The sequence below is a fragment of the Streptomyces sp. 35G-GA-8 genome (assembly GCF_023534745.1).
In the GTDB taxonomy this organism is placed as follows: Bacteria; Actinomycetota; Actinomycetes; order Streptomycetales; family Streptomycetaceae; genus Streptomyces.
In genome coordinates, this window is sequence record NZ_JAMHJQ010000003.1 from 343196 (window position 1) to 458538 (window position 115343).

General features: G+C 70.9%; 84 protein-coding genes and 1 pseudogene (2 of these 85 running past the window's edge). 47 read left to right on the forward strand and 38 right to left on the reverse strand.

Annotated elements, in window-relative coordinates:
* On the reverse strand, positions 1-1177 hold the beginning of the coding sequence (locus M1203_RS07885; RefSeq protein ID WP_249948804.1) for a family 16 glycoside hydrolase. It extends 1844 nt beyond the left edge of the window; 1177 of the gene's 3021 nt are visible here — the first part of the coding sequence; the start codon lies at positions 1175-1177; its stop codon lies off the left edge, out of view.
* A 244-nt stretch (positions 1178-1421) separates the two neighbouring features.
* Positions 1422-2186, reverse strand: coding sequence for an SDR family NAD(P)-dependent oxidoreductase (locus M1203_RS07890; protein WP_249948805.1), 765 nt, complete (start codon positions 2184-2186; stop codon positions 1422-1424).
* 128 nt (positions 2187-2314) lie between these two features.
* On the opposite strand from M1203_RS07890, the gene M1203_RS07895 reads away from it, so the two are divergent.
* The 6 genes from M1203_RS07895 (at position 2315) to M1203_RS38665 (ending at position 7482) form a co-directional block, all read left to right on the forward strand.
* The gene (locus M1203_RS07895) at positions 2315-2830 is read left to right on the forward strand and encodes a MarR family winged helix-turn-helix transcriptional regulator (RefSeq protein ID WP_249948806.1); all 516 of its coding nucleotides are present in this window, start codon (positions 2315-2317) and stop codon (positions 2828-2830) included.
* A gap of 166 nt (positions 2831-2996) precedes the next feature.
* Complete coding sequence (locus M1203_RS07900) at positions 2997-3725, forward strand: response regulator transcription factor (protein WP_249949073.1); 729 nt, start codon at positions 2997-2999, stop codon at positions 3723-3725.
* Between the two features lie 143 nt (positions 3726-3868).
* Entirely contained in the window at positions 3869-5110 is a 1242-nt protein-coding gene (locus M1203_RS07905) for a cytochrome P450 (protein WP_249948807.1), read from the forward strand.
* Positions 5111-5200: 90 nt separating this feature from the next.
* Entirely contained in the window at positions 5201-5398 is a 198-nt protein-coding gene (locus M1203_RS07910) for a ferredoxin (protein ID WP_249948808.1), read from the forward strand.
* Positions 5399-5536: 138 nt separating this feature from the next.
* On the forward strand, positions 5537-7363 hold the full coding sequence (locus tag M1203_RS07915; RefSeq protein WP_249948809.1) for an NAD(P)/FAD-dependent oxidoreductase: 1827 nt from the start codon (positions 5537-5539) through the stop codon (positions 7361-7363).
* The gene (locus tag M1203_RS38665; RefSeq protein ID WP_283958315.1) at positions 7360-7482 is read left to right on the forward strand and encodes a hypothetical protein; all 123 of its coding nucleotides are present in this window, start codon (positions 7360-7362) and stop codon (positions 7480-7482) included. Before M1203_RS07915 ends, M1203_RS38665 begins: the two co-directional genes overlap by 4 nt.
* 92 nt (positions 7483-7574) lie before the next feature.
* Here M1203_RS38665 and M1203_RS07920 read toward each other — a convergent pair whose 3' ends face one another.
* Positions 7575-7865 carry a heavy-metal-associated domain-containing protein gene (locus tag M1203_RS07920; RefSeq protein ID WP_249948810.1) on the reverse strand — a complete coding sequence of 97 codons (291 nt, stop codon included), beginning with the start codon at positions 7863-7865 and terminating at the stop codon, positions 7575-7577.
* Positions 7866-8087: 222 nt separating this feature from the next.
* On the opposite strand from M1203_RS07920, the gene M1203_RS07925 reads away from it, so the two are divergent.
* Positions 8088-9074, forward strand: a complete 987-nt coding sequence (locus tag M1203_RS07925; RefSeq protein WP_249948811.1) for a DUF748 domain-containing protein — start codon at positions 8088-8090, stop codon at positions 9072-9074.
* Between the two features lie 128 nt (positions 9075-9202).
* Here the strand turns inward: M1203_RS07925 and M1203_RS07930 are convergent, their stop codons facing one another.
* From M1203_RS07930 to M1203_RS07955, 6 genes are all read right to left on the reverse strand, one after another.
* On the reverse strand, positions 9203-11422 hold the full coding sequence (locus M1203_RS07930; RefSeq protein WP_249948812.1) for an NADP-dependent isocitrate dehydrogenase: 2220 nt from the start codon (positions 11420-11422) through the stop codon (positions 9203-9205).
* A 102-nt stretch (positions 11423-11524) separates the two neighbouring features.
* Positions 11525-11911, reverse strand: a complete 387-nt coding sequence (rbsD, locus tag M1203_RS07935; RefSeq protein ID WP_249948813.1) for a D-ribose pyranase — start codon at positions 11909-11911, stop codon at positions 11525-11527.
* Positions 11908-12888 (reverse strand): ribokinase, encoded by a 981-nt coding sequence (locus M1203_RS07940; RefSeq protein WP_249948814.1) that lies wholly within the window; start codon positions 12886-12888, stop codon positions 11908-11910. Before M1203_RS07940 ends, rbsD begins: the two co-directional genes overlap by 4 nt.
* Before the next feature lie 61 nt (positions 12889-12949).
* Positions 12950-14926: a substrate-binding domain-containing protein gene (locus M1203_RS07945; RefSeq protein ID WP_249948815.1), complete on the reverse strand. Its 1977-nt coding sequence runs from the start codon at positions 14924-14926 to the stop codon at positions 12950-12952.
* Positions 14916-16472, reverse strand: coding sequence for a sugar ABC transporter ATP-binding protein (locus M1203_RS07950; RefSeq protein ID WP_249948816.1), 1557 nt, complete (start codon positions 16470-16472; stop codon positions 14916-14918). Before M1203_RS07950 ends, M1203_RS07945 begins: the two co-directional genes overlap by 11 nt.
* Positions 16469-17593, reverse strand: coding sequence for a LacI family DNA-binding transcriptional regulator (locus tag M1203_RS07955; RefSeq protein ID WP_249948817.1), 1125 nt, complete (start codon positions 17591-17593; stop codon positions 16469-16471). The genes M1203_RS07950 and M1203_RS07955 overlap by 4 nt, the downstream gene beginning before the upstream one ends.
* 558 nt (positions 17594-18151) lie before the next feature.
* On the opposite strand from M1203_RS07955, the pseudogene M1203_RS39185 reads away from it, so the two are divergent.
* Positions 18152-18304 (forward strand): annotated as a pseudogene (locus M1203_RS39185) (ATP-binding cassette domain-containing protein); the annotation flags it as partial.
* A 21-nt stretch (positions 18305-18325) separates the two neighbouring features.
* Positions 18326-18700: a hypothetical protein gene (locus M1203_RS07960; protein WP_249948818.1), complete on the forward strand. Its 375-nt coding sequence runs from the start codon at positions 18326-18328 to the stop codon at positions 18698-18700.
* Here M1203_RS07960 and M1203_RS07965 read toward each other — a convergent pair.
* Complete coding sequence (locus M1203_RS07965) at positions 18603-19445, reverse strand: thioesterase domain-containing protein (RefSeq protein WP_249948819.1); 843 nt, start codon at positions 19443-19445, stop codon at positions 18603-18605. The genes M1203_RS07960 and M1203_RS07965 overlap by 98 nt on opposite strands.
* A 283-nt stretch (positions 19446-19728) precedes the next feature.
* Here M1203_RS07965 and M1203_RS07970 point away from each other — a divergent pair, with 283 nt between their 5' ends.
* A complete protein-coding gene (locus tag M1203_RS07970; protein WP_249948820.1) occupies positions 19729-20178 on the forward strand; it encodes a hypothetical protein in 450 nt (149 codons plus the stop codon).
* Positions 20179-20349: 171 nt separating this feature from the next.
* On the opposite strand, the gene M1203_RS07975 is transcribed toward M1203_RS07970, so the two are convergent.
* Complete coding sequence (locus M1203_RS07975) at positions 20350-21018, reverse strand: response regulator transcription factor (RefSeq protein WP_249948821.1); 669 nt, start codon at positions 21016-21018, stop codon at positions 20350-20352.
* Positions 21006-22217 carry a sensor histidine kinase gene (locus M1203_RS07980; RefSeq protein WP_249948822.1) on the reverse strand — a complete coding sequence of 404 codons (1212 nt, stop codon included), beginning with the start codon at positions 22215-22217 and terminating at the stop codon, positions 21006-21008. The genes M1203_RS07975 and M1203_RS07980 overlap by 13 nt, the downstream gene beginning before the upstream one ends.
* Before the next feature lie 279 nt (positions 22218-22496).
* On the opposite strand from M1203_RS07980, the gene M1203_RS07985 reads away from it, so the two are divergent.
* The 11 genes from M1203_RS07985 (at position 22497) to M1203_RS08035 (ending at position 55341) form a co-directional block, all read left to right on the forward strand.
* Positions 22497-23315, forward strand: a complete 819-nt coding sequence (locus M1203_RS07985; protein WP_249948823.1) for an ABC transporter ATP-binding protein — start codon at positions 22497-22499, stop codon at positions 23313-23315.
* Between the two features lie 5 nt (positions 23316-23320).
* The gene (locus tag M1203_RS07990) at positions 23321-26080 is read left to right on the forward strand and encodes an ABC transporter permease (RefSeq protein ID WP_308404843.1); all 2760 of its coding nucleotides are present in this window, start codon (positions 23321-23323) and stop codon (positions 26078-26080) included.
* Between the two features lie 169 nt (positions 26081-26249).
* Positions 26250-27659 (forward strand): serine hydrolase, encoded by a 1410-nt coding sequence (locus tag M1203_RS07995; protein ID WP_249948824.1) that lies wholly within the window; start codon positions 26250-26252, stop codon positions 27657-27659.
* A gap of 231 nt (positions 27660-27890) precedes the next feature.
* Entirely contained in the window at positions 27891-42293 is a 14403-nt protein-coding gene (locus M1203_RS08000) for a non-ribosomal peptide synthetase (protein ID WP_249948825.1), read from the forward strand.
* A gap of 141 nt (positions 42294-42434) precedes the next feature.
* The gene (locus M1203_RS08005; protein ID WP_249948826.1) at positions 42435-50348 is read left to right on the forward strand and encodes a non-ribosomal peptide synthetase; all 7914 of its coding nucleotides are present in this window, start codon (positions 42435-42437) and stop codon (positions 50346-50348) included.
* Between the two features lie 84 nt (positions 50349-50432).
* Entirely contained in the window at positions 50433-50642 is a 210-nt protein-coding gene (locus M1203_RS08010; RefSeq protein WP_249948827.1) for an MbtH family protein, read from the forward strand.
* Between the two features lie 104 nt (positions 50643-50746).
* Positions 50747-51121, forward strand: coding sequence for a nuclear transport factor 2 family protein (locus M1203_RS08015; protein ID WP_249948828.1), 375 nt, complete (start codon positions 50747-50749; stop codon positions 51119-51121).
* 112 nt (positions 51122-51233) lie between these two features.
* Positions 51234-52367 (forward strand): branched-chain amino acid aminotransferase, encoded by a 1134-nt coding sequence (locus tag M1203_RS08020; protein ID WP_249948829.1) that lies wholly within the window; start codon positions 51234-51236, stop codon positions 52365-52367.
* Positions 52364-52867, forward strand: a complete 504-nt coding sequence (locus tag M1203_RS08025) for a YbaK/EbsC family protein (protein ID WP_249948830.1) — start codon at positions 52364-52366, stop codon at positions 52865-52867. Before M1203_RS08020 ends, M1203_RS08025 begins: the two co-directional genes overlap by 4 nt.
* Before the next feature lie 68 nt (positions 52868-52935).
* Positions 52936-53748, forward strand: a complete 813-nt coding sequence (gene trpC, locus M1203_RS08030) for an indole-3-glycerol phosphate synthase TrpC (RefSeq protein ID WP_249948831.1) — start codon at positions 52936-52938, stop codon at positions 53746-53748.
* Between the two features lie 795 nt (positions 53749-54543).
* Positions 54544-55341 carry a helix-turn-helix transcriptional regulator gene (locus M1203_RS08035; protein ID WP_249948832.1) on the forward strand — a complete coding sequence of 266 codons (798 nt, stop codon included), beginning with the start codon at positions 54544-54546 and terminating at the stop codon, positions 55339-55341.
* A gap of 91 nt (positions 55342-55432) precedes the next feature.
* On the opposite strand, the gene M1203_RS08040 is transcribed toward M1203_RS08035, so the two are convergent.
* Genes M1203_RS08040 through M1203_RS08050 form a run of 3 tightly spaced genes read right to left on the reverse strand, consistent with a single transcriptional unit; the run spans position 55433 to position 58091 of the window.
* Positions 55433-56134, reverse strand: a complete 702-nt coding sequence (locus M1203_RS08040; RefSeq protein ID WP_374402356.1) for an HAD family hydrolase — start codon at positions 56132-56134, stop codon at positions 55433-55435.
* A gap of 13 nt (positions 56135-56147) precedes the next feature.
* Positions 56148-56630 (reverse strand): Lrp/AsnC family transcriptional regulator, encoded by a 483-nt coding sequence (locus M1203_RS08045; RefSeq protein WP_249948834.1) that lies wholly within the window; start codon positions 56628-56630, stop codon positions 56148-56150.
* A 57-nt stretch (positions 56631-56687) separates the two neighbouring features.
* Entirely contained in the window at positions 56688-58091 is a 1404-nt protein-coding gene (locus M1203_RS08050) for a hypothetical protein (protein WP_249948835.1), read from the reverse strand.
* A 306-nt stretch (positions 58092-58397) separates the two neighbouring features.
* Between M1203_RS08050 and M1203_RS08055 the strand changes: the two genes are divergently transcribed.
* Positions 58398-62141: a S8 family serine peptidase gene (locus tag M1203_RS08055; RefSeq protein WP_249948836.1), complete on the forward strand. Its 3744-nt coding sequence runs from the start codon at positions 58398-58400 to the stop codon at positions 62139-62141.
* Positions 62142-62218: 77 nt separating this feature from the next.
* On the opposite strand, the gene M1203_RS08060 is transcribed toward M1203_RS08055, so the two are convergent.
* Positions 62219-63097 carry an alpha/beta fold hydrolase gene (locus M1203_RS08060; RefSeq protein WP_249948837.1) on the reverse strand — a complete coding sequence of 293 codons (879 nt, stop codon included), beginning with the start codon at positions 63095-63097 and terminating at the stop codon, positions 62219-62221.
* Positions 63098-63263: 166 nt separating this feature from the next.
* On the opposite strand from M1203_RS08060, the gene M1203_RS08065 reads away from it, so the two are divergent.
* The 3 genes from M1203_RS08065 to M1203_RS08075 all read left to right on the forward strand — a co-directional run bounded on the left by M1203_RS08065 (position 63264) and on the right by M1203_RS08075 (position 68241).
* Positions 63264-65297 (forward strand): BTAD domain-containing putative transcriptional regulator, encoded by a 2034-nt coding sequence (locus M1203_RS08065; protein ID WP_249948838.1) that lies wholly within the window; start codon positions 63264-63266, stop codon positions 65295-65297.
* Between the two features lie 213 nt (positions 65298-65510).
* The gene (locus tag M1203_RS08070; RefSeq protein ID WP_249949075.1) at positions 65511-67025 is read left to right on the forward strand and encodes an FUSC family protein; all 1515 of its coding nucleotides are present in this window, start codon (positions 65511-65513) and stop codon (positions 67023-67025) included.
* Positions 67026-67182: 157 nt separating this feature from the next.
* Positions 67183-68241, forward strand: coding sequence for a lactonase family protein (locus tag M1203_RS08075; RefSeq protein WP_249948839.1), 1059 nt, complete (start codon positions 67183-67185; stop codon positions 68239-68241).
* A gap of 186 nt (positions 68242-68427) precedes the next feature.
* On the opposite strand, the gene M1203_RS08080 is transcribed toward M1203_RS08075, so the two are convergent.
* The 5 genes from M1203_RS08080 to M1203_RS08100 form a co-directional block, all read right to left on the reverse strand.
* Positions 68428-69348 (reverse strand): sirohydrochlorin chelatase, encoded by a 921-nt coding sequence (locus tag M1203_RS08080; RefSeq protein WP_249948840.1) that lies wholly within the window; start codon positions 69346-69348, stop codon positions 68428-68430.
* Positions 69349-69443: 95 nt separating this feature from the next.
* The gene (locus tag M1203_RS08085) at positions 69444-70454 is read right to left on the reverse strand and encodes an N-acetylglucosamine kinase (RefSeq protein WP_249948841.1); all 1011 of its coding nucleotides are present in this window, start codon (positions 70452-70454) and stop codon (positions 69444-69446) included.
* A 30-nt stretch (positions 70455-70484) separates the two neighbouring features.
* Complete coding sequence (locus M1203_RS08090; RefSeq protein ID WP_249948842.1) at positions 70485-71162, reverse strand: uracil-DNA glycosylase; 678 nt, start codon at positions 71160-71162, stop codon at positions 70485-70487.
* An 82-nt stretch (positions 71163-71244) separates the two neighbouring features.
* Entirely contained in the window at positions 71245-72333 is a 1089-nt protein-coding gene (locus tag M1203_RS08095) for a sialidase family protein (protein WP_249948843.1), read from the reverse strand.
* A 150-nt stretch (positions 72334-72483) separates the two neighbouring features.
* Positions 72484-73563: an NADH:flavin oxidoreductase/NADH oxidase gene (locus tag M1203_RS08100; protein WP_249948844.1), complete on the reverse strand. Its 1080-nt coding sequence runs from the start codon at positions 73561-73563 to the stop codon at positions 72484-72486.
* A gap of 163 nt (positions 73564-73726) precedes the next feature.
* On the opposite strand from M1203_RS08100, the gene M1203_RS08105 reads away from it, so the two are divergent.
* Both M1203_RS08105 and M1203_RS08110 read left to right on the forward strand, forming a co-directional pair.
* On the forward strand, positions 73727-74095 hold the full coding sequence (locus tag M1203_RS08105) for a helix-turn-helix transcriptional regulator (protein WP_249948845.1): 369 nt from the start codon (positions 73727-73729) through the stop codon (positions 74093-74095).
* Between the two features lie 236 nt (positions 74096-74331).
* A complete protein-coding gene (locus M1203_RS08110; protein WP_249948846.1) occupies positions 74332-75180 on the forward strand; it encodes a DUF6214 family protein in 849 nt (282 codons plus the stop codon).
* Between the two features lie 66 nt (positions 75181-75246).
* Here the strand turns inward: M1203_RS08110 and M1203_RS08115 are convergent, their stop codons facing one another.
* Positions 75247-75933 (reverse strand): DUF305 domain-containing protein, encoded by a 687-nt coding sequence (locus M1203_RS08115; RefSeq protein ID WP_249948847.1) that lies wholly within the window; start codon positions 75931-75933, stop codon positions 75247-75249.
* Positions 75934-76092: 159 nt separating this feature from the next.
* On the opposite strand from M1203_RS08115, the gene M1203_RS08120 reads away from it, so the two are divergent.
* The gene (locus tag M1203_RS08120) at positions 76093-77589 is read left to right on the forward strand and encodes a hypothetical protein (protein ID WP_249948848.1); all 1497 of its coding nucleotides are present in this window, start codon (positions 76093-76095) and stop codon (positions 77587-77589) included.
* On the opposite strand, the gene M1203_RS08125 is transcribed toward M1203_RS08120, so the two are convergent.
* The 5 genes from M1203_RS08125 to M1203_RS08145 all read right to left on the reverse strand — a co-directional run bounded on the left by M1203_RS08125 (position 77565) and on the right by M1203_RS08145 (position 81525).
* Positions 77565-78218 carry a TetR/AcrR family transcriptional regulator gene (locus M1203_RS08125; RefSeq protein WP_249948849.1) on the reverse strand — a complete coding sequence of 218 codons (654 nt, stop codon included), beginning with the start codon at positions 78216-78218 and terminating at the stop codon, positions 77565-77567. The genes M1203_RS08120 and M1203_RS08125 overlap by 25 nt on opposite strands.
* A gap of 205 nt (positions 78219-78423) precedes the next feature.
* Positions 78424-79134, reverse strand: a complete 711-nt coding sequence (locus M1203_RS08130; protein ID WP_249948850.1) for an HAD family hydrolase — start codon at positions 79132-79134, stop codon at positions 78424-78426.
* Between the two features lie 19 nt (positions 79135-79153).
* Positions 79154-79855, reverse strand: coding sequence for a phosphatase PAP2 family protein (locus tag M1203_RS08135; RefSeq protein ID WP_249948851.1), 702 nt, complete (start codon positions 79853-79855; stop codon positions 79154-79156).
* A 46-nt stretch (positions 79856-79901) separates the two neighbouring features.
* Positions 79902-80837 (reverse strand): M56 family metallopeptidase, encoded by a 936-nt coding sequence (locus M1203_RS08140; RefSeq protein WP_030349655.1) that lies wholly within the window; start codon positions 80835-80837, stop codon positions 79902-79904.
* 109 nt (positions 80838-80946) lie between these two features.
* Complete coding sequence (locus tag M1203_RS08145) at positions 80947-81525, reverse strand: DUF5134 domain-containing protein (RefSeq protein ID WP_249948852.1); 579 nt, start codon at positions 81523-81525, stop codon at positions 80947-80949.
* A gap of 349 nt (positions 81526-81874) precedes the next feature.
* Between M1203_RS08145 and M1203_RS08150 the strand changes: the two genes are divergently transcribed.
* Positions 81875-83149, forward strand: coding sequence for a glycoside hydrolase family 71/99-like protein (locus tag M1203_RS08150; protein WP_249948853.1), 1275 nt, complete (start codon positions 81875-81877; stop codon positions 83147-83149).
* A 66-nt stretch (positions 83150-83215) separates the two neighbouring features.
* Here the strand turns inward: M1203_RS08150 and M1203_RS08155 are convergent, their stop codons facing one another.
* The 5 genes from M1203_RS08155 to M1203_RS39005 all read right to left on the reverse strand — a co-directional run bounded on the left by M1203_RS08155 (position 83216) and on the right by M1203_RS39005 (position 91559).
* Positions 83216-85489, reverse strand: coding sequence for an ROK family protein (locus tag M1203_RS08155; protein WP_249948854.1), 2274 nt, complete (start codon positions 85487-85489; stop codon positions 83216-83218).
* A complete protein-coding gene (locus M1203_RS08160) occupies positions 85482-88700 on the reverse strand; it encodes a glycoside hydrolase family 38 C-terminal domain-containing protein (RefSeq protein ID WP_249948855.1) in 3219 nt (1072 codons plus the stop codon). The genes M1203_RS08155 and M1203_RS08160 overlap by 8 nt, the downstream gene beginning before the upstream one ends.
* Before the next feature lie 195 nt (positions 88701-88895).
* Complete coding sequence (locus tag M1203_RS08165; protein ID WP_249948856.1) at positions 88896-89975, reverse strand: Gfo/Idh/MocA family protein; 1080 nt, start codon at positions 89973-89975, stop codon at positions 88896-88898.
* Positions 89960-90628, reverse strand: coding sequence for a ThuA domain-containing protein (locus tag M1203_RS08170; RefSeq protein ID WP_249948857.1), 669 nt, complete (start codon positions 90626-90628; stop codon positions 89960-89962). Before M1203_RS08170 ends, M1203_RS08165 begins: the two co-directional genes overlap by 16 nt.
* A gap of 145 nt (positions 90629-90773) precedes the next feature.
* Entirely contained in the window at positions 90774-91559 is a 786-nt protein-coding gene (locus M1203_RS39005; protein ID WP_249948858.1) for an IclR family transcriptional regulator, read from the reverse strand.
* Between the two features lie 169 nt (positions 91560-91728).
* On the opposite strand from M1203_RS39005, the gene M1203_RS08180 reads away from it, so the two are divergent.
* The 4 genes from M1203_RS08180 (at position 91729) to M1203_RS08195 (ending at position 95600) form a co-directional block, all read left to right on the forward strand.
* Positions 91729-93105, forward strand: coding sequence for an ABC transporter substrate-binding protein (locus tag M1203_RS08180; RefSeq protein WP_249948859.1), 1377 nt, complete (start codon positions 91729-91731; stop codon positions 93103-93105).
* Positions 93102-94022, forward strand: coding sequence for a carbohydrate ABC transporter permease (locus tag M1203_RS08185; protein WP_249948860.1), 921 nt, complete (start codon positions 93102-93104; stop codon positions 94020-94022). Before M1203_RS08180 ends, M1203_RS08185 begins: the two co-directional genes overlap by 4 nt.
* The gene (locus tag M1203_RS08190) at positions 94019-94915 is read left to right on the forward strand and encodes a carbohydrate ABC transporter permease (protein ID WP_249948861.1); all 897 of its coding nucleotides are present in this window, start codon (positions 94019-94021) and stop codon (positions 94913-94915) included. Before M1203_RS08185 ends, M1203_RS08190 begins: the two co-directional genes overlap by 4 nt.
* Before the next feature lie 115 nt (positions 94916-95030).
* A complete protein-coding gene (locus M1203_RS08195) occupies positions 95031-95600 on the forward strand; it encodes a GNAT family N-acetyltransferase (protein ID WP_249948862.1) in 570 nt (189 codons plus the stop codon).
* Positions 95601-95668: 68 nt separating this feature from the next.
* Here the strand turns inward: M1203_RS08195 and M1203_RS08200 are convergent, their stop codons facing one another.
* The gene (locus M1203_RS08200; RefSeq protein ID WP_249948863.1) at positions 95669-96319 is read right to left on the reverse strand and encodes a glycerophosphodiester phosphodiesterase family protein; all 651 of its coding nucleotides are present in this window, start codon (positions 96317-96319) and stop codon (positions 95669-95671) included.
* 300 nt (positions 96320-96619) lie between these two features.
* On the opposite strand from M1203_RS08200, the gene M1203_RS08205 reads away from it, so the two are divergent.
* The 5 genes from M1203_RS08205 to M1203_RS08225 all read left to right on the forward strand — a co-directional run bounded on the left by M1203_RS08205 (position 96620) and on the right by M1203_RS08225 (position 101276).
* Entirely contained in the window at positions 96620-98017 is a 1398-nt protein-coding gene (locus tag M1203_RS08205) for a DUF6421 family protein (protein ID WP_249948864.1), read from the forward strand.
* Between the two features lie 26 nt (positions 98018-98043).
* The gene (locus M1203_RS08210) at positions 98044-98805 is read left to right on the forward strand and encodes an SDR family NAD(P)-dependent oxidoreductase (RefSeq protein ID WP_249948865.1); all 762 of its coding nucleotides are present in this window, start codon (positions 98044-98046) and stop codon (positions 98803-98805) included.
* Positions 98784-99872, forward strand: coding sequence for a low specificity L-threonine aldolase (locus M1203_RS08215; protein WP_249948866.1), 1089 nt, complete (start codon positions 98784-98786; stop codon positions 99870-99872). Before M1203_RS08210 ends, M1203_RS08215 begins: the two co-directional genes overlap by 22 nt.
* A gap of 77 nt (positions 99873-99949) precedes the next feature.
* Positions 99950-100549, forward strand: a complete 600-nt coding sequence (locus M1203_RS08220; protein WP_249948867.1) for a transglutaminase domain-containing protein — start codon at positions 99950-99952, stop codon at positions 100547-100549.
* A gap of 34 nt (positions 100550-100583) precedes the next feature.
* The gene (locus M1203_RS08225; RefSeq protein WP_249948868.1) at positions 100584-101276 is read left to right on the forward strand and encodes a B3/4 domain-containing protein; all 693 of its coding nucleotides are present in this window, start codon (positions 100584-100586) and stop codon (positions 101274-101276) included.
* A gap of 110 nt (positions 101277-101386) precedes the next feature.
* On the opposite strand, the gene M1203_RS08230 is transcribed toward M1203_RS08225, so the two are convergent.
* On the reverse strand, positions 101387-102115 hold the full coding sequence (locus tag M1203_RS08230; protein WP_249948869.1) for a 1-acyl-sn-glycerol-3-phosphate acyltransferase: 729 nt from the start codon (positions 102113-102115) through the stop codon (positions 101387-101389).
* Positions 102116-102413: 298 nt separating this feature from the next.
* Here M1203_RS08230 and M1203_RS08235 point away from each other — a divergent pair, with 298 nt between their 5' ends.
* The 5 genes from M1203_RS08235 (at position 102414) to M1203_RS08255 (ending at position 106882) form a co-directional block, all read left to right on the forward strand.
* On the forward strand, positions 102414-102740 hold the full coding sequence (locus tag M1203_RS08235) for a thioredoxin family protein (protein WP_249948870.1): 327 nt from the start codon (positions 102414-102416) through the stop codon (positions 102738-102740).
* A 195-nt stretch (positions 102741-102935) separates the two neighbouring features.
* Positions 102936-103442, forward strand: coding sequence for a flavin reductase family protein (locus M1203_RS08240; RefSeq protein WP_249948871.1), 507 nt, complete (start codon positions 102936-102938; stop codon positions 103440-103442).
* Positions 103443-103640: 198 nt separating this feature from the next.
* The gene (locus M1203_RS08245; RefSeq protein WP_249948872.1) at positions 103641-104426 is read left to right on the forward strand and encodes an electron transfer flavoprotein subunit beta/FixA family protein; all 786 of its coding nucleotides are present in this window, start codon (positions 103641-103643) and stop codon (positions 104424-104426) included.
* 54 nt (positions 104427-104480) lie between these two features.
* Positions 104481-105443 carry an electron transfer flavoprotein subunit alpha/FixB family protein gene (locus tag M1203_RS08250; RefSeq protein WP_249948873.1) on the forward strand — a complete coding sequence of 321 codons (963 nt, stop codon included), beginning with the start codon at positions 104481-104483 and terminating at the stop codon, positions 105441-105443.
* A gap of 140 nt (positions 105444-105583) precedes the next feature.
* Positions 105584-106882 carry an aldolase/citrate lyase family protein gene (locus tag M1203_RS08255; protein WP_249948874.1) on the forward strand — a complete coding sequence of 433 codons (1299 nt, stop codon included), beginning with the start codon at positions 105584-105586 and terminating at the stop codon, positions 106880-106882.
* 15 nt (positions 106883-106897) lie between these two features.
* Here M1203_RS08255 and M1203_RS08260 read toward each other — a convergent pair whose 3' ends face one another.
* Positions 106898-107890 (reverse strand): LacI family DNA-binding transcriptional regulator, encoded by a 993-nt coding sequence (locus tag M1203_RS08260; protein ID WP_283958388.1) that lies wholly within the window; start codon positions 107888-107890, stop codon positions 106898-106900.
* A gap of 252 nt (positions 107891-108142) precedes the next feature.
* Between M1203_RS08260 and M1203_RS08265 the strand changes: the two genes are divergently transcribed.
* Positions 108143-109105 carry an ROK family protein gene (locus tag M1203_RS08265; RefSeq protein ID WP_249948876.1) on the forward strand — a complete coding sequence of 321 codons (963 nt, stop codon included), beginning with the start codon at positions 108143-108145 and terminating at the stop codon, positions 109103-109105.
* 39 nt (positions 109106-109144) lie between these two features.
* Here M1203_RS08265 and M1203_RS08270 read toward each other — a convergent pair whose 3' ends face one another.
* Together M1203_RS08270 and M1203_RS08275 are read right to left on the reverse strand one after the other, a co-directional pair.
* On the reverse strand, positions 109145-109573 hold the full coding sequence (locus M1203_RS08270) for a hypothetical protein (protein ID WP_249948877.1): 429 nt from the start codon (positions 109571-109573) through the stop codon (positions 109145-109147).
* A gap of 23 nt (positions 109574-109596) precedes the next feature.
* Entirely contained in the window at positions 109597-109785 is a 189-nt protein-coding gene (locus tag M1203_RS08275; protein WP_249948878.1) for a hypothetical protein, read from the reverse strand.
* A 230-nt stretch (positions 109786-110015) separates the two neighbouring features.
* On the opposite strand from M1203_RS08275, the gene M1203_RS08280 reads away from it, so the two are divergent.
* Complete coding sequence (locus tag M1203_RS08280) at positions 110016-111071, forward strand: NUDIX hydrolase (RefSeq protein WP_249948879.1); 1056 nt, start codon at positions 110016-110018, stop codon at positions 111069-111071.
* A gap of 127 nt (positions 111072-111198) precedes the next feature.
* Here the strand turns inward: M1203_RS08280 and M1203_RS08285 are convergent, their stop codons facing one another.
* Positions 111199-112563 (reverse strand): dipeptidase, encoded by a 1365-nt coding sequence (locus tag M1203_RS08285; RefSeq protein WP_249948880.1) that lies wholly within the window; start codon positions 112561-112563, stop codon positions 111199-111201.
* A 150-nt stretch (positions 112564-112713) separates the two neighbouring features.
* On the opposite strand from M1203_RS08285, the gene M1203_RS08290 reads away from it, so the two are divergent.
* Positions 112714-114018, forward strand: coding sequence for a geranylgeranyl reductase family protein (locus M1203_RS08290; protein WP_374402391.1), 1305 nt, complete (start codon positions 112714-112716; stop codon positions 114016-114018).
* 147 nt (positions 114019-114165) lie between these two features.
* On the forward strand, positions 114166-115343 hold the 5' portion of the coding sequence (locus tag M1203_RS08295; protein WP_249948882.1) for a sensor histidine kinase. Its footprint extends 142 nt past the window's final position; the window shows 1178 of its 1320 coding nt (coding positions 1-1178); its start codon is at positions 114166-114168; the stop codon falls past the right edge of the window.

Consider the following 115343-nt stretch of genomic DNA (forward strand, 5'->3'; position numbering starts at 1 on the left):
TGACCTCCCCTGTCGCCTTGTTGACCTTGACGGTGGTGCCGCGGTTCGCGGCCGGCTGCGGATCGGTCGTCGCACCGCCGTAGTTGATGGCGACCGAGAGATTCAGATAGAAGTTTCCGTCCTTGTAGAGCAGGCCGAAGGCGAACTCATGGAAATTGCCGCCGAACGGCCAGGACGCGACCTTGCGGGTCGCGTCGGTGACATCATCACCATTGGTGTCGGACAACTCGGTGAGCTGGTGCTTCTCCGACACATACAGCTTTCCGTCGACGTACTTGATGCCCATCGGCTCTTTCAGCCCGCCGGCGATCTTCTTGTACGTGACCTTCTCCGGGCCGGTGTCCCCCGTGACATGGTCGAGGATGTACGCCTCTCCCACGGTGTTGTTGCTGCCGCCCCAGGTGGTTACGGCGAGCCGGCCGTCCGGCAGCCAGTCCATGGCGGAGACCTGCGGCTCGAAACCGTCCGGGCGCAGGTCGGTGAGGGTGTAGCCGGGATGGACGGACGTCAGCGGAAGGCCGTCGCCGGGGGTGTCGTACGTACCCTCGCACTCCTTGCGCCCGGGGGCGGTGACACGGACCACGCCCGCGTCTGTGCTGAGCACGGAGTTCGGGACGAGGCTGAAGTCGGTGGCGCCCGGCGGCTTCCACTGGAGGGTCACCTGCTGCTCGCCGCCGCGGTCGAAGTGGTCGATGCGGAGCGCGTGATAGCCCGCGGTGAGGGTGATCTCACCGTCCTTGGGTTCGGCGCCGTGCAGCCCGTCGTGATCGATGACCCGCTGGTCGCCGATGAAGAGGCGGGAGCCGTCATCGCTGATCAGACGGAAGGTGTAGGCGCCGTCGGCGGGAACGGAGACATTGCCGATGATCTGCGACACGAAGTTGTCCGTGAAGCCGAAGCCCTCGGTGGAGGACCAGTCGACCGTGGGAATCAGCTTGTCGACATTGGGGGTCTGGGCCGGTTTCAGATCGCAGAGTTTGCTGAGCGGGGACTGGATGTCGAAGACACGGAGGGTGACGCCGGGTTCCTGGGGCGGCAGTTCCGCGGGGGCCCTGGCCTCCGCGCCGACCGCGGGCGCCACCAGACCTCCTGTGATGAGGGCGGCGAGGAGAAGTCCGGTGAGGGTCCGTGGTCTGCGTCGACCGGTGCGGGGGCTCTGGTACTCGTGTGGCTGCACTCGTCCTCCTGCTGGGAAGCTGCGAGCGGGCGGGGGCCGGGGCGGCCCCGCGTCCGCGGAGTGGAGTTCGTACACGTACCGGCGGTGCGGCGGCGGAGAAAGTTACGCCGCGCTTCACGCGGACTTCCGCGCGAGAACGACGCCCAGGGTAGGGACAGCGCCCCACACCGTCCATACTTTGTCCTCAACAAGGAAGAACTGGCCGATAGTTGAGGGCGCGCTCCGCGCCGCGGGAGCCCCGGGTTCAGACGGCTGACCAACCGTTGTCGACCGGCAGAACGGCGCCGTTGATGTTGCCGGCGGCGTCCGACGCGAGGAAGAGGATGGCGGCGGCCTGCTCCGCGGCGTCGGCCACTCTGCCGGCGAGACCGACATGGGAACCGATCACGCTCGGGCCATGTGCCGTCGCCTCGGCGTCGACGCGGATATTGGTCGATGTCGCGCCGGGGGCGATGGCGTTGGCGCGGATTCCGTTGTTCCGGTACATCACGGCGAGGGACTTCGTCAGGCCGACGATGCCGTGCTTGGCGGCGGTGTAGGCGGCGCCTGCCGCGCTGCCGCGCAGACCGGCCTCGGACGCCGTGAAGACGATCGCGCCGCGGCCCCGTGCCAGCATGTGCGGCAGCGCGGCACGGGTCAGCATGAACGGCGCCGTCAGATTGACCCGGATGACGCGCTCCCATTCGGCGTCCTCGGTGTCCGCGAGGGCCGACATACGGTCCATGATGCCCGCGTTGTTCACCAGCACGTCCAGGCCGCCGTACGCGTCCATGGCCGTGGCGATTATCTCGTCCACCACCGGCTGCTCGCTGAGATCACCGACGACCGCGCGGGCGGCGCCTCCCGCTGTCCGCACCGCGTCGACGGTCTCGTGGGCGGTCTCCCGGTTGAGATCCGCGACCAGTACGTTCGCGCCCTCCTCGGCGAATCGCAGCGCCGCGGCCCTGCCGATTCCCGATCCCGCTCCGGTGACAACGACGCCGCGACCCTCGAAACCGGTGCTGCTCATGCGTACTCCTTCCGCCGTGACGGTGGATCACTGATTGGTTGAGCAAGGCAAGCATGTGTGAGTTACTTGAGTCAAGCAAGTGAATGCGTAGTTGCTTGAGTCAGGCAAATAGATGGTAAAGTGTATGGATGTCCAAGTCATCACCAGCGGTTGCCACGGCCGCGGCCTCGGCCGATGTGATCGAGATCGAGCGGGCGCTGAGCCGCGTCGCCTATCTGTCCAGCAGGGTGCGGCAGCACGACCGCCTCATGGTCCAGGCCGGGGTGTCACTGGACCGGGCCGCCGTGGCGCTGATGCGGCAGATCGCCGAAACCGAGCCCCTGCGCCCCGGCGAGCTGGCGACCCGGCTGGCCGTGGAGGCCTCGCATGTCACCCGGCAGGTGCAGCAGTTGGAGAAGTCGGGGTACGTGACCCGCGTCCCGGACCCGGAGGACGGCCGTGCCCAGCGCATCCAGCTGACCCCGGTCGGGCGGGAGGTGATCGACCGTATCCGCGAGGCGAGTCGCCGGGGGATGCAGGCGGCCCTGGCGGACTGGTCGCCCCAGGATCTGCGGCAGCTCGCCGCCCTGTTCCACCGGATGGTCGACGACTTCCTCGGTTATGCCGACGCCGATGCCGGCGGCCCTCCCGAGCGCCCTGCCTGACGCCGCGGCCCACGGTGCCGGGGCGTGTATCGAAAGTGGCGGCGTCCCTGCCGTCCCTGCCGTCCCTGCCGTCCCTGCCGTTCGGACGTGAAACGTGAGCCTTACGCGAAGTGGTCCTTCCATATACGGGATGTGCGGGGTGAGCGAGATGCGGAGCGTGAGCGACATGCCGGGCGTGAGCCAGGTGCGCCGGGGCGTCGGCGAGAGACCGCCGGCGGTTCGTGGGGAAGGGCAGCACGTCCTGGTCATCGTCGGTGACCGGGAGATCTCCGACCTGCTCACGACGACTCTGGAACTTGCGGGTTATCGGGTCGCGACGGCGCGTACCGGCGCCGAGGGCATGGAGCGGGTCGCGGGACACCGGTTCGATCTGCTGGTCCTCGATACGACGCTGCCCGACCTGAAGGCCCTCGCCCGCGGGCGCCGGCGCGTCGCCGACCGCCCGCCGGTGCTCTTCCTGGCCATGTGCGAGTACCTGGACAGCCTCCTTCCCGAACTGGGGCCGGGCCGGGAGGACTACGTCACCATGCCGTTCCGGATCGCCGAAGTCCTCGCCAGGGCACAGGTGTTACTGCGCGGCCGTGGCCGGGGACGAGGTCCCGCGCGGCGGGGGCCGTGCTACGGCGACCTCGTCCTGAACGACGCCACCTGCCAGGCATGGCGCGGGCCGCGGGCGCTCGACCTCACCCCCGCCGAGTACCGGCTGCTGCGTCATCTGCTGGTCAACGCCGACCAGGTGCTGACGAAGGAACAGATCTGCCGCCATGTCTGGGGCGACGGCCGCGCCGACAACGCCATCGAGAAGCTCATCTCCCGCCTCCGGCAGAAGGTCGACCAGGAGGAGCCCCCACTGATCCATACCCGCAGGGGATTCGGCTATCTGCTGGGCCGCTGACCCGCGTGTGATCGTCCTCACGTCAGCTTGCCGTCAGGCAATTGACCGGAAGGCGTCAGTGCACTCCGGTTGCATGTGTCCATCAAGGCGTCCCGCCACCTTCCCCGTTCTCCGTTCCGGCGGAGCCCCCACCGAGGAGAGACATGGCCGACACACTGACAGACACCGACGACGACAGGGAGCGGGGCATTCCGGAGTTTCCGATGCCCAGGGCGGCCGGCTGCCCGTTCGCCCCGCCCCCCGGCCTCGCGGAACTTCGGGACGAGACGCCGATCACCAAGGTCCGGATCTGGGACGGCAGTACGCCCTGGCTCATCACCGGACATGCCCACCAGCGCGCCATCCTCACCGATCCCCGCCTCAGCAACGACGACACCTTCGGCGCCTTCCCGCATGTGACCGCGTATCGGGCGGACATCGCGAAGGTCACCCCGAGGCTCATCACCAACACGGACGCCCCCGAGCACACCCGGCTGCGCCGGATGGTCAACGGCCCGCTCCTCCTCAAGCGGGTGGAGGCCCTGCGGCCCGCCATTCAGAAGATCGTCGACGATCTGATCGATGACATCCTGGCCGGACCGAAGCCCGCCGACCTCCTGACCGCGCTCGCGCTGCCCGTGCCGTCGCTGGTGATCAGCGAGCTGCTCGGAGTGCGGTACGAGGACCACGAGTTCTTCCAGCGCAACAGCAGCGTCGCACTCGACCGCGACGTGCCGCCGGAAGAGGCCCGTGCGGCGAGCGGCGCGCTCTCCGGCTATCTGGACGAGCTGCTCACCGAGAAGCTCGCCGCTCCCGGCGAGGACGCGATGTCGGAGATGGCCGCCCGGGTCACGGCCGGCGAGATGACGCGGAGCGAAGCGGTCCACATGGGCGTCGCGATGCTCATCGCGGGACACGAGACGACCGCGACCATGATCAGCCTCGGGACCCTCGCCCTGCTGGAGAACCCCGGGCAGCTCGCCCTGTTGCGCGACACGGAGGACCCGAAGGTCGTCGCGGGCGCGGTGGAGGAACTGCTGCGCTATCTCTCCATCGTCCACTCCGGTCTGCGCCGGGTCGCCCGCGAGGACATCGAGATCGGTGGCCAGGTCATCCGCGCGGGGGAGGGGGTCGTGGTGGAGATCTCCGCCGCGAACTGGGACTCGGACGCCTTCCCCGAGGCCGAGCGGCTGGACCTCACCCGCAAGGCCCGTCAGCACAACGCCTTCGGCTTCGGCCCCCACCAATGCCTGGGCCAGTCGCTCGCCCGGGTCGAACTCCAGGTCGTCTACGGCACGCTCTACCGGCGCGTTCCCACCCTGCGCCTGGCCACCTCGTTCGACCGGATCGAGTTCGAGGAGAGCGGGACCACCTACGGCGTGCGCTCACTGCCCGTCACCTGGTGAGCCACGCACTACCGCGACACCGCAACAACGCGACACGGCTATAACGCGACACCGCAACAACGCGACGACGTGGAGAACGAGGAATCGACCATGCGTGTGGAAGTGGACGAACCGAAGTGTGTTTCGGCGGGCCTGTGTGTCATGAGCGCCCCCGAGGTGTTCGACCAGAGGGACGACGACGGCGTGGTGATCCTGCTGGCGAGCGACCCCGATGCCGACACCCATGAGGGGGTGCGCGAGGCCGCCGGACTGTGCCCGGCGGCGGCGATCCGGCTGGTGGAGACGTGAGGACGGGACGGCCTGACACCGCCACCCGCGACCGCACGGCCGACACGACAACACACCCGACACACCAACACGGCCGACATGGCAACACGGCCCACACCACAGCACAGCAGCGCTCCAGGAACTCCTGAGAGGACACGTATGCCCACCCCCCACGCGCCATCCGAAGACCCCCAGCCGGCCCCGGGGGCGCTCGGATTCGACCCGGACGCCCTGCGCGCCCGTTACCGAGCCGAGCGCGACCGCCGGATCCGCCCCGACGGCAGCAGGCAATACCTGAGCACCACGGGGGAGTTCGGCTACTACGTGGACGATCCGTACGTGGAGCCGACGCCCGACCGGGAGCCCCTGGACGACCGGGTCGAGGTCGTGATCATCGGCGGCGGGTTCGGTGGTCTGGTCGCCGGCGCCCGGCTGCGCCAGGCGGGCGTGCGGGACATCCGGGTGATCGAGAAGGCCGGGGACTTCGGTGGAACGTGGTACTGGAACCGGTATCCGGGGATCCACTGCGACATCGAGTCGTACATCTATATGCCGCTGCTCGAAGAGGTCGGCCATGTGCCGAAGTGGAAGTACGCGCCGGGGGAGGAGATCAGGCAGCACGCGCGGGCGATCGGGCGGCGGTTCGAGCTGTACCGTGATGTCTGCTTCCAGACCGAGGTGACCGAACTCCGCTGGGACGAGGACGAGTTCGAGTGGATCATCCGTACCGATCGCGGCGATCGTATGCGGGCGCGCTATGTGGTGGTCTCCAGTGGGCCGTTCAGCCGGCCGAAGCTTCCCGGCATCCCGGGCATCGAGACCTTCCGGGGGCATACGTTCCATACGAGCCGCTGGGACTACGCGTACACGGGTGGTGACGCGGACGGCGCTCTGCACAAGCTCGCCGACAAGAAGGTCGCGGTCATCGGCACGGGCGCGACCGCCATCCAGTGCGTGCCGCACCTGGGGCGTGACGCCGAGCATCTCTATGTGTTCCAGCGCACGCCGTCCTCGGTCGACGTACGTGACAACCGCCCCACGGACCCCGAATGGGCCCGGACGCTGACCCCCGGCTGGCAGCGGCGCCGCCAGGAGAACTTCCTGACACAGGTCGCCGGTGGCGGAGCGGACGAGGACCTGGTGTCCGACGGCTGGACCACCAGCGCCCGGCTGCTCCAGAGCCTCTTGCCGGGCGCGAGCGGCGGCGGTGACCAGGTCTCCCCCGAACAGCGCGGCCTCATGGCCGAATTGGCCGACTTCAAGAAGATGAACGAGATACGCGCCCGGGTGGACGCCGTCATCGAGAACCACACGACGGCGGAGGCGCTCAAGCCCTGGTACCGCTATATGTGCAAGCGCCCCACGTTCAGCGACACCTATCTGTCCACGTTCAACCGGACCAATGTCACGCTGGTCGACACGGCGGGGCGCGGCGTCGAGCGCATCACCGAGAGCGGTCTTGTGGTCGGCGGCGTCGAGTACGAGGTCGACTGCGTCATCTTCGCGACCGGTTTCGACATCGGCGGCCCGCCGGCCGAGCGGGCCGGACTCGACGTACACGGCCGGGACGGTGTCACCCTGGCCGAGTCCTGGAAGGACGGGCCGAGGACACTCCACGGCTTCTACAGCCATGGCTTCCCCAACTTCTTCCACCTCGGGTCCCTGCAGAACGCGGTCTCCGTGAACTTCGTCCATGTCCTCGACGAGCAGGCGATCCATATCGCCGAGGTCGTCGCCGAGGCGGACAAGCGGCAGGCGCGGTACATCGAACCGACCGCCGAGGCGGAGGCCGCCTGGGTCGCCACGATCCGGGCGAGGGCGGTGGACTCGCACGCGCTGCTCGCCGAGTGCACCCCGGGCTACTACAACAACGAGGGCATGCCGAGCAAGCAGAGCCAGTCGTACGGCGGCGGGCCGATCGAGTTCTACGAGCTGATCGAACGCTGGCGCACGGACGGCGACATGGGCGAGGTGATCATCCAGTGACCAGCACCTTCGGCGGAGAGGGAGCGATGAGCGAGCCCACCGGCATCGCGGTCGCACCGGACGGCTCACTCTTCCTCTCTGCCAACGGTGAGGGGAGCGTGCTGCGGCTCTCCCGTTGACGCCCCTGCCCCGTTGATTCCTTCACACTGCTTGAATCCTGCACACTGCCGGGCCCGTACGCGTACGGGCCCGGCAGTGTGTTTCGGAAAGATCAGCCGGCCCGGCCGGTGACCTCGTATCCGGCGTCGTCGACCACCTTCGCGATCGCGGCGTCGTCGGGCTCGCCGCCGGTGGTGACGCTGACGCGGCCGGTGGTGATGTCCACGTCGACGCTCAGGACGTCGTCCAGCTCCCCGATGACCTTGGTGAGCGTGGACTCGCAGTGGCCACAGCTCAGGCCGGCGACCGCGTAGACGGTCGTGCGGCTGTCGGCGACAACGGCCGTCCGGCCCTGCGCCGTGCTCGTCGAGCAACTGCCGTCAGGCGTACAGCAGTCGGACATGGTTCCTCCCGGAGGACAGATCGTTCAGATACCCGTTCGGATACCCTGGCGGGGTATCCAGGTTGACCCGATCATATATACCCCCACCCCGTATCCATGGCAAGGGGTGATCTGGGACTTGCATGTACCCCCAGGGGGTATACGCTGAAGGTGGCAGGTCAGTCGGACCCGCACGGGATCATCGTCGAACGATCAAGCGTCGAACGAACAGAGGAGAGCTCCATGAACACCGCGTTGAGGATCGCCACCTACACCGCCGCGCTCGCCGCGACCTTCGGTGCGGCCTACGGGGTCGGGAGCGTGGTCACGCCCGTTTCGACGGATCCGGAGTCCACGGCGCCGCCGCACACCGAACACGCGGGCGCGTCGGACGGGGGAGGCGAGGCGCCGGGGAGTGGTCATGACGTGCCGGCGGGCGGATTGCAGGTCTCGGAGGGCGGCTACACCCTCGACCTCGGCACGCCCCGCGTCCCCGCCGCCCGCACCACCGAACTGCGCTTCGTCATACGCGACAGCGCCGGCCGCCAGGTCACCGCCTTCCAGCGCGAGCACGACAAGGAACTCCATCTGATCCTCGCCTCCCAGGACCTGACCACCTACCGGCACCTGCATCCCACCCGGGCGGCCGACGGCACCTGGAGCACGCCCGCGAACCTCCCCGTCGCCGGTGGCTACCGCCTCTTCGCGGACTTCACCCCCGCCGCCGAGGGGGCGAAAAACCTCACGCTCGGCGCCGATCTCGCGGTCGCGGGCGACTACCGGCCCGCCCCCCTCCCCGCCCCTTCCGCCACCGCCACCGTCGACGGCTACACCGTCACACTCACCGGTCCCCTGCGCCCGGGGACGGCCGGCGAACTGAACCTGAGGGTCAGCAAGGCGGGCCGGCCGGTCACCGATCTCGACCCCTATCTCGGCGCCTACGGCCACCTGGTCGCCCTGCGCTCCGGAGACCTCGCCTATCTGCATGTCCACCCCAACGGCGAGCCCGGCGACGGCGAGACCGAACCCGGCCCCGACGTGTCCTTCACCGCCACCGCCCCCAGCGCCGGCACCTACCGTCTCTTCCTGGACTTCAAGCACAACGGAACCGTCCGCACGGCCGCCTTCACCGTCACCGCCGCAACGGCCCCCGGCAGCGGGAACCCCGAGGGCGCCGAGCCGGCCTCCTCGCCGGGCGAGGGAGCGGCCGACGGTGGTCACGGACACTGAGGACGGGCGCCCCGGCTCACCGGGCTCGCCACGGTGCGCTTCGCCGAACGGCGGAGAACATGGAACCGCCCCGGCCGACGAGCTGTCGGACGGGGCGGAACCAGTGGGCACCCAAGGGCGCCGTCGTGTCAGCCGAGGAGCGCGAGGGCCCGGGTGAACGTGGCCGACGGACGCATGACGGCCGCGGCCTTCGCCGGGTCGGGCTGGTAGTAGCCGCCGATGTCCGCGGGCTTGCCCTGTACGGCGATCAGCTCGTCGACGATGGTGCTCTCCTGCTCGGCCAGCGTCTTGGCGAGGGGCGCGAACGCCTCGGCGAGCCGGCCGTCGTCGGTCTGCTTCGCCAGCTCCTGCGCCCAGTAGAGCGCCAGATAGAAGTGGCTGCCGCGGTTGTCGATGCCACCGAGGCGGCGGCTGGGCGACTTGTCCTCGTTCAGGAAGGTGGCCGTGGCGCGGTCGAGGGTGTCCGCGAGCACCTGGGCGCGCGCGTTGCCCGTCGTCTGCGCGAGGTGCTCGAAGCTGACCGCGAGCGCGAGGAACTCGCCCAGGCTGTCCCAGCGCAGGTAGTCCTCCTTGACGAGCTGCTGGACATGCTTGGGCGCCGAGCCGCCGGCACCGGTCTCGAACAGCCCACCGCCGTTCATGAGCGGGACGACGGAGAGCATCTTCGCGCTCGTGCCGAGTTCGAGGATGGGGAACAGGTCGGTGAGGTAGTCGCGCAGCACATTGCCGGTGACCGAGATCGTGTCCTCGCCCCGGCGGATGCGCTCCAGCGAGAACGCGGTCGCCTCGACCGGCGACATGATCTCGATGCGCAGGCCCTCGGTGTCGTGCTCCGCGAGGTAGGTCCTGACCTTCGCGATGAGGTTCGCGTCGTGCGCGCGGCTCTCGTCGAGCCAGAAGACCGCCGGGACGCCGGTCGCGCGGGCGCGGGTGACGGCGAGCTTGACCCAGTCCCGGATCGGCAGGTCCTTGGCCTGGCACATGCGCCAGATGTCGCCCGCGCTCACCACGTGCTCCAGTACGACAGCGCCTGAGCCGTCGAGGACCCGCACCGTGCCGGTGGTGGGGATCTCGAAGGTCTTGTCGTGGCTGCCGTACTCCTCGGCCTTCTGCGCCATCAGACCGACGTTGGACACCGAGCCCATCGTCGACGGGTCGTACGCGCCGTGCGCGCGGCAGTCGTCGACGACGACCTGGTAGATCCCGGCGTAGCTGCTGTCGGGAATGACCGCGAGGGTGTCGGCCTCCTGGCCGTCAGGACCCCACATATGACCGGAGGTGCGGATCATCGCGGGCATGGAGGCGTCGACGATGACATCGCTCGGTACGTGCAGATTCGTGATGCCGCGGTCGGAGTCGACCATCGCGAGCGCCGGGCCGTCGGCGAGCTCGGCCTCGAAGGACGCCTTGATCGCCGCACCGTCGGACAGGGAGTCGAGACCGCCCAGGATCCCGCCGAGGCCGTCGTTGGGCGTCAGACCCGCCGCGGCGAACACCTCGCCGTACTCGGCGAACGTCTTCGGGAAGAACGCCCGGACGACATGGCCGAAGATGATCGGGTCGGAGACCTTCATCATCGTGGCCTTCAGATGCACCGAGAACAGCACGTCCTCGGCCTTGGCACGGGCGATCTGGGCCCCGAGGAACTCGCGCAGCGCCGCCACCCGCATCACGGACGCGTCCACGACCTCGCCCGCGAGCACGGGCACCGACTCGCGCAGGACCGTGGTGCTGCCGTCGTCACCCGCCAGCTCGATACGGAGCGAGCCGGGCTCGGCGATGACCACGGACTTCTCGCTGGAGCGGAAGTCATCGGCGTCCATGTGCGCGACGTTCGTCTTCGAGTCGGCCGTCCACGCGCCCATACGGTGCGGGTGCGCCTTGGCGTAGTTCTTGACCGAGGCGGGGGCGCGGCGGTCGGAGTTGCCCTCGCGCAGGACCGGGTTGACGGCGCTGCCCTTGACCTTGTCGTAGCGCGCGCGGATGTCGCGGTCCTCGTCGGTCTTCGGGTCGTCCGGGTAGTCCGGCAGCGCGTAGCCCTGCTGCTGAAGCTCGGCGATCGCGGCCTTCAGCTGCGGGATCGAGGCCGAGATGTTCGGCAGCTTGATGATGTTCGCACCGGGCGTCTTGGCCAGCTCACCCAGCTCGGCGAGCGCGTCATCGATCCGCTGGCCCTCCTCAAGACGCTCGGGGAAGCCCGCGATGATCCGTCCCGCCAGAGAGATGTCACGGCTCTCCACGGTGACCCCGGCCGTCGAGGCATACGCCTCGACCACAGGCAAGAAGGAATACGTCGCCAAGGCCGGGGCCTCGTCGGTGTGTGTGTAGATGATGGTCGAGTCAGTCACCGGGTGCTCCGCTCCACGTCTGCAACATTGCTCGACATCAAGATATCTCCTGACCGGTCCCTGTCGAGACGGGACCCCGGCATCGAAGCCATGCGACGCGGCTCAGAAGAAAACCCCGCAGCGCAACAGCACATTCGCGTACGGCCGCGCCTCCCCGGTGCGTACGATCAGACGCGCGCCCGCCGACAGCTGCTTCAGCTCCGTGTGCGGGACGAACGCGAGACCGGGCAGCTCCGCCAGCAGCCGGGCCGCCTCCGGATTCGCCTCCCGGACCTCGTATGCCGCCGTCGCGCCCGCCACGACCAGCTCGGCCAGCAGACCGTCGAGCACCTCCGCGAACCGCGGCACCCCGGCCCGGAACGCCAGATCCACCACCCGAGGGCCCGCGGGCAGGGGCATCCCCACGTCGCAGACCAGGACACCGTCCCCGTGACCCAGCTCCGCCAGAGCGCCCGCGAGATGGCGATTGAGGATCCCGGACTTCTTCACCCGGACACTCCCCGCCCCGGCGTGGCTACGGACCGTTCGGAGCGCGCCGGTGGTTCCGGGGCCGCGGCGGTGAGCGACGCCACCTCCACCGCCGTGGGGAACGACACCTGCGCCCCCTCCTTGGTCACCGCCGCCGCACCCACCCGCACCGCGTAGGCGGCGGCCCCGGCCAGGCTCTCCCCGGCGCCCAGCCGCCAGGCCAGCGCGGCGGTGAACGCGTCACCTGCCCCCGTCGTGTCCACGGCGCGCACGCGTACGGAGGGCACGAGCGTCGTCGTACGGCCGTCCGCCACCAGCGCGCCCCGCGCGCCCAGCGTGATCACCACCGAGCGTGGCCCCAGCGCGAGCAGCGCCTTCGCCCACTCCGCCGGATCGTCATCGCCGTCACCGACCGACGCGCCGAGCACCACGCGTGCCTCGTGCTCGTTCACGATCAAGGGGTCGCAGGCCGCCAGGATTCCGGCCGGCAGGGGCACCGGGGGAGAGGGGTTCAGTACGAATCTGCTGCCCGGCGCCATACCCGCCACCACCTCCCCGACCGTCTCCAGCGGGATCTCCAGCTGCGCGGAGACCACGCGCGACGCCCGCAGCAGCTCCGACGCGTCCCGGATGTCCGCCGGGGACAGCCGGGCGTTGGCGCCCGGCGACACCACGATGCTGTTGTCCCCGGACGGATCGACCGTGATCAGCGCGACCCCGGTGGGCGCGCCCCCGGACAGCACCCCGGTCGTGTCGACCCCCGCCGAGCGCTGCGAGTCGAGCAGCAGCCGACCGTGCGCGTCGTCGCCGACCCGGGCCAGCAGCGCCGTACGGGCACCGAGGCGGGCGGCGGCGACCGCCTGGTTCGCGCCCTTGCCGCCCGGATGGACCGACAGATCCGAGCCGAGCACCGTCTCACCGGGACCGGGGCGCCGCTCGACACCGATCACCAGATCGGCGTTGGCCGACCCCACGACCAGCAGGTCGTAGTCGTTCATCACAGTCCTTCCGTCGCTTTACCTGTCGCGTTCCCTGTCGCGGTCGAGGGGCCGCCGGGTGTCAGGAGAAGTCGGCGACATTCTTCGCCGTGACCACCTTGACCGGCACCTTCACCGTCGAGGCGATCCCGTCGCCCTGCGCGGCCTTGATGGCGTTGAGCACGGCGAGCCTGCCCAGTTCGGCCGGCTGCTGGGCCACCGAGGCGTAGAGCGTGCCCGCCTCGACCGCCTTCAGACCGTCGGGTGTGCCGTCGAAACCGACGACCGGGATCGACGCACCCGCCTTGGAACCGAGTGCCTTGATCGCCCCGAGAGCCATCTCGTCGTTCTCGGCGAAGACCCCGTTCACCCCGCTGTGCGCCTGGAGCATATTGGTCATCACATCGAGCCCCTTGGTGCGGTCGAAGTCGGCGGGCTGCCGCGCGACGACCGTGATGCCGGGGTACGCCTTGATGCCCTCGGCGAAGCCCTGGCCGCGCTCACGGCTGGCCGAGGTGCCCGCCGTGCCCTGGAGGATCACGATCTGTCCCTTGCCGCCCAGCTTCTCGGCCAGCGTCCTGGCCGCCTGCCGGCCGCCCGCGACATTGTCGGAGGCGACCAGTGTGGCGATGTCCGCCTTGTTGACCCCGCGGTCGGCGGCGATCACCGGGATGCCGGCCTTGTTGGCGGCCCGTACGGACGGACCCGCCGCGTCCGAGTCGACCGGGTTGACGATCACCGACGACATGGCCCCGCTGGTGAAGTTCTGAATCTGGTTGGCCTGTTGGGAGGCGTCGTTCTGCGCGTCGGTGACGGTGAGATCGACGCCCTTGGCCTTCGCCTCGGCCTCCGCGCCCGCCTTCAGCTGGACGAAGAAGGGGTTGTTGAGGGTCGAGAGGGACAGCCCCAGCTTGGTCCCGCCGCCGGAGGAGCCGTTGTTCCAGAAGGAGACACCGCCGATGACGGCGGCCACCAGCACCGCCGCGACCGTGTACGTCACCGCTCTCGCGCCCTTGCGGCCAGGCCCGCCCGCGCCCCCCGGACCGGACGCGCCGGAGGCCGTGGCCGACGCCCCCGCGCGGGAGCGCACCGTGTCGAGCAGCACCGCGAGCGCGATGACGACACCGATGACGACCTGCTGCCAGAACGCCGAGACCGACAGCAGGTTGAGACCGTTGCGCAGCACCGCCAGGATCAGCGCGCCGATGAGCGTGCCCGACGCCTTGCCGACACCGCCCGCCAGGCTGGCGCCACCGATGACGACCGCGGCGATGGCGTCGAGTTCGTACCCCTGCGCGGCCTGCGGCTGCGCCGAGGAGAGCCGGGAGGCCAGGACGATACCGGCGACCGCGGCGAACAGCCCCGACAGCGCGTAGACGGCGACCTTCTGCCGCTTGACACGGAGCCCGGACAGCCGCGCCGCCTCCTCGTTGCCGCCGATCGCGTACATCGAGCGGCCCAGGTACGTACGGCTCAGGATCAGGGCCGTGATCAGTCCCATCGCCACCATCACGAGGACGGGCACCGGCAGCCAGCCGCCGAGCGTGTCCCCGATCCGCGAGACGGAGCCGGGGAAGGCGATCGGGCTGCCCTGTGAGATCACCAGGGACAGCCCCCGGCCCACCGAGAGCATCGCCAACGTGGCGATGAACGGCGGCAGTTTGCCGTACGAGACGAGCGCGCCGTTGACGAGCCCGCACGCGATGCCGGTGCCCACGGCGAGCACGACGGCCAGCCACACCGGCACCCCCTCCGACGTCGCCGACCAGGCCAGGACGGTCGCCGAGAGCGCCGCCACCGAGCCGACCGAGAGATCGATGCCCGCGGTGACGATGACGAACGTGACACCGAACGCGAGGATCGCGGTCACGGCCGCCTGCACCCCGACGTTGAGCAGGTTCTGAGTGGTCAGGAAGTCGCCCGACAGCAGCGACATCGCCACCACCAGAACGACCAGGGCGCTCAGCGCGCCATTGTCGAGCAGCAGCCGGCGGACCGACCGGGCGCTCGCGCCACCGCCACCGCCGTCCGTCCTGTTCTTGAGCGTGTCAGTGGCCACGGGAGCCCTCCACCCCTTCTTCCTCGTCGTCCTCGCCGATCGCCGGTCCGGTCGGTCGCGCGGCGCCGACGGCCAGCGCCATCACCGCGTCCTGTGTCGCTTCGTCCGCCGTGAGTTCACCGGCGATCCGGCCCTCGGCCATCACCAGCACCCGGTCGCTCATCCCCAGCACCTCGGGCAGATCGCTGGAGACCATCAGCACGGCGTGACCGGCGGCCGTGAGTTCGTTGATGAGTTCGTAGATCTCGACCTTCGCGCCGACGTCGATACCGCGCGTCGGCTCGTCGAGGATCAACACCTTGACCTCGGCCAGCAGCCATTTGCCGATGACGACCTTCTGCTGATTGCCGCCGGACAGGGTGCGCACCCGCTGGTCGAGCCCCGCCATCCGGACGCCGAGCTGTCCGGCGATCCGGGCGGCGGCGGTGTGCTGCGACGCGCGGTCCACCAGTCCGGCGCGGGTCGCCGAACGCAGGGTGACCAGACCGAGGTTCTCCTCGACGGACGCGTCGAGCAGCAGGCCCTGGCCCTTGCGGTCCTCCGGCACCAGCCCGATCCCGGCGGCCATCGCCGCGCTGACGTCATGGCGCGGCAGCGCGGCGCCCGCCACCCGTACCGAGCCCGTGTCGTAGTGGTCCGCGCCGAAGACCGCTCGTACGACCTCCGTACGGCCGGCGCCCACCAGCCCGGCGATACCGACGACTTCACCGGCGCGCACCTCGAAGCCCACGTCGCGGAAGGCGCCTTCCCTGGTCAGTCCGGTGACGGACAGCAGGGCCGTGCCGGTCTCCGCGGCCCGGCGCGGATACTGCTGGTCGATGTCGCGGCCCACCATGAGGCGTACGAGCTCGTCCTTGGGGGTCGACGCGGGCACCTGCCCGACGCTGCGGCCGTCGCGCAGGACGGTGACCCGGTCGCCGAGCGCCGCGATCTCCTCCAGATGGTGGGTGATGAAGACGATGCCCACGCCGTCCTCGCGCAGCGCGCGCACGATCCGGAAGAGCTTGTCGACCTCCTCGGACGTCAGCACGGCCGTCGGCTCGTCCATGATCAGCACCCGGGCGTCCAGGCTGAGCGCCTTGGCGATCTCGACCATCTGGAGCCGGGCGATGCCCAGTTCACGCACCTTGGTGTCCGGCGGGGTGGTGACTCCCACGCGCCGGAGCAGCTCGGCCGCGTCGGACTCCATCCTCTTGCGGTCGATCAGGCCGAAGCGGCGCGGCTGGCGGCCGAGGAAGATGTTCTCGGCCACCGTCAGATCGGGGACCAGGTTGAACTCCTGGTAGATGGTGGCGATTCCCAGTCGTTCGGCGTCCTGCGCGCCATGGATACGGACCTCCTGTCCGCCGACGAGCACGCGCCCGGCGTCCGGACGGTAGGCACCGGAGAGCATCTTGATCAGGGTGCTCTTGCCGGCGCCGTTCTCGCCGAGCAGGACATGCACTTCGCCGCGGCGCAGATCGAAGTCGACGCTGTCGAGCGCGACCACGCCGGGAAAGGTCTTGCGTATCCCTTCGACACGCAGCAACTCGTCCGGGTGACTCACGGGTCGCTCCTTCGCGTTCGTACTGACGGGTTCGGTGCCGACGGGCCCGGTGCCGACGGCCCGCGTTCCGCTGGTGCGCGTTCCGACGGTGCGCGTTCCGAGGAGTCCGGCCGCCGGGGGGCCGGTGGGGAGAGCGCGCCGCAGGAGCGGCGTACGACCAGCCGGGCCGGGAGGGTGACGGACGGCGGGACCCGGCCCGCGATGCGCTCGGCCAGCGCCCGCACGGCGGCCCGGCCGATCTCGTCCGTCGGCTGCGCGATGGCCGTGATCGGCGGATCCGTGTGCACGAACCACGGGATGTCGTCGAACGCCGTGAGCGCGATGTCGTCCGGCACGTTCAGACCCCGGGCGCGGATCGCGTCGAGGGCGCCGAGGGCCATCAGATTGTCCGCCGCGAACACGGCGTCGGGAGGCTCCGGCAGATCGAGGAAGCGCTCGGCGGCCCGGCGGCCGCTCTCGGCCTGGAAGTCGCCCTGGCCGATATAGGCGTCGGGCAGCGCGACTCCGTGCTCGGCCAGCGCGGTACGGAAGGCGTCGACGCGTTCGCTGCCGGTGGTGGTGGTCGCGGGGCCCGCGATGATCGCGAGCCTGCGATGGCCGATCCGCAGCAGATGGGCGACCAGATCGCGTACGGCGGCGCGGCCGTCGGACCGTACGACGGGCACCTCGACGCCCGGGATCCACCGGTCCACGAAGACGAGCGGGGTCGCCGCACGCACCGCGTCCAGTATCAGCGGTGAACCGCGGTCGGTGGGCGACACCAGCAGCCCGTCGATCCGGCGGTCGAGCAGCGTACGGACGTGGTGGTCCTGCAACTCGGGCCGCTCGTCGGCGTTTCCGATGATCACGCTGTAGCCGAGCGTCCGCGCCTCCTCCTCGACCGCGCGGGCCAGCGAGGTGAAGTACGGATTGAGGACATCGCTGATGACCAGGCCGAGCGTGCGGGTCTGATCGGTGCGCAGGGACCGGGCCACGGCGTTGGGCCGGTAGCCCAGCGCGCTGACCGCGGCGAGCACCCGGGCGCGGGACGCGGGGCTGACCGACGGATGGTCGTTGAGTACCCGCGACACCGTGGCGACGGACACGCCCGCCTCGGCCGCGACATCCTTGATGCCCGCCATCGTCGGCCCACCTCCTCGTGGAATCGATTACACGGAGGATTGGAATCGATTACACGAACAGAAGGCAAGACCTTGGGGGTGCCCCGAGACCGGATCGTAATGATCACCGCGACGAGCCCCGTGCGATGCCCCGCCGTCCGGTGCCCCCTGACGGGTCGCCGGACCCCGGCGAGCCGCGTACGGTCGGCCGCCCCCGTCGTCCGGCGGGTGCTTCGCGGCATGGGGGCTTTTTCCGGACGCGTTATGCGGGCCGAAAGGTTGAGCGGGGAATGGCGCGTGGCCGATAGTGCCGGTAATTCGACTTCTTCACGTTGTCACGGGTGCACGCACTACATTCTTGGGTGAGGTGGCTGTACCTTTAATTTGCTTGTGGACCCCCCTGTTCCGCCTTGCTCGGTATCGGTATGTTGGCGGTATGTGATGCGCCGGCGGGCAGATGCGGGGTGCGGGTCCACTTCGCCGTGAAGCGCGATAAAGGGGAGATTTTCGATGATGCACGTGGATTCGAATGAATCAATCGAACGCGTGTCCGAAGTTGTCGCCCTCGAAAATGTCACGATGGTTTACGGGACGAGACCCCGGGTCGTTTATGCCCTGCGAAATGTCAGCCTGGTCGTGAGAGAAGGGGTGTTTCTCGCGGTAATGGGTGAGGGCGGCGCCGGTAGGACCACGTTGCTGAGATGTCTTTCCGGTGAGATCCAGCCGTCCTCCGGCGTGGTGCGCCGCGGTCCCGTGAGCGGGGACCGGGGCGGACCACTGGCGTCCTGGGTGCCCGAGCCCGGCGGGGCGGGCTCCGTCGCGGCGGCGGTCGCGCTCGGACCGCGTCTGCTGCTCGCCGACGAGGCGACGGAGGAGTCCGCCATGGCGCTGCGCCGGGCCGTGCGGGGGCATGGCGTCGCGGCGGTCATGTCGACCTCGGCGCCGGCGGTGGCCGCGCGCGCCGACGCCGTGGTGTTCCTGCGGGACGGGCGCGTCGTCGACATGGTCGCCGGAGCCGGTCCCGAGGTGATCAGTGACTGTCTGGAGCGCTCCGGCCGTGGCTTCGAGCACCGGAGCCGTGACTCCGAGGACCGGCGCCGTGAGTCCCAGGACCCGAGCCTGAGCTGAGCACCCGTCCGACGATGTCCAGCAGCGGGCCCGCGTCATGCAGGAAGAAGTGATCGCCCGCCAGCTCGTACAGCTCGAACGCCCCACCGGCATGCCGCGACCACGCCTTGGCCTGCCGCGGACCCGCCTCCGGATCGTCCGTCCCCGCGAACACGGTCAGCGGCACCGGAAGCACCGCGGCAGGATCCGGCACCGCGTTCTCCGCCAGGGTGAAGTCCGCCCGCAGCGTGGGCAGCATCAGCTCGATCAGCTCCGGGTTGTTCAGGAACTCCGCCGGAGCCCCGTTCATCTCCCGTATCTCCGCGAGCAGTTCGGGATCGGGCAGGGTGTGCCGCAGGACGGGGCCCGGGACCGGTACGCATCCTGAGACGAAGACATGCCCGGGGCGCACCGGCCCCCGCGCGCACAGATACTCCGCGAGCGCGAACGCGATCTCGCCGCCCATGCTGTGGCCGAAGAACGCGAACGGCTTGTCGAACCAGCCGGCCAGCCGGTCGGCGAGCAGCGGCACCAGCTCCGTCACCCGGGTGTGCGGCGGCTCGCCGAACCGCTCCTCACGGCCGGGGAGCAGCACCGGACACACCTCCACACTCCCGTCCAAGTGCCCTGCCCAGGAACGGAAGATACTGGAGCCGCCACCGGCGTACGGGAAGCAGAACAGCCGTAGGTCCGCCGCGGGCCGAGGCGGCCTGGACACCACCCAGCGCGGTGCGCGCCGAGGTGCGGAAGGTCGGTTCTGGGGCACGATAAGTCACCTTCGCCGGGGTCGGGATGGGGGCGTGGGCGGGACATGGCCGCATGGTCTCACCGTCGGACGGCGCCCGGCAGACCTTTAAGCCTGGGCGTAACTGCCCTGCTGGGGACGGGTGTCAGAGCGTTCGCGCGGCGCGCTGAACCCGCCATGGTGGTGCAGGGGCCACCCCGGTCCGGGTACGCGGTGTACTGACCTGAACCCCGTCGCCCGACACGATGGAGGCAGACGGCGCGGCTCGACCGCGAAACGACGGGCACGGAGTGGGAGCACTTCCATGGCGGACACAGCCCAGACGACAACCGGCTTTGGCGCGTACGCCGGTTGTGGCCCCGACCGGCGGCGGCCGGGGCGCGGACCGCGGCGGACCACGGTCAGGGCGGTGCTCGCCGGCCTCGTCCTCGTACCCGCGATGCTCGGCATGGCCGCGTGCGAGGGCGCGGAGAACGCCAAGACCCGCGGCGACGCGTGCGAGAAGATCCTCGCCAAGTCCTCGAACTTCTCCGATACGAAGGACCCGGAGGCGGCGGAGAAGGAACTCAAGGATCTCGCGGACGAGATCGCCCAGTTGGCCGAGGACACCGACGACGAGAAGCTCCGTGAGGCCGCGAAGGAATTACGCGACGTCGATCCCGGCGGGCGCGATCCCGACTCGGTCGGCGAAATCGTCTCGGAGACCACCAAGCGGATCAAAATTATCCGCAACACCTGCATCTCGTTCGGCTGAGATACGGCGTTCGAGATACCGGAGCACCCATAAGCCGGGATTCCCGCGGCTGTTCATTCCCCCGTCGTGGCAGTGTGGAATCCCGCCCCGGGCATCACGGAGTCTTCCCCCGTCTCCGGATGCCCGGGGTTTCCGCTGTCCGGGACGCGATCCCCCGGTCCGTCCCTCGCGCTACGCGGAGTTCTCCGGTGCGTTGTTGCCCAGATAGGCCAGTACGGCCAGGACACGGCGGTGCACATTTCCGCCCTCGGGCGGGAGCCCGAGCTTGTCGAAGACACCCCGGATGTGTTTGCTGACCGCCCGTTCGGTGATCACCAGCCGCTCCGCGATGGCTCCGTTGGCCAGCCCCTGCGCCATCATCTCCAGCACCTCGTGCTCGCGTGGCGTCAGAGCCTGGAGCGGACGCGCGGCGGCCTTCTGGCTGAGAATCTCCGTGACCACCTCGGGGTCGAGGGCCGTCCCGCCGGTGGTGATGCGCTCCAGGGCCTCAAGGAACTGCTCCACCCGGCCGACCCGGTCCTTGAGCAGATAGCCGATGCCCCGCGCGCCCTGGGCCAACAACTCGGCCGCGTACGTCTGTTCGACATATTGCGAGAGCACCAGGATCGGCAGGTCCGGTAGCTCGCTACGGGCCTGTACCGCCGCGCGCAGCCCCTCGTCGCGGAAGGTCGGCGGCAGCCGTACGTCCAGTACCGCCGCGTCCGGCCGGTGCTCGCGCAGCGCGGGCATCACCTCGGGCCCGGCGGCGCAGGTCGCCACCACGTCATGGCCATTGCTGGTCAGCAGAAGGACCATGCCCTCACGTAAGAGGGCGTTGTCCTCCGCGATCACGATCCGCAAGGCAGCTCCACTTTCAGCTTGGTCGGCCCACCGAGTGGGCTGGAAAGGCTCGCCGTGCCGTCAAGCGCGGCGACGCGCCGGCGGATGCCGATCAGACCACTGCCCTCGTGCTCGTCGGCGCCACCGCGGCCGTTGTCGGCCACGATGACCCTCAGTATGCCGTTGCCCCGGGTGAAGCGCACCGATGCCTGGGTGGCCCCGGAGTGCTTCCGGATATTGGTCAGCCCCTCGGCCACCACGAAGTACGCCGCCGCCTCGACCGCGGCCGGCAGCCGGAAGGAGTTCTCCACCGAGCCGAGTCCCATCTCCACCGGGATCTCCGAGGACGCGGCCAGCGCGCGGACCGCGCCCGCCAGCCCACGGTCGGTCAGCACCGGCGGATGCACCGTACGCACCACATGCCGCAGATCCGCCAAGGTGCTCTCCAGGCCCGACTGCGCCTCGTCCAGCCGGGCCAGCGCGGCGTCCGGGTTCGTCCGCACCAACTGCTTGGCCAGCCCGATCCGCATCGACAGGGCCACCAGCTGCGCCTGTACGCCGTCGTGCAAGTCCCTTTCGATACGGCGCAGTTCGGCGCTGTGGGCCTCCACAGCGCCCGCCCGGCTCTCCGACAGCTCCGCGATCCGGTCCACCAGCCGCGCCGACGGCTTCGGACGCAGCAGCGCCGCGCTCCACGCGGCCTGGGTGTCCGCGAGCGTGCCGAGCCGGTGCAGCACCAGCGGGGTACGGGGCTTGGCGGGCGTACCGTACATGTCCTCGCGGCGCTGTGCGACGGCGCCGCCCACCCCCATGTTGACCCCGTCCACCACCAGACCGACCACCCACACCAGGATCGCCACCACGCAGAACAGCAGGGTGATGATGATCTGTAACGGCAGCCAGCGCGCGTCGCGCCAGGTGCCGGGGTCCGTCAGCGACAGCCGCAGCCGGTCCGCGGGCACACCGTCGAGCGGCAGATACTGCTCGGCGACCGGCGCCCGCAGCCGCGTACCGGCCCGAACCCGCTCGTATCCGGCCAGTCTGCGGAGTAATCGCACGAGATCGGGCCAGGCGGGAGCGCCGATGATGAGCGCCATGAAGACGAGCCCCAGCGGTACGGCGGCGACCATCAGGAAGCACATCGACGCCACGGGCAGGGCGAGCACCAGATAGTACGTGTCGTGCCAGGAACGCTGGAGCTGAGTGGAGAAATCACGCACGGCGGGCTCCCTGGGGCAGGACGGTCGTCCGGGGCGGGGCGGGCGTCCGGTGGACGACGGACCCATGGATCACGGTAGTCCGAACCGCCCTCGCGCGAGGTACGTCCGTCACCCCAGCCGGGGTGACGCAGGCTGAACCCCAGGACGGGTGTGCGCTCCATCGTGCCGGAGCCGTCCCCTCCGTACCGTTCTCAACAGGATGAACAAGCCATCCGGCGGGGCGGTCGGCCGGTCGGTACGCACACGGCCTCGGCCGTACAGCCTGGAAGGCGCACACACATGGTCAGGCTTCGCACGGGGAAACGTGCCACGGCGAGAAGCGGCACCCGGGGGCCCTCGAACAGTGGTGCTGCCGGCCCCGCGGCGGCGCTGACACTGGACTCGGTCACGCGCCGCTACCGGCGCGGCGGCACCCCCGTGAACGCCCTGGACGGGGTCAGTGTGACCGTCGAACGCGGCACGTTCCTGGCGGTCATGGGCCGCTCCGGATCCGGCAAGACGACCTTCCTCCAGTGCTCCGCCGGCCTCGACCAGCCCACCTCCGGCACGGTGCGGCTCGGCGACATCGACCTGTCCCGGCTCACCGAGTCCGCGCTCACCAGGCTGCGCAGGGAGCGGATCGGCTTCGTGTTCCAGGCGCTCAATCTGGTGCCCTCGCTCAGCGTCCGGGAGAACACCGCGCTGCCCCTGCTGCTGGCAGGCGAGCGTCCCGACAGCCCCGCCGTGCGCGAACGCGCCCTCCAGGTACTGGAGTCGGTCGGGCTCGCCGACCGGGCGGAGGACTCGCCGCTGCGGCTCTCCGGCGGCCAGCAGCAGCGGGTCGCCATCGCCCGCGCGCTGGTCACCAACCCCGCCGTGATCTTCGCGGACGAGCCGACCGGCGCGCTCGACCCGGTCACCGCGCGGGATGTGCTCGTCCTCCTGCGCGACGCGGTCGACCGGCAGGGGCACACCGTCGTGATGGTCACCCATGACGCGCACGCCGCGTCCTGGACGGACGAGGCCCTGTTCATCGAGGCGGGGCGGATCGTCGGCCGGCTGCCCAACCCCGAGGCGGACACGGTGACGCGGATGCTGACAGAGCTCAGGGAGGGGTGAGGAGCATGCCGACCGGATCCAGTACGCTCCCCGGCGCCGACCCGGCGCGTCCGTCCGGCCCGGACGAGCTGGCCCGTAATCACGACAGCCCGGCCCGCACGCGCCATATCGCGCGCTTCCTCGCCGGCCGCTCGATGCGGACCCACACCAAGGCGTGGACGGCGGTGTTCGCGGCCCTGCTGCTCACCTCGCTCGTGCTCAGCAGCTTCGGTCTCGCCGTACTCTCCGCCGCCCTCGGCCACGCGAGCGTGGAGCGCTACGGCGCGGCGGCGGCGGTGGTCGCGGGCGACCAGGAGACGCGCTTCACCGCCAAGCCCTGGGGATCCAAGCAGCAGACGCAGACGGCGGCGCTCACCGAACGGGTACGGGTGCCACGCTCGGTGCTCCCCAGGATCGAGGCCGTCCCCGGGGTACGGGCGGCCATCGCCGACGACACCTTCCCGGTCGCGCTGATCCGTCCGGACGGCTCGCTCGTGATCGGCCCCGACAGCGACTCCGGCGCCTCCCCGGTCTACGGGCACACCTGGCACGCCGCCGCGCTCGCGCCGTTCACGCTTCGCGAGGGCCGGGCCCCGGCGGGTCCGGAAGACGTCGTCCTCGACGGTGACCTCGCCGCACGGGCCGGTGTCCGGGTCGGCGACGACGTACGGCTCCAGTCCACGGACACCCCCGAGACCTACCGGGTCTCCGGCATCGCGGCCCCCGAGGGACGGGCGGACGACAGCGGGCTCGGCAACCAGGGCGCCGTCTTCTTCAGCGACGAGCGGGCCCGACTCCTCGCCGGCCACCCGGAGACCACCGACGCCATCGGGGTGCTCGCCGACCCCGGCGTCAGCGCCGACACCCTCCACCCCCGGCTGCGGGAAGCGCTCGACGGTGCGCGGCCGGCCACCAGCGCCACCGCCGACGCGCGCTACAAGGACGACAACACCTCACTGCGCGTCCTGACCGGAAACGGCCGAGGGGAGACGGAGTTCGTCACCTCCGCCCCCAGCCGGATGAGTCTGCTGGCGCTGCTCGGCTCGGTCTGCGCGCTCGTCGTACTGATCGCGCTGCTCGTGGTCTCCAGCACCGTCGCCCAGGCGATCCACCAGCGCTCCCGCGAGATGGCGCTGCTGCGCGCGGTCGGCGCGACCCCCCGGCAACTGCGCGCCATGGTCGGCCGTGAGGTCAATGTGGTGGCCGCGAGCGCCGCCCTGGCCGGCGCGATCGGCGCGGCGCCGGTGTTCCTGGCGCTGATCAAGATGCTGCGGACGCGCGGCGCCGTGCCGATCGGGCTCGAACTCCCCGCCCCCTTCTGGATGTACGCGGCACCGCTGGTCACCGCCGCGCTGACGGTGCTGGTGGCCAGGATCGCCGCCGGGTTCGCCTGTAGCCGTATCGCCAAGGTGCGCCCCGCACAGGCGATGGGCGAGGCCCAGAGCGAGGCCGAGCAGTTCGGCCGCGGCCGGGCCGTCACCGGCGTCGTGATGCTCGTCCTGGGGTGCGGTGCGGCCGGTACGGCGGTACTCCAGTTCGGGGAGCTGGCCGCGATGGCGGCCAGTACCGCGGCCGTCTGCCTGGTCATCGCGTGCGCGCTGCTCGGGCCCTGGATCGCGTGGGGCGCTCTGCGGGTGCTCGGTGTGCCCGCGGAGCGGCTGGGCGGCGCGGGCGGCTATCTCGCCGCCGCCGCCTCCCGGGCCAACTCCCGCAGGCTGGGCGCCGCGATCACCCCGATCGTGCTCGTGGTGGCGTTCGCCGGGGTCCAGCTCTCGGCCGGGGCGACCCTCGACACGGAGGGCGGCCGACAGGCGGGCCGGGCCATGCGGGCCGAACTGGCCATCACCACGGACGGGCCGGGGATCCCGGACGTGACGGTGCGCCGTGTCAAGGAGGTGCCCGGGGTGGCGGCGGCCACCGGGGTGCTGCACAGTACGGTCGTCCTGGCCCGCAAGGAGGCCGGGGAGCCGAGGCTGGACCGGCTGCCGGTGATGGCCCTGGACCCCTCGGCGCTGCCCGCCACCATCGATCCGAAGGTCACCGCGGGCGATCTGGGCGACCTGCGCGCGGGCACCGTCGCGGTGGGCGAGGAGCGGGCGCGCTCGCTGGACCTGGACGTCGGCTCGAAGGTCACGGTGCGCTACGGCGACGGCGCGAACGTGGCGCTGACGGTGGCCGCGGTGTATGAACGGTCCCTGGCGCTCGGCGACTTCCTGTTCGCCCCCGCCGAACTGGCGCCGCACCTGGCCGCGCCGCTCAACACCCGCGTCCTGCTGAGCCTGGCGCCCGGAACCGCCCCCCAGGACGTGACAGCGGCGGTGCGGGGGGTGCTGGCGGGCGCCGCGCCCGGAGCGACCGTCGCGGAGCAGCCGAAGGGCGAGCATCTGCAGACCGAGGACCGCGGCGTCGGCCAGGTCATCTCCCTGGTCGCGGTAAGTGTGATCGGCGGCTTCACGATCATCGCGGTGCTCAGCACACTCGTTCTCATCATGGTCGGCCGCCGTCAGGAGGTGATCCTGCTGCGCCTCGTGGGCGCGGGCCGGCGGCAGATCCGCTGGATGCTCAGGATCGAGGCGATGACGGTGATACTGGTGGGGCTGGTGGTGGGTACGGTGACCGCGCTCGTTCCCCTCCTGGCCTTCAGTCTCGCCACGACCGGATCCGTGCCCTACATCCCGCCCGCCCAGGCGGGGCTGGTGGTGCTGACCGTGGTCGTCACCGCAGGGGCGGGGTACTTGCTGCCGCTGAGGTCCGCGCTGCGCAAACGGCCGCCGAAGTCTTGGTGATCAGCCCTCTGGGCTGCGTGTTTACAACAGCACTTAAATCCTTGTTCGAGCCTTCACCTCTGCTGAAGAATCCTTTTCGTGCGGTCGACTGCGCGTAACCGAAGCGGTCGGCCGCCGTGCCGCGCGGTACACGCCGGACTTCGCACAGTGAAGAAGGAGCTTGTTCGCAGTGTTGGGGATCATCGCGGAAGAGAAGGTCAGTGGCGCTCCCTTCAGCCTTCCCCTCGACCGCCTCGGCTGTCTGGGCAGCCTCGGCAAGGAGCACGGAGTGGTCGGCGCACAGCTGGCGGTGTACCACCGAGGAACCCTGCGCACCTGGGAGTTCGGCGAGGAGGAGTACGGCGGCGGACGTCCCGTGCGCCGTGACTCCGCCTTCCCCTACGGCTCCGTCACCAAGGCGCTGACCGCGGCCTCCGTACTCCAGCTCGTCTCCGACGGCGACCTCGACCTGAATCGTCCGGTGCGCACCTGGCTCGATGACCGGGGTGCCGCCGGCAACCACCCGGGACTCGGCGCCACGCTCCGTCAACTCCTCAGCCACACAGCCGGGTTGCCGTCGGACCACGACGACGGCGACGCCACCTCGCTGCGCCGCTGGCTCACCGGCTTCCTGGCCACCGGCCCGGCGGACGCGCCCGCGCTGTGGCCCGCCCCCGGCTCCTTCTCCTACTCCAACGTCGGCTACGGCATCGCGGGCCGCGTCGTCGAGGCCGCCACCGGACTGACCTGGTGGCAAGCCGTACGCGACTATCTGCTGGCCCCCCTGGGCACCGGCATCGGCCTGCTGCCCGGCGCTCCACAGGACGGCGAGCCGGTCCGCGCGGTGGCAGGACACACCACACACACCACCCCCGGCGGCGACCGCGTGGTGCACTCGGTGCGCTGCTCCGCCGACGCGGGCTTCACCCCCGCGGGCGGCCTCGCCGGCAGCGCCGCCGACCTCGTACGCTTCGCCCAACTGCATCTGGACGACCCCGGTGACCTGGACAGGGACGCCGTGGCCGACTCCGAGACACTGCGCGAGATGGCCCGGCCGGTCGCCGGTGCGGAACCCTTCGGGCTGGCCGACGGCTGGGGCCTGGGCCTGGGCCACTTCGGCCCGGCGGAGGACCGCTGGCTCGGCCACGACGGAACGCTGGACGGCACCACCTGCCATCTGCGCATCCACCCGAAACAGGGCACCGTCGTCGCGCTGACGACCAACTCGGCCTCCGGGCAGGGGCTGTGGGAGGCGGTCCTGCGCGAACTGCGGTCGGCAGGCCTCCCCGTCGGCGTCTACAGCGTGGTGCCGCCGTCCCCCGGATCCACGGCGGGCTTCGCGGACTGCGCCGGCACCTACCGCAACGGCGACCTCGCCGTAACGGTCAGTCTCGACGACCGCAACATCCTGCTGGAACTCCCCAACGGCGCGCGGGACTCCGCCGCCTCCCACAGCGATCTCGTCTTCTCCAGCCGACCGGGGGACGCGGGCGTGTTCCTCGGCAGGTTCCTCAAGGACGCGACCACCGGGGACGTACGCGTCCTCCAGTACAGCGGCCGTACGCTGCTGCGCCAGCCGGTCGCGGCACAACCACACTGAGCACCGCCGTGCCCGGCCGCGCGAAGCGGGCGGCCACGGCGGGTCAATCAGCCGGCGAACACACACGCAGGGCAGATGCGCGCGGCACCGGAGCGCATCTGGCGGTCACGCACGCGCCCAACCGTCACTCGGAGTGAACGAGCGGGTGCGATGAGTGCCCGGTCCCCTCGGATCGGTATCCCGCACGCGGCACAGGCCACCCTCCCTCTCGGCGCTCCATGGGGTCTCGACATGAACTCAGACAGCAACTCCCTTACGCACGGCCGTCGGACAGCCGGTGACCGCACCCTGCACGGACTGTTTGAGAGCCGGGCGGCGCGCCGACCCGACCACACCGCCGTCGAGTGGGGCGCGGTCCGGCTCAGCTACGCCGAGATCGAACGGCGCGCCAACCGGCTCGCGCACCGGCTCGCCGCCCGGGGTGTTGGACCCGAGACCCGGGTCGGCGTCTGTCTGCGGCGCGGCCCCGAGCTGATCGTCTCGCTGCTCGCCATTCTCAAGGCGGGGGGAGCCTACGTACCGCTCGACCCCAACTACCCTTCCGAGCGGCTGTCGTTCATGGTCGAGGACGCCGGGATCGAGCTGGTGATCAGCGACGGCGGGCCGGGGGCGCGGCCGGACAACGCTCCCGACACCCTGTCCCTGGACAGCCTGACGGCGGTGGACCCGGACGGACCCGATTCCGCGCCCGACGTCACCACGCACCTCGACAACACCGCCTACATCCTGTTCACTTCCGGCTCCAGCGGCACCCCCAAGGGCGTGGCGGTCAGCCACCGCGGCCTCGGGAACCTCGCCCTCGCCCATGTGGCGGCGCTGGCCATCGACGAGGACAGCCGCGTCCTCCAGTTCGCCTCGCCCAACTTCGATGTCTCCATCGCCGACCTGGTGCAGACCTGGTACGCCGGTGCCACGCTGATCCTGCCGGAGAGCCCGACCCAGGCGGTCGGTGAAGCGCTCGGAGCCCTGCTCGCCGACGCGGCCGTCACCCACACCATGATGCCGCCGTCCGTGCTGGCCACGGTGGCACCACCGATCGAGCTGCCCCACCTGCGCGCGCTGGCCACCGGTGGCGAGAACTGCCCGCCGGAACTGGTCGCCCGCTGGGCCGAGGGCCGGCGGATGATCAATATGTACGGCCCCACCGAGGCGACCGTCACCGTCACCCTCAACGGTCCGCTGCCCGCCGACCTCACGGTCGCGCCCGGCATCGGCCGGGCCATCGAGGGCGCACGGGTCATGGTCCTGGACGAGAAGCTGCGACCGGTGCCCGAGGGCGGTACCGGCGAGCTGTGCATCGCGGGCGACGGCCTCGCCCGGGGATACGTCAACCGCCCCGGGCTCACCGCAGAACGCTTCGTCGCGGACCCGTACGGCCCCCCTGGATCGCGTATGTACCGCACGGGCGACCTGGTCAGACTGGAGCCGGGCGGCGAGCACGAGTTCATCGGCCGCGCCGACGGCCAGGTCAAGATCCGCGGCCTGCGCGTGGAGCTGGGCGAGATCGAGGCCGTCCTGACCGAGCACGAGGCGGTCCTGCAGTCGGTGGTCACCCTGGCCGAGAACGCCGGTACGGACCAGCTCGTCGCCCACTACGTACCGGCGCGGCCCGAGGCGGATCCGGGCCCCGCCGAGCTGCGCCGGCACGCCTCGGGCCGGCTGCCCGTCCATATGGTGCCGACCGTCTACCTCGCCATGGAGCGACTGCCACTGACACCCAACGGCAAGGTGGACCGCCGGGCGCTGCCCGCGCCCGGTGACCTCGTCGACGGCGCGGACCTGGCCGAGTCCGCCCCGTACACGGCGCCGCGCACCGCACTGGAATCGGAACTCACCGAGATCTGGGAAGACGTGCTCGGGCGGACACGGATCGGTGTGACGGACGACTTCTTCGCCATCGGCGGCGACTCCATCTCCGGTCTGCGGATGGCCTTCCAGGTCGAGCGTCGGCTCGGCCTCACCCCCACATCCACCGCGCTCTTCGACCACCCCACCATCGCCGCGTACGCCGGCTACGCCGCTGGGCTGACCGAGCGCGGCACCGGCACCGACAGCACTGGCGGCGTCGGCGGGGCGGCGGGCAGCGGGGCGTCGATCGTCCGCGCCGACCGGGGCGGGGCGCTGCCGGCCTCGTCCGCGCAACAGCGCCTGTGGTTCCTGGACGCGTACGAGCCGGGCGGTGCGGCATACAACTGCACCACGGGGCTGCGGCTCACCGGCGAACTGCGGACCGACGCGCTCGCCACCGCGCTGACCGCCATCGTCGCCAGGCACGAGCCGTTGCGTACCACCTACTCCGAAGCCGACGGCCAGGTGCTCCAGATCATCGGCGACCCGGCGCCGGTGCCACTGCCGGTCACCGATGTCTCGGCGGACCGGGGACGGCTCGACCAGGTGCTGCGTGCGGAGGTGTCCGCGCCCTTCGACCTCGGGTCCGGACTCGTACTGCGCGCGCTGCTGGTACGGACCGCGCCCGACGACCATCTGCTCGCGCTCACCGCGCACCATATCGCCGCCGACGCCTGGTCGATGGAGGTGATCGCGCGGGAGCTGGGCGCGTTGTACACCGCTGCTCTCGCGGTACGGCCCGTCGACGCGGTTACGGATGCGGGCGCCGACGCGGAGGCCGGCACGGATGCGGTGCTCGCGGCTGCCGGACTGCCCGAACTCGCCATCCAGTACGCCGACTTCGCCATGTGGCAGCGCCACCGCCAGGGTGAACCCGTGGTGGACGAGCAGCTGGCCCACTGGAAGCGGGAGCTGGCGGATGTCACGCCGCTGGAGCTTCCCACGGACCGGCCGCGCCCCGCCGTCCGCACCTCCGCCGGTGCGCGACGGCTGTTCGATGTGCCGGCCGAAACCGTCCGGGGACTCACCGTCGTCGGCCGGGCGCGCGGCACCACCCTCTTCGCGCCGCTCGCCGCCGCCACACAACTGCTGCTCGCGCGCTGGTCGGGCCAGCGCCACATTGTGCTCGGCACCGCGGGCGCGGGCCGGGACCGTGCCGAACTCGCCGACATCGTCGGTTTCTTCGTCGATACGCTGGTGCTGCGCACGGAGGTGGACGAGGCGCTGACCTTCGAACAGTTCACCGACCGCGCGCGGGAGAGTGTGCGACAGGCGCTGGACCACGCGCTGGTGCCGTTCGACCGGGTCGTGGACGCCGTACTCCCCGAACGCGACCCGAGCAGGCCCCCGCTCATTCAGGTCATGCTCGTCCTCCAGAACGCCCCGGCCGGGGTTCCCGAACTGCCGGGTATCCACGCTTCGACGGTCGAACTCCCGCGTGAGGCGGCGCTGTTCGACGTAACACTGGAGTTCTGGCACAACGCCGAAGGCGGGCTTACGGCATCTGTCGAGTACAGCACCGATCTCTTCGATGCCACCACCATGGACCGCCTCACCCGCAACCTCATCACACTGCTGGGCGAACTGGTCGCCGCTCCCGACCGTCCGATGGCGGAGGCCGGCACGCTGGACGCCGCGCAGACCAGGAGGCTGCTGGAGGAGTGGGGCAGGGGTGAGGAGCAGTCGGAGCGGTTGACGCTGGCGGGGATCTTCCGTGGTCAGCTGGAGCGGACTCCTGATCTGCCGGCGGTGATCACCGATGAGGTGACGCTGACGTATGCGGAACTGCATGGTCGTGCGGCGAAGCTCGCGCGTTTCCTGATCGCTGAGGGGGTGCGGCCGGGGCAGCGGGTGGCGGTCGCCATGGAGCGCGGTGTGGAGTGGCTTGTCGCGCTGTTGGGCGTGGTGCACGCGGGTGGTGTGTATGTGCCGGTGGATCCGAAGTTCCCCGCCGACCGGTTCGCGCACATGCTGGCTGATTCGGGCGCGGTGTTGGTGCTTGCCGAGTCGTCTCTGGGCGCGGCTACCCCGGTAAGGGCTGGTGTCCGGGTGGTGGATGTGGGTGCTTTGGGTGGGGAGTTGGTGGGGTTGTCGTCGGTTCTTCCTGTGGTGTCGGTGGATCTGCGGCAGCCGGCGTATGTGATTTATACGTCGGGTTCGACGGGTGTGCCGAAGGGTGTGGAGGTTCCGAGTGGTGGGTTGAGTGCGTTTGTGGCGGGGTTGGCGGTGGGGTTCGGGGTGCGGCCGGGGGATCGGTTGTTGCAGACGGCGTCGCCGAGTTTCGACGCGTCGATTCTTGAGGTGCTGGGCGGGTTGGGTCTGGGTGCTGCGCTGGTGGTGACTCCGGCGGGTGTGGTGTCGGCGGAGGACATGGTGGGGCTGCTGGAGCGCCATCGCGTGAATCACGCGTTTCTGGTGCCTGCTCTGTTGGCGGCGCTGCCGGTGGTGGAGTTGCCCGAGTTGCGGTCGTTGATGGTGGGTGCGGAGGCGGTGAGTGCTGATCTGGTGGCGCGTTGGGCGCCGGGTCGGCGGATGGTGAACGCGTACGGTCCGAGTGAGGCGAGCGTCGCGGTGACATTCAGTGATGCTTTGCCGGTGGCTGCGGGGAGGGTTCCGCCGATCGGGCGGCCGGTTGCCGGTGCTCGCGTGTATGTGCTGGATGGGTGGTTGCGGCCGGTTCCGGTGGGTGTGGCGGGGGAGTTGTTTATTGGTGGTGGGGGTGTGGCTCAGGGGTATGTGGGGTTGCGGGGGTTGACGGCTGAGCGGTTTGTGGCGGATCCGTTCGGTGGGTCGGGTGCGCGGATGTATCGGACCGGGGATGTGGTGCGGTGGTCGGTTGATGGTGTGCTGGAGTTTGTGGGGCGGTCCGATGATCAGGTGAAGGTGCGGGGTTTCCGTATCGAGTTGGGTGAGGTGGAGTCCGCACTCGTTTCCCATCCCGAGATCGCACAGGCGGCGGTGCTGGCCGTGCGGGGCCGGGGCAGCGCGAAGCGGCTGGTCGGCTACGTCGTTCCGATACCCGGGTCGGCGCCGACGGTGGCCGGGCTGCGGGAGTTTCTGGCGGGTGTGCTGCCGGAATACATGGTGCCGTCCGTCTTCGTGGCGTTGGACGCGCTGCCGTTGATGCCGAACGGCAAGGTCGACCGCAAGGCGCTGCCCGCCCCGGAGTCGTCCCCCGAGTCGTCCGGTGTTCCGGGGGCCGGGTTTGTGGCGCCGCGTTCCGCGACGGAGGAGATCCTGTCCGGGATCTGGGCGCGTGTGCTCGGTCTTGAGCAGGTCGGTGTGGAAGACAACTTCTTCGATCTCGGCGGGGACTCGATCCTCAGCATCCAGGTCGTCTCCCAGGCCCGCGCCGCCGGCATCGCGCTCGCCGTGCAGGACCTGTTCGTACGGCAGACCGTCGCGGCTCTCGCCGCCGCGCTGACCACTACCGCTGCTGACGAATCCGTCGGCCAGGACCGACCGCCCGTGGAGGGCCCTGTGGTACTCACGCCCATTCAGCGCTGGTTCTTCCGCACGCACCGCAAGGACCCGCGGTCGCTCAGCACGGCCGTACGGCTCGGCCTGCGTCCCGGCACCGACCCGACAGCGCTCGCGGGTGCGGTGACCGCGTTGGTGGCCCATCACGACGCCCTGCGACTGCGTTACGAACGGACCGGCGCCGGCTGGCGGCAGCGCAATCTCGCCGAGGACCGCTCCGTCACCCTCGACCGTCACGATCTTTCGGCGCTCCCGGAGCCGGCCGCGCGGGCGGTCATGGACGAGACCGTCGAGGCCCTGCGGACCGGGTTCGATCTGGCGGAGGGACCGCTGATCCGCTTCGCGCTCTTCGAACGCGGAGAGGACGGCGATCAGTTGGCGGTGGTCGCGCACCATCTGGTCGTGGACGAGGCGTCGTGGCGGGTGCTGTTGGAGGATCTGGCGCTGGCGTATGGGCAGTTGGTGTCCGGGATGGTGGTGGATCTGGGGCCGCGTTCCGCGTCGTTCCAGGAGTGGGCTTCGCGGTTGCGTGCGCATGTGGAGGCGGGTGGTTTCGACGCGGAGCTGGAGTACTGGAGCCGGGTCGGCCAGGACGTACCCACCGGACTGCCCGGCCAGGGCACACCCGCGCCCGATGCCCCGCACCAGCGCCTGGTCACGTCGGTGGAGCTGTCGGCCGAGTCGACGCGCAAGCTCTGCCACGATGTCACGTCGCTGTACCGGACCGGGCCGGACGGCGTGCTGCTCGCGGTGCTCGGCCGGGTACTGGGCCGGTGGACCGGTCAGAACCGCGTCGTCGTGGATGTCGAGCGAGCGGGCCGGGAGGATGTGTTCCGAGGCGTCGATGTGTCGCGGACGGTGGGCTGGTTCAGCACGGTCTTCCCGCTGGAGCTCGCGTCCGGCCCCTTTGGTGAGGACGGCACGCTCCGCGAGAACGGCACGCTCCGTGAGGACGGCACGCCAGGTGCCGGTGGTGGCGCGGACCCGGCCGCGTGGGACGTACTGATCAAGTCCGCGAAAGAAAGGCTGCGTGGGGTACCCGGCCATGGCCATGGGTACGGCGCACTGCGCTATCTCGGGGACCCCGACTCGGCGGCGGGCGACCTCGGGAGTACGGTCCGTCCGCAGGTCGGCTACAGCTGCCTCGGCCCGACCGAGGTCGATGCCCCTGCCGCGCGGAGCGCGCTCTACGACCTGACGGTACCCGGACCCGACGGGCGGCAGCACAGCACGCTCGGTCCACGGGCCCATGCCCTGGATGTCGTGGCCCGGGTGATCGACGGGCGTCTGGTCGTCCACCTGGTCAGGTCGGCCGGTGTGTTCTCCGACGAGGTGATGGAGGAGCTGGCGTCCCGATTCACCGAGGAGTTGGAGAGCGTGCTGGCCCACTGCGGGCTGCCGGGTGCGGGTGGTGTCACGCCGTCGGACTTTCCGCTGTCGCCGCTGGACCAGGCGGCACTCGACGCGGCGGTCGGTGCCGGGCGTGGTGTCGAGGAGGTGCTGCCGCTGATGCCGTTGCAGTCCGGGATGCTCTTCCACGCCCTCGCCCAGGACAGCTCCAGCGCCTACTTCGAGCAGCTCATGTTCGCCGTCGACGGTGTGTCCGACGCCGACCGGTTCGCCACGTCCTGGCAGCGGGTGGTCGATGAGGTGCAGGCGCTGCGGATCGGGGTGGTGTGGGAGGGCGTGCCCGAGCCGGTGCAGGTGGTGCACGAGTCGGTCGCGCTGCCCGTCGAGACCCTGGACTGGCGCGCCGTCTCGGCGCCCGAGCAGGCCGTGCTCTGGACGGACCGTGTCGCCGCCGACCGGCGCCGGGGCCTGGACCTGGCCTCCGTCCCACTCGCCCGGCTGACGCTCGCCCGGCTCACGGACGACCGCCTCCGGGTGCTGTTCACCTTCCATCACATCCTGCTGGACGGCTGGAGTCTGGCTCGCGTGCTGTCGCTGGTCCTTGACGATTATGCGGCGCGGCGGGATGGGCTGGTGTTGCCGGTGGTGGGGGGTGGTCGGGCGTTGGGTGTTCAGGCGGGGTGGATGGCGGGGCGTGATGTGGGGGTGGCGGAGGAGTTTTGGCGCGCTGCTCTGGCGGGTTTCGATGCGCCGGTGGTGTTGCCGTACGACCGGCCGGCTGTGCATGCCGGTCAGGCCCGTTCTTCGGAGCGGGTGGAGGTGGAGTTGTCGGAGGAACTGTCCGGTCAGCTCTTTTCGTTTGCGCGGCGGCATCGGCTGACCGTCAATGCCGTGGTGCAGGGTTTGTGGGCGCTGTTGCTTTCGGGTCGCAGTGGTCAGGGTGATGTGGTGTTCGGCGCGACGACCTCGGGCCGGCCCACTGATCTCGATGGTGCCGAGGACATGGTGGGGTTGTTCATCAATTCGCTTCCGGTGCGGGTGCGGTTGGATCCGGATCGTCCGGTGGTGGAGTGGTTGCAGGGGTTGCAGAGCGAGCAGGTCGAGGCCCGCCGTCATGACCACCTCCCCCTCAACCGCGTCCAGGCCCTCAGTGAACTCGGCCCCAGTCAACCGCTCTTCGACAGTCTCGTGGTCTTCGAGAACGCCCCCGTCGACACCGATGGCGCTGCCCGGCACGGACTGGAGATCAGCGAGATCGTGGTCGACCAGGCCACCAACTACCCCCTCAATCTCATCGTCTACAGCGGCGACCGACTGACATTCACCCTCGCGTACGACCCGGACGTCTTCGACCGCGCCACCATCGAGAGCCTGCGCGGCGATCTCGTCCGGCACGCGGGCACCGTCGCCGACGCCCCCGCCGAGAGCACCCTCGCGCGGCTTGACCTCCTCGGTGGCGAGCAGCGACACCGGATTCTGGAGGAGTGGGGCAGGGGTGAGGAGCAGTCGGAGCGGTTGACGCTGGCGGGGATCTTCCGTGGTCAGTTGGAGCGGACTCCTGATCTGCCGGCGGTGATCACCGATGAGGTGACGCTGACGTATGCCGAGTTGTATGGGCGGGCGGCGCGGCTGGCGCGTTTCCTGATCGCCGAGGGAGTGCGGCCCGGTCAGCGGGTGGCGGTGGCGATGGAGCGCGGTGTGGAGTGGCTTGTCGCCATGCAAGCCGTGCTGCACGCGGGCGGCGTCTACGTACCGGTGGATCCGAAGTTCCCCGCCGAGCGGTTCGCGCACATGCTGGCCGACTCCGGTTCCGTCCTGGTGCTGACCGAGTCGTCGGTCGGTGCGGCCCTGCCCGCGGACGGCGGTGTCCGGGTGGTGGATGTGGGTGCGTTGGGTGGGGAGTTGGTGGGGTTGTCGTCGGTTCTTCCTGTGGTGTCGGTGGATCTGCGGCAGCCGGCGTATGTGATTTATACGTCGGGTTCGACGGGTGTGCCGAAGGGTGTGGAGGTTCCGAGTGGTGGGTTGAGTGCGTTTGTGGCGGGGTTGGCGGTGGGGTTCGGGGTGCGGCCGGGGGATCGGTTGTTGCAGACGGCGTCGCCGAGTTTCGACGCGTCGATTCTTGAGGTGCTGGCCGGGTTGGGTCTGGGTGCTGCGCTGGTGGTGACTCCGGCGGGTGTGGTGTCGGCGGAGGACATGGTGGGGCTGCTGGAGCGCCATCGCGTGAATCACGCCTTTCTCGTTCCCGCTCTCCTGTCGACGCTCCCCGCTGCCGAACTCCCGGATCTGCGGTCGTTGATGGTGGGTGCGGAGGCGGTGAGTGCTGATCTGGTGGCGCGTTGGGCGCCGGGTCGGCGGATGGTGAACGCGTACGGTCCGACCGAGGCCAGCGTGGCGGTCACGCTCAGCGATGCCCTGCTCGTCGACGGGGACAGGGTTCCGCCGATCGGGCGGCCGGTCGCTGGTGCTCGGGTGTATGTGCTGGATGGGTGGTTGCGGCCGGTTCCGGTGGGTGTGGCGGGGGAGTTGTTTATTGGTGGTGGGGGTGTGGCTCAGGGGTATGTGGGGTTGCGGGGGTTGACGGCTGAGCGGTTTGTGGCGGATCCGTTCGGTGGGTCGGGTGCGCGGATGTATCGGACCGGGGATGTGGTGCGGTGGTCGGTTGATGGTGTGCTGGAGTTTGTGGGGCGGTCCGATGATCAGGTGAAGGTGCGGGGTTTCCGTATCGAGTTGGGTGAGGTGGAGTCCGCACTCGTCTCCCATCCCGAGATCGCACAGGCGGTTGTGCTCGCTCTGCCCGCGGGTGCCGCCGGTGGTGCGAAGCGCCTGGTCGCGTACGTGGTCCCGGGCGCCGGAGCCGTACCGACGGTGGCAGGTCTGCGGGAGTTTCTGGCGGGTGTGCTGCCGGAGTACATGGTGCCCTCCGCGTTGGTGCTGTTGGACGCGTTGCCGTTGATGCCGAACGGCAAGGTCGACCGCAAGGCGCTGGCCGGTGTGGAGTCGTCCCCCGAGTCGTCCGGTGTCGCGGAGGCCGGGTTTGTGGCGCCGCGTTCCGTGACGGAGGAGATCCTGTCCGGGATCTGGGCGCGTGTGCTCGGTCTTGAGCAGGTCGGTGTGGAAGACAATTTCTTCGATCTCGGCGGGGACTCGATCCTCAGCATCCAGGTCGTCTCCCAGGCCCGCGCGGCCGGTCTGGCCATCTCGCCCAAGGACGTGTTCGACCGCCAGTCGGTACGGGCCCTGGCCGAGCACCTGAGCCGGGTGTCCGCGGCGGAACGGGCACCCGACACGGCCGAGGCTGTCGAGCCCGTCGAGGGTCCGGCACGGCTCACGCCCATCCAGGAGTGGTTCTTCGGAGCCCCGGCCGGCCCCTCGCACCGCTTCGACATGTCGATGGCCGCCACGCTCGCCCCCGGCACGGATCTCGACGCGCTCGCGGGAGCGGTGACCGCCCTGGTCGCCCACCATGACGCGCTGCGGCTGCGCTTCCTCCGCGACGAGGCGGACGTATGGACGCAGCACGTCGCCGACCTGGCGGACAGCACATACACGTATACGGAACACACCGACCTCGCGCATCTTCCGTCCGGTGAGCGGCAGGCCGAGATGGACCGGCTCACGGACCTGGCCCGCGACGCGCTCGATCTCACCGACGGACCGCTGCTCCGCGCGCTGACCTTCGGGCTCGGGGAGGACGCCGACCGACTGGTGCTGCTGGTCCACCACGCCGTGGTCGACGGCGTGTCGTGGCGGGTGCTGCTGGAGGATCTGGCGCTGGCGTATGGGCAGTTGGTGTCGGGGGTGGTGGTGGATCTGGGGCCTCGTTCCGCGTCGTTCCAGGAGTGGGCTTCGCGGTTGCGTGCGCATGTGGAGGCGGGTGGTTTCGACGCGGAGCTGGAGTACTGGAGCCGGGTCGGCCAGGACGTACCCACCGGGCTGCCGGGCGTGACCACCACGGCCGACCCGACCGAGCGGACGGGGCTCACCGAGCCCGCGGCTCTGGCCACCGCCTCGGCCGAGCTGTCGGCGGACGCCACGCACAGACTCCTGCACCAGGTGCCCTCGGTGTATCACACCCGGGTCAATGAGGTACTGCTCGCCGTGCTCGCCCGTGTACTCGGCCGGTGGACCGGCCAGGACCGGGTTCTGGTGGACGTCGAAGGGCACGGCCGAGAGGAGATCTTCCCCGGAGTCGACCTGTCCAGGACCGTGGGCTGGTTCACCACCGTCTTCCCCCTGGAACTGGTGTCCGCCACGGAGCCGCGACCTCACTCCGACGACGCCACGCGCGTCGGCGGCGCGGCGGGCCCCGGCGGCGAGACGGGCGCCGCCTGGGACGTACTGGTCAAGTCCGCCAAGGAGCGGCTGCGTTCGGTGCCCGGCCGCGGTCTCGGCTACGGCGCGCTGCGCCACCTGCGCCGCTCCGTACCCGAGATCCACCCGCAGGTCAGCTTCAACTATCTCGGCCAGTTCGACACCAGCACGAGCGCCGCGTCCGGCTCCTCCCCACAAGGTCCCCTCAAGGAGGTCGGGTTCATCCAGGACGGCGCCGGTCTGCTCGCCGGTCGCGACCACGCGCTCGATGTGACCTCCCGGGTCGCGGACGGCCGGCTGCTGGTCAACTTCGTCTGGGCGTCCGGAGTGTTCTCGGACGAGGTGATGGAGGAACTGGCGTCCGGATTCATCAGCGAGTTGGTGGATTTCCTCGCTCACTGCGGGCTGCCGGGTGCGGGTGGTGTCACGCCGTCGGACTTTCCGCTGTCGCCGCTGGACCAGGCGGCACTCGACGCGGCGGTCGGTGCCGGGCGTGGTGTCGAGGAGGTGCTGCCGCTGATGCCGTTGCAGTCCGGGATGCTCTTCCACGCCCTCGCCGAAGCGGACAGGCCGGCCTACTTCGAGCAGCTGATGTACGTGGTCGACGGTGTGCCGGACGTCGACCGGTTCGCCGCCTCCTGGCAGCGCATGGTCGATGAGATACAGGCGCTGCGGATCGGGGTGGTGTGGGAGGGCGTGCCCGAGCCGGTGCAGGTGGTGCACCGGGACGTACGTCTGCCGATCGAGATCCTGGACTGGCGCGACAGCCTTCTGACCGAACAGGACGCCCGCTGGGAAGCTCTGCTGGCCGCCGACCACCGGCGCGGTCTCGACCTGCGTCAGGTGCCGCTGGCCCGGCTGACCCTGGCCCGGCTCGGCGAGGGCCGCGTCCGTGTCCTGTTCACCTTCCACCACATCCTGCTGGACGGCTGGAGCGTCGCCCGGGTGCTCTCCCTCGTCCTTGACGATTATGCGGCGCGGCGGGATGGGCTGGTGTTGCCGGTGGTGGGGGGTGGTCGGGCGTTGGGTGTTCAGGCGGGGTGGATGGCGGGGCGTGATGTGGGGGTGGCGGAGGAGTTTTGGCGCGCTGCTCTGGCGGGTTTCGATGCGCCGGTGGCGTTGCCGTATGACCGGCCGGCTGTGCATGCCGGTCAGGCCCGTTCTTCGGAGCGGGTGGAGGTGGAGTTGTCGGAGGAACTGTCCGGTCAGCTCTTTTCGTTTGCGCGGCGGCATCGGCTGACCGTCAATGCCGTGGTGCAGGGTTTGTGGGCGCTGTTGCTTTCGGGTCGCAGTGGTCAGGGTGATGTGGTGTTCGGCGCGACGACCTCGGGCCGGCCCACTGATCTCGATGGTGCCGAGGACATGGTGGGGTTGTTCATCAACTCTCTGCCGGTGCGGGTGCGGTTGGATCCGGATCGTCCGGTGGTGGAGTGGTTGCAGGGGTTGCAGAGCGAGCAGGTCGAGGCCCGCCGTCATGACCACCTCCCCCTCAACCGCGTCCAAGCCCTCAGCGAACTCCCCATGAACCAACCGCTCTTCGACAGTCTCGTCATCTTCGAGAACTATCCGGTCGACACCGACGCCGCCGACCGGCACGGCCTGAGCGTCAGCGAGGTCGGCTCGGTCGAGGCGACCAACTACCCTCTCAACCTGGCCGCTTTCACCGGCAAACGGCTCGTGCTGATCCTGCTCTTCGACCCCGACGTCTTCGACCGCACCACCGTCGAGGGGCTGCGCGACCAGCTCACGCTGCACGCCCGGAGCCTTGTCGACGTCACGGACGAGAAGATCGCCGGGCTCGGCCTCGTCACGCCCGGCCGGCGCAACGAGATCCTGGGGACCTGGGGCCGCGGGGCCCCCGGCGACGGCGGGCACACCCTGACCGAGATCTTCGCCGAGCAGGTGGCACGGGTCCCCGGCAACACCGCGTTGATCGTGGGTGACGAGCGGATCTCCTACGCCGAACTGGACACCCGTGCCAACCGCCTCGCCCATCACCTCGTCGAACAAGGGGTACGGCCCGACTCCCGGGTCGGCGTCTGCCTCGGTCGCCGCACCGAACTGTTCGTCGCGCTGCTCGCCGTACTCAAGGCCGGCGGGGCGTACGTACCGCTGGACCCGGAGTACCCCGCCGACCGCCTGGCCTTCATGGTCACCGACTCCGGAGCCGGGCTCGTGGTCACGGACAGCGTCTGCGCCGGGGCCCTGCCGCCCACCGACGCGCGCGTCCTGCTCCTGGACGACCCGACCGAGCGCGCCGCCGTCGAGGCCCGGCCCGGCCACGCGCCCGAGGTGACCGTACGGCCCGACAACCTCGCGCATGTCATCTACACCTCCGGCTCCACCGGTCGGCCCAAGGGCGCCGTACTCCCGCACCGCGGTGTGCTGCGCGTCGCCCGCGATCCCAAGCTGGCGATGACCGAACGCGATGTCGTCGGCCAGCTGGCGACCGTCTCCTTCGACGCCGGCACACTGGAGATCTGGAGCGCCCTGCTCAACGGAGCCGCGCTGGCCGTCAGCCCCACCAGGGTGATGTCCGCGGCCGAGACGGGCGAGTTCCTGCACTCGCGCGGGGTGACCGCGATCTGGATCACCGCCGGACTGTTCCACGAGATCGTGGACAGCGATGTGCGGGTCTTCTCGGGCCTGCGGCTGATCATGTCGGGCGGTGACACCCTCTCGCCGACACACTGCGTCAAGGTGGTCGAGGAGCTGCCCGGTGTCCGCATGATCAACGGCTACGGGCCGACCGAGGGCACCGTCTTCACCTCGCTGTTCGTCGTCAACGACAACTACGCGGGCAGCGGTCCGATGCCGATCGGCACCCCCGTCGCGGGCACCGGCGTGTACGTACTGGACGCCGCGCTGCGGCCGGTGCCGCCGGGGGTGGCCGGAGAGCTGTATCTGTCCGGCGACGGTATGGCGCGCGGCTATGTGAACCGGCCCCGGATCACCGCCGAGCGCTTTGTCGCCGACCCGTTCGGTCCGCCGGGCTCCCGGATGTACCGCTCCGGCGACCTGGTGCGCTGGCTGCCCGACGGCAACCTCGACTTCGTCTCCCGTACCGACTTCCAGGTCAAGATCCGCGGACAGCGCATCGAACTCGGCGAGATCGAGTCGGCCGCCGCCGGGTATCCGGGCGTCGCCCAGGCGCTGGTGCTGGCACGCGAGGACATCCCGGGCAGCAAACGGCTGGTGGCGTACGTCGTTCCCGAAGCCGGTGCGCGGGCACCCGAGCCGGACGAGGTGAAGAGCTTCATCGGCCGCTCGCTGCCCGCCTATATGGTCCCGGCGGCCGTACTCGTCCTGGATGTCTTCCCGCTCACCCCGAACGGCAAGGTCGACCGGCGCGCGCTGCCCTCGCCGGAGGAGATGGCGGGGGAGAGCGGCGAGGGGCTTGCCCCGCGCGACCCGGGCGAGGAACTGGTGGCCGGGATCTGGGCCGAGGTGCTGGGTCTTGAGCGCGTCGGCGTCCTGGACAACTTCTTCGACCTGGGCGGCGATTCGATCCTCAGCATCCAGGTGATCTCCCGGGTCCGTGAGGTGTTCGCCGTCGATCTGCCCGCCCGGACGCTCTTCGACAACCCGACGGTCGCGGACCTGGCGTCGGCGGTCGAGACCCAGGTGCTGGCGGAACTGGAGTAGCCCACGCCAGGAGTGTGGCCCACGCCAGGAGTGTGGCCCGAGCCAGGAGTGTGGCCCGTGGCGGGAGTGTGGCCCGCGGCCGGAGCAGCAGCCTCGGCAGTACCCGAACGACCTCGTGGCACCCGTAGAGGAGAGAGACGCATGGACGCGGCATCACGCGAGAGCTGGATTCAGTCCCTGCCCGAGCATGTGCGGGACAGGATGCGCTCCCGGCTGGCCGGCGGCGACGACGGGAAGGCCCGGCCCGGCCGGATCGCCCCGGCGGGCCGCGACCGCGACCTGCCACTGTCGTTCGCCCAGCAACGGCTCTGGTTCCTGGACGAGTTCGAGCCGGGCAGCGCGGAGTACAACTCCTGCGCGGCACTGCGGGTCACCGGCGACCTGGACGTGCCCGCGCTGGCCGCCGCGCTCTCCGCGCTGGTGGTACGGCACGAATCGCTGCGTACCACCTTCGACGCGGTGGACGGGCAGGGCGTACAGCTCATCGGTGAACCCTTCGCGGTGCCGGTGCCCGTCACCGAGGTGCCGCCGGCCCCCGACGCCGAGCGGGACCTGATCGTCAGGAGCCTCCTCAGGGCCGAGGTGACGCGCCCCTTCGATCTGCGTACCGGTCCACTGCTGCGCACCCTTCTGGTGAAGCTGGACGACACGACCCACATCCTCGTGCTGACGATGCATCACATCGTCACGGACGGCTGGTCGATGGGCATCCTGGAGCGCGAGCTGAGCGTGCTCTACGCCGCCGCCGCGCTGCCGGGGCCGCGGGAGGCGACCGCGCTGCTGGAGCGCGCCGGGCTGACCCCACTGCCCCTCGGGTACGCGGACTTCGCCGTCTGGCAGCGCGAGCGGCTGACCGGCGGCGAGCTGGACCGCCAACTCGACTACTGGCGGCGGAAGCTGGCCGCGCTGACACCGCTGGACACGGCCACCGACCGGCCGCGTCCCGCCGTACGCGGCTACGCCGGCGCCGCGTACCCCTTCCGGTTCCCCGCCGGCCTCACCGAGCGGCTGACCGCCCTCGCGCGGGGGCGTGGCGCGACCCTGTTCATGGCCGTGACCGCGCTCAGCCAGCTGCTGCTGTCCCGCCACTCGGGCCGGCGAGACATCGCGGTCGGCACCCCCGTCTCCGGCCGTGACCGGGGAGAGGCCGAGCCGATCGTCGGTTTCTTCGTCAACACCCTGGTGCTACGCGCCGACGTGGACGAACTGCGCACGTTCGGGGAGTTCCTGGACTCCGTACGGGAAACGGTGCTGGAGGCGTTCGCCCACGGTGACGCGCCCTTCGAGCAGGTGGTGGACGCCCTGGTCACCGAGCGCGATCTGAGCCGTCCCCCGCTGGTGCAGGCGATGGTCGCGCTTCAGAACGCCCCCTCCGAGCCCCTGCGACTGGAGGGTGTACAACTGGCCGAGGAGCCGCTGCCCCGTGATTTCTCGCTCTTCGATCTGACCTTCACCTATGGGGAGGAGGGTGGGGAGCTGCGTGGTTCGGTCGAATACAGCACGGATCTGTTCGACGCGTCCACGATCGAGCGGCTGACCGGTCATCTGGTGACACTGGCCGAGGCGCTGGCCGCCCCGGGTGGTTCCGAGCGTCCGATGGCCGGGCTGGCGATGCTGACCGAGGCCGAGCAAGCGGGTATCGCCGCCGACCGGTCCGGTGCGGTACGGGAGCTGCCGGACACCAACGCGGTCGAGCTGTTCCAGCGGCAGGCGGCCCGTACCCCCGACGCGCCCGCCGTCGTCACCGACGACGGCACACTGAGCTACGCCGAACTCAACGAGCGGGCCAACCGGCTCGCCCACGAGCTGGCCGCCCGGGGCGTCGGCGCCGAGGACGTGGTCGCGCTCTCCCTGCCGCGCTCCGCCGACCTGATGGTGACGCTGTACGCGGTGCTCAAGACGGGCGCGGCGTATCTGCCGGTCGACCCCGACTACCCGGCCGAACGGATCGCCGCGCTGCTCGACGACGCCCGCCCCGTACACGTGATCACCCAGCACGCCGCCGACCTTCCGGTACGGCCCGGCCCGGACACCCGCCATCTGGTGCTCGACCTGCCCGCCACCCATGAGGCGCTTGCCTCGCGATCGGCGGCGGACCTCACGGACGCGGACCGGCGCGCCCCGCTGCGGCCCGGAAACGCCGCGTACGTCATCTACACCTCGGGCTCCACCGGCCGCCCCAAGGGGGTCGTCGTACCGCACAGCGGGCTCACCAACTACCTCCGCTGGTGCGAGGGTTCGTACCCCGGCATCCGGGGCGGCGCGATACTGCACTCCTCCGTCTCCTTCGACCTGACCGTCACCACGCTGTTCGCACCGCTCTCTGTCGGTGGCACGGTCCATGTCAGCGCGCTGGAGGACATCGACCCGGGTTCCTGGGGCGACGGGCCCGCGCCCACCTTCATCAAGGCCACCCCCAGTCATCTGCCGCTGCTGGAGTCGCTGCCCGACGAGGTCCTCGCCCAGGGCGATCTGGTGCTGGGCGGCGAGCAGTTGCTCGGCGAGGCGCTGGCCCCTTGGCGGGCGCGGCACCGCGACGCGAGCGTCGTCAACGAGTACGGGCCGACCGAGGCCACCGTCGGCTGTGTCGTGCACACCCTGGCCCCGGGCGACGCCGACCCGGCCGGCGCCGTCCTGATCGGGGAGCCCTCCTGGAACATGCGCGCCCATGTACTGGACGGGCTGCTGCGGCCGGTGCCCGTCGGTGTGCCCGGTGAGCTGTATCTCGCGGGTGAGCAGCTGGCCCGTGGGTATCTGGGACGGCCGGGGCTGAGCGCGGAGCGCTTCGTGGCGGACCCGTTCGGCGCGCCGGGCGGACGGATGTACCGTACGGGCGACCTGGTGCGCCGCACGGCCGACGGCGCCCTGGAGTACCAGGGCCGCACCGACGACCAGGTCAAGATACGCGCGCACCGCGTCGAACTCGGCGAGGTGGAGGCCGCGTTGGCGGCGGCGCCCGGGGTCGGACAGGCGTGTGTGGTGGCCGCCGATGCCCCCGGCGGGCCCCGGCTGGTGGGGTATGTCACCGCGCGGCCGGCGAGCCCCGACGGCCCCGACGCCGACCCGTACGAGTGCGGGACGGACCCGCACCAGCGCAGCACCGACCCGGGCGCCCCCGTGCTCGAAGCCGGTGCCGTCAGGGAGTACGCGACCCGGGGTCTGCCCGACTACATGGTCCCCGCCGCCATCGTCGTTCTCGACACACTGCCGCTGACCATCAACGGCAAGGTCGACCGCAGGGCGCTGCCCGCCCCCGCCCCCTCGCTCTTCGCCGCCACCGCCGAGCGCGTCGCCCCGCGCAACGCACTGGAAGAGGCGCTGGCCGGCATCTGGATGCGGGTGCTCCACCTCGACGACATCGGCGTTCTCGACAACTTCTTCGAGCTCGGCGGCAATTCGATCCTCAGCATCCAGGTGATCTCCCGGGTGCGGAAGACCTTCGGGATCGAGCTCTCCGCCCGTGCGCTCTTCGACCGGCCGACCATCGCCGAGTTCGCCGAGCGGGTCACCGAGGGCCGCGCCGCCGGGCACACCGCGCGGATCGCCCCTGCGGGCCGCGACCGCGACCTGCCACTGTCGTTCGCCCAGCAACGCCTCTGGTTCCTGGACGAGTTCGAATCGGGCAACCCGGCCTACAACGCGGGCGGAGTACTGCGGCTCACCGGCCCGCTGGACATCTCCGCGCTCTCGGCCGCGCTGTCGGCCCTGGTGGTACGGCATGAATCGCTCCGTACCACCTTCGACGCGGTCGACGGCCGCGCCGTACAGCTGATCGGCGATCCCTACGAAGTCCCGGTCCCGGTCACCGAGCCCACCGCGACCGATCCGGGCGAGCGCGAGCGGGAGCTTCAAGCCACCCTGGCCGCCCAGTTCGCCCTGCCGATGGACCTGCGCAACGGCCCGCTGCTGCGCGCCCTGCTGGTCCGCGCGGCTCCCGACGACCACGCGCTCGCCGTGACGATCCATCACATCATCACGGACGGCTGGTCGATGGGGGTGGTCTCGCGCGAACTCGGAGCTCTCTACAACGCCGCCCTCGAAACCGGCTCGCGCGACGCCGCCCACCTTCTGCCGCACAGCACCCTGCCCCCGCTCCCCGTGCAGTACGCGGACTACGCCGTATGGCAGCGCGAACACCTCACCGAGCGCGAACTCGACAGCCAACTCGACTTCTGGCGGGGGAAACTGGCCGGGGTGCAGCCGCTGGAGCTGCCCGCGGACCGGCCCCGTCCACCCGTACTCGGCTACTCCGGAGCGCTGCACACCTTCCGGCTCTCGGCCCGTGCCACCGACGGGCTGACCCGCGCGGCCCAGGAACACGGCGCGTCCCTCTTCATGGCCACCACGGCGCTGAGCTCCCTGTTGCTCGCCCGCTGGTCGGGTCGCCAGGACATCGCGCTCGGCACGCTCAGCTCCGGACGCGACCGGGCCGAGGTCGAGGGGCTGATCGGCTTCTTCGTCAACACCCTGGTGCTGCGCACCGACGTGGACGAACTGCGCACGTTCGGGGAGTACCTGGACTCCGTACGGGAAACGGTGCTGGAGGCGTTCGCCCACGGTGACGCGCCGTTCTCCCGGGTGGTCGACGCGGTCGTCACCGAACGCGATCTGAGCCGTCCGCCGCTGGTGCAGGCGCTGATCGCCTTCCAGAACACGCCCGCCGCCCCGATGAGGCTGCACGGCGTGGAACTCTCCGAGCAGCCGCTCTCCCGTGATTTCTCGCTCTTCGATCTGACCTTCACCTACTGGGAGGAGGGTGGGGAGCTGCGTGGTTCGGTCGAATACAGCACGGATCTGTTCGACGCGTCCACGATCGAGCGGCTGACCGGTCATCTGGTGACACTGGCCGAGGCGCTGGCCGCCCCGGATAGCTCCGAGCGTCCGATGGCCGGGCTGGCGATGCTGACCGAGGCCGAGCGAACGCGTATCGATGCCGACCGGGCGGGTGTGGAGCGGCAGCTGCCGGACGCCACCGTGGTCGACCTCTTCCAGCGTCAGGTGGCCCGTACCCCCCACGCGCGCGCCGTCGTCGGCCACGGCACCACCCTGAGCTACGCCGAGCTGAACGAGCGCGCCAACCGGCTCGCGCACCATCTGATCGCCCAGGGCGTCGGCCCGGAGGATGTGGTCGCGCTCGCGCTGCCCCGCTCCCTCTCCCTCGTCGTCGCCCTGCTCGCCGTCCTCAAGACGGGCGGCGCGTATCTGCCGCTCGACCCCGGTCACCCCGCCGACCGGCTCGCGTACACACTGCGGGACGCGGAGCCCGTCCACGTCCTGACCGACACCGCCACCCGCGACCTCGTCGCGGACAGCAAGAGCCCCGTGCTGCTCCTCGACAGCCCCGCGGGGAGCGACGGTTACGACCCGGCGGCCTACGAGGCGGTGGATCCGGTACGGCGGCACGCCGCCCGGCACCCGGCGTATGTGATCTACACCTCGGGCTCCACCGGACGGCCGAAGGGGGTGGTGATTCCGCACGCGGCGCTGGCCACCTTCCTCGCCTCCATGGCCGAGCGGTTCCCGCTCACCGCCGCCGACCAGCTGCTGTCCGTCACCACCATCAGCTTCGACATCGCGGCGCTGGAGATCTATCTCCCGCTGCTCGCCGGAGCGAGTGTGATCGTCGCGGAGCAGGAGGCCGTCGGCGATCCCGACCGCCTCGCCCAGATCCTGGCGGACTCCGGGGCCGGCATCATGCAGGCCACCCCGTCGCTGTGGCGGATGCTGCTCGCCGTACGGCCCGATGTCGTCAAGGGGCTGCGGGTACTCGTCGGCGGCGAGGCGCTGCCGCCGGATCTCGCGGGCCGGCTCGCCGGCTCCGCGGCGAGCGTCACCAACCTCTACGGACCGACCGAGGTCACCATCTGGGCGACGACCGAGGACGTACGGCCCGGTGTACGGCACGGGATCGGCGGACCGGTCCCGAACACCCGGCTGCACATACTGGACGGGCTGCTGCGGCCGGTGCCCGTCGGTGTGCCCGGTGAGCTGTATCTCGCGGGTGAGCAGCTGGCCCGTGGGTATCTGGGACGGCCGGGGCTGACCGCGGAGCGCTTCGTGGCGGACCCGTTCGGCGATCCGGGCGAGCGGCTGTACCGTACCGGCGACCTGGTGCGATGGACCGACCGAGGCACCGTCGAATACCTCGGCCGTACCGACCACCAGGTCAAGATCCGCGGGCTGCGGATCGAACTGGGCGAGGTGGAGGCCGTGTTGGCCGCCGCGCCCGGCGTCGGACAGACATGTGTGATCGCCGCCGAGGGCCCGAGCGGGCACCGGCTGGTCGGCTATGTCACCCCTCACCCGGACGGCCCCGCGCTCGACACCGACGCACTGCGCCGGCACGCGGGCCTCACCCTGCCCGACTACATGATCCCCGCCGCCCTCGTCGTCCTCGGTGAACTGCCCCTGACGGCCAACGGGAAGGTCGACCGCAAGGCGCTCCCGGCGCCCGAGCCGACCGCCACGGCCGGGGACCCCGACGCGCGGCCGGTCTCCGACACCGAAGTGCTGCTCGCCGGGATCTTCGCCGAACTGCTCGGCCTCGAAGAGGTGGGCCTGGACGACAACTTCTTCCATCTCGGCGGTGACTCGATCCTCAGCATCCAGCTGGTGGCGCGCACCCGCGCGGCGGGGGCGTCGCTCACCTCGAAGGACATCTTCCGCGCCGCGACGGTCCGCGCGCTGGCGGAGCTGGTCGACAGCGCGGCGCACGACCCGGGCGAAGGACCGGCGCCGGCGACCGCGACGGCGGCGGGACCGCTGCCGCTCACCCCCGTACAACGCCGCTTCTTCGAGACGTACCGTACCGACCCGCACCACTACAACATGTCCGTTCAGCTGGAGCTGGCGCCGGACACCGACCACGACGCGCTGATCCGGGCCGTCACCGCTGTCGTGGCGCACCACGAGACCCTGCGGACCCGCTTCACCGGCGGCGCCGCCGGACACACCCAGCACATCGCCCCGGAGTCAGCGGCCGTCCCCGTCGCCCGACGGGACATCTTCGGTGTCACCGCGCGGGAGCTGGTGGCCGTCATGGACCGGGCGGCGGCCGAGCTCCAGGCGTCGCTGGACCTCGCCGAAGGACCGGTGGCGCGCGCCGTGCTCTTCGACGGCGGCGCCGGCAGCGTGCCCCGACTGCTGCTGGTCGCCCACCACTTGGTGACCGACGCGGTCTCGCTGCGCGTCCTGCTCGGTGACCTCGACGCCGCCTACCGGCAGGCCCGCGAGGGTGAACCGGTACGGGTCGAGCCGGTCCGTACGTCATTCGCCCGGTGGGCGACGCGGTTGTCCGAGCACGCCCAGGACGGTGGCTTCGCATCCGAACTCCCCTATTGGGAAGAGGTGCTGGAGCGCGAATCCGCTTCGCTCCCGGTGGACGGTCCGGGACCGAATGCGATCGCGTCGGAAGCGGAATTCACCGTCGAACTGGACGAGCCGGAGACCGAGGCGCTTCTGCGCACGGCGCCCGCCGCGTTCCGTGTCCGTACGGAGGACATTCTGCTGACCGCGCTCGGCGCGAGCCTTTCCCGCTGGGCGGGTGGCGCCGGCGTCACCATCGACCTTGAAGGCCATGGCCGCGAAGAGCTGTTCGACGACCTCGATCTGTCGCGTACGGTCGGCTGGTTCACCACCATCCATCCGGTCCATCTGAACGTACCCGGGGATCAGTCCCCGAGGGCGCGTGTGAAGCTCGTGGGCCGGCAGCTGCGTGCCGTCCCCGGGCAGGGACTGGGATACGGCACCCTGCGCCATCTCAAGCGGGAGCCCACGCTGGCCGACGCGCCCGCGCCCCAGGTCGTCTTCAACTACCTCGGCAGGTTCGACGACGCTCCGGGGGCCACCGAGGGCGGTCCCATACGCGCTGTACTGCCGGCCATGGCCCAGCAGAGCGACCGCGCGGAGCGGGCCCATCTGCTCGATATCACCGGGGTCGTCATCGGCGGACGTTTCAGGCTCGCCATCCGCTATTCGAGCGCGACACATCACGAAAAGACCATCGCCGGGCTCTGCGAGGAATTCATGTGCGAATTGCGCGCGCTCCTCGGCTGACGAACGCCGGCTGACGACCCTCGTATCCGTACCCGTATCCGTACCTGTATCCGTGTCAGAATTCGAATGAGAAGGAAAAGAGAAATGTCGGTACCGTTCGAGAACAATGAGGCCTTCTATCTCGTACTCGTCAATACGGAGGGCCAGCACTCGATGTGGCCCACCTTCGCCGACGTGCCCAAGGGCTGGGAGGTCGCCTTCGGCCCGCGTCGGCGGCAGGAGTGCCTGGACTTCGTGGAGACCAACTGGACCGACATGCGGCCCACGTCCCTGATCGAGGCCATGGGCGGGTGACGTGACCCGTTCGGCCCAGAGTTCCCGTACAGCGCGTATGACCCGAACAGCCCGAGAGCCCGAACAGCCCGAACAGCCCGAACCCACCGGATGGAGGACAGCAGATGACCGAGAGCTCTCCCACCGAGGTCAATGAGGCCCGGGTGCGTGAGTACTACCGGTTGGTGGACGCGGACGACGTCCTCGGACTCGTCTCCCTCTTCGCGGAGGACGCCGTCTACCGGCGGCCGGGATACGAACCCATGCGCGGTCACACCGGTCTGACCGCCTTCTACACCGGCGAGCGCGTGATCGAGAGCGGTCGGCACACCGTCGCCACGGTCGTCGCGCGGGGCGATCAGGTCGCGGTCAACGGAGTCTTCGAGGGCGTCCTCAAGGACGGCCGCCAAGTCCGCCTGGAATTCGCCGACTTCTTTCTGCTCAACGGCGAGCGGCGGTTCAGCCGGCGTGACACGTACTTCTTCGCCCCACTGGTGTGACACACCGGCACTCCCGTCGCATGCCCGGTCCCGTCGCCCGGCCCCGCCCCGCACCCCCCACCCCGCCCACCCCGCCACACCCCGATCGCACGAACCGCCACAGGAGGCCGGAGTGCATATCGTGACCACACCCGTAGCCCGACCACTGACGGCGCAGGAGCGCACGGAGCGCTGCGCCGCCCCCGCCTTCGGCACCGCGTTCACCGAGCATATGGTCTCCGCCCGATGGAACCCCGAACAGGGCTGGCACGACGCCGAGTTGGTGCCCTACGGTCCGCTGCTGCTGGATCCCGCCACGGTCGGTCTGCACTATGGCCAGGTCGTCTTCGAGGGGCTCAAGGCGTTCCGTTCGCACACCGGCGAGGTCGCGGTCTTCCGGCCGGACGCGCACGCCGAACGGATGCGCTCCTCGGCCCGCCGCCTCATGATGCCCGAGCCGCCCGAGGAACTGTTCCTCGCGGCGGTGGACGCCCTGGTCGCCCAGGACCAGGAGTGGATACCCGACGACCCCGGCATGAGTCTGTATCTGCGCCCCATCCTCTTCGCGAGCGAACGGACTCTCGCTCTGCGTCCCGCCCGTGAATACCGCTTCCTGCTGGTGGCGTTCATCACCGAGGGCTACTTCGGCCCTGCCCAGCGCCCGGTACGGGTGTGGGTCACCGACGAGTACTCCCGGGCCGCCGCCGGCGGCACCGGAGCCGCCAAATGCGCGGGCAACTACGCGGGAAGCCTGCTCGCCCAGGAGGAGGCCCAGCGCAAGGGGTGCGACCAAGTCGTCTGGCTCGACCCGGTGGAGCGCAACTGGGTCGAGGAGATGGGAGGCATGAATCTCTTCTTCGTGTACGAAGCCGGTGGCTCCGCCCGACTGGTCACCCCGCCGCTGACGGGCAGCCTGCTGCCCGGCGTCACGCGGGACGCGCTGCTGCGACTGGCCCCCACCCTCGGTGTGCCGGTGAGTGAGGCACCTCTGAGCCTGGAACAGTGGCGGGCGGACTGCGCCTCCGGCGCGATCACCGAGGTCTTCGCCTGCGGCACCGCCGCCCGGATCAGCCCCGTCAACGAGGTCAGCACCAAGGACGGCTCCTGGACCATCGGCGCGGGCGCCCCTGCCGAAGGCGGCGTCGCGGCCGGCGAGGTCACCGGCAGACTCTCCGCCGCGCTGTTCGGTATCCAGCGCGGCGAACTGCCCGACTCCCACTCCTGGATGCGGCCGGTGTCCCCGGCCAGACAGTCGGCGATCACATGAACGAGACCGCCGGTCGCGACGAACTCGTCGCGTCACAGCGTCTGTTGAACGTGCTGGAAGAGTCGGGCGCACGCTACGAACTCCTGGCACACGCGCCCGAGGGCCGGACCGCGCTCGCCAGCGCGCTGCGCGGCCATGCCCTGACGGCAGCCGCCAAATGCATGATCGTCACCGTTCTCGGCGGCGCCCCGGCCGAGCGGCACATCCTCGCGGTGATCCCCGGCGACCGCCGGGTGGACCTGGAGCGGGTCGCTGCGGAGTGCGGTGGAACGCGCGCCCAACTCGCCCGGCGCGACCTCGCGGAGAGCCTGACCGGCTGTGTGAGCGGCAGCATCATCCCGTTCTCGTTCCATGACGAGCTGTCCGTGCTCGCCGACCCCGCGCTCTGCGCGGAGCCGACGCTGTACTTCAACGCGGCCAGGCTGGATCTGTCGGTGGCGCTCGCCACCGAGGACTATCTGGCCCTCGCCAACCCCAAGATCGTCCCGATCGCCTCCTGACCGGGCGGTGAGCGAGTCACCGGCCGGCCGGTCGGAAACGTGCGGCAATGTGAGAGGACCGACACCCCATGACCGTGCTCGACGAGATCATCGGCGGAGTACGCGAAGACGTCGCCGAGCGTCAACGACTCATTCCCGAGGCCGAGTTGCGTGACCGGGCGATGAAGAGGGCGCCCGCCCTCGACGCCGCCGCCGCGCTGCGCGGCCACACGGGCGTGCGGGTCATCGCCGAGGTGAAGCGGGCCAGCCCGTCCAAGGGCGCGCTGGCCGCCATCACCGACCCGGCGGCGCTGGCCGGGGAGTACGAACGGGGCGGCGCGGCGGCGGTCAGCGTCCTGACCGAGGAGCGTCGCTTCCATGGCTCGCTCGCCGATCTGGATGTGGTCCGCGCCGAGGTGGGGATCCCCGTACTGCGCAAGGACTTCGTCGTCACCCCGTACCAGCTGTGGGAGACCAGGGCGCATGGAGCGGACCTGGCGCTGCTGATCGTGGCTGCGCTCGCGCAGGACGAACTGGCCGCCCTGCTGAAGCTCGCGGGTGAACTGGGGCTCACGGCGCTGCTGGAGGTGCACGACGAGGAGGAGACCGATCGCGCGCTCGCGCTCGGCGCGTCGGTCATCGGTGTCAACGCCCGCGATCTGAAAACCCTCCGGATCGACCGGGGCACCTTCGCGCGGCTCGCCCCGCGTATCCCGGAGGGGGTGGTGCGTATCGCGGAATCCGGTATCCGGGGTCCCGAGGATGTGGCCCATGTCGCCGCGCACGGCGCGGACGCGGTGCTGGTGGGAGAGGCACTGGTCACCGCCGCGGGCCCGGGTGCCGCGCTGGCGGCACTGCGCGCGGCGGGCCGGGACGGGGCACGGCACCGCGGTCGCCGGTGAACCCCGGCCGGGGGCGGCGGGCACTCCGCGGCCCCGGTGCCCCCGGCCGATTCCGCGTCCCCTTCCGTGTGCTCTGCCACCTCCCGGATCCGCCCGATCGGCGTGGCCGGGCATCGCTGGTTGTGGAACCGGCGGGGTTGGGATAGGCCACGCGCCCGGGCCGGGTCCACGTACGACCTGCCGTATCGCCGGCGGAAGCGGAGCGAGGGCGGCCGGACCGTATGGGGAAGTTTTAGCCCCCGCCAAATCCTTCTCGCGAGCTACTGCGGTATTCCGGCCACATTTCCGGGAGAAGTTCCGACCCAAGCCCATTCCCGCATAGGAAGAACGCCGCCGGGGACCTTCGGCCCATTGTTGGGCGATGCTCGGGACTGTGGTTAAACTCCCGGAAAACAGCGGGGTTGACGCACCTTCGACTACAGCTGACCCCTCTTGGGCAGGTGCAGCCAGCTGTACCTCCATAGGCGTGCGGCCTCCCCTGTCGGATGTGATGAGGCGGACGCACTATGGAAGTCATCGAGGCCGGCGGTACTTTCGAATGTTTCCGATGTTTCCGATTGGCCTCGGCGACTCGTGGTAACGTCGAATGCACTCGCGAGTTGAAACGGTGGGAGCGGCTCGTCGCCGGTGAATCCGAGTCCGGGTCGACAGTGCGCACGGATCCTGCGGGGGAGTATGCGTCGCATATATTTTACGCCTGAGAGCCTGTCACAAACCAGAGTTCTTCCGCAGGTCGATCACATACGAGAGTCCCTCTTCGCCCTCGAAGAACTGAGCCTGGGCGGCGGCGGACCGGTGTTCAAGCCATGGCGCAAGAAGCTGGGCAACTCCGGCAATATCCGCGCGCTGGTGAGGCTCGCCCAAGTCGTCCGTCCCGTCCCGGACATCGATCAAGTGGTGCGAAGGCTGGGACTTGACGCGCGTAGCACCTCGGAGGACGGCGACTTCCCGGACATGTCCGCGCCCCGGGAGAGACCCCAAGTGGTGCAGGATCTTGAGGAGTTCCACCGCATCGCGATAGCCCCGTATTGGAAGGCCATTTCCAAGCGACTGCACGCGGACCGCACCGCACGCGGTCAGATCATGCTCAGCGACGGAGTCGGCAAACTGCTCTCCACGCTTCACCCGGCCATTCGCTGGGACGCGCCGATCCTCGAAGTCCCCGGAAACGGGGATGATTTGAAGCTGGAGTCGAGCGGTCTCGCGCTGGCGCCCTCGCTCTTCCTGGCGGGCCGCCCGCCAGTGCTCTCCGGCGGCGGATCCGACGGGCGTCCGGTGACCTTGATCTACCCCACGCGCGCCAACCCCGAATGGGCGGACTCGCTGTGGGAGTCCAAGGGCGGTGCCGAGCACGCGCTGCACGCGCTGGTGGGACGTACACGCGCATCGGTCCTGGAGGCACTCACCAGCAGCTGCACCACCACCGAGGTCGGCGAGAGCGTGGGAATCTCCTCGGCGGCCGCCAGTCAGCACACCTCGGTGCTGCGCACGGCGGGGCTGATCACCACCCTGCGTACCTTCAACAAGGTGCAGCACACCATCACCCCGCTGGGTGTGGCACTGCTCAACGGAGACATGGCTGACCGGAACTGAGGCCCCTGGCGCCTGGCTCCCGGCGCCGGACCCCGGCTGGGTCGTCCGCCGGGCGATCGGCGGGACGGCGGGATCGGTGGACCCCAGCGCCCTACTCCCCGACGATCCACGCGTACGCGGCCTGCGCCGTGAACTCGCCCTGTCCGCCGGGGAAGACCAGCCCCGCCGTACCGAACGCCGGATCGAGAGGCGCGCCGGGCGTGGGCGCGTAGGGGACCGCGACACATCGCATCCCGGCGGCCCGCGCGGCGATCACACCGGGCACGGCGTCCTCCAGCACCACGCAGTGGGCGGGTTCGGCGCCCAGCCGGCGCGCCGCCTCCACGAAGACATCCGGCTGCGGCTTGCCACGTTCGACCTCCTCGGCCGAGACGGTCGTGGTGAAATACCCGTCAAGTCCGGTGACCGCGAGCGCCAGATCGATGGCCGCCCCGGACGAACCGGACGCCACGGCCATGGGCACGCCCTCGGTGCCCAGCCGTTCCACCAGCTTCCGCATCTGCGGGAACGCCTCGGTCGAGGCGCGCACCCGCTCCAGATAGAGCCGGTTCTTCTCGGCGAGCAGAGTGTCCACCGGCGCGTCGAGCGCGTACTCCTCGCGCAGCACCTCCAGCGTTTCGCGGGTGCCGATCCCGATGAACCGGCTGTGCTGCTCCCAGCTGAAGTCGGACACGCCGTACTGGGCCAGGAGCAGCCGTCCGGCTTCGTAGTAGTTCGGTTCACTGTCGATGAGTGTTCCGTCGAGATCGAAGATGACCGCAAGCGCAGGGGAAGTGCTCATACGTCCCAGCATGCCAAGCGCTCCGTCAGCGTCGCTCGCCGACGGCCCGGCCCACCGACTCGACCAGCGGCAGCAGCCGGTGCGGCACCCGCTCGCGCAGGGCCATCTCCGTACGCGTACGGACCACACCCGGCAGTTGGATCAGACGCTGGACCACATCCTCCAAATGGCCGTTGTCGCGGGCCACGACCCGGGTGAGCAGATCCCCGGCGCCCGTGATGGAGAACGCCTCGACGATCTCGGGGACCTCGGCGAGCGCTTCGCCGACCTCGTCCAGATGCCCCTGCGTGACCTCGATATGGACAAAGGCGAGCACCGGATGGCCGAGGGCGGCGGGGGAGAGGAAGGGCCCGCTGCCGGTGATCACTCCCTCGCGCTCCAGCCGGTCAATCCGGGCCTGAAGCGTCCCCCGGGCGATCCCGAGGATGCGCGCGTACTCCCGCACGCTGGTACGCGGCTGCTCGATGAGGAGCCGCAGAATGCGGGTGTCGAGCGTGTCCACCGCCATCGTCCGCCGGCCTCCTGCCGTCCATGGATACGGCCCGCGCCTCTACCAATGGCCCCATTATGTGGGACCATCCTGAGCCATTCGCCCCGGACCGTTCGGCGACGCGGGCGACGGCAGACTGATCCCCTCGGCCGTCCCACCGCCGGAGCCGCCACTGCCGTCGTCGGCGCCCCTCCCGTCGTCGGCGCCCGGGGCGCGGTCGTCCAGTGTGATGGTGACGGTGGTGCCCCCGGGGGTGAGTACGTCGAGACCGGCGCCGACACGCTCGTACAGGGCGGTCGCCAGTGCCCAGTCACCGTCACCCGCGTCCGTGGCGTGCCGGGTGGTGAACAGGGAGATCAGGACGGCGATCAGCGAGCGCCCCGACAGCGCCGCGGCGACCCGGTCGTCGCCCCGGTCGGTGATCCGCGGAGGCATCCGGAAGTGGGAGTGGCGGCCCGCCTGGCCGGTGATGAACTCCCAGGTGTCGCGGTGACAGACCAGGGACGCCGACGACACCCGGGCGGCGCGCTTCAGCAGCTCCCCGTGCTCCTCGGTCACGGGTGGCACAGGCGGCACGGAGGCCCCGGAGGGTCCGGAGGCCCCGGGGAGTCCGAGGGGCACGGGCGGTACAGGCGGCACGAGCGGCAGCTGTCGCCCGTCCTCCCGGGGCGCGCGCCGGGTCTCCTCCGCGTCGTCCATACGGGAGGTCAGCGCGGTGATGTCGGCACGGACCGCCGCCAGCTCGCCGCGAGCCTCCTCAAGGTGCTCCAGCAACGGCCCGAACTCCCGGCGCAGCGCGTCCAGGAGCGACGGTGTCACCCGCTCGCCCGACCCCGGCGAGGACCCTTCGGCCGTGATGTCCTGGGGGAGCGCCGACCGCTGGTACGACGCCGGGGGCTCGGGCGTCGCCGAAGGCTCGGACAGTACCGGCGGTTCGGGCGAGGGCCCGGTCGGTGGCGATGGCTCCGGCGACCCCGGGAGTACGGTCCGGGCGTCGTCCTCCTCACGCTGGCTGGGAACGCTGGGAATGGCGGGCGCACCCGGCATGCCGACAACGCCCGCCACACCGGGCACACCGGACACGCCGAGCACGCCGGGCACACCGGGCGGCAGAACCGGTCCGCCGGGTGACTCGAAGGGCAGACCCGGGTGACCGGCGGACCCGGGGCGGAGGACTTCGACCGCCTCCTTCACCTGCTGCACCTCGTCCTGAAGGATCTCCACGGCGGTCTCGACGGCCTGCCCCAGCTCGTCCCTGCCGCGCGCCAGGCCCTCCCGCGTCTCCCGCAGCTCCGTACGCAGCTCACTCAGCCCGGAGGCAAGAGCCTCCTGGGTGGCCCGGTGCGCCTCGTCGCCCGCCATCCGGAGCCGGTCGAACCCCTCGGCGAGGGACGCCCGCAGCTCCCTGCGTGTGTCGGTCAGCGCGGTGTGCAGCATGCTGAGCAGCGTGTGGGAGCCGTCGTCCTTGTTCCGGGCCAACACTGTTCCTCGTCTCTACGGTGAGTGGTCACCTGATCTCTGGCAGTGCGCGCCCCGGACGAAACCTCGCGGATCGTGACAACTGACGCGCGGCCACTCTTCGGAGTGGTTCTGGCCGATGAGGTTTCGTGCCCGAAATCCGGTCCTTCTGCCCGTCAGAAGCCTGGTCGAAGGCGTGCGTGGCAGATTGCCGCCATGGCGACTTACCGCCAGCATCCGGCGCTGTGTTCGAAGAAAGGGAGCGCCGAGACTCTTCGCAGCACTCGAACACACCTCCATCACCGGGTGCTTGAGGAGAGGCAACTCATGACCAGAGCACCGGCGAGACGCGGAGCCCGGCTGTTGGCGGCCGGGCTCTCGCTCGTACTGCTCCCGGCCGGACAGGCCGTCGCGGCCGGAGCCGGCCACGACCCCACCCCCGCGGATGCCGTACCGCCGTCGCACGCGACGGCCCGCGCCGCGCACACCGTCACCCTCGTGACGGGCGACAAGGTGACCGTCACCGACGTGGGCGGCGGCCGGCGGACCGTCGCCGTCCAGCGCCCCGAGGGCGCGACCGGAGCGGTGCGCAGCGAGACGTCCGGCGACAGGATCACCGTCGTACCGGACGAGGCCGCGCCGTATCTCAGTGCCGGAGCCCTCGACAAGCGGCTCTTCGACGTCACGGCGCTGATCGAGCTGGGATACGACGACCGCGGCGCCGACGCGCTGCCCCTCATCGTCACGTACGGCAAGGGCAGCAGGGCCGCGACTCCCCTCGGTGCCGATCGGGTCCGCTCACTGCCGAGCGTCAACGGCGCCGCGGTCGAGGCGTCGAAGAACGGCACGGACTTCTGGCGTACGGTCGCCCCCGCGGCCCGATCCTCCGTCAACTCGGGCGCACGCGAAGGCATTTCGGGTGAGGCGCGGTTCGCGGCCGGAATCGAGAGGATCTGGCTCGACGGACGTGTCACGGCCGACATGGCCGAGAGCAACGCCCAGATCGGCACCCCGAAGGCCTGGGAGGCCGGCCTGACCGGCAAGGGTGTCAAGGTCGCCGTCCTGGACACCGGCGTGGACGCCGGACACCCCGATCTCGCCGGCCGGGTCGACGAGACCAAGAGCTTCATCGAAGGCGAGGAGGTGACCGACCGCAGGGGACACGGCACCCATGTCACCTCCACCGTGGGCGGCAGCGGCGCGGCCTCGGACGGCAAGGAGAAGGGCGTCGCCCCCGGCGCCGGTCTTGCCGTCGGCAAAGTGCTCAGCGACGCGGGCTTCGGCAGCGAATCGCAGATCATCGCCGGGATGGAGTGGGCCGCGAAGGACATCGACGCCAAGATCGTGTCGATGAGCCTCGGTTCGACAGAACCCAGCGACGGGACCGACCCGATGGCCCAGGCGGTCAACACCCTCTCCGAGCAGACCGGCGCGCTCTTCGTGATCGCGGCGGGCAACTCCGGCGGCGCGGCCACCATCGGCTCGCCCGGCGCCGCGGACTCCGCGCTGACCATCGGCGCCGTCGACTCCGCCGACCGGCCCGCGTACTTCACCAGCCAGGGCCCGCGCCACGGCGACAACGCACTGAAGCCGGACCTGTCCGCCCCCGGCGTCGACATCCTCGCCGCCCGCTCCCGGCTCGCGGAGGGCAGCGGCCCGTACACCACGATGAGCGGCACCTCCATGGCGACCCCGCATGTCGCCGGAGTCGCCGCGCTGCTCGCCGAGAAGCACCCCGACTGGTCCGGGCAGCGGCTCAAGGACGCGCTCATGTCCACGTCCGAACAGCTCACCGACTCCGTATACGCGCTCGGCGCGGGCCGGGTCGACGTACCGGCCGCCGTGGACGCGGTCATCACCGCCACCGGCAGCGCCGACCTCGGCTTCCACAGCTGGCCGTACGAGGACAACAAGCCCGTCACCCGGACCGTCGGCTACGCCAACTCCTCGGACGGCCCCGTCACGCTGAGCCTCGCCGTCGAGGGCGCCGCCGACGGGGTCGTGACCCTCGCCGACTCCACCCTGACCGTCCCGGCGCACGGTACGGCCACCACCACCGTCACCGGCGACGGCACGAAGGCCCCTGTCGGCACCACCTCGGGCCGTGTCGTCGCGAGGAGCGGCGACACGGTCGTCGCGCACACCGCCTTCGGCCTGGTCAAGGAGGAGGAGCGGTACACCCTCACCGTCCACGCCAAGGACCGGGACGGCGCGCCGACCGCGGCCCCGCTCACGGTCCAGAAGCTCGCCGCCGGGCATGACCCGTTCCCCGCCGCGGTCGGCGACTCCGGAACGCTCCAGTTGCGTGTGGCGCCCGGCAGCTACGCCGTCTCCTCGTTCCTCGACGTACGCGGCGGCAAAGGCAAGGACTCGCTCGGCCTCGGCTTCCTCTCCGCGCCGGAGGTCGTGATGGACCGCGACCGCGAAATCACCCTCGACGGAAGCCAGTTGAGGGAGATCCGGGCCGAGGTGGACCGGCGGACGGAGACCCGTCAGCTCCTGATGGAGTTCAGCAGGGAGGCGAACGGGGCGACGTTCGCCGGAGCCGTGCAGGTGCCGCTCGCCTACGACAGCGTCTTCGCGGCCCCCACCCGTGAACCCGCCACCGGAACCTTCGAGTACCGCACGGTCTGGCGCCTCGGCAAGCCGCTGCTGGAGCTGACGGCGGGTGGCAGGCGCATCGCGGAGACCGTCGTCCAGTACGGCTCCGCACTGCCCGACGGACGGCAGCGGCTGCCGCTGGTCGACGCCGGCACCGGAAGCTCCGGGGAGTACGAGGGCCTGTCCGCGCGTGGCAAGGCCGTTGTCGTCCGCGCGAGCGCCGCCGTCAGCCCGGGACAGCTGGCCCAGAACGCCCAGGACGCGGGCGTCAAGGCGTTGTTCGTCACCGACGACGCCCCCGGCAGGCTGCTCGCAAACTTCGCCACCGAGTCGGGTGAGGAGCGCCCGCTGACCATCGCCACCGTCAACTCGGCCGACGGCGCACTGTTGTTGGAGTCGGCCCGGGAGTACCGGAGCGTGGAGCTCACCGGCACGCGCTACACGCCGTATGTCTACGACCTCTCCGAGGGGCACCCCGGAGCCATTCCCAAGGATCTGACCTACCGTCCGGGCAAGCGCGAACTGGCCGTGCTCGACACGAGGTTCCACGCCGCCGAGCCCGTCGACGGCGGAGAGTTCCGCTACTCGCTCACCGACACCTTCCCCATCGGCTTCGGCTTCCCGGAGAAGACCGCCTATCCGGCGGAGCGCACCGACTACGTCAGCACGGGCGCCGGCCAGCACTGGCACGAGTCCGTCACCGCGGGCCCGACATCGCTGGAACAGCGCGGCGGCGTGGTGACCTACCGCGGCGGTACGCACTCCGGTCTCGACTGGTTCAAGCCGGTGCTGCACCCGTGGCTGGGCACCGGGCTCGGCTGGGGACAGCAGCGCAGGGGCAATGACCTCCGGTTCAACACCCCGGGCTGGGGCGACTCCGGCCCCGACCACACCGGCTTCGGCGATGTGTGGAGCGACGAGTCGATGACGCAGACCACCGAGGTGTACGCGAACGGGCGGCTCGTCGACCGCAGGACCAGCTCGGGCGCGTACGCCTGGGACGCCGACCCGGCCGAACAGACCTACAAGGTCGTCACGGACACCACCCTCGACCCGGAGCGCTGGCGGCTGTCCACCAGGGGCCACTCGGAGTGGACCTTCCGCTCCGCGCGGACCCCCGTGGACCGCGAGACCTTCCTGCCACTGCTCAATCTCGGCTTCGACGTCGACACCGATCTGGCGGGCGACGTACGCGCGGGCAAGCGGCTGTCACTCGGGATCTTCTCCGAGTACGTCAAGGGAGCACCGGACACCGGCAGGATCGACGGCGGCCGTCTTGAGGTCTCGTACGACGACGGCAAGAGCTGGACGGCCGTATCGCTGCACCGGGCCGCAGGGAAACCGGCGGCCTGGGAGGGCACCGTACGGATACCGAAGGACGCGGCGTATCTCTCGCTGCGCGCCTCCGCCACCGACGACCGCGGCGGATCGGTCAAGCAGGAGATCATCCGGGCGGTGGGCGTGAAGTAGCGCCGCCCATCGCGCCGACGCGTTTCGTCCCGACGGGGAAGACCCGTACGGCATCACCCGCACCGGTGCCCGCCTCCTCAGCGCGTGAGCAGGTCGCGCAGGGCCTCGGCGATGTCGGCGGGGGCTTCCTCCGCCATGAAATGGCCATGGGTGACGGAGACATGGCGCAGATCGGCGGCCCACGCCTGCCACAGGGACCGCGCGTCGTAGCCGAGCACCGCGCCCCAGTCCTGCTGGAGGACGGTGACCGGCATCCGCAGCCGGGTGCCCGCGTCCCGGTCGGTACGGTCGTGGTCGACGTCGACGCCGGCGGAGGCGCGGTAGTCGGCGACGATCGAGGGCACCGCGTCGCGGCACGCGTCCAGATACGCGCCGCGCACGTCGGCGGGGATCGCCCGCGGGTCCTTGGTCCAGCCGTCCAGGAAGTGACCGAAGAAGGCGTCGGCGCAGCCCGTGATCATCTGCTCCGGCAGGCCGGGCGGCTGGGCCATCAGATAGAGGTGGAAGCCGACCGCCGCGGTGGTGCCGTGCATCACGTCCCACATGTCCAGGGTCGGCAGCACATCGAGGCAGGCCAGATGAGTGATCGCCGCGGGGTGGTCGAGTGCGGCGCGGAAGGCGACCAGGGCGCCCCGGTCGTGCCCGGCCAGCGCGAACCGCTCATGCCCCAGCGCACCGGCCAGGGCCACGATGTCGGCGGCCATGGTGCGCTTGGAGTAGGTGGCGCTGCCGGTCTCGGCGGGTTTGTCGCTGGCGCCGTAGCCGCGCAGGTCGGGGCAGATCACGGTGTGATCGGCCGCGAGGTCGGCGGCGACGTGCCGCCACATCAGATGGGTCTGCGGGAAGCCGTGCAGCAGCACGACCGGACTGCCCGTGCCCGCGACGGCCGCGTTCAGTGACACGCCGTCGGCGACGGGAACGCGCCGGTAGTCGAAGCCGGTGAGGGCAGGCGTCATGGTTCCGCCTCTTTCCGTGGTGATCCGGCTGACCGGGTTGATCCGGCCGACCGTCTTGAACAGGTGTCCTCAGCCTGCCGGGCGCGAATGAGCATCGGATCAGCGCGCGGATCAGCGCTATAACGTGGCCGAGGGCGAGCCGCGCCAGAGGAAGAGGTGGTCACGGATGCGGGTCGGGTTCGGGGTGCTGGGACCGGTCACGGCCTGGGACGGTGACGGGGCCGCGATCGCCCTGAAGGGGCCCCGGCACCGCGCGGTGCTGGCCCGGCTGATCGTCGCCCGCCGCCGTGTCGTCCCGGTCACCCGCCTGGTCGAGGACCTGTGGGCGGACCCGCCCCCGGGCGCGGTCGGGGCCGTACGCACCTTCGTGGCCGCGCTGCGCCGCGCGCTGGAGCCGGAGCGCCCGCCCCGCGCCCCGGCCGACCTGCTGGTCACGGAAGGCCCCGGATACGCGCTGCGCGCGGAGCCGGACGCCGTGGACGCCTGGCGCTTCGAGCGGGCGGTGTCCGCCGCCGCGACGCTGCCTCCCGAGGACGCGCTCGCGCGGCTGGAAGAGGCGCTGGGGTGGTGGCGCGGGCCCGCGTACGCGGAGTTCACCGACACGGCCTGGGCCGGCGCCGAGCGCTCCCGCCTGACGGAGCTGCGGTTGCGCGCCGTCGAGCAGCGGGCGGAAGCCAGGCTGTCCCTGGGACGGGCGGCCGAGGCCGTGCCGGATCTGGACGCGCATCTCGCCGAGCACCCTTGGCGCGAGGACGCCTGGCGGCTGCTGGCACTCGCGCTCTACCGGGCCGGCCGCCAGGGCGACGCGCTCGCGGTGCTGCGCCGGGCACGCACGCTACTGGTGGAGCAGCTGGGGGTGGACCCCGGCCCGGGACTGCGCCGTCTGGAAGCGGACATCCTCGCCCACGCCGACCATCTCGACCCCCCGACCGGGCCGGGCGGAGCCGGTGAGGAGGGCGGCGCGGCCGGGCAGGTGTGGGCGCGGGCCACCGCCGCGTACGACCGTACCGTCGGCGCGGGCGCCCGCGCCCGGCTGGAGTCGACGGTGGGTCTGCTGCGCGGCCTCGCGGTGACCGGGGGCGGCGGCCTGGAGGCGGCCCGGCTGCACCGCGTGGCGGCCGTTACGGCGGCCGAGGAGCTGGGCGACGCGGCGCTGACCGCCCGGGTGATCGGCGCGTACGACGTCCCCGCGATCTGGACCCGCTCCGACGACCCGGAGCGGTCGGCGGCCGTGGTGAGCGCGGCCGAGCGCACCCTGACCGCGCTCCCTCCCGGTGGCCACGAGGCCGCGCGTGCCCGGCTGCTGGCCACGATCGCGCTGGAGTCGCGCGGTGCCGCGCCCCGTACCCTCCGAGCGGGGAGCACCCCCTCGGCGCGCGGCCTCCAGGCCGCCCGGCAGGCGGAGCGGATCGCCCGCGGCCTGGACGATCCCGCACTGCTGGCGTTCGCCCTCAACGGTGTGTTCATGCAGACCTTCCAGCGCGCGGGTCTGGCGTCCCGCCGGGACGCGATCGGCGCCGAACTGGTCGCCCTGTCCACCCGCCACGACCTGGTCACCTACGAGATCCTCGGACACCTCATCCGCCTCCAGGCGCGCGGGGCGCTCGCCGACTTCCCCGGAGCCGACGGACACGCGGCCGCCGCCGACCGCCTGGCCGAGCGGCATGAGCTGCCGCTCGTGGGCGTGTTCACCCAGTGGTACCGGGCGCTGCGGCTCGCCGAGACCGGCCGGGCACCGGTGGCCGAGGTGGAGACGGCCTACCGGAAGGCCGCCGCGCGCCTCGACGGAGCGGGTATGCCCGGCCTGGAACGCGGTCTGCTGCCGCTCGCGCTGCTGTCCCTGCGGGTACGGCACGGCCGCCCCGCGCCCACCGACGACCACATCGACTGGGGGCCGTACACACCATGGGTCCGCCCCCTGGTGCTGCTGGCCCAGGACCGCCGCGACGCGGCCGGGGCGGCGCTCCGCGAGGTCCCGGACCCGCCCCCCGACCTGCTGTTGGAGGCCCTGTGGTGCCTCACGGCGCGGGCGGCGATCGCCCTCGGCGACCGGGAGACGATACGGCGTGCGTACAGCGGACTGACCCCGGCGGCGACGGAGTTGGCGGGAGCGGGCAGCGGCCTGCTCAGCCTCGGCCCGGTCGCGCGCTACCTCGAAGAACTTGCCGCCACGGGATCGGCCGGACAGGAGGGACGGTGAGCCCGCCCGGTGGTGGGCGCACGGTCCCGACCGGCGCCGCGGCCGTTGGCCCTCCCGCCGTGCGCGGCGAGCATGGCTCAGTGTGCCAATGGCCCAGTACTCCAACGTTCACTTGAGCCACTGGGGTAGGAGATGCTGTGATGGAGCTGTCAATGGCGCTGCGGATCTCCGCGGCGCCTTTCTCATGCCGGAATGAAAACGGGCGGGCTGGCAGTGCTGAAGAGGATGTTCGTGTGTCCCGATCCGGGACGGCTGAGGCTGTACGGCGCCGCCCGCGCCGTTCTCGGCATCGGCCTGGCGGTCCTCGTGTGCGGGGCCGTCGGTCACCCGCTCGCCGGGGTCATCACCGGTGGACTCGCCGCGCTCCTCGCCCTCTTCACGGTCACCGACACGACGGTGCGCGGCCAGGCCGTCACCACCGCTCTGCTGCCCGCGGTCGGCCTTCCCGTGCTCGCCCTGGCGTCGGCGCTGCACGATCACCCACTGGCCCGCGACGCCGCGTTCCTCGTCGTGGCCGGTGCCGGGGTGTACCTACGCCGCTGGGGCCCGCGAGGGCATGCCCTGGGGGTCTTCGGGTTCATGACCTTCTTCGTGGCGCAGTTCCTGGGCACCGTGCCCGCGCAACTGCCCGCGCTGTACTCCGCGGTGCTGCTCGCCGTGCTCGCCTCGTCGGTCGTCCGCTTCGGTGTCTGGTGCTACGAACGCCGGCTGCCGCCGCCCACCCTGCCCGTACTGCCCGGCGCCTCGGGAACGGCCCGCACGACCACCCGGCAGGCGGTCCAGGTGGCCGCCGCCGGTGCGTTGGCGCTCTGCGTGGGCCAGACGCTCTCGCAGGAGCGTTGGTACTGGGCCGTCGGCGCGGCCTGGTGGATCTTTGTGAACACCGCCTCACGCGGTGAGACCCTTGTCCGCGGCTTCCGGCGGGTGGTCGGCACGGCCGCCGGCAGCGCCGCCGGACTGATCATCGCGATCCCCCTGCACGGCGCGCCGGCCCCCACCGCCGCGCTCGTCGCCCTCTGCGTCTTCGGGATCTTCTACACGGCCGCCGTCTCGTACAGCTGGATGATCTTCTTCGTGACGGTCATGGTCGGCCTGCTGTACGGACTGCTCGGCGTGCTCGATCCGGCGCTGCTCGCCCTGCGACTGGCGGAAACCGGTGTGGGGGCACTGGGCGCGGCGCTGGCCGTCCTGCTCCTGCTGCCGGTGACCACCCATGCCGTCACCGACGCGTGGATCCAGCAGGCGCTGCGCTGCGTTCACCGCTGCGCCGCCACGGCCGCCCGCAGGCTCGCCGGGGACGAACAGGCCGATCCGGGGCCGCTCGCCGCGGAGCTGGAAGCACTGCTGGGCCGGGTACGGATGTCCCTCGCGCCGCTCGTCCATCCGCTGAACCCGTCGCGGGCGCGCGGGGCCCGAGCGCGCCACGTGCTTGTCCTGCTCGACGACTGCGCCCGCGAAGTACGGGGGTTGGCCGCCGTGGCCGCCGACCCCACCGCCTCGCACGACGCGCGGCTCGCCGCCGCCTGCCGCCGAGTCGAAGCCGCCGTACGCGAGTTGGCGCCGTCGGGGGCGGAGCCGGCCCGTCCGGCGGCAGGTGTGCCGGACGCGCCGCACCACCACCCCGGGGCCGAGGCGGCGCTGGCCCATCTGCACAACCTGGAGCGGGCGCTCGGGGATCTCTCCGCACCCCTGCGTACCGCGCCGCGCGGCCCTCTCGTCCCCGCCTGAACCACCGGACGCCCCCTCCTGAGCTGCCGGAAAGGGGCCGGAAACGGCCTACCGGGCCGAGTGATTGGTCCAGACCCCCTGCTACCGTCGGCCCCGGACACCGGGGGAGCGGTGGCCGCCAGGCAGCCGACGAGATCAGCCGAAGAGGGGACACAGAGTGAGCGGCAGGAACGACGGGCGGGCCTTCATCGGATCGTTCACCTCCGCGGGAGGCCGCGGGATCATCGCCGTGACCGTGGACGCGGAGACCGGGGCTCTGATGGAGCGCGGAGTCACCGACGCCGTCGCCGATCCGTCCTACCTCGCGCTCGCCCCGGACGGATCCGTGCTCTACACGGTCTCCGAGACCGAGGAAGGCGCGGCGGCGGCGTTCAGTACACCGGCGGCGGACGCGGGGAACGGAGCGCCGCGGCCGCTGGGGGAGCCCGTACCGGTATGCGGCGCGAGCCCCACCCATCTCACCCTCACCGCCGGGCATCTGCTGACCGCCAACTACGGTTCCGGCAGCGTCACCGTCCTGCCCGTCGGCGCCGACGGCGCCCTCCGGCCGGCGAGCGGAGTGACCAGGCACGAGGGCTCCGGACCGAATGAGGACCGTCAGCGCGGGCCGCACGCGCACCAGGTGGTGACCGATCCGAGCGGCCGGTGGATCCTCACCACCGACCTCGGCACCGACTCCGTCCGGATCAGCTCCCTCGACGCCACCGCCGGCGAGCTGACACCGCACGCCGAGACCGCGCTGCGCCCCGGCACCGGACCGCGACATCTCGCCTTCCACCCGGCCGGCGGCCACGCCTATGTGCTCAACGAACTGGAGCCGACGCTCACCGTCTGCCGCTGGGACGCGGAGAAGGGCCTGCTCGAACCGGTCGGCGAAGCCCCCGTCCTGCCCGATGGCGTGGACGTCGAGGGCTTCGGCTCCGAGGTGGTCGTGTCGCACGACGGACGGTTCGTCTGGGCGGCGGTCCGCGGACACGACAGCATCGCCGTCCTCGCGCTCGACGCGACGTACGAGAAGGCCGACCTGGTCACCACGGTGGACTGCGGCGGGCGCTGGCCCCGCGATCTGGCGCTGGACCCGACGGGTGGCCGCCTCTACGCCGCGAATGAGCACTCCGGCGATGTGACCTGGTTCGACATCGATCCGGCGACGGGCATTCCGGTACGCGCCGGCTCCCTCGCGGCCCCCGCCGCCTCCTGCGTGGTCTTCGGCTGACCGAACAGCCCTCCATCCCGAACAGCCCTCCACCCCGAACGACCCTCTCCCCGAGTGGATACGGCGGTGGTGGCACCGACGCGGAAGGGCCCGCGCCGGGCGATCCCGGGCGGGCCCTTTCCATGGGTACGGGCGGGCCGTGCTCCCGTACTCAGGGGCGTGCGGCGCGTGGCCGGTGCGGGCGGGTCAGTGCGTCGCCGTCCCCTGCGCCTGCGCGGGGATGCCCAGCGCGGCCGTGTACTTCGACAGCACCAGCTTCCCGATCGCCGGGTACGCGCCCAGCGGCTCGGCGGCGGCACAGTCCGCCTCCTTGAGCGCCGCTTCGAGCAGCCCCTCGGGCAGCTCGGGGCCGACCAGATACGGGGCGAGCGCGAGCTGGGTCGAACCGGCCTCGCGCAGCTCCTGGGCGACAGCCGCGATGGAGCCCTCCTCGTCGAGCGCCGCGGCCATGACCGGTACGGCGAGGCGCGCGGCCAGCAGCATTCCGGTGATCCCCGCGGTCTGCACCGCTTCCTTGCCCCCCACTGTGGCCAGGATGATCCCGTCGGCCGCCGTGGCGACCGTGAAGAGCCTCGCGCGGTCCGCGCGGGCCAGCCCGGCCTCCGATAGGCGTACGTGCAGACCCTCGGCGAGCAGCGGATGCGGACCGAGGACATCGGTCAGCTCCGCGGTGGCGCCGCTGTCCGCGACGGCCTGACCTATCCGCGTGACCAGCCCACTGTCGGGTCCCGCGAGCAGCGGTACGACGACGGCGGCCGGACCCTCGGGCTCGGCCACCTCGCGGCCCGCCGACTTCGCCAGCTCATAGCGTTCGGTACGCAGCGCGGCGGTCCCGGTCAGGACGCTCTGCAACGTGGGGTACTCGGAGTCGTCGCCGTCCAGGAACCCGATGACGGCGTCGAGGCCGGGCAGCTCGGAACGGGCGATACTGACGACCTCTTCGGCCAGACTCCGGACGGCGGCCGAGGGGGTTCCGGGCACCGCGACGACAAGCGCCGGCGCACCTTCGGGAGCCGCGACCGGTTCGGGGCGGCGGTGGCGCCCCGACTGACGGGGTCGCGGCATTCGTACAGGCAGGCCGGATGCGGGCCCAGTGGGGGTGCTCATGGCGTCGAATGCTACTGGTTTTGTGGGCGCGGCTGTTCGGGGAGGGGGCAGTCGCGAACCATCTGTCCTTATTTATCCGTTAGGTGTTTTTCTGCTCATCCATCCTGTTCTGTCGGGACGTTCAGCAGGCGCGCGTCGGGCGGCAACCGGAGCGCGTCCGTGGCGAGCGCCCCCGCGATGAGCAGCGCCCCGCCGAGCGGATCGGCCGCGGCGGAGACGGTCGTGGCATGCGGAAGTTGACCGGCCAGCTCGGCGCGCAGGGGGCCGAGCAGCGGGTCGCCGAGTCCGAACAGCCCTCCTGTGAGGGCGACTTCGGGCGCACCCGCGGGTGGACAGACCGCTGCGGCGGCCTCCGCGATATGCCGCGCGGCCGTCGAGACGATGCCCTCGGCGACCGGATCGTCGGCCGCGCAACGGGCCACCTCCGGCGCGAAAGAGGCGAGTACCGCGGGCCGGTCCGTACGCGGATAGAGCAGTCCGGGCAGCTCGGGGGCGGGCCCGAAAATGGCTTCCATCCTGGACAGCAGTGCGGGCGATCCGCCGCGCCGTCCGTCGTACGCCCGCATGGCGGCTTCCAGTCCCGCCCGGCCGATCCAGGCGCCACCGCCGCAGTCACCCAGCAAATGACCCCAGCCGTCCGCACGCTGCCAGCCGGTGAGGTCCGTGCCCAGCGCGATCATGCCCGTACCGGCCGCGACGACCACACCGGGACGCTGACCGAGCGCTCCCGCGTACGCGGTGACCGCGTCCGCCGCGAGCGCGAGCCGCCGTACGCCGAGCGAACGCTCAAGCGCCGCGGGCAGTTCGGCGCGCAGTCCGGCACCGAGCGTCGCCATCCCGGCCGCGCCGACCGCGACCGCGGACAGGGTGGTCCGGTCCCCTCCCGCGCCCGGATCCACGCCCGCCTCCGCCAGCAGCGCCTCGACCGCGGGCAGCAGCCGGGCGAGCAACTGCCCGGCGTCGATACCCGAGGGGCCTGTGCGCACCGGCTCGGCGGAGGCGGTCGTCGCGACCGTCGTCACGGCCGCGCTTCCGTCCGGAGCCGTCGAGCCGAGCGCGAAGCGCAGCCCCGAGCCTCCCGAGTCCACACCCAGCACCCAGCTCATCGAGCCGCCCGGTTCACGCGGGTGTCCGTCTCATGGCAGCCGCCAGTCCACCGGCTGCGCCCCCTGGCCGATCAGCAGGTCATTGGCCCGGCTGAACGGACGCGAACCGAAGAAGCCGCGGTCCGCCGACATCGGGGAGGGATGGGCCGATTCGACGGCCGGGTAATCCCCCAGCATCGGGCGGCAGTTACGGGCGTCACGCCCCCACAGGATGGAGACCATGGGCTTGCCGCGCGCGACCAGAGCGCGAATGGCCTGCTCGGTCACCTCTTCCCAGCCCTTGCCGCGGTGCGCCGCGGGCTTGCGCGGCGCTGTCGTGAGCGCCCTGTTGAGCAGCAGCACCCCCTGCCGCGTCCACGGCGTCAGATCGCCGTTGGAAGGGCGGGACAGCCCCAGATCGGTATGGGCCTCCCGGAAGATGTTCTCCAGACTGCCGGGCAGGGGCCGTACCTCGGGTGCCACCGAGAAGCTCAGCCCCACCGCGTGCCCGGGGGTCGGATAGGGATCCTGTCCCACGATCAGGACCCGTACCTCGTCGAACGGCTGCTGGAAAGCGCGCAGCACATTCGGTCCGGCCGGCAAGTACGTACGCCCCGCGGCGATCTCCGCGCGCAGGAAGTCGCCCATCTCGGCGATGCGTCCGGCCACGGGGCCCAGCGCATCCGCCCATCCGGGCTCGACGATTTCGTTCAACGGTCGTGCTGCCACGGGGCGCCACTCTACTGGTGCGCACGGCGCGCTTCCGCACACACCCGTCAAACCACCATCGGCGGACGGCATTTGCCCGGCCTCACCCGGACAGGGTGACCGCGCGGACACAGAGCACGTCCGGCAGATGCGAGGCCAGCAGCTCCCAGCTGTCCCCGTCGTCCGCGCTCGCGTACACCTCGCCATTGCGGTTGCCGAAGTACACCCCGGCCGGATCGGAGCCGTCCGTACACATCGCGTCACGCAGCACCGTGCCGAAGTGGTCCCCCTCCGGCAGGCCGGCCGACAGCGGCTCCCAGTCGCCGCCCGCGTTCTCCGTACGGAAGACACGGCAGCGGCGCCCGGCGGGGACGCGGTCCGCGTCGGCGTTGATCGGGAACACATAGGCCACATCCGCGTGGTGCGGATGCGCGGCGACCGTGAAGCCGAAGTCGGACGGCAGGCCCGCGCCGATGTCGCTCCACCGGGCGCCCGCGTCGTCACTGCGGAACACACCCCAGTGGTTCTGCAGATAGAGCCGGTCGGGATCGGCCGCGTCCTGCGCGATCTTGTGGACGCACTGGCCGAACTCGGGGTGCGGATCGGGCAGGAAGACCGCCGACACCCCCTCGTTGGACGGCGCCCAGCTCCCGCCGCCGTCCCGGGAGCGGAACACCCCGGCCGTGGACACCGCGACCGTCACCGCGTCCGGGTCCCGGGGGTCGGTCACCACCGTATGCACGGCCTCACCGCCGCCGCCCGGCACCCAGCGCGACCGGGTGGGGTGCTCCCACAGCGGCCGGACCAGCTCGAAGGTCTCGCCGCCGTCGCCGGAGCGGAACAGGGCGGCGGGCTCCGTCCCCGCGTACACCACATCCGGCGCCGCCGGGCCGGCCGGATGCAACTGCCAGACCCGCTCCAGCGAGGCGCCCGTGTCCTTGGGGAAGCGGACCGCGGGTCTCGTCGGCTCGGTCCAGCTCAGCCCCAGATCGTCCGAGTGGAACACGGACGGGCCCCAGTGCATGCTGTCGCCGCCGACCAGCAGCCGCGGCACCGCCCGGCGCGTGTCGATACCGATCGAGTAGACCGCCTGCGCGTTGAATCGAGGGCCGTCGAAATCCCATCGGCCGCCGCGCCTGCGGCCGATGAAAAGCCCTTTGCGGGTGCCTACGGTGAGCAGTACGTCGGACATGGCCGATACCTCCAGGACGCCGTTGTCTCGGGATACGGGCCAGTCTGCACCCGACCACTGACAACGGCTCCCGAAGGCGCGTGTCCGCCCTGGGGGAGGGCGGACACCCGCCGGCCGACCGGGGGTGGGACCCCGGCTCGAAAGGCCGGGTCAGACGGCTCGGTGGTACTGCTGCGGGGTGTGTACGCGCCCGCCCAGCTCACCGGCGGCGCGGCGGGCCCAGGACGGGTCGCGCAGCAGTTCCCTGCCGAGCAGTACGGCATCGGCCTCACCGTTGGCGATGATCTTCTCGGCCTGCTCGGGCCGGGTGATCAGACCCACCGCCGCCACGGGCAGCCGGGTCTCCGCCCTGACGCGGGCCGCGAACGGCACCTGATAGCCGGGGCCCACCGGAATGCGTGCGTCCGCGGCATTGCCACCGCTGGACACATCGAGCAGATCCACCCCGTGCGCCAGCAATTCGTCGGCGAGGCGCACCGTGTCGTCGGCGGTCCAGCCGCCCTCGTCGAGCCAGTCGGTGGCGGAGATCCGGAAGAAGAGCGGCAGCTCCTCGGGCCACTCGGCGCGCACGGCGTCCACGACCTCCAGCGCGAACCGCGCGCGGTTCTCGAAGGAGCCGCCATAGGAGTCCGTGCGCCGGTTGCTGTGCGGGGAGAGGAACTCCCCGATCAGATAGCCGTGCGCGCCGTGCACCTCGACGACCTGGAAACCGGCCTCCCTGGCCCGCCGCGCCGCCGCCGCGAACTGTCCGACGATCTCCTTGATCTGCTCCACGCTCAGCTCGGCGGGGAGCAGATGCCCCTCGGCGAAGGGCACCGCGCTGGGCGCCAGCGGCTCCCACCCATGGGCCTCGGGACCGACGGGGCCCCCGCCCTTCCACGGCCGGTCCGTCGACGCCTTCCGCCCCGCGTGCGCGATCTGGATACCGGCGACGGTGCCCTGCGAGGCGAGGAAGCGGGTGATCCGGCGGAACGCCTCGACCTGGGTGTCGTTCCAGATCCCGAGGTCGGCGGGGCTGATACGGCCCTCCGGGCTGACCGCCGTGGCCTCGACGAGGATCAGTCCGGTGCCGCCGGTGGCGCGCGCGGCGAGATGGGAGAAGTGCCAGTCGTTCGCCACACCGGCGTCCGGACCCGTCTCGTCCGCGGAGTACTGGCACATGGGCGCCATCCAGACCCGGTTGGGGATGGTCAGGGACCGCAGGGTGTACGGCTCGAACAGTGCGCTCACGGCGGACTCCATTCGGAACGTGAGGGATCGCGGGGGATCGCGCGGGTCGGTTGGGGCCGGCCGGACCACCGCCGCGGGCGGGCCGGCCAACCGCTCGTACGATACCCATCGTAGTAAGGCGAATGTCAAACTACGAGAAGACTCGTACAATGAGATTTCGCCGATGGAGTGGAGCCCCGCCGTGACCGCCGCGACCAGTACCCGCGAACTCGCTCACCCCTCGTGTGCGGAGATCCGTCTGGAGGGCGTGCTCCACGCGCTCTCCGACCCCCTGCGGCTGCGGATCGTCCGCGAGCTGGCCGTGGCGGACGACGAGCTCTCCTGTTCGCATTTCGAGCTGCCCGTCAGCAAATCCACCACCACTCACCATTTCCGGGTCCTGCGGGAGAGTGGCGTGATCGAGCAGAACTACCGGGGGACGGCCAAGATGAGCGGACTGCGCAGGGAGGATCTGGCCCGTCTCTTCCCCGGTCTGCTCGACAGCGTCCTGGGCGCGGCCACCGCGCAGGCGGCCCGGCTCGGTGAGGGCTGATCGGGAGATCGACCACGGTTGACCCGGGGGTTGATCACGGCGGATGTCGCAGTCGGTCACGGGGGTAATCCGAGATTCGGTCACGGTGGAACCGATGCGCCGACAGGGTGCCGTACTCATGGGCGCGTGCGCGCCATGACAATCAGGGTGGATTGCCTGATTAAGTTGTGAATGTGTCGGAACATAAATTGATTTCCGCCCAGGAACCTCATGAGCACGACGCGTACCCATGGCCGATGTGGGAAGTGCAGGGGCACGGCACCGTCACCGGGGCCGGGGACCCCAGGGACGGCGCCGCGCGGCGCGAGATCCTGCCGCCCTGGGTCGATATCAGGCTGACGTTCGCCGACGGCGCGCGGATCGATGTGCTCGCGGTGGTACGTGACGGCAGGATCGCCATCGAGGACGCGCAGGCCGATCCGCCGCTCGCCCTGGACGGCTTCGCCGCGCTCGCCGAGGCGATCGAGGCGCCGCTCCACAACGCCTGTCAGGTGGTCGCCGGCCGGCACCGGCCCCCCGCCCCCCAGCCCGCCGGCGGTGGAGCTCCCGTCGATGCCCCGGTCGCCCACCCCGCCCCGGGTTCCGACGAGGGACCGCGACCGCTGCCCGAGGGGCCGGTGTCACCGGAGGAGACAAGGCTCCAGGCCGAATCGGTGCCCACCCATGTGTCGGGCCCCGTGCCGCTCGCGGCGGAGGGGCCGTCCGAGCGGCCGGCCGAGTGGCCCGTGGAGGAGTCGGCGCCGGAGCGAGCCCCGGACCCCGCCCCGGCCGCGCCGCCGGAGCCCGAGCCCGTGGACGCGCCGTCCGCGGCGCAGGGCACGGCGCAGGCCGCCGCCCCGGAAGCCGCGCAGACCGCCGCACAAGAACAGGACCGGTCCGGCCGGCACCGCGCCCGTCCGTCACTCCCGCGCGGCAGCGCCGCCCGGCAGGGCGTCGCCGAGATCTACCGGGCCGCCCAGCAGGCCGGCCAGGACCCGGTGCTCGCCGTCATGTCCGCCACCGGGTTCAGCCGCCGCAAGGCGTTGAGAATGATCGCGGGCGCCCGGGACGAGGGTCATCTGACGCCCCGTCACCACCGCCGCTGATCCTCGCCGCTGGCCCTCGGTGCTGAACTTCCGCGCCGACCACTGACGTTCGCTCCGTCCGCCGTGTCACATGGCGCGCATACGGTTCATCTCCGACGTCTGCTGCGAGATGACATCGTTCGCCATCTCCTGGACCTGGATGTTGTTGCCGTCCGACAGCGCCTCGGTGGCCATGGTGATCGCCCCCTGGTGGTGAGTGATCATCAGCTTGAGGAACAGTTCGTCGAAGCCCTTCCCCTTCGCCGCCCGCAGCTGCGTCAGTTGGGCCTCGGTGGCCATTCCGGGCATCGAACCGTGGTCATGGCCCTCGGGCATCTTCGCCCCGCCGTTGTTCTTCAGCCAGGCTTCCATCATCCCGATCTCGGGCTTCTGCGCGTCGGCGATCCGCGACGCGAGCCGCTTCACCTGCTGCGAGTCCGCCCGTTCCGGGACGAGTCCGGCCATGTCCAGCGCTTGGCCATGGTGCACGATCATCATCTGCGCATAGGTGAAATCGGCGGAGTTGGGGGTGTTGTCCGGCGCCGCCTTCAGCGCCTCCTCGGCGGAGAGCGTCTTCGCGGGTTCGCCCGGCTTGCCGGGCGCCACGACTCCAACGCCCTTGTCGGCGGCGGACTTTGCCGCGTCCGAGCTGTCGTCGCCGCCCGATTCGCAGGCTCCCAGGGCGAGTACGGCGGCGGCGACGGCCGCGGCGACGGCGGACCGGCGGACACGCGGACTCCGGTGGCGGATCAACACGGCGACCTCCTGCGGCACATGGTGTGGTGGAACATTTCCTAGCACGCTTCAGGCAACGAGTGATCAAAAACTTTCATTACGTCTCTGTTGCCATCTGTTGAGATGTACATGAGAGGGACGATACTGCCGAGGTCCGTGACCCGTTCGCACCCGAGCGGGGATACAAGGGAGGACGCAGTGAGTTCGTTGCACAGCACTCGCGTGCGGCGCAGACGTCTGGGCGTGGCGGCAGCCGCGGCCGGGCTCTTCGCCACTCTGCTGGCCGCCGGTCCGGCGGTCGCCACACCCGACCCCGGTGACGGTCAGGCCAAGGAGAAGATCTCCAGCAGCCAGGCCGCCGAGGTCAAGTCAGCCATCCAGAACGGCGAGATACCCGGCGTGGACGAGATCGTCCACAGCTCCAACATCAGTCATCTCGCCAATGTGCCCAAGGACCTGATCAAGGGGACCAACTCGGACCTCGCGTTCCAGGGCAACTACGCCTTCTCGGGCAACTACGACGGTTTCCGGATCTTCGACATCAGCAACCCGAAGGCCCCCAAGACCGTCGCGCAGGTGCTCTGCCCCGGATCGCAGAACGACATCTCGGTCTCGGGCGATCTGCTCTTCCTCTCCACCGACTCCTCGCGCAGCGACAACTCGTGCAACAGCACGTCGCAGTCCGCCACGGAGAAGTCGTCCTGGGAGGGCATGAAGATCTTCGACATCAGCGACAAGCGGAACCCCAAGTACGTCGCCGCTGTCGAGACCGCGTGCGGTTCACACACCCACACGCTGGTGCCGGAGCGCAAGGACGTCTACATCTACGTCTCCTCGTACTCGCCCAGCGCGTCGTTCCCGGACTGCCAGCCTCCGCACGACGGTATCTCCATCATCAAGGTGCCGCGCAAGTCGCCGGAGAAGGCCGCGGTCGTGAACTTCCCGGTGCTCTTCCCCGACGGCGGAAACCCGGGAGCGCCCACCAACCCGGGTGTCTCGGCGACCACCGGCTGCCACGACATCACGGTGCTGCCCTCCAAGGACCTGGCCGCCGGTGCCTGCATGGGTGACGGCATCCTGTTCGACATCAAGGACCCCGAGCGCCCCAGGGTGATCGACCAGGTCCAGGACAATGTCAACTTCGCCTTCTGGCACTCGGCCACCTTCAACCAGGGGGCCAACAAGGTCGTCTTCACCGACGAGCTGGGCGGCGGTGGCGCCGCCACCTGCAACGCGGAGATCGGTCCGAACAGGGGCGCCGACGGTATCTACGACATCGTCGGCAAGGGCGACAAGCGCAAGCTGGTCTTCCGCAGCTACTACAAGATCCCCCGCTACCAGGCGGACACCGAGAACTGCGTCGCCCACAACGGCTCGCTGATCCCGGTGAAGGGCCGCGACATCATGGTCCAGTCCTGGTACCAGGGTGGCGTCTCCGTCTGGGACTTCACCAACTCCTCGAAGCCGAAGGAGATCGCGTACTTCGAGCGCGGTCCGATCTCGGCCGAGACCATGGTCGGCGGGGGCACCTGGTCCTCGTACTACTACAACGGTCACATCTACTCGAATGACATGGTCAAGGGCTTCGATGTGCTCAAGCTCGACGACCGCCTGACGGACCCGGCGAAGCGGGTGCGGATGTCCGAGCTGAACGTGCAGACGCAGCCGGACTACTTCGACCGCTCGGGCCACTGAAGGATCGTGTCCTGACTCGTTCCGCCGGGCGGGCAGCCGCCCGGCGGAACGCCAAGTTCCCAGTCCAGCCCGTAGCGCTGGAACAACTCGGCGCGCAGCCGTGGCAGCGGCATCGGCGCGCCCGGCATCAGAACGGCGAAGACCGCGCCCATCAACAGGGCGCGCAGCAGCGGATAGTCGCTGTCCGGGTCCTGTGAGCCGTACCCCTCCACCGTGTCCCGCAGCAGCCCGGCGAGCCGCTGTTGCTCCGGGCACTGCACGAAACCCTCGGCCTGGAGGATGCCGGCCATATGCGTCCGCATCAGGACCGGGCTGGTCTCGGTGAGTCCGAGAATGGCGTCGATCGCCCGTGCCAGCAGCTCCCGGCCGTCCCGCGTGGCCGGTTCGCGCTCCAGGGCCGCCTGGAGCGTGCGGTGCATCAGCCGGTGCACGGCGGACTGCAGCAGCTGCCGCTTCCCCGGGAAGTAGTACGAGACGAGCCCGCGCGCGGAACCCGCCCTGTCGGCGATGTCGGCGAGCGTCGTGGCCTCGTAACCGCGTTCGGCGACCAACTCGACCGTCGCCTGAAGCAACCGCTCACGTGAACGACGACGGAGCTCTTCATTGACCGATGCGCTCCGCGGGGACATGCTTTACTCCTGCGTTGACTGGCTCTAAGCCAATATACTCAGTGCGTCCCGCGCCAGACCCTTCCGGGCCTGGTCAGCGGGGCTGCCGCCTGCCTTGGGCGACGCGGGGGATCGTCCAAGGCGGGCGGTTTCGGCATGCCCGGACGGCGCCGCGGTGCCCGTTTGGGGTCGCGGTGCCGCCCGTTTCACGGCTCTCTCGACGGGTCTATCGCAACGGTCCCCGGCTCGCCAGGGCGATAACGGGCCGCAGTCCCGCCGGGCGCTCCTCGACCGGCAGATGGTCGACGAAATGGACGGAGCAGCCCAGCTCCGCCGCTCCGCCGTCCGCCCCGCGGTCGTCGCCGACCATCAGCACATCGTGCGGATCCTGCCCCAGCTCCTCGCAGGCCGCCCGGAACAGCCGCGGGTCGGGCTTCTGGATGCCGTGCTCGTACGAGAGCACATACGCGTCGACGAACGCGTCCAGACCATGGGCGCGGAAGACCGGCCGCAGATCCCAGCCGATATTGCTGACCACCGCGATGCCGATGCCCTCGCGGCGCAGCACCCCGAGCACCTCGGCGGCGTCGGTGTACGGACGCCAGGCGTCCGGTGTCATATGACGGTCGTAGAGCGCGTCGTACAGGACCGGGCTGGGCAGCCTCACCTGCCGGGCGAGCCCGGTGTACGCGGCGCGGTGGCGCTCGGCGCTCTCGTCGCGGGTGGCCCACAGCCCGGCCAGGTCCGGCGGCACACGCTCCGGTGAGGAGCCACCGGGCAGCGCGCCCGCCACGGCCAGCCGCATCGCGTACCGCCGCACCTCGTCGGGGGGTACGGCGACGCCCGCCTCGGCGAGCACGGCACGCAGCCAGGAGCCGGCGGATTCGATTCGGAAGAGGGTTCCGGAGAAGTCGAAGAGCACACCCTTGAAGGTCATGCGTACGATCCTCGCCGGGTCACGGCTTCCCGGACAAGGTCACGCGCCCGTACACCGCGACCGAGAACGCGACCAGACAGCCACCGAACAGCCATCCGCCGATCACGTCCGCGCTCCAGTGCACCCCCAGCCACAGCCGGGTCAGACCCGCCCCGGCCACCGATACGGCCGCGACGACGACCCCCGTACGCCAGGGCCATCCGCCGGCCCCGTGGCGCCGTATCAGCCACAGCAGCAGCCCGCAGGTCACCGCGGCGGTCATGGCGTGTCCGGAGGGGAACGCCGCGAAGTGCGCGGAGTCGACCGGGTCGGGCCACCGGGGGCGCTCACGCCCGACGGCGGCCTTCGCCCCCTGGGAGACGGCCGCGCCCAGCGCCGCCGTCCCCGCCGTCCACAGCGCGAGCAGCCGCTCACGCCGCAGCCACAGCGCGATCACGGCCACCGCGGTCAGCAGCCGCATCGTCCAGGGATCCCAGAACCAGTCGGTGAGCACCCGGTTCACCCAGGTCGCGCCCGGCTCGGCCACCGCACGGCGGTGCAGCTCCTCCGCGACCCACCGGTCGAAGGAGAACAGCGGGCCCCACTCGGCCACGACGAGGACGGTCAGCACCGCCGAGAGGACGGCCAGCAGCGCGGCGCTCGCGCCGGCTCCGGTGAGCCCGGCGCGTGGAGGACGGTCCGGGGGCGGCGGGGTGACCCTGGGGGGCGAGGGGGAGAGCATGGGGTGATCCTCGCGCACACGGCGAGCCGGGGGCCATCCCAAGGGGCTATCCCAGGGCGCGCAGCGCCGGTACGAAAGCGATCAGCAGCGGCACTACCGGCACCAGCGCCGCCGCGGCGGTCAGCCGCAGCCGTCGCCCCGCGGTGAGCCGGGGTACGGGCGACAGCAGCCGGTTCACCCGCTGGGGCAGCTGCGCGTCCGGGGTGGTGCCCGGCCCGAACACCCCGCGGTCCTCGTTCAGTTCGACCAGCGCGAGCGCGATCGTCAGCCGCCCGAAGCGTCGCGAGGCGACATCGTCGGCGGCCAGCTCGACCAGCCGGTGCATCTCGTCGCGGAACGCCGCGAACACCGGCACCTGCGGGAATCCGTTCGCCAGCGCCCCCGAGCAGTGCAGCAGCCAGTCGTGCCTGGCGCGCGCGTGGCCCTGCTCATGGGCGAGTACGGCATCGAGCTGGCGCCCCTTCAGACGGCGCAGCGCGGCCGTGGTGATGACCAGTTGGGGCGCGGCGCCCGGCAGCCACCACGCGCCGGGACGCTCGCCCTCCAGGACCACGAGCGGTTCGCCGCGCGGTTCCTCGCCCGGCAGCACGGGGGAGCGCACGAGCAGTTCCTTGCGGCGCTGCCGGCGACGGCGGCGGGCCCGGTGGATCTCGCGGGTGAGCATCGCGGCCGTCCAGAGGCCACCGCTGGCCAGCAGCACGGTCAGTACGGCGGTCCACGGCCCGTGCGAACCGAAGGCGTAGGCCTCCACGACCCCGCGCGGGGCGGGCGCGAAGACATGGCCGCGGACGAGCAGCCAGGACGCGGCGGCGCTGAAGGTCATGGAGAGCGCGAAGCTCAGCAGCACGGCCGCCACGACGCACTGCCACACCCAGAGCGCCACCACGGGCTCGCGCTCCGGCCAGTCGGCGCGCGACAGGAGCCGCGGGGCGACGACGGCGGCCAGCGCACCGAGCAGCAGCAGTGCCAGGGAGACCATCATGGTCACCAGAGTAGGAGGGGCGCGCTACTCAGGGGTATGTCCTTACCTGGCAAGTGACCCACGACACGTTTCGGCGCGGGCGCCGCTGACCTTCCGGGACCGGCCGTGGTCAGAGCGTGAGCAGCATCGCCAGCATCGCGATGCCCATGGAGAGACGGCAGACCAGCGCCAGCTCCGGCCGCTCGCCCCAGTCGGCCAGGGCGGTACCCCCACCGCCCTCGGGGCCCGCGGTGGCCGGCACCGGCAGCAGCCGGGCGCCCGCCCGGAGCACATAGCCGGCGTAGTAGACCAGCAGCACACCGGTGATCAGCGGCGCTCCGCTGCCCCCCGCCCCCGCCGTGTGCGCGGGGTGTGCCCCCGCCGGGGCGAGAGCCATGGCCCCGGCCATATAGACCATCGCGAGCATCCCCAGCAGATGGTGCAGCCGGTGCCCCTTCCCGCCGGCCCTGAGGAGCGTATGGAGCGCCGCGCCGCCGAACACCACCACGTATCCCGCCCAGACCCACCGGGGCGGCGTCAGCACGGCCGCGGGCACCGCCATGGCCGCCATCCCGAACCCCATCAGCGCCTCGCCGCCCGCCGAACCGCGCTGGCCGCCCACGCCGGCGCGCAACCGGAGCAGACAGTAACTCCCGGCCGCCGCGCAGAGCGCGACAAGCAGCCAGCCGGACATCGCAGGTCCGTGCATCGCGCCTCCCCGTCTACGGACTCGTCCGGAAAATGCCCGGCGCCGCCGATGCGCATACGAGCGCAGAGGGACACAGGGGGAGCGCACCGGGGGTCACGGGCCCGGCGGGGCGCCGCCGTTCGGTTATTCACATTTCGCTGGAAACGGAAAGCGTAAAGAAAATAGGCTGACAGGCCCTCGCTTTTGCCCGTCGAATTCCTGGTGCGCATGGCCTTGTGGCGACGGTAGCGCCCGACTACTTTGCGAAGGCGTGCCCTTGGGGGCCGGGCGGACTGCCGCCGCCTGTAAATCCCCCCACCCCCGAGGACTTTACGCATTCTGGCAGATATCGAGTGGGAGGCATTCCCCCATGCATATGTCACGACGGTCGGCCCTCGCGTCCGCACTGGCGGCCTCGGCCGCCATCGCCGGCGTCGGCGCAGCCCAGCAGGGTGCCTCGGCGGCCGAACCGCGCCGCCGCGCACAGTCGGGACCCACCGCCAGTCCTCCCGGTGACGTGGTCGGTAAAATCACCGTGGGTTACCAGGGCTGGTTCGCCTGTACCGGTGACGGCGCCCCCATCAATGGCTGGTGGCACTGGAGTCAGAACATGAGCCAGCCGCCGTCGCTCAGCAATACCACCATCAAGTCGTGGCCGGACATGCGGGAATACTCCCGCGGTTACCCCACCGCCTACCCGAACCTGAACAGCGGCCAGCCCGCCACGCTGTTCTCCTCCTGGGACCAGCAGACGGTCGACACGCACTTCCGCTGGATGCGGGAGAACAACTGCGACACGGCCGCGCTCCAGCGCTTCAACCCGTTCAGCCCGGAGGGCCCGACCCGGGACGCGATGGCGCAGAAGGTGCGCCAGGCGGCCGAGGCCAACGGCCGTAAGTTCTACATCATGTACGACGTCACCGGCTGGACGTCCATGCAGTCCCAGATCAAGGAGGACTGGACGTCGAAGATGAGGGCGCACACGGCGTCCAGCGCCTACGCGAAGCAGAACGGCAAGCCGGTGGTGTGCATCTGGGGCTTCGGCTTCAACGACCCGGGCCGCCCCTTCGCGCCCGCGCCGTGCAAGGAGGTCGTGGACTGGTTCAAGGCCCAGGGCTGCTATGTCATCGGCGGTGTGCCCACCCACTGGCGCAACAGCACCGACGACTCCCGGCCCGGCTTCCAGGACGTGTACCGCGCGTTCAACATGATCTCGCCCTGGATGGTCGGACGGATCGGCAACGTCGCCGACACCGACCGGTTCTTCCGCGATGTCAACACGCCCGACCAGGCGGAGTGCAACGCCCGCGGCATCGACTACCAGCCGTGTGTGCTGCCGGGTGATCTCCAGGAACGCCACCGCGCCCACGGGGACTTCATGTGGCGGCAGTTCTACAACATGGTGCGGGTCGGCGCGCAGGGCATCTACATCTCCATGTTCGACGAGTTCAACGAGGGCAACCAGATCGCGAAGACCGCCGAGACCGGTGCGCAGGTGCCGTCCGGGTCGGGTATCTGGGCGCTGGACGAGGACGGCACCTCCTGCTCGTCCGACTACTACCTGCGGCTGACCGGCGACGGTGGCCGGATGCTGAAGGGCCAGATCGGACTGACGGCCACCAGGCCCACCCGGCCCAGGATCTGACGGCCCGTCACGCGACTACGCGATGACGTACGGGGCCGCCGGGACAACCCCGGCGGCCTCTCCGTATCAGCCCGCCGGCAGATGCCGTGCCCGGCTCTCCCGCCCCCGCAGCCGGGGCGTGAAGGTCGCGTGGAAGATGGTCGACGCCGCCCCCACGGCGGCGGCCTCCGCGCTCAGCACGGACGGCTCGACCGCGACCCGCCGCAGCCGTCTCGCCGTCGGGAACGCGTTGACGGTACGGGCGATCTCGTCGAGATAGAAGTCGGCGACGTCCTCGGTGAAGAAGGGGCCGCCGAGCACGATCAGATCGATGTCCAGCAGATCGACCATGCCCAGCGCCCCCCGCCCCACCGCCTGCGCGACCTCGCGTACGGCCGCCGCCGCCGCGGGATCGCCCGCCGCGGCGGCCTCGCCCACCGCCAGATAGGCGGCGGTGCTCCCTGAGGTACCTCCCGGCGCGGCCGGTACGGGACGCATCCCGCCCAGCGCCGCGAGCTCCGGCACGGACACCGGCGGATTGCACTCCGGAAGGATCTCCGGCCTGCCGTCCTTGGCCACCCGCCCCAGTGCGATGGCGCACAGCTGCCCGAACTCCCCGGCGTTGGCGCTGATCCCGCGGTACAGATCGCCATTGAGATAGAGCCCGGTGCCGACGCCCGTACCGAGATAGAGATACGCGAAGTCCCTGGCCCTGCGGTCGCGCCCGATCCACCGCTCACCGGCCGCCGCCGCGGTGGAGTCCTTCTCCATCAGGACGGGGCACGGGAAGTGGTCCTGGAGCAGATACAGCAGCGGCAGATCGCCCCAGGCCGACATCAGCGGCGGTCCGAGCACCGTGCCCGACGCGGTGTCGACCGGCCCCGGGACGGCGACACCGATACCGAGGAAGCCGTCCTCCCGTACCGATCCGCGCGCCTCCGCCAGCGTCTCCCGGCCCAGCGCGGCCACCCGTTCGACGAACTCCGCCGGATCGATGTCGGCGCTCACGGGCCGGGTACGGGTACGGACGATCGCGCCGTCGAGGTCGATGACGACCGCGGTGAGCACCTCCGGGTCGATATGGATACCGAGCGCGTGGGCGGCCGTCCCGCAGAGCCGCACCGGCGTACGGGGCTTGCCCGAGGTGGCGCGCCGCTGGGCGTCCTCGATGAGGATGCCCCGGTCCAGCAGCGACCTGGCGATCCGGGAGACCGACTGCTGGGTGAGGCCCGTGCGGTGGGCTATCTCGCCCCGGGTGATGGTGCCGGAGAGCCGTACGGTCTCGATGACCACGCACTCGTTGAACGAGCCCAGATCGATCTGGTTGACCCCGCTCCAGGACTGGCTTCCCGCCGTGCCGTCCGCGCTGTGGTCCGTGCCAGGAGGGCCCGCGACGTTCTCCCGCAGCCAGCGCACCGCCGCGCACGGGGTGTCGGGCCGCGCCGCCGCGTACCGTTCCAGTTCGGCCGCCAGATCGAGATAGACCCGGCGCGAGGACTCCGGATGACTGGTGCTGTCGAGCGCGATCATGGCGCGGAGGAAGGTGCGCCAGGTCGACCGCGCGGGAATCCGATGGTGCGTCACCAAGCCCTCGGACGCGGCACGTTGAGGTAAGCCGCCGTCGGCCGCCGGCGTCTCCCAGAGCGTGATGGCGTGCAGCCGGAGGTCCGGATGGCCCCGGCCCGCCTCGGCCAGATACTCCGCGAGGCCGCCGGGCGCGGACGGGATGTCACCGTCCGTGCCGCGCGCCGTCGCCGCCGTCAGCGCGGCCTCCACCGCCCGGTCGAGTCCGGCCAGTTCGTCCGAGCCGAGCACGGTCCCGGCGGCGGACTGCCGGGGCGCCCCCTGCCGGGTGCCCGCCAGGAGCACCGCGCGCCACGGGTCCACATACAGGCCCATCACCCAGACCTCGGCGCTGGGCAGCGGTGGTCTGGTCGGTACGGACGGGACGGGCGTCTCGTCGGGGGAGAGCCGCCAGCGGCGCCGGATCCCGGCGACCGTGGCGTGCGAGAGGCCCAGCTCCCGGGCGACCGCGCGCGAGGCGCCGCTGCCACCGGGCGCGAGCAGCGTACGGGTGACGACCTCCGCCTCGTCCACGGTGGCGGGCCGGCCGGTGCGCGGGCGCCGGCCGAGGCCGTCGATCCCCGCGCTCGTCCAGCGCTGCCGCCAGGTGCCGACCGTCTGCCGGGACACCCCGAGCCGACGGGAGATCTCGGCGTCGCGCAGCCCGTCCGCGGCGAGGAGGACGACACTCGCCCGGGTCGCGAGCGGGCCGCCCTCCTCGGCCCAGCGGTGCAAGACGGCCCGGTGCTCCGGGGGCAGAGAGCCGCCCGGGCCGTCGTCCTTGGGGGCCTCAGGCACCAGTGCTCCCGCCCGCCCCGTGGTGTGCCGCGGCACGGCCCGTGGCCGGAGCGGTACGGGCCCCCGCCGGGACGTCCGCCGCCGGGCGGTTCCCGGGCGTCAGCCGCAGCGTCAGGATCTGGAAGGGCCGCAGCGCAATGCCGACCGAGCCGTTCTCGTACGGGCGCGCGGCGATCGGCTCCTCCAGGAGGTCCGTCTCGCACACCGACACCACCGGGAACGCGGCGGAGAGCGCCGTACGGGCCCGGCCGCCGCGCGACTCGTAGAGCCGTACGACCAGATCCCCCGAGCGGTCGTCGGCGAGCTTCACCGCCTCCACGATCACATCGGGATGGTCCACCGAGACCAGCGGCGGCGCGGCGGATCCGGCGGCACCCAAAGGCCCGGGACGCAGCGGCAGATTGACGGCGTACCCCTCGGCGATCGCCTCACCGATCCCGGCCCCGGGGCGTACCGCGTGCCTGAAGCGCTGCGGCCCCCGGTCGGCGTGCGGGTCCGGACTGTGCGCCGCGCGCAGCAGGGTGAGCCGTACGGTGGTGGTCGTGCCCGCGTCCTCGCGGGTGTGGCGCGAGACGTCATAGCCGTAGGTCGAGTCACCGGCGAACGCCACACCCCAGCCGTGCTCGCCCACATGGATCCAGCGGTGCGCCCAGAGCTCACAACGGGCCCCGCCCTCCCCGGAGTTCTCGTGTGTCGGGCGCGCGACATGGCCGAACTGGATCTCCGCGCCGCTGTGTTCGGCGTGCACGTCAAGCGGCCAGACCGCCTTGAGGAGAGTGTCACGCTCGCGCCAGTCGACCTCGGTGTCGATGGTGAGGGACCGGCCACCGGCGGTCAGCGAGAGCGTCTGCTCGATCGTGGACCTGCCGGTGCTCCGCACCACCCGGACGGCCGCCAACAGAGGCCCCCGGGCGCTCACTTCGACCGAGTCGGCCCGGTCGAGATCGTGGCACGCCGCACGGTGACGGGCGTCCAGGTTCCGGGCGCTCCAGCGCGGTGGGTCGTCGCGGTACAGCCGCAGCAGATTGCCCGCCGCTCCCGGCGCGACGGTCTCCCGGCCCGTGGCGAGGTCCAGCAGGGAGCGTACGAGCCCCTCGGTGTCGACATGGATCCGCAGCAGCCCGTTGTCCAGGAGCAGCCCGCCGCCGTCCGCGGGCCGTACGGTCACGGGCGTGACTCCCGCGGTCCCGGGAACGACCGCACCACGGCCGAGGGCCGGCGCCTCGGCCAGTACGGCGACGCGTCCGTCGGCCAGCGGCTGACCGCCGGCGGCAGGCCGGTCCTGGTCCAGGACCACCACCTCGCGGCGCGCGAGCGGCCCCGCGTTGAAGACGGACACGCCGGTGGCGTCGCCACCGTCGGACGTTCCCACGGCCCGGCGGACCAGCCGCTCCAGACGGCGGTGGACCTCGCGGTAAAGCTGCTCGGCCTCGTGGTGCGCCCAGGCGGTCGAGGTGCCGGACAGCAGATCGTGGCCCTGCTGGAGCAGCACCTTCTTCCACAGGGTGTCGAGCTCGTCGTACGGATAGGGGACGCCGTCCCGGACGGCGGCGGTCGCCGACCACAACTCGGCCTCGCGCAGCAGCGATTCGGCGCGGCGGTTACCGCGCTTGGTACGCGCCTGGCTGGTGTAGGTGCCGTGATGGGACTCCGGGCGGAACTCACCGCGCCACACCGGTGCGTCCGGACGCGTGTGGAGGACATCCCGGAAGAAGTGCGCGGGATGCCGGCTCCCGACGCGTGGCGAGCCCTCCAGATCGGCCAGCCGGCGGGCGCGCTCCAGTGTCTCGCGGGTGGGGCCGTGACCGTCGGGGCCGCCGAGGGGCAGCAGGGAGCGGGCGGCTGCGCCCTGACCGGCGAACTCGCCTGCGGCGTCGGCCAGTTCCCCGCCCGACAGGTCGCCCGCGGCGAGAGTGGAGCCGGGCGGGAAGTGGCTCAGGACGCGGGTGCCGTCGATGCCCTCCCACCAGAAAGTGTGGTGGGGTACGGGGCCGGAGTTCTCCGCGAGGAACCAGCGGGCCCCGGCGAGCACCGCCAACTGCGGAAAAGCGGCGCTCAGTCCCGATCCACCGGGCAGCCAGGCACCGTCGGTGTCGGTGCCCAGCTCGGCGCGGTAGAAGCGACGGCCATGGACGAACTGGCGGGCCAGCGCCTCGCCGCCGGGCAGATTTCCGTCGGGCTCGGCCCACATGCCGCCGACCGGGACCCAGTTGCCGTCGGCGACGGACTTGCGCACCCGCTCGAAGACATGCGGATGGCGGTCCTTCAGCCAGGCGTACCGCTGGGCGGCGGGCGCGACGAGGTGGAGCTCCGGGTACTCCTCGGCCAGCGCGGTCATGGTGCTGAAGGCGCGGGCGGTCTCGCGTACGGACTCGCGCGCCGGTCCCAGCCGGGCCGCTCCCAGCGGCGCGCGGCCGACGGCGGCGACGGTGTGCGCGGACTCGTGTGCGCGACGGGTCAGTACGGGGGAGAGGATCCGCCGGGCATGCGCGGCGGTCCCGGCGACATCGCGGGGATCGACGGCGTCCACGGCCTCTTCGAGCGCCCGCAGGATCGCGTACCGACGGGGCAGCCCCGCCGGGAGCGCGAGCATCAGACCGTCCAGGACATCGATGTCATGGATCAACTGCCAGATGCCCTCGTCGCGTACGGCGAGATCGGCGCGGAGCAACCGGTACAAGGGCTCGTCCCCCGCGGTGACCGGGTCCCCGTACCGCGCGCCGGCGCCGGTGGCCGGGTCGATCGGCGGATTGGCGGCGGCCTCGACGAACAGCAGGACGGGCTCGCCGCCGCCCGCCCGTGCCGACACCTTCATGGACCGGTGCCGCCGGTGCAGCCCCTGGAGAGGGATGCCGTGCGCGTCATGGACGAGCCCCACGGCACGGCTCTCCGTGTCGAGGTCCCCGGAGCCGGAGCCGGAGCCGGAGCCGAAACCGAGGTCGAAGACCGCCTCCACCCGCTCACCCGCCCAGCGCTGCGGGACGGTGGCCTGGACCTGGAACCAACTGGTGGACCAGGGACGGCCCCAGGAATCGCCCACGAAGAACGGTGTGTAGTCGGCCCGGAGCGCCACATCGACCGGCACCGGCTCCCCGGGGATGTGCCAGGCACCGATATCCATCGGAAGCCGCTCGGTGTAGAGCGCGGGACGCAAGCGGGCGGCGAGGAAATGACTGATCCGCGCCTCTCCGGACTTCCTGCGGTCATACATGGGCGGCCCTTCCTGTCCAGCCAGTAACCGCCATGTAAAACCAGGTGTGTTATCAAGTCAACGGCTTTGCCTCTTCGTTCTTCTTCCTGGTGGTGATGGCCCGCCCGGATAATGTCAGGCCAATTAATTGACGATTCGCGAAGCCACTGGAAAGTTGGTGAATTGACAAGCCGGTGCATTGACACCGGTCGGCGCTCAGTGCCGTACCGGCTCCGGCCTGACGCTGCAGCTCTCCACCGGGAGCGCCCTGCCTTCCCGCGCCGAGTCGAGCAGCGTCAGCATGATGTCGAGGACATGGCGCGCCAGTTCGGCGGACGCCCGGTGCGGGCGGCCACCGGCCAGTGACTCGGCCAGATCCGCGAGCCCGGTGCCGCGCCCCGCTCCCAGATATCCGGCCGTGACCGGCAGCGCCTCCCACGCGCCGGTGCCCCGGTGCAGTTCGACCGTTCCGTCGAATCCGTTGGGGTCGGGGAGGGAGAGCGAGGCTTCGGTGCCGTGCACCTCGATACGCGGCAGCCGGGCGGCCTGGATGTCGAAGCTCATCACCAGGGTGGTGAGGGCGCCATTGGCGTGCCGCAGCACCCCCGTGACATGGGTGTCGACCTCCACCGCGAACCGTTCACCGGCCCGCGGCCCGCTGCCGATCTCCCGTTCGGCCCGGGGCCGGGATCCCGCACCGGTGACCGTGATGACGGGGCCCAGCAGATGCACGAGCGCCGAGAGGTAGTAGGGACCCATGTCGAGCAGCGGGCCGCCGCCCCGCCGGTAGTAGAACTCGGGGTCCTGGTGCCAGCGTTCATGGCCGGCCGTGGTCATGAAGGCGGTCGCGGCGACCGGCGTGCCGATGAGCCCGTCGTCGACCGCCTTGCGCGCCGTCTGGACGCCCGTACCGAGCACGGTGTCGGGCGCGCAGCCGATCCGCAGCCCGCCCGCCTCGCCCGCGGCCAGCATCCGGTCCGCCTCCGCGCGCGTGGCGGCCAGCGGCTTCTCCCCGTACACATGCTTGCCCGCGGCGAGTGCGGCCAGGGCGACCTCGGCATGGACCGCCGGGATCGTCAGATTGAGCACGGCGTCCACATCGGGGCGTGCCACCAGCTTGTCCACCGAGCCGACGACCGCCACTCCCGGCACCCGGGCGGCGACCGTCGCGGCGCGATCCTGGTCGAGATCCGTGACGGCCGTCAGCGTGACGTTCTCCAGCCGTTCCAGTGTGTCCAGATAGGCGCCGCTGATCCTGCCCGCGCCCACCATGCCGATCCTCAGCGGCTCGCCCACAGCAGTCCCCTCTCGGTGAGCACCCGTACCTCGGGCACATCGAAGTCGTCCGGTTTATGGCCGATGGCGGAGACGAAGATCCGCCCCTCGCCCCATGTCCTGGTCCAGACGGCAGGCATCGTGACCGGCCGCGCCCGCTCCTCGTCGGCCGCGAACTCCGTGGTCGCCAGGACCTCGATCAGCGGGTCGGTGGCCAGCCAGTACTTCTCCGTATGGACCTGGAAGTCGCTCAGTCCGGCGATCACCGGATGGTCGGCGCGCTCCGTGACCAGCGTGACGGTGTGGTCGGAGAAACCCGGCGGATGCATCAGGAACTGGCCGCCGGTGAGCAGCTGGTAGCCGACATCGCCCCGGAAGGAGTCCACGATCCCGCCGTGCCAGCCGGCCAGTCCGGTGCCGGCCCGGACCGCCGCGGTGAGTCCGGCGCTCTGCTCGGCGGTGATCTCGCCCATCGTCCAGCACTGGACCACGAGATCCGTGGCGGCGAGGAGTTCGGCGTCCGTGTAGACGTCCAGGGTGTCGGAGATCCGGATGTCGAAGCCGCGGTCGCGGAGGAAGGGCAGGAACAGTTCCGTGATCGCCGTGGGCTGGTGTCCCTCCCAGCCGCCACGGACCACCAGGGCCTTCCTGGCGTCGGATGTCTCGGACGTCATGGTCGTTGCACGCTCCCATCGGCGTTGCACGGCAGAGGCCAGCGAACTTCGCTGTACGGATGACCGAATGGCGTACCGTCACCCGAACGTATGAAGAGGGAGATCTATTTGTCAACGACTCTACCAAATGGTCGGCCGTACGAGGTCAGTGCTGGCCGAGCCGTTTGAGCAGAGTCCGCAGCGAGTGGGCCGCCTCGGTGACCGCGAGGGCGATCTCCTCCGCGCGGGCGTCGTCCATCCGGCTCTTGGGCGCCGAGCAGCTGATCGCGTCGCCGCCGCCGTTGCCGGTGCCGAGCGCCACGGCCACACAGCGGATGTCCGGCGAGTTCTCCCCGTCATCCATCGCCCACCCGCGCAGCCGCGCCTCTGCCAACTGGCTCAGCAGTTCGTCGGGGTCGGTCACGGTGTCCGGAGTGAGGCTTTCCAGCGGCCAGTTGAGCCGCATCCTGACCTCGGCCGCTTCATAGAGGGAGAGCATCGCCTTGCCCAGCGCGGTCGCGTGCGCGGGCAGCCGGCGGCCCACCGCCGAGTACATCCGCAGAGCATGCCGGGACTCGCGTTTGGCCAGGTAGACGACGTCCGTACCATCGAGCCTGCCCAGGTGCACCGACTCGCCCGTCTCCTCGGCCAGGGTGTCGAGCACCGGGCCCGCGAGGCTCGCGACATCGTCGCCCTCCAGATAGGCCGTGCCCGTCAACAGGGCCTTGAGGCCGAGGCTGTAGCGGGTGCCCGACGGATCCAGATCCACCCAGCGGCGCGCCTCCATCGTGCGGAGGATCGCGTGCAGACTGCTCTTGGGCACGGCCATCGTGCCGGCCAGCTCGGCGAGCGAGAGCCGGGCGCCCTCCGCGCCCAGCAGTTCGAGCACTTCAAGCACCCGGGCCGCGGACTTGACCTCTTCGGGCTTGCGCCCCCGCGCTGCTGCTGCCACCGATTCCACGGAACCTCCGCTTCTCGTACCGGTGCCCCTCGGCGAACCGGTCGGCACGAATCTCGACGTGCGTCTTGACGCTATATCACCCCAACCATAAGTTCAGTCACTCCAACGCCATTCGGCCTTCTGAACGGTTGACCCTTAGGTAGGGGCCATGCGTATACCTATGTCGAGGAATGTCCGGCTCGCGGCGGTCGCCATCGCCACGGCGCTCTCGCTGACCACTCTCGCCGCCTGCGGCGGCTCCTCCGACTCCGGAGGGAAGTCCGCCTCGCTGGAGATGTGGACCTTCAAGCAGTCCCATGTCGGCGCGTTGCGCAACGCCGCCGCCGAGTTCAAGAAGCAGACGGGCATCTCGGTCACGGTCGAGGCCTACACACCCGACGACGCCTACACCACCAAGGTGCAGAGCGCGGCGAAGACCGGCGATCTGCCGGATGTGCTGGAAGTGCACTCCGACGGCGAGGACCGGGTCTTCGGCGCGGCGGGGATCGTCTCCGACCTCGCCGGTGACTTCACCGGCGAGTGGGCCGGCCGTATCCAGGAGCCCGTCAGGGAGTCCGGACTCGTCACCGACCAGCGGTTCAAGGACTCGCTGCCGGAGACCGCCAGGGACAACGGCATCGAGAAGGGCGCCCGCTACAGCGTGCCGCTCACCGTGGGCACCTTCGGGATCGTCTACGCCAACAAGAAGATGCTCGCCGAGGCGGGCATCACCGAGCCCCCGGCCGACTGGGCGGGCTTCCTGGACGCGCTGAAGCGGACCACCGCCAAGAACCCGAGGACCGGCGGTATGTCGCTCGGCCTCAAGGTCCAGGCCACCGGTCTGACCTGGGTCCTCCAGCCACTGGCCTTCAGCCAGCTCGGACAGCGGGGGTACGAGGCCCTGTTCGGCAAGGACCCGGCCGCCGACTTCGGCTCGCCCAGCGGCGTCAAGGTGCTGAGCATGTACGACCAGCTCACCCCGTACTGGATGCCGGGCACCCAGTCCCTCACCATCGACCAGGCGGACCAGGCCTTCGCACAGGGCAAGTCGGCCTTCAACGTCGGCGGCACCTTCACCCTCGCCTTCCTCAAGCAGAACGGGATGGACCCCGACGACGTGTTCGCGTTCGGACTGCCCTCCCCGAAGGACGGCGCCGTCCCCGACCGCGCGCTCGGCCCGCTCGCGCTGACCAGCCTCAGCGTCGCCGCCACCACCGAGCAGCCCGACAACGCCAAGAAATGGCTGGAGTTCCTGTCCGGCAAGGACGTCGCCGCGCGCTTTGCCAAGGACGCCTCCGACGTCCCGGCCACCGAACTCGGCGCCGACTCCGCCGCCGTACTCGGCCCGGCGCTCTCCGCCATGGTCGACAGCTTCAAGGGCACCGCGCAGAACACCTACGACCCGAGCCGCGGCAACGAGTTCCGCGCGCCGGGCTACGAGCAGGACGACGCGGGCGCGATCCTCGCCGATCTCACCCCGCTCGGGCAGCAGACCGTCGAGCAGACGGCGAAGAAGCTGCGCGAACTCAACGCCTCCTACTGGGCGGCGGCGCGGTGACGACGGCTCCCCGCCGGCGCATCCGACCGTACGAGACGCTCACCGGGTACCTCTTCGTCGGCCCGGCGGTGGTCCTGTTCTGTGTGATGGGTCTGTACACCGTCGGATACGGCTTCGCGCTCAGCTTCGCGACCTGGAACGGCTTCACCCCGAACTGGACCTGGGTCGGCCTGGACAACTACGCCGATCTGCTGTGGCGCAGCCCGGTCTACGCCCCGCGAGTACGGCACGCGGCGGTCAACACCCTCTGGGTGATGATCGCCGCCCCCGCCCTCACCGTCGCGGTCTCCTTTCCGCTGGCCGTGCTGCTCAACCAGGTCAAGCGCTTCCAGTCGGTGCTGCGCTCGGTGTACTTCCTGCCCTATGTGACCAGCGGGATCGCGGTCTTCTTCGCCTGGCAGTACATCCTCCAGCCGGACGGGGCGATCAACTTCCTCCTCGACGGTCTGGGGCTCGGCTCCCTCCAGCAGCCGCAGGGCTGGCTCGGCAATCCGGCCACCGCCATGCCCACCATGATCGTGGTCACGGTCTGGGGCCATGTTCCGGTCGCGATGCTGCTGTATCTCACCGGTCTGCAAGGGATCGACCGCAGTGTGCTGGAGGCCGCCGAACTGGACGGCGCCGGCTGGTGGCGCACCAACGCCTCGGTGGTCTGGCCACTGGTACGTCCCATCACCGCCATCGTCCTGCTGCTCAATCTGCGTGAATCGCTCCAGGGCTTCCAGACCTTCCTGGTGATGACGAACGGCGGGCCCGGTGACCACACCAATGTGCTGGGCCTGGAGGCGTACCGCTTGGCGTTCCTCAAGAACCTCGCGCCCACCCTGGGGCTCGCCAGCGCGCTCGGCTGGATCCTGTTCGCCGTCGCGCTGGTCCTCGCCCTGATCAATCTGCGAGCGCTGCGGAGCAGAACATGACCTCGCTCACCATGAAGGCCCGTCCCGATCGGTCCGACAAGACCGGTCGGCCCGACGAGAGCGGGGCGCGCACCCGCCGGCTCGTCGCCCGTACCGTCGTCGGCGTACTCCTCGGCCTCTACGGACTCGTCAGCGTCTACCCGTTCCTCTGGATGGTGTCCGCCGCTTTCAAGGACCAGATCGAGGTCGTGCGCGGCGGGCATCTGATCCCGGACGATCCGACGTTCGACACACTCGTCGACACCTGGAACAAGCTGCACTTCTTCGACTTCTTCCTCAACAGCCTGCTGGTCACGGCCTATACGGTGGTGCTGACGCTGGTGATCTACGCGGCGGCGGGCTATGCCTTCGCCGTGCTGCGCTTCCCCGGCCGGGGAGCCCTGCAGAAGCTCTTCGTCTCACTGCTGTTCGTGCCCGGCATCACGGTGATGCTGCCGATCGTGCTGCTGGAGAACAAACTGGGCATTCTCGGCACGCACTTCGGACTGGTGCTGCCCTTCGTCAACGGCGGCGCCCCGCTCTCGGTGCTGCTGATGACCGGCGCCTTCCTGGCCGTGCCCGGTGAGCTCCGCGACTCGGCGCGCGTCGACGGGGCGAGCGAGCTGCGGATCTTCACCAGTGTCTATCTGCCCCTGGCCAGACCCGCGTTGATCACCGTCGCGCTGCTGACGGCGATCCCGACCTGGAACGAGTTCCTGCTCACCCGGGTCTCCCTGAACGATCCGTCCACGTACACCCTGCCGCTGGGACTCCAGTACCTCTCGGCGGAGAACGTGCCGCACTACAACAATCTGATGGCGGGCGCGCTCATCGTGGTCATCCCGGTGATCCTGCTCTTTCTCAGCCTCCAGCGGTACTTCGTCAACGGACTGGTCGGGGCGGTGAAGGGCTGATCCGAGAAGATCCACCGGACAGGCCCTGTCTCCGCGGCCCTCGCGTTAGGCTGCGCAGACCCGTGCCGTAACCAGGGCAGCCGGAGCCAGGACAGAACAGAGGAGACCGCGCACCATGGACGCCGCCAGCCACCCCCACTCCCAGGTCCCGCACCGGACCGGCGAACTGGTCCACCGGGACGCCACGGCGGCCGATACCGACGCGCTCGTCGACCTCATAGAGTCGGCGTACCGGGGGGACAGCAGCCGTACGGGCTGGACCACCGAGGCCGACATCCTGGCGGGGCAGCGAACCGACCCGCGAGGGGTGCTCGACGTCATCGAGTCGTCCGGCAGCCGGCTGCTGGCCATCGAGCGGGACGGCGCACTGGTCGCCTGCTGTCAGCTCGAACACCGAGGGGACGCCGCCTACTTCGGGATGTTCGCCGTATCGCCCGGTGCGCAGGGCTCCGGTCTCGGCAAGCAGGTCATGGCGGTGGCGGAGCGCGTCGCGGTCGAGACCTGGGGCGTCCGGGAGATGCATATGACCGTGATCACGGTCCGCGAGGAACTGATCGCCTGGTACGAGCGGCGCGGCTATCGCCGTACGGGAAAGCTGTACCCCTTCCCGTACGGCGACGAGCGCTTCGGTATTCCGCAGCGGGACGACCTGGAGTTCGAACTGCTGGTCAAGCGGCTCGGCTGAGGCGCCGGTACGGGCCCCGAAACCCCTGGGCCGGGGGCCCGCGCGGTCTTCGCCGACGCGGCGAAGGCTCAGGCGATGAACCGGCCCGTGCGCCGGATCTCCGGGAAGTCGGTGGTCACCGCCCCCAGCTGGAGCGCCCGCGCCAGGCGCAGCTGATCCGGGGTGTTCACCACCCAGCCGATGATCCCCAGCCCCTCCGCGTGCGCGCGCTCCACGACCTCCAGGGTCACTCTCCGGATGTTCAGGGCCAGCCTGGCGGCGCCCACCGCCCTCGCCCGGTCCACCACGTCGGCGCCCCAGCGGCTGGCGACCAGTACGGTACGCACACCCGGCACCAGCGAGGCGATCTCGGCGACCGCCTCGTCATGGAACGACGACACCTCGACGCGCTCCACGAGCCCCCGCCGGAGCATCACCTCCGCCAGCGCGCGCGCCGCGGCCCTGTCCTTGATCTCGGCCTGGAGCGGCGACCGTACGGCGTCCAGCACCTCCTCGAAGACCGGGACGCGCTCGCCCCGCCCCGCGTCGAGCTCCCGCAGCTCGGCGAGTGTCCGGTCGGCGATCGCGCCCGTTCCGTCGGTCGTACGGTCCACGTCCGTGTCATGCATGACGGCGAGGGCGCCGTCCTTGGTCAGATGGAGATCCAGTTCGATGGCGTCCATGCCCGCGCGTTCGGCATGCAGAAAGGAGCGCAGGGTGTTCTCCGGTTCGACACCCATCACTCCACGATGACCGATGGTCTGGAAAGTCAAGATGACCTCGCTTCCGTCGACGGCGGCTCCCGCGCGCAGCCTAATGGCCAGGCCCCTGCCTGGGACCCGGCCGCGCGCCAAGGAGTCCGGAGGCCCAGGGAAGCCCGCGGCGCTACGCTGGTTACGAGTGTCATGCCCCTGGATCGCAGGAAAAATGGCGGTGACCATGGGGGGTGCGCAGGATAATTTATGCCAGTGCCGCTTGTGAGGGAGAACTGAAGGCCTATACGGTGTCTTGACGCCAAGTTCTCCCGTGGAGGAAGTGACATGACGGAAATTCTTGCGCAGGGCGCCGCCGTACCCGGCATATCGAGCGCTGCCCGGGTGATCGATCACCCGGCCTGGCAGGAGCTCAAGAACTCCGTCGAGGAGATCAGGCCCTGGCAGTCCAAGGACGGCTCGATCGACTTCGACGCCGAGGGCGCTCCGGCGCGCTCGCTCGTCGAGGTGGCGATCGACCGGGTGATCGCCGCGGTCGAGCAGCTCTCCCCCCTTCTCCCGCACGACTCCGCGTACCACACGGCGCTAGTCGCCGACCTGCGCAAATGGGCCGATGGAGCCTTCGACGTCCCCGACTTCCTGGACTCCCTGCTGGCCTTCCAGCCGGCCGCGGACCGGGTGGACGGCCTCCAGCATCTCGCCGTCTTCCCCATGTACACGCAGAACGGCAACCCCGACCGCAATCTCGAAGCGGTCGTACTGCGCATGGTCTGGCCCGAGTGGCTCGCCGAACTGGAGCGCACGCGCTACGACAACCCGCTCTTCTGCGGCATCACCTTCGAGGACTTCACCGCCGGCTACGACACCAACTCCGCGGTGTTCTTCCCCGAGACCATCGCGGTGCGCGAGGCTCCGGAGCGGTTCAGCTGGGGCGGGATCTTCTGCGACCGCGAGGCCGCCCGCTTCCGCCGGGTCATCGACGCGGCCGTCCGTACGCTCGGCGTCGAACTGCCCGACGACATCAGCGCGATGGTCGCCGACCAGGACCGCTGCCAGCAGGCGTTCGTGCTCTGGGACATGATCCATGACCGCACGCACAGCCATGGCGACCTGCCGTTCGACCCCTTCATGATCAAGCAGCGCCAGCCGTTCTGGATGTACGGCCTGGAGGAACTGCGCTGCGACCTCACCGCGTTCCGGGAGGCCGTACGGCTGGAGGCGGACGGTTTCGCGCAGGGCCGTGACGTCCAGTACGCCGTCCTCTTCGACCGGATGTTCCGCTTCCCGGTCACCGGCGCACGGGTACGCAACTACGACGGACTCGGCGGCCAGCTGCTCTTCGCCTATCTCCACCAGCACGATGTGGTGCGCTGGACGGACAACACCCTGCGCATCGACTGGGAGCGGGCCCCCCAGGTCACCAACCAGCTCTGCGCGGAGATCGAGGACCTGTACCGGGCCGGCATCGACCGCCCCAAGCTGGTCCACTGGTTCGCCGCGTACGAACTGGTCTCGACGTATCTCGCCCCGCACCCCGGCTCCCGCTGGGCCAAGGGCCCCGACGCCCTCGATCTCACCCAGCCGCCTCGTAAGCTGGTCGACGATGTGCTTCCGGACGAGTTTCCGCTCAGCATGTTCTACGAGGCACTCTCCAAGAAGCTCAAGAACGTGATCGCCTCGACCAGGGGGATCCGCGCCAACGACACCGGGCGAGCGGCCGCGTGAGCCCTCGCGAACGAGAGGCGACGGCCATGAACGGAAGCGGTGCCATGAACGGCGCACTGGACGGAGCGGTGGTCGCGGTGGCCGGGGCCGCGGGTCCCGCGGGCCGGGCCGCCCTGCTCGGGCTCGCGGAGGCCGGCGCCACGGTCGTCGGCGCGGACGCGGACGCCACCCGGCTGGCCGAGGCGGTCGACGCCGCGCGGTACGCGCACGGCGGAGCCACGGTCATTGGTGACACCGTCGATCTGCTCGACCTCGCCGCCACCCGCGCGTGGGCGGACAAGACCGAGAAGGAGTTCGGCCGGATCGACGGACTGGTCCATCTCGTCGGCGGCTGGCGCGGCAGCGCTTCCTTCGCCGAGACCGATCTCGCCGACTGGGATCTGCTGGAGAAGCTGCTCATCCGTACCGTCCAGTACACGTCCCTCGCCTTCCACGAGGGACTGCTGCGCAGCGACCGCGGACGCTATGTGCTGGTCAGCGCGGCGGGCGCGGCGAAGCCCACGGCGGGCAACGCCGCCTACTCCGCCGCCAAGGCCGCCGCCGAGGCCTGGACGCTGGCTCTCGGTGACGCCTTCCGCAAGGCGGGGGGCGAGGAGGGTCCCCGGGCCGCGGCTGCCATCCTGGTGATCAAGGCACTGGTGCACGACGCGATGCGCGCCGAGCGCCCGAATGCGAAGTTCGCGGGCTTCACGGACGTCACGGACCTGGCCGAGGCCATCGTCGGAGTCTGGGACCGGCCCGCCCGGGAAGTGAATGGAAACCGCCTGTGGCTGACCCCCGAGCCGTGAGGTCCCGTACGACGGACGCGCGCCGGCACCACGATCCCGACGTACGAGGCTTCGCCAGCGACAACTACGCGGGCGCGCACCCCGAGGTCCTGGCGGCGCTCGCCCTCGCCAACGGCGGCCATCAGATCTCCTATGGGGAGGACGACTACACCGGTCATCTCCAGCGCGTCATGCACAGCCACTTCGGTCCGACGGCGGAGGCCTTCCCGGTCTTCAACGGCACCGGCGCCAATGTGGTCGCGCTCCAGGCGCTCACCGACCGGTGGGGCGCGGTCATCTGCGCGGAGACCGCGCATATCCATGTGGACGAGTGCGGCGCCCCCGAGCGGGTCGCCGGCCTCAAGCTGCTGACCGTACCGACCCCGGACGGCAAGCTCACACCCGAGCTGATCGACCGGCAGGCGTACGGCTGGGACGACGAGCACCGGGCCATGCCACAGGTCGTCTCGATCGCCCAGAACACCGAACTGGGCACGGTCTACACGCCGGACGAGATCCGCGCCATCTGCGCGCACGCGCATGAGCGGGGCATGAAGGTCCATCTCGACGGGGCCCGGATATCCAACGCGGCGGCGTCGCTGGACGTCCCGATGCGGACGTTCACCAACACCGTGGGGGTGGACATCCTCTCCTATGGCGGCACGAAGAACGGCATGCTCTTCGGCGAGGCCGTCGTCGTCCTCGACCCGGACGCCGCGCGGGCCATGAAGCATCTGCGCAAGCTCTCCATGCAGCTCGCGTCCAAGATGCGGTTCGTATCGGTGCAGTTGGAGGCGCTCCTCGCGGGCGATCTGTGGCTGCGCAACGCCCGGCACAGCAACGCGATGGCGCAGCGGCTCGCGGAGGGCGTGCGCGCGGTGGACGGAGTGGAGATCCTCCACCCCGTCCAGGCCAACGCCGTCTTCGCGCGGCTGCCGCACGAGGTCAGCGTCCGCCTCCAGCGCCGGTTCCGGTTCTACTTCTGGGACGAGAAGGCCGGGGACGTGCGCTGGATGTGCTCCTTCGACACGACGGAGGACGACGTCGACGCCTTCGTGCAGGCGCTCAAGGAAGAGATGACGCGCTAGCGGAGAAGCCCGCATAGATATGTGACCGGCCGGAAATCTATTGGATTCCGGCCGGTCCTGTCTTTAGAGTGGCCGCTATGCGGCTCATTCAGCAGAACCCCGATCTCTCCGCCTATCTGGCGGCGGATGAGGTCATCGACCATGACCATCCGCTGATACGGGAGACGGCCGACCGGCTCCGTACGGGCGGCGCCGACGCATATTCATACGCGAAGGCCGCATACGAGTTCGTCCGTGACACCGTCCCGCACTCGGCCGACGCGCAGGACCCGCGGGTCACCTGGCGCGCCTCGGACGTCCTCGCGCTGCGTACCGGCATCTGTTACGCCAAGGCCCATGCCCTGGCCGCACTGCTGCGCGCGCAGTCCATCCCGACGGCTCTGTGCTACCAGCGGCTCGCCGACGACGACGGGACCAACGCGGTCGTCCACGGGCTGGTCGCGGTCCGGCTGCCCGGCCGGGCGTCCTGGGCCCGGCAGGATCCGCGCGGCAACAAGCCGGGCGTCGACGCCCAGTTCTCGCCGGAGGGTGAGCGGCTGGCCTGGACCGTCCGCCCGGAGTGCAATGAGATAGACTATCCGGTGCTTTATGATGCACCGCATCCGGTCGTTCTGAGCGCGCTGAGAGCCGCCCCCGACCGGCACCGCCTCTGGCGGACGCTTCCCACCGCCCTCTGACCGCCACTCCGAAAGCACCGAGGCACAGCAGATCATGACCCTGACGCTCACCGTGTCGGACGAGGTGTGCACCCTCGCGCCCGGCTTCACCCATCTCGCCGTCGAGGCCCACGGGCTGGTCAACGGCCCCAGCAACACGGACAGTTCCGCCCTGCTGGACGACGCGGCCCGTAGGCTCGCCGGCCGGCTGGACGGTCGCGCCCCGCACGAGGACGCGCATCTGGCCGCCTGGCGCGCGGCGTACACCGCGTTCGGGGCCAAGCCCTCCCGTACCCGCAACTCCGCCGAGGCGCTGGCCAAGCGCGCCCTGTCCGATGCCGGGCTGCCGCGGATCAATCTGCTCGTCGACCTCTACAACGCCATCAGTGTCGCCCATCTGATCCCCGTCGGCGGCGAGGACACCGACCGCATCGTCGGCGGTATGCGACTCGTGCGTGCCACGGGCGAGGAGCCGTTCGCGACGGTCGCGGGCGGCGAGACGACGGTGGAGCGCCCGGAGCCGGGCGAGGTCGTCTGGTGCGACGACGAAGGCGTCACCTGCCGCCGGTGGAACTGGCGTCAGGGCGTACGCACCCGGCTCACCGAGGAGTCCGTGAACGCCGTCTTCCTGCTGGAGAGCCTGGCCCCCATGACCCGCGACGCGCTCGACGCCGCGGGCGCCGAACTCGCCGAATCGCTGGAGAAGCTGAGCCCCGGGGCGCGGATCACGGTCCACCCGGCGCGCTGACCCGCCCGGCCGCGCCCCTGGCCTGTTCCTGACCGGGGCGCGGACCCCGGCGGGGCCGGGACGTTCCGGTCAGGAGAGACGTTTCAGCTTATGTTGCGGCGTGCCCCGGCTCAGCCGGTCTCCGCCGTACGGGCCTCCGCCGGGGTCGGCGCGGTGCCGCCGAGATGCGCGGGCACCCACCAGGTGTCGGCCGCGTCCCTCGGGCGCACCGGATAGGCGCGCTGCGCGGCCTCCAGCATCTCCTGCACCCGCTCGCGCAGCCGCCGCGTGATCGCGCCCGCGTACTGGTCCGCCGCCGCCTCGATCTGCTCACCGACCCGGATGGTCACCGGGATATGGCTGCGCTTGAAGTTGCGCGGCCGGCCCTTGGTCCACATCCGCTGGGTGCCCCACAGCGCCATCGGGATCAGCGGCACCCCGGCCTCCTGCGCGAGCCGGGCCGCGCCCGACTTGAAGCTCTTGAGCGTGAAGGACTGCGAGATGGTCGCCTCGGGGAAGACCCCGACGATCTCGCCGGAGCGCAGCGAGTCCAGCGCGTGCGCGTATGCCTGCTCGCCCTGCTTGCGATCCACCGGGATGTGCTTCATGCCGCGCATGAGGGGGCCGGAGACCTTGTGCCGGAAGACCGACTCCTTCGCCATGAAACGCACCAGACGCTTCTGCGGGAGCGCCGCGAGCCCCGTGAAGATGAAGTCCAGATAGCTGATGTGGTTACTGACGAGCACGGCGCCACCGGTGCGCGGGATGTGCTCGGAACCCTGAGTGTCGATCTTCAGGTCCAGCGCCTTGAACATCGTGCGGGCGGCGCCGATGACCGGTCGATAGACGAGCTCTGCCATCAGGTGAGGACCCTTCTGTTCCGGGGAGGGTTCTCCCGGCGGAAGTTACGCAGCCGTAGGTTTTCGGCATTGCGCCGATGGTGCCCCATACGAGGCCCCGTGGCCAGTCCTGATGTGTGCGTCCGGCGAGATTCTCGTCACGTCGGCGTCATATCGCCGCAGCGCAGCCGTGGTGCGGCGGACAAACAGGCGCGTCTCGCACCCCCCGCCGCGCGGGGACCGCGGAATATTTCTCGGTTGTGCGAACGCTGCAATCCTTCGACGGCGATGAGATGACGCGCGGCGAAGGGAAGCCGGGATGCGGGGGAACGACGGCGGGAAGCGGCTCGGCGCGGCCGAGTTGGGCGCCGAACTGGGGGAGCGGGCCACGCTCGTCCAGTTCTCGACCGCGTTCTGCCGGCCCTGCGGCGCCACCCGGCGCATCCTCGCCGAAGTGGCGGGAATGGTCGACGGGGTCTCCCATGTGGAGCTGGACGCCGAGCAACGGCTTGAGCTGGTGCGCGAGCTCGGCATCCTCAAGACCCCCACGGTGCTGGTACTTGACGCCGGGGGCCGCATCGTCCGGAGAGCGGCCGGCCAGCCCCGCACCGTGGATGTGATCGCCGCGCTGGGCGAGGCGGTGTGACGCCGGGACGCGACGCGGGTGCGAAGGACACGTACTTGACTGCGCCCGCCACCTATCGTCACGCTGACGAGGTGCCCCAAGAACTCCTTCTCTACGGGCGGGCCGATGTGGACCTGGCCCGCAACGCGAGCGCGCGCTGTCCGGCTGTCTGAGCAGCCGCGGCCCCGTTCGTCACTCCCGAAGAAGGACAACTCCATGACGGCCACGCCCGATCTGTCCACGCCCCGACTGGCCTCTCCCGACCTGCTCCGCTCCGTGTTCCGGCAGCACGCGGCGGGTGTCGCGGTCATCACCGCACAGGGGGAGGGCCCGGTCGGATTCACCGCCACCTCCCTCAACTCGGCCGCCGCCGAGCCCCCGTTGATCTCCTTCGGCGTGGGCACCTCCTCCTCCAGCTGGCCGGTCCTCGCCGAGACCTCCCATGTCGGTGTGCACATACTCGGCGAGCATCAGAGGGAGCTGGCGGCCACGTTCGCGCGCAGCGGAGCCGACCGGTTCGGGCCGCCCACGTCCTGGCGGACCGGCCCCGAGGGGGTGCCGGTCCTCGATGGCGTACTGGCCTGGCTGGTCTGCCGGGTGATCGCCCGGGTCCCCGCGGGGGACCACCGGCTGGTGATCGCCCAGGCCGTCGTCGGCGACCCCGCGGGCGGCGGCCGGCCGCTCCTCTACCACCAGGGACGGTTCAACGCGCTGCGCGACTGAGAGTTCCCCGCCCGTCTCTCCCGCCGCGTTGGCAAGCTCACAGTTCCAAGCGCTTGCTCAGTGGGAATACTCTGGGTGTACTGGCGAGTAATATTTACGCCGGTGCGCCGGTCTCCCCGACCGGAAACCGCCCCATAAGGCGCCTATGCTGCGTGCAACAAGGCAGCCCAGAAATGACGATGCAGTAGGAGAGCCGGCGTGAGCCTGAGGATCGTTGTCTGTGTGAAGTACGTGCCCGACGCCACCGGCGACCGGCACTTCGCCAAGGACCTGACCGTCGACCGGGACGACGTGGACGGTCTGCTGTCGGAGCTCGACGAGTACGCGGTCGAGCAGGCGCTGCAGATCGCCGACGGGGCGGACGACGCCGAGATTACCGTGCTGACCGTCGGCCCCGAGGACGCCAAGGACGCGCTGCGCAAGGCGCTCTCCATGGGCGCCGACAAGGCCGTCCACGTCGAGGACGACGACCTGCACGGCACGGACGTCATGGGCACCTCCCTGGTCCTCGCCAAGGCCATCGAGAAGACCGGTTACGACCTGGTCATCTGCGGTATGGCGTCCACCGACGGCACGATGGGCGTACTGCCCGCGATCCTCGCCGAGCGGCTGGGCGTCCCGCAGGTCACGCTGCTCTCCGAGGTCGCGGTCGAGGACGGACTCGTCAAGGGCCGCCGGGACGGCGACACCGCGTCCGAGCAGCTGGAGGCGGCGCTTCCGGCGGTCGTGTCGGTGACGGACCAGTCGGGCGAGGCGCGTTACCCGTCCTTCAAGGGCATCATGGCCGCGAAGAAGAAGCCGGTGCAGTCCTGGGACCTGGAGGACCTGGAGATCGACGCGGACGAGGTCGGTCTCGAAGGCGCCTGGACCGCGGTCGACTCGGCGGCCGAGCGTCCGGCCCGTACGGCGGGCACGATCGTCAAGGACGAGGGCGAGGGCGGCAAGCAGCTGGCCGCCTTCCTCGCGGGCCAGAAGTTCATCTGAGCCCCACCCGCAGACCGCCCCCTCATCTTTCGTTAGCAGGAGAGAAGAAGTCCCATGGCTGAAGTTCTCGTCTATGTCGACCACGTGGACGGTGCCGTCCGCAAGCCCACCCTGGAGCTGCTGACGCTGGCCCGCCGGCTCGGCGAGCCCGTCGCCGTCGCGCTCGGCCCCGGCGCCGGGAGCACCGCCCCCGCGCTCGCCGAGCACGGCGCGGTGAAGGTGCTCACCGCCGACGCCGCCGAGTTCGCCGACTACCTCGTCGTACCGAAGGTCGACGCGCTCCAGGCCGCCCATGACGCGGTCTCGCCGGTCGCGGTGCTGCTCCCGTCCTCCGCCGAGGCCAAGGAGATCGCCGCCAGGCTCGCGGTCCGTATCGGCTCCGGGATCATCACCGACGCCATCGACCTGGAGGCCGGCGACCAGGGTCCGGTGGCGACGCAGTCGGTGTTCGCCGCCGCGTTCACCACCAGGACCCGTGTCTCCAAGGGCACCCCGGTCATCACCGTGAAGCCCAACTCGGCCCCCGTCGAGGCCGCTCCGGCCGCCGGCGCCGTCGAGGCCCTGACCGTCTCCTTCTCCGGGCAGGCCACCGGCACGAAGGTCGTCTCCCGTACCCCGCGCGAGTCGACGGGGCGCCCGGAGCTGACCGAGGCCGCGATCGTCGTCTCCGGCGGCCGTGGCGTCAACGGGGCCGAGAACTTCGCGATCATCGAGGCGCTCGCCGACTCCCTCGGCGCGGCCGTCGGTGCCTCCCGCGCCGCCGTCGACGCCGGCTGGTACCCGCACTCCAGCCAGGTCGGCCAGACCGGCAAGTCCGTCTCCCCGCAGCTGTACATCGCCTCCGGCATCTCCGGCGCCATCCAGCACCGCGCCGGTATGCAGACATCCAAGACGATCGTGGCGATCAACAAGGACGCCGAGGCGCCGATCTTCGATCTCGTCGACTACGGAGTCGTCGGCGACCTCTTCGAAGTCGTCCCCCAGCTCACCGACGAGGTCAAGATCCGCAAGGGCTGACCCGCCGATGCCCTGCGGACCCGGGGCCGCGTGGTGATCCTCACCGCGTGGCCCCGCGTCGTTGACGTGGCACGAGCCTGCCGATTAACGTCTTTCAACGGATTGTTGATTCCGTAGAGCGGAAAATTGGAGGGCTGGGCATGGGGCAGCAGGAGAAGGTGGCCACGAGTCTCCCGGACGCGGTCGGCGCGGCCATCGGCGCCTCCCTGGCGTCGGTCGACGCCGAGCTGGCCCGCCGCTACCCCGGCGACCCCGGCACCCGCCAGCCCGTCCACACCGTCTACGTACCCGGCGACGCCTTCGCCGCGGGAACCATCCGCTCCTGGGGCGACCGGGCGCTCGCCACCCTCGACGAACACGCCCCGGACGCCGCCTCGCTGGCACGGGTGCTCGGCCTCTCCGACGAGCTGGCCGGACCGGTGTACGAGCGCGTACGGGACAAGCTGGGCCGGGAGCCCGTCGAGGACCTGCGCATCGACTTCGAGGACGGCTACGGCCCCCGCTCCGGCCACGCGGAGGACGAGGACGCCGCCCGCGCCGCCCGGCTCGTCCACGAGGCGTACCGGAACGGCACCGCCGCCCCGTACATGGGCATCCGGATGAAGTGTCTCGAAGCCGCCGTGCGCGACCGGGCGATCAGGACCCTCGACATCTTCCTGAGCGGACTGATGGCGGCGGGGGGCCTCCCCGAGGGGCTGGTTCTGACGCTTCCCAAGGTCACCTACGCCGAGCAGGTCGCCGCGATGGCCCGGCTCGCCGGGGAGTTCGAGAAGGCGCGCGGCCTGGAGCCGGGCCGGATCGGGTTCGAGATCCAGATCGAGACCAGCCAGTCGATCCTCGCCGCGGACGGCACCGCCACCGTGGCCCGGATGATCGACGCGGCCGGCGGCCGGGCCACCGGGCTGCACTACGGCACCTTCGACTACAGCGCCTGCGTCGGGGTCAGCGCCGCGTACCAGTCCAGCGACCACCCGGCGGCCGACCACGCCAAGGCCGTCATGCAGGTCGCCGCCGCGGGAACGGGCGTACGGGTCTGCGACGGCTCCACCAATGTCCTGCCGGTCGGGCCGACCGCACAGGTCCACGAGGCGTGGCGGCTGCACTACGGCCTCACGAGGCGCGCGCTCGCCCGCGCCTACTACCAGGGCTGGGACATGCACCCGGGCCAGCTGCCGACCCGCTACGCCGCCGTGTACGCCTTCTACCGCGAGGGCCTGGAGCCGGCCGCCGCCCGGCTGGCCGCCTATGCCGCCAAGGCGGGCGGCGATGTGATGGACGAGCCCGCCACCGCCAAGGCGCTCAGCGGCTATCTGCTGCGCGGCCTCGACTGCGGAGCCCTCGACGGCGACGAGGTCACCGGGCTCACCGGCCTGACCCGCGCGGATCTGGAGAGCTTCGCGATCCCGCGCCGAGCGGACCTGACGGTGACGGCTCTTTAGTCGCGCCCCGTCGCTCTACCCCTCCGCCGGCGGCGGGATCTCTCCCGACCCGCGGGCGATCAGCCGTGTCGGCAGCACCACCCGCGACGGCGCGTCGACCGCCCCGTCGAGCCGGTGGAAGAGCCGTTCCGCCGCCGTACGGCCCAGCGTGGCCGCGTCCTGCGCGATGACGGTGACGCCCGGGTCCAGCAGATCGGCCAGTTCGATGTCGTCGAAACCGACCAGGGCGACCGGCCGGTCGTGCGCGGCCAGGACCCGGACCACCGTCACCGTCACACGGTTGTTGCCGGTGAAGATCGCGGTGACCGGCTCGGGCCCCGCGAGCATCGCGACAACGGCGTCACGCACCCGTTCCGGCGCGGTCGTGCCGAGCGAGACCCAGTCCTCGTGCGGGGCGAGCCCCGCGTCCGCCATCGCCGTGCGATAGCCGCGCAGCCGTTCGCTCGCCGTGTGGATCCGGGGCTGGTCGCCGATGAAACCGATCCTGCGATGGCCGTGCGCGATCAGATGGGCGACCCCGGAGCGGGCGCCGCCGAAGCTGTCGGAAAGGACGGCGTCCGCGTCGATCCGGCCGGCCGGCCGGTCCACGAAGACCGTCGCCACCCCGGCCCTGATCTCCGGCTCCAGATAGCGGTGGTCGTGCCCGGCGGGGATCACGATCAGCCCGTCCACCCGGCGCGCGCACAGCGCGAGCACCAACTCCTGCTCGCGGTCCGGGTCCTCCGCGCTCGAACCATTGATCAGCAGCGCGCCGTGGGCGCGGGCGACCTCCTCCACGGCGCGGTTCAGCGGCCCGTAGAAGGGGTCGGCGAGATCCTCCAGCACCAGCCCGATGCTGGCGGTCCTGCCCTTGCGCAGCACGCGCGCCGAGTCGTTGCGGCGAAAGCCGAGCGCGTCGATGGACTCCTGGACCCGGCGCTCGGTGTCGGGTGTGACACCCGGCTCCCCATTGACCACCCGGGAGACCGTCTTGAGCCCTACTCCGGCACGTGCGGCCACATCCTTCATCGTGGGCCTGTTGCCGTAACGGGGCTCGGGGCGGCGGGTGTTGTCGGCCACAGTGCGCTGTCCTGTCGTCGTTGCTTCAGTGTTTCGGTGTTCATTCACCGGTCGCTTTGCCGTGGGTTTGCCTGCCACGGTTGTGGCGTCGAGCATAGGCCCTGGACAACGTTGTCAGGGGAATGGAGACTGTTCATCGACACTGTTCCGTCCATCCCCGGTATACGCGGGGACACCTCATCGCCGGGAGATCCCACACCGATGCATACCGACCCCGTTGCCTCACTCGACATCGGCGGCACCAAGATCGCCGGCGCGTTGGTGGACGGCAACGGCAGGATTCTCGTACGGGCACAACGTCCCACACCCGCGCGGGAGGACGGTGAGACGGTGATGCGCGCTGTCGAGGCGGTCCTCGCCGAGATCTCCGCGTCCCCGCTCTGGGCGTCGGCCACGGCGATCGGTATCGGCAGCGCGGGCCCGGTGGACGCCTCGGCCGGCACGGTCAGCCCGGTCAACGTCGCGGGCTGGCGGGGCTTTCCGCTGGTGGAGCGGGTACGGGCGGCCACCGGCGGACTGCCGGTCACGCTCGTCGGCGACGGTGTCGCCATCACCGCGGCGGAACACTGGCAGGGCGCCGCGCGCGGCTATGACAACGCGCTGTGCATGGTGGTCTCGACGGGGGTCGGCGGTGGGCTCGTGCTGAACGGGAAGCTCCACCCGGGACCCACCGGCAACGCCGGTCACATCGGCCATATCTGTGTGGACCTGGACGGCGATCTCTGCCCGTGCGGCGCTCGCGGCTGTGTGGAACGTATCGCGAGCGGCCCCAATATCGCCCGCAGGGCCCTGGAGGGCGGCTGGCGGCCGGGACCCGACGGTGACACCTCCGCGGCCGCGGTGGCCGCCGCGGCGCGCGCCGGGCATCCGGTGGCGATCGCCTCCTTCGAGCGGGCCGCCCAGGCACTGGCGGCCGGAATCGCCGCGACCGCCACACTGGTCGAGATCCGTATCGCGGTCATCGGCGGCGGAGTGGCGAACGCGGGCGAGGTGCTTTTCGCCCCGCTGCGCCGCTCGCTCCAGGACTACGCCTCGCTCTCCTTCGTCCGGGGCATCAAGATCGCCCCGGCGCTGACCGGGCGGGACGCGGGTCTCGTCGGCGCGGCGGCCGCCGCGGCGCTCGGCGGACGGGACGGCACAACGGCGGCCGCGGTCGGCGGCTGAGCGCCGGGCCCGCGCCGAGGAGCGGTACGGGGAAGGGCCTCAACGGGTCGTCTGGCAGGCCATGCGCTTGCTGCCCCGGAACTTCACGCACAACTCGGTGTCCGTGCCCGCGTCCTCGGCCGGCCACGTGTAGGTCAGCGCCTTGCCGGAACGGGTGGCCGTCGCCGTGTCGATGAGCTGTCCGTTCCGGAACAGGGACACGGCACGGGAGGTGACCTCCCGCGGCGGATTGGTCCAGATCCCGGTGACCGCGTTCCGGCCGCCCTGTCCCTCCAGCCTGATACAGATCTGCGGCCCGGAGAAGTGGTGTGTGCAGGCGCTGCTGTCGGCCGCCGCCGGGGTGGCGGCCAGTGAGACGGCCAGGCCCGCGAGCGCGAGCGTCAGCGCGGACCGCCGGGCGCGCGGAGGCGGGGCGGGCGGAGGCGGAGTGCGCGGAGGCGGGGCGGGCGCGGCCGGTACCGCGGTCATGTCGACTCCCCGGGGCGTACGGGTCACTTGGCGCCGCAGGAGCCCGAGTCGGTCGCCTGGTGGGGTACGACGACGAGGAACACGTCCGAGTCGAGATCCATCACGACCTCGGCCGGAGTGCCCTCGTCCCGCCGCGCCCGCGCGAACTCCTCCGCGGGCCAACTGCCCCGCGGTCCTCCCGCGGGAAATTGCTCAAGCACCGTCCGACGCATTGGTTACCCCCTAGCCTGTGAAGCTTTAAACGATGTTCCCCGGGGTTGTGTTACGGCCCGGCGGGGACATCGGTTCGTACAGAAGACGCCCGAGCGGCTTCAGGACGACTTCCTTCCGGACACAGCTCGGACACGACCGGTCGGCCCGTGCGGGCTCCCCGGTCTGCCGGGGGGTTTCCGGGGCAGGGTCTTGCGGGCAGTCCACTGAGGGCTACGGAAGAGGGGGAACCGTGATCGTCTGGATCAACGGTGCGTTCGGAGCGGGCAAGTCCAGCACCGCACGCGAACTGATCGACCTGATCCCGAACTGCACCCTGTACGAACCCGAGCTGATCGGCGGGCGGCTCGCGGAGCTGCTGCCGCAGAAGCGGCTCGCCGAGGTGACCGACTTCCAGGACCTGCCGATCTGGCGGCGTCTGGTGGTGGACACGGCGGCGGCCCTGCTGGCGGAGGTGGGCGGGGCGCTCGTCGTGCCGATGACCCTGCTGCGCCAGGAGTACAGGGATGAGATCTTCGGCGGGCTCGCCTCGCGTCGTATCCCCGTACGGCACGTGTTGTTGACAACAGATGAAACGATCCTGCGCGGACGGATCGCGGCACGTGAGGCGCGTGCGGACGACCCGGGCGGGGCGGGCGGGCAGGGCGTGGGCGAGCGTGGCAGGCGCCGGGGCGACGCGTACATCGAGCCGTACCGCGCGGCGCTCGGCTGGCTCACCGGTGACGCCCTCGTGATCGACAACACCGGCCTCACGGCGCGCGAGACCGCCATCTGTCTCGCGGAGGCCGTACGGAACGGCTCGGCGGGCGTCCGCGAGATCGTGCAGACGCCCGAGCCGACCGCCGAGACCGTCGCGGCGGGCGTCCTGCTCTTCGACGAGCAGGACCGCGTCCTCCTCGTCGATCCCACGTACAAACCCGGCTGGGAGTTCCCCGGCGGGGTGGTGGAGGCCGGTGAGGCACCCGCCCGCGCCGGGATACGCGAGGTCGCGGAGGAGATAGGGATAGAACTCACCGATGTGCCCGGTCTGCTGGTCGTCGACTGGGAACCGCCGAGGCCGCCGGGGTACGGCGGACTTCGGCTGCTCTTCGACGGCGGCCGGCTGCCCGCCCATCTCGCCGGTCAACTGCTCCTGCCGGGGCCCGAGCTGCGGGGCTGGCGCTTCGTCGGCGAGGAGGAGGCCGGGCGGCTGCTGCCGCCCGCCCGTTACGCGCGGCTGCGCTGGGCCCTGCGGGCCAGGGAGCGCGGGACGGTACTCAACCTGGAGGACGGTATCCCCGTGGGCTGATGGGCCCGGTGGGCTCTCCGCGCTCCCACGGGGCCGACCGCCACGCCGCCACGGGCCCCAGGTCCGCTCAGGTCGGGCCGGTGCGCCCAGGCCGCACGGCCCGGCTCGCCGACCCGCTCACGCCCCGTCAGGCGCCTTTGGACCGCGCGTAGTTGACCAGGAACAGAGCCTCGGAGACCGACAGGCGCTCCAACTCCTCGGGAGAGACACTTTCGTTCACCGCGTGGATCTGCGCCTCGGGCTCGCTCAGCCCGATCAGCAGGATCTCCGCCCGGGGATACAGCTCGGCCAGGGTGTTGCAGAGCGGGATGGAGCCGCCCATTCCCGATGCCTGCATCTCCTGGCCCGGATACGCGACACGCATCGCCTCCGCCATCGCCGTGTACGCGGGGCTGGAGGTGTCCGCGCGGAACGGCTGGCCCTGGCCGATCTGTTCCACCGCGACGCGCGCGCCCCACGGAGTGTGCTTCTCGATGTGCGAGATGAGCAGTTCGGTCGCCTCGGCGGCGTCCTGGCCCGGCGGCACCCGCAGACTGACCGTCGCCCGCGCGCTCGCCTGGATCGACGGGGTGGCGCCCACCACGGGCGGGCAGTCGATGCCCAGTACGGTGACGGCCGGGCGGGCCCAGATCCGGTCGGCGACCGTGCCCTCCCCGATCAGTCCGACGCCGTCGAGCACCTTGGCGTCCTTGCGGAACTCGGCCTCGCCGTAGGCCAGTCCGTCCCAGACGGCGTCCGAGGGCAGCCCGTCCACGGTGGTGGAGCCGTCCTCGGCGCGCAGCGAGTCGAGCACCTTGATGAGCGCGGCGAGCGCGTCGGGCGCCGCTCCGCCGAACTGGCCCGAGTGCAGGTTGCCTTCGAGCGTGTCGACCGAGACCCGGACCATGGTCATGCCGCGCAGCGTGGCCGTGACCGTCGGCAGGCCCAGCTGGAAGTTCCCGGTGTCGCCGACGACGACGGCGTCCGCGGTCAGCAGCTCCGGGTGCGCTTCCGCGTACCGTTCGAGACCGCCGGTGCCCTGCTCCTCCGAACCCTCCACGATCACCTTGACGTTCACCGGCACCCCGCCGTTCGCCTTGAGGGCGCGCAGGGCGAGCAGATGCATCAGGAAGCCGCCCTTGCAGTCGGCCGCCCCGCGTCCGTACCAGCGGCCGTCGCGCTCGGTCAGCTCGAAGGGCGGCGTCACCCAGGCGTCCTCGTCCAGCGGCGGCTGCACATCGTAGTGGGCGTAGAGCAGCACCGTGGGCGCGCCCTCGGGGCCCGCCAGCAGACCGTAGACGGACTGGGTGCCGTCGGGGGTGTCGAGCAGCGCGACCTCCTGGAACCCCTCGGCGCGCAGCGCGTCGGCGACCCAGCCGGCGGCGGCCTCGCACTCGCTCCTGGGGAACACCGCGGGATCCGCCACCGACCGGAAGGACACCAGCTCCGCGAGCTCCGTACGGGCACGAGGCATCAGCGACGCTACGGTCTCGGCGATCGGATTCGCGGTCATGGGCACGCTCCTGGTGGGTACGACGTTGTCTGTGTCGGGTGTACGTCGAAAGTCACTGCCGATCCTCCCACAGCGGGTTCACCGAGCCAGCGCCGTAGGATGCCGTTCGACAGCAGGGGCCACCGGTCGGATCAGGAGCAGAAGCACATCGTGAGCAGCGAGAACGCAGACGCCGGAAGCGAGCACGACGAGCCGGTGTGGGATGTCGTCGTGGTCGGCGCAGGGCCGGCGGGAGCCTCCGCGGCATACGCGGCGGCGGTCGCGGGCCGTCAGGTGCTGCTGGTGGAGAAAGCCCAGTTGCCCCGCTACAAGACCTGCGGGGGCGGAATCATCGGGCCCTCGCGCGACTCACTGCCCCCGGGCTTCGAGTTGCCGTTCCGGGACCGGGTGCACGCGGTGACCTTCTCCCTGAACGGCAAGCTCGCCCGTACCCGCCGCTCCAAGCGCATGCTCTTCGGGCTCATCAACCGCCCTGAGTTCGACGCGAGTCTGGTGGAGCACGCGCAGAAGGCCGGCGCGGTGCTCCGTACCGGCGTGACCGTCTCGCGCGTCGAGCAGCACGGCCCGGCCGTGCCGGACCGCCGTACGGTCGCGGTCGTCCTGGCGGACGGCGAGACGGTGCTGGCGCGCGCCGTGGTGGGCGCGGACGGCAGCGCCAGCCGGATAGGCGCGCATGTCGGAGTGAAGCTGGACCAGGTGGACCTGGGCCTTGAGGCCGAGATTCCGGTACCGCCGACCGTCGCCGAGGACTGGGCGGGCCGGGTGCTCATCGACTGGGGTCCGCTGCCCGGGAGTTACGGGTGGGTGTTCCCGAAGGGGGACACGCTCACCGTGGGGGTGATCTCGGCGCGCGGCGAGGGCGCCGCCACCAAGCGTTATCTGGAGGACTTCATCGCCCGGCTCGGGCTCGCCGGATTCGAGCCCTCCATCTCGTCCGGGCATCTGACCCGGTGCCGCAGCGAGGACTCACCGCTGTCGCGCGGGCGGGTGCTGGTGTGCGGGGACGCGGCGGGCCTCCTCGAACCGTGGACCAGGGAAGGGATCTCCTTCGCCCTGCGCTCCGGGCGGCTCGCGGGGGAGTGGGCGGTACGGATCTCCGAGTCGCACGACGCCGTGGACGCCCGCCGTCAGGCGCTGAACTACGCGTTCGCCATCAAGGCCGGACTCGGTGTGGAGATGGGCGTCGGCCGGCGGATGCTGGCCATCTTCGAGCGCAGGCCGGGACTGCTGCACGCGGCGATCACGGGGCTGCGCCCGGCGTGGAACATGTTCGCGGACATCACCCGCGGCTCGACCACGCTGGCCGGTGCCGTACGGACCCATCCGCTGGCCCGCCGTGCGCTGGATCTGCTGGACCGCAGGCAGCCGAGCGGAACCGGAACGTCGGACAGCGGGACGCAGGAGCCGGGTGTGGCCGGGGTGACGGGTGTCCCGGAGGCGGGCGCCCGGGAGTGAGTGACGGGCTCTGACCGGGAGAGCGGCCGGGAAGGGGACCGGGAGAGCGGCCGGGACCCGGCGAGGTTCCCGTACTCCCCAGGGAGTACATGTGATCACCTCGCCCGGCTGACGCCCGTACGCGCCCGCCGGTCTAGCGTGACCGGTATGGAAGAGCAGCACAGCCGCCCGGGCCTGGCACGTGGCCGGTGGCGGGAAGGGGGCCGGGGACGGCGCGGCGGCCCCCGTTGCCGGCGCGGCGGGCCTCCCTGGGCACGCGGCGACGGCTGGCCGTACGCGGGTGCGCCCTGGGGACAGTACGGACCGCCGTTCCGGTTCCCCGGGGCCCGCCGCCGCGGTCGGCTGCCCTGGCGGTCCTCCCTCTTGCTGGCCGTCTTCGTGCTGGTGGGGACCGCCTTCGCCGCGAACGGCCAGCCCGATCGACAGCCCTTGGACGGCTACGCGCGGCTGCTGCTGCTCGCCGGTCCCGCGCTGCTGCTGTTCCGCCGGAAACACCCCGTCATCACCGTCTTCGGAGTCTCGGCGACCGCGCTCGTGTACGTCGCCGCCGGCTATCCGTACGGACCCGTCTTCCTCACCGTCGCGGTCGCCTGCTCCGCCGCGATCGTCGCGGGTCACCGGCGGGCCGCCTGGTGGGCGGTCGGGGCGCTCTGGGTGGGGCATCTGCTGATCGCGCACTGGCTCTACCGCTGGCTGCCCCCGGCGCACGACCGGCCCGCGCCCTGGGGGCAGGAACTGGTCATCGCGGCCTTCGTGGTCGCCCTCTGCGCCGCTTCCGAACTCGTCCGGGTACGCCATGAGCAGTGGGCCAGGGAGGGCGCCGAGCGCGCGGCGGCCAAGAAGCGCCGGGAGAACGAGGAGCGGCTGCGGATAGCCCGTGAGCTGCATGACGTACTCGCCCACTCCATCTCGGTCATCAACGTCCAGGCGGGTGTGGGGCTCGCCCTGCTCGACTCCGATCCGGAGCAGGCCCGCACCGCCCTGACCACGATCAAGGCGGCGAGCAAGGAGGCCCTCGGCGAGGTACGGCAGGTCCTCGACACCCTCAGAACGCCCGGTGACGCCCCGCGCGCCCCCGCCCCGGGCCTCGACCGGCTGCCCGAGCTGGTCGAACAGGCCGCGAGCGCCGGACTGACCGTCGATATCCGGCGGGACGGGAAGCGGGTGGCGCTGCCACCGGGCACGGATCTGGCCGCCTTCCGGATCGTCCAGGAGGCGCTGACCAATGTGGTGCGCCACTCCGGGTCCCGTACGGCGGAGATCGGCCTCGGTTACGCGCCGGGGCGGCTGGAGCTGCGTGTCGACGACGCGGGTCCTGCCACCGG

What these genes read in the sequence shown, in the direction of transcription:
- M1203_RS07890 (WP_249948805.1), bottom strand. Translation starts at nt 2,186, where the DNA reads ATGAGCAGCACCGGTTTCGAGGGTCGCGGCGTCGTTGTCACCGGAGCG.
- M1203_RS07895 (WP_249948806.1), top strand. Translation starts at nt 2,315, where the DNA reads ATGTCCAAGTCATCACCAGCGGTTGCCACGGCCGCGGCCTCGGCCGAT.
- M1203_RS07900 (WP_249949073.1), top strand. Translation starts at nt 2,997, where the DNA reads ATGCCGGGCGTGAGCCAGGTGCGCCGGGGCGTCGGCGAGAGACCGCCG.
- M1203_RS07905 (WP_249948807.1), top strand. Translation starts at nt 3,869, where the DNA reads ATGGCCGACACACTGACAGACACCGACGACGACAGGGAGCGGGGCATT.
- M1203_RS07910 (WP_249948808.1), top strand. Translation starts at nt 5,201, where the DNA reads ATGCGTGTGGAAGTGGACGAACCGAAGTGTGTTTCGGCGGGCCTGTGT.
- M1203_RS07915 (WP_249948809.1), top strand. Translation starts at nt 5,537, where the DNA reads ATGCCCACCCCCCACGCGCCATCCGAAGACCCCCAGCCGGCCCCGGGG.
- M1203_RS07920 (WP_249948810.1), bottom strand. Translation starts at nt 7,865, where the DNA reads ATGTCCGACTGCTGTACGCCTGACGGCAGTTGCTCGACGAGCACGGCG.
- M1203_RS07925 (WP_249948811.1), top strand. Translation starts at nt 8,088, where the DNA reads ATGAACACCGCGTTGAGGATCGCCACCTACACCGCCGCGCTCGCCGCG.
- M1203_RS07940 (WP_249948814.1), bottom strand. Translation starts at nt 12,888, where the DNA reads ATGAACGACTACGACCTGCTGGTCGTGGGGTCGGCCAACGCCGATCTG.
- M1203_RS07955 (WP_249948817.1), bottom strand. Translation starts at nt 17,593, where the DNA reads ATGGCGGGCATCAAGGATGTCGCGGCCGAGGCGGGCGTGTCCGTCGCC.
- M1203_RS07970 (WP_249948820.1), top strand. Translation starts at nt 19,729, where the DNA reads ATGGCGGACACAGCCCAGACGACAACCGGCTTTGGCGCGTACGCCGGT.
- M1203_RS07985 (WP_249948823.1), top strand. Translation starts at nt 22,497, where the DNA reads ATGGTCAGGCTTCGCACGGGGAAACGTGCCACGGCGAGAAGCGGCACC.
- M1203_RS07990 (WP_308404843.1), top strand. Translation starts at nt 23,321, where the DNA reads ATGCCGACCGGATCCAGTACGCTCCCCGGCGCCGACCCGGCGCGTCCG.
- M1203_RS08000 (WP_249948825.1), top strand. Translation starts at nt 27,891, where the DNA reads ATGAACTCAGACAGCAACTCCCTTACGCACGGCCGTCGGACAGCCGGT.
- M1203_RS08005 (WP_249948826.1), top strand. Translation starts at nt 42,435, where the DNA reads ATGGACGCGGCATCACGCGAGAGCTGGATTCAGTCCCTGCCCGAGCAT.
- M1203_RS08010 (WP_249948827.1), top strand. Translation starts at nt 50,433, where the DNA reads ATGTCGGTACCGTTCGAGAACAATGAGGCCTTCTATCTCGTACTCGTC.
- M1203_RS08015 (WP_249948828.1), top strand. Translation starts at nt 50,747, where the DNA reads ATGACCGAGAGCTCTCCCACCGAGGTCAATGAGGCCCGGGTGCGTGAG.
- M1203_RS08025 (WP_249948830.1), top strand. Translation starts at nt 52,364, where the DNA reads ATGAACGAGACCGCCGGTCGCGACGAACTCGTCGCGTCACAGCGTCTG.
- trpC (WP_249948831.1), top strand. Translation starts at nt 52,936, where the DNA reads ATGACCGTGCTCGACGAGATCATCGGCGGAGTACGCGAAGACGTCGCC.
- M1203_RS08040 (WP_374402356.1), bottom strand. Translation starts at nt 56,134, where the DNA reads ATGCTGGGACGTATGAGCACTTCCCCTGCGCTTGCGGTCATCTTCGAT.
- M1203_RS08045 (WP_249948834.1), bottom strand. Translation starts at nt 56,630, where the DNA reads ATGGCGGTGGACACGCTCGACACCCGCATTCTGCGGCTCCTCATCGAG.
- M1203_RS08055 (WP_249948836.1), top strand. Translation starts at nt 58,398, where the DNA reads ATGACCAGAGCACCGGCGAGACGCGGAGCCCGGCTGTTGGCGGCCGGG.
- M1203_RS08060 (WP_249948837.1), bottom strand. Translation starts at nt 63,097, where the DNA reads ATGACGCCTGCCCTCACCGGCTTCGACTACCGGCGCGTTCCCGTCGCC.
- M1203_RS08065 (WP_249948838.1), top strand. Translation starts at nt 63,264, where the DNA reads ATGCGGGTCGGGTTCGGGGTGCTGGGACCGGTCACGGCCTGGGACGGT.
- M1203_RS08080 (WP_249948840.1), bottom strand. Translation starts at nt 69,348, where the DNA reads ATGAGCACCCCCACTGGGCCCGCATCCGGCCTGCCTGTACGAATGCCG.
- M1203_RS08085 (WP_249948841.1), bottom strand. Translation starts at nt 70,454, where the DNA reads ATGAGCTGGGTGCTGGGTGTGGACTCGGGAGGCTCGGGGCTGCGCTTC.
- M1203_RS08095 (WP_249948843.1), bottom strand. Translation starts at nt 72,333, where the DNA reads ATGTCCGACGTACTGCTCACCGTAGGCACCCGCAAAGGGCTTTTCATC.
- M1203_RS08105 (WP_249948845.1), top strand. Translation starts at nt 73,727, where the DNA reads ATGGAGTGGAGCCCCGCCGTGACCGCCGCGACCAGTACCCGCGAACTC.
- M1203_RS08110 (WP_249948846.1), top strand. Translation starts at nt 74,332, where the DNA reads ATGTGGGAAGTGCAGGGGCACGGCACCGTCACCGGGGCCGGGGACCCC.
- M1203_RS08125 (WP_249948849.1), bottom strand. Translation starts at nt 78,218, where the DNA reads ATGTCCCCGCGGAGCGCATCGGTCAATGAAGAGCTCCGTCGTCGTTCA.
- M1203_RS08130 (WP_249948850.1), bottom strand. Translation starts at nt 79,134, where the DNA reads ATGACCTTCAAGGGTGTGCTCTTCGACTTCTCCGGAACCCTCTTCCGA.
- M1203_RS08135 (WP_249948851.1), bottom strand. Translation starts at nt 79,855, where the DNA reads ATGCTCTCCCCCTCGCCCCCCAGGGTCACCCCGCCGCCCCCGGACCGT.
- M1203_RS08140 (WP_030349655.1), bottom strand. Translation starts at nt 80,837, where the DNA reads ATGATGGTCTCCCTGGCACTGCTGCTGCTCGGTGCGCTGGCCGCCGTC.
- M1203_RS08145 (WP_249948852.1), bottom strand. Translation starts at nt 81,525, where the DNA reads ATGCACGGACCTGCGATGTCCGGCTGGCTGCTTGTCGCGCTCTGCGCG.
- M1203_RS08150 (WP_249948853.1), top strand. Translation starts at nt 81,875, where the DNA reads ATGCATATGTCACGACGGTCGGCCCTCGCGTCCGCACTGGCGGCCTCG.
- M1203_RS08160 (WP_249948855.1), bottom strand. Translation starts at nt 88,700, where the DNA reads ATGTATGACCGCAGGAAGTCCGGAGAGGCGCGGATCAGTCATTTCCTC.
- M1203_RS08170 (WP_249948857.1), bottom strand. Translation starts at nt 90,628, where the DNA reads ATGACGTCCGAGACATCCGACGCCAGGAAGGCCCTGGTGGTCCGTGGC.
- M1203_RS08180 (WP_249948859.1), top strand. Translation starts at nt 91,729, where the DNA reads ATGTCGAGGAATGTCCGGCTCGCGGCGGTCGCCATCGCCACGGCGCTC.
- M1203_RS08190 (WP_249948861.1), top strand. Translation starts at nt 94,019, where the DNA reads ATGACCTCGCTCACCATGAAGGCCCGTCCCGATCGGTCCGACAAGACC.
- M1203_RS08195 (WP_249948862.1), top strand. Translation starts at nt 95,031, where the DNA reads ATGGACGCCGCCAGCCACCCCCACTCCCAGGTCCCGCACCGGACCGGC.
- M1203_RS08200 (WP_249948863.1), bottom strand. Translation starts at nt 96,319, where the DNA reads ATGGGTGTCGAACCGGAGAACACCCTGCGCTCCTTTCTGCATGCCGAA.
- M1203_RS08205 (WP_249948864.1), top strand. Translation starts at nt 96,620, where the DNA reads ATGACGGAAATTCTTGCGCAGGGCGCCGCCGTACCCGGCATATCGAGC.
- M1203_RS08210 (WP_249948865.1), top strand. Translation starts at nt 98,044, where the DNA reads ATGAACGGAAGCGGTGCCATGAACGGCGCACTGGACGGAGCGGTGGTC.
- M1203_RS08220 (WP_249948867.1), top strand. Translation starts at nt 99,950, where the DNA reads ATGCGGCTCATTCAGCAGAACCCCGATCTCTCCGCCTATCTGGCGGCG.
- M1203_RS08225 (WP_249948868.1), top strand. Translation starts at nt 100,584, where the DNA reads ATGACCCTGACGCTCACCGTGTCGGACGAGGTGTGCACCCTCGCGCCC.
- M1203_RS08230 (WP_249948869.1), bottom strand. Translation starts at nt 102,115, where the DNA reads ATGGCAGAGCTCGTCTATCGACCGGTCATCGGCGCCGCCCGCACGATG.
- M1203_RS08235 (WP_249948870.1), top strand. Translation starts at nt 102,414, where the DNA reads ATGCGGGGGAACGACGGCGGGAAGCGGCTCGGCGCGGCCGAGTTGGGC.
- M1203_RS08240 (WP_249948871.1), top strand. Translation starts at nt 102,936, where the DNA reads ATGACGGCCACGCCCGATCTGTCCACGCCCCGACTGGCCTCTCCCGAC.
- M1203_RS08250 (WP_249948873.1), top strand. Translation starts at nt 104,481, where the DNA reads ATGGCTGAAGTTCTCGTCTATGTCGACCACGTGGACGGTGCCGTCCGC.
- M1203_RS08255 (WP_249948874.1), top strand. Translation starts at nt 105,584, where the DNA reads ATGGGGCAGCAGGAGAAGGTGGCCACGAGTCTCCCGGACGCGGTCGGC.
- M1203_RS08260 (WP_283958388.1), bottom strand. Translation starts at nt 107,890, where the DNA reads ATGAAGGATGTGGCCGCACGTGCCGGAGTAGGGCTCAAGACGGTCTCC.
- M1203_RS08265 (WP_249948876.1), top strand. Translation starts at nt 108,143, where the DNA reads ATGCATACCGACCCCGTTGCCTCACTCGACATCGGCGGCACCAAGATC.
- M1203_RS08270 (WP_249948877.1), bottom strand. Translation starts at nt 109,573, where the DNA reads ATGACCGCGGTACCGGCCGCGCCCGCCCCGCCTCCGCGCACTCCGCCT.
- M1203_RS08275 (WP_249948878.1), bottom strand. Translation starts at nt 109,785, where the DNA reads ATGCGTCGGACGGTGCTTGAGCAATTTCCCGCGGGAGGACCGCGGGGC.
- M1203_RS08285 (WP_249948880.1), bottom strand. Translation starts at nt 112,563, where the DNA reads ATGACCGCGAATCCGATCGCCGAGACCGTAGCGTCGCTGATGCCTCGT.